Below are 115,343 nucleotides of genomic sequence, written 5' to 3' on the forward strand. Positions count from 1 at the left end.
CTTATTCGGGAAATTTTCCACATCATCGTAAGCCGTGGAGCGTCTTTGGATCATGTCCTCATCCCAGGCTTTCAGTTCTTTCAGTAGTTTTTCTCCTTCGGTTTTCAAGCTGGCATATGCTGTTTGTTCTCCCAATTTTTTCAGCAAAGCAGCCAGTTGATCCTGATATTCTTTGGCGGTATTGATCATGTCGTGCATGGTTTTGACTTCCGCTTCCAATTGACTCATCCAGGCATGATAAGCTTGATAATCTGCGGCAGTCAGGTTGTATGCTGGAATGTCTTTGATTTCTGCCTTGGCTTCTGCAGTGCTGCCCATTCCGCTCAAGGTTAAGGTATAGGTTCCAGGAATGGCCTTGTGGCCTCTGTAGCTGGACTCGATGTACACTCCTTCAATTCCAGGAAGGGTAGGGTAGCGGAGATCCCAAACGAACCGGTTCAGTCCTTTACGGATGGAAAGGGTAGGTTCCAAAGGTGGGCCACCGTCCCAGCGTTTGGCTTCCGGGTTTTTCTTGGAGGAAAGCTTCCTGACCAAGTTTCCTGCAGCATCTTTGATTTCCAAAGTAATCTCCGTAGAGTCGTTCACAGATTCCGGCAAGTGGTAATGGATTACCATTCCATTGGCAGGATTTTGTCCTTGGAAGGGATGTGTTCCGGTGAAATCATCCAGATTCCCTCCGTTCATGCTGGAGTACCAGTTGCCTAAAAGTGCATCCTCGGGGGTGTAAAGCATGATTTTATCTGCTTTTTCTTTCACTTCCCGGACCACATTCAGTTCGTCCAAAATCCAGAATGAACGTCCAGAGGTAGCCACGATCAAGTCATTATGAGCAACTTTCAGATCAGTGATGGGGGTGATTGGAAGGTTGAGTTGGAATGAGCTCCAATTAGCACCTCCATCCCGGGAAATGTACATGCCCTGCTCTGTGCCGGCGAAAAGCAGACCTTTTTTCTCCGTGTCCTCTCTGACCACCCGGGTAAAGGCTCCGTAGGGAATTCCCTTGGAGATATTCGTCCAAGTCTTTCCGTAGTCCGTGGTTTTGTAAAGGGCAGGGGTATAGTCGTTGAATTTGTAGCGCGTGGTAGCAATATAGGCCGTGGCTGGATCGTGTGGAGACACTTCAATCGCATTCACTAGGCATTCCTTCAGGTCTTTCGGGGTGACGTTGATCCAGGTTTTTCCATTGTCCCGAGTCAGATGAACCAGCCCGTCGTCGCTTCCCGTCCAGATTACCCCAGCTTCATGAGGGCTTTCGATCACATAAGCCAAGGTTCCGTAGTTTTCTGCTCCTACCGCTTCGTTGGTGTAAGGCACTCCGCCCTTCCCTTGCTTGGATTTTTCATTTCGAGTCAGGTCTGGGGATACTTCCGTCCAGGTTTGTCCCCAATCCTGGGTTTTTAGCAATACCTGAGCGCCATGGTAATAGGTGTTCGGTTCGTGCTGGGACCAAATGATTGGGGCGTTCCAGTTGAACCTGTATTTCATATCCTTGGCATCCATACCCAAATATTGGATTGGGGCTGCCATGATATTGGTTGAGCCCTGAGTCTGCATATCCAAGACCTCAATGGTTCCCTGATAGCTTCCTCCTAGGACATATCTCGGATTGTCCGGATCAAAGGCCAAAAAGGCCGATTCACCCCCTGCGGAATAGTTCCAATGCTCCTGACCGATTCCTCCTCTGCCCAAAGCCATGCTGGAAATCACCACGGAAGTATTGTCCTGTTGACCTCCATAGATTCGGTAGGGGAATTGATTGTCCACGTTGATTCGGTAGAATTGGGCGGTTGGCATATTGTTCTGCGTGGACCAGGTTTTTCCACCATTGAAGGAAATGGATCCTCCTCCATCATCTGCAAGGATCATGTTATTGGGATTTTTGGGATTGATCCACAGGTCGTGGTAGTCTCCATGGGCTCCATCGACGTCTTCAAAGGTTTTTCCTCCGTCAATAGAAACCAACATCGGGGCACTTTGCACATAGACCTTGTGCTCATTTACAGGGTCTGCAAAAACCTCGATGTAATACCAAGCCCGCTGGGTAAGGCGGTTGCTTTTGTTTACCAAGGTCCAGTTTTCTCCGGCATCGTTAGAGACAAAAAGTCCTCCTAAATCTTTGTAGGTGTCACTTTCCACCAAGGCATAAACTTTATCGGAATTTGCTCTGGAGACGGATACGGCCATTTTCCCTTTTTCTTTCGGAAGGCCGTTTTCGATTTTTTTCCAGGTTTTTCCGGAATCGGTGGATTTGTACATTCCTGAACCCGGTCCTCCTGACTTTACCTGCCAAGGAAAACGCTGATGCTCCCACATGGCTGCGTAGAGAATTTCCGGGAAGTTCATGTCCATGGAAAGCTCCACTGCTCCGGTCATGTTGTCCACAAAAAGGACTTTATCCCAACTGAGGCCACCATCCGTGCTTTTGTAAATTCCTCGCTCTTCATTGGGTGCGTAGAGAGCGCCTTGGGCAGCCACGTAAACAATATCCGGATTAGTAGGGTGGATGTGGATTCGGGAAATATGCTGTGTTTTTTCAAGTCCCAACTTCTTCCAGGTCTTGCCCGCGTCAGTGGATTTCCAGACCCCATCTCCATAGGAGGTCATCACGCCTCTGGGTGCGTGCTCACCCATACCTACATAAATGATGTTGGAATTGCTTTCGGAGACAGCTACTGCCCCGACCGAGCCTGTGGTGAAAAATCCATCTGAGATATTTTCCCAATGCTGACCGGCATCGCTGGTTTTCCAAAGGCCTCCTCCAGTGGTTCCAAAATAGTAGGTGAGAGGATCATTGACCACCCCTGTGGCTGTCACCGATCTTCCCCCACGATAGGGGCCGATATTTCGGTACTTGATGGGGAGAGATTTGTCAAAAGTCTGGGAAAAGGCCGAGATGCTAAGGCCTAGAAAAAGGCTGAACAATACTTTTTTCATGTATTTGTAATTGATTTTGTCCGTGAAATGGAAACCCTACAGTCCGCATGGCTAATAATCATATCAGGAGGTGACTTTTGAGTCAGGCTCGATTTCATGTAAGGTTGGAATGGTTTTGAACCTTAAGATAGGCAAATCCTAAAAAATTCAGGAGGGAAATAGGGAAAGAAAAAGCCCGGTCTTTTGGACCGGGCCGAGTTGGTTTAGTTTCCCAAGGGCTTAATTGTTTTTTTCTCGACTATTGTTCCCACGTGAGGAGGAACTGGAGCTCCGGCTTGGGGCGGAGGTTTCTTTCCTTGCAGGTGCTGAGGATCGGACCTCAGGCTTGCTAGACGGAGTTCGGGATGGCTGAGATACTCTCGAATCTGAAGGCCTAGGACTAGAAGTACGGGTTTGTGTTTGAGTCCTTGAATTCGATTCTCTTACCTGCGGTTCCCGGCTAGGTGAGGATCCTCTTTGATCCACTGTGCCTCGTGAATTTGGCTGAGGCTGAGTCCTAACCTGGGAATCACGGGAAGGTTGGGTTCTGACCTGGCTTTCTCTGGAAGGCTGAGGAGATCTCACGGATTCCTGTCTTGAGCCCTGAGGCTGTGTAGCTCTGGAAGGAGCACTTCTCTCAGAGTTGGAAGGAGCAGGTCTCATGTCAAAGCCTTCATTTCTGGACGAAGGAGTAGCCGACCTTCCACTAGGTGCTTGAGATCTATTGACAGTTCCTCCTTGGGCATTTCCGGAACGACTTGGCTGGGAAGAGGGCCCCGAATTAGTAGGGTTGACTTGTCTGGATGATCTGGCAGTTCTAGCCTGATCTGCATCCAAAACTCTGGAAGGTCTGGCTTCTACGGTTCTTCCACGACTTTGCTCAATTTCAGGTCTGTATAGCCTTACCTCGTTTCTTGAGACAGCCATTCTTCCGGGTGCTTCTGAGTTACGGATATTGTACACAGGGACTACTCTTCGGGTAGTTTGCTGTACTTCTCTGTGACTTGGGCCTCCGTAGAAATGGTAATTGTTATACACCACTGTATTGTTGATGATTTTGGTGCGGTTGATGATTTTTACCCGGCTATGGTAAGGAGCATAGTAGTGAAAAGGGGTACTATGGTAAATCCTTGCATGCGGAATGAATAGCCAGTGATGTGCAGGAATATTCACTCTGATATTTACTGAAATCCCGGGGCCCATAGGAGCCCAACCATAATATCCACCGCCTGTTCTCCAGCTTACCCATGCCGGAGCCCATTCGTAGCCAGGGATCCAGGCCCAGCTTTGGTAGTAGTCATCGAAATACCATCTGCCATAATGGAAGGTCGCCCAGCCCCAGTCATAATCAGAGACCCAGGTGTTTCCGTATTGGGTCATGACCCAGCGTCCGTCGCTGCCGTAAGGATGGAAGTCATCATACACTGCTGGAAGCCAGATGTACCCGTGTCTCGCGTCTTTGACCCAATCTCCATAAGGAGTCAAGGCATCATAGAATACCTGAAAGCTTACTCCATTAAATGCAGATGCCTCAGTTTTGGAATGGATCAAAAAGCCTAAAGTCAGGGCTAGGCCTAAGATCATTTTTTGGATTCCCCGTGGTATTGGAAGATTTTTCATGGTAGTAGTGGTTAAAGGTGAAGGAAATGAATTTGAGGCTGGGGTACTTGAATTCAGGGTTTCATAGGCTTTTGTACAGTAGATGAAACGTTAGGATTAAAGGTTGCATGGTTTAATTCGAAAATCGAGCCAGTTTTTCGTTCTTGTTTAAAATAGGCTTGATTTTAAGTGGGTGTATCGAAAAAAAATAATAAAAGGTTGTATTTAATATTTCGAATTAATTAAAAAATAGAATATAAAATACATTACTTAAATAAAATTTTTATTTAATATGATTTCGGTAAATCTAAAAAAATCTCCAAGCTTTTTAAGGTTTTACAATTTTCTAAACGGATAAAGCCGGATTTTGGGTTTTATGGGAAATCAAAAAAAAATGAAAATATTTTTCTGGGAAATTCAAATTCCTTGAAATTTCAGTCTGAAAAACCTGATTTTTTGAATTGATGGGCAGGTGAATTCGGTTTTTGGGTGCTTTTTAATAGTCTCTTAAGGGTTGGAAAACTGCTAGTTGAGAATATAGCCGTCTTTCAGCTCTTGGTCGGAAATCAAGAATGCCTTAGTGCCTTTTCTGAAAATTCAAATGGGTTTTAGCAAAATCTGTAGTCTTAGGCGATGGTTTAGCCTATCCTATTTTTTACCAATTCGTCCATAACCCAGTTAGCTCTTGCGCCTGTTTTTCCCGAACTCGGGCAAGTCCCTTTACCCAGAAGTTCAGATACAATACTATCGATCAAAGGCTGCTGAATGTGCTTGGGTAACTCCACCTGAAAATGAAAAGGCTCCTCTCCATCTTTTAGTAAGAAAAAATCTCCTTTTCCAAAGGTAGCAAACCGGATTTGCCCTTGATTCCCATCAATGATCACCTCATCTACCTCTGCTATTTTGGAACTTGAAAAACACCAATTTCCAGTGCCAATAACTCCGGAATCAAAGACAAAACTCCCGGTCACTAGATCTTCTGCAGCGTAGGCTTTGGCCTGATTGGTCGAAAATCCAGCGGCATGTGTGATTTTTCCAAAAAAGAAGTCCATCAAGTCCAGCTGGTGGGAGGCTAAGTCAAAGAAATATCCACCGCCTGAGATTTCAGGGATTATTCTCCAGTTATTTTCGAGTTTGGCGATTATCTCAGGCTGGACTTCCTGCTTCAAATTGATGTGAACTGTTCTGACATCCCCGATAGCTCCGGCGTCTAGAAGCTCTTTGATTTTGACAAAATGCGGGAGAGATCTACGGTAATAGGCGACAAAAAGTGGAACTCCGTACTGCTCGCAAATCTCGATCATTTGCTGACATTCGGCATGATTCCTTGCCATGGGTTTTTCCACATAAACCGGCTTTCCGGCCTTTGCCGCTAAGGCGGTCAATTCAAGATGCGCATTGGGAGGGGTAGCGATATAAATCGCATTCACTTCAGGATCCTGGATCAAAGCTTGGGCGTCTGAGTACCATTTTTTGATTCCGTGCCTTTGGGCGTAGTCTTTTACTTTTTCTTCATCCCTACGCATGACAGCCACCAGTTGACTGCCTGGAATCAGATTCATCGCCGGGGCGGATTTGACTTCACAGACATTTCCAACGCCAAGGATTCCCCATCGAACTTCTGAATCACTGAATTTTTTCATGGAGGATTTTAGGAAAGAATTTGGGCTTTCGAATAGTTCTAAAAAGAATAAGGGGCTGTCTCAAAAGTAGGGTTTGTCACATTGAGCGTCTGCCTGAGGGCTAGGCTGGAAGTCGAAATGTTGGCAAGAATGCTGGAAACGGCCTTCGACTCCGCTCGGGCTGACAATGAAACTATTTATGAGACAGCCTCGACTTTAGTTTCTTATTGGGCTGGAGGAGGAGATCTCCTTTTCATTACCAAACTGTCCGCAGGATAGCTTGCCGCGAGCATCGCCATTTGGTCTTTGGCCCAATCGATAAGGACTTGACGCTCCTCATCGGATAGGTTAGCTTCCGGATGGAGTCCGAAATAGGTGTAGGACTTTAAAGGCATTTCTTTTTCTTCTACCATTTCGATGACCTCTTCGAATTTGTGGTTTTGCACAGCAATAGGAAGATTGGTGAATGAAGAGAAATTCAAATGACGCTTACCGTCATTGACGTGATCAGCCAAAAAGAATTTCACCGGCTGGATATTGGAATACCAAGGATATCGGGTCAGATTGGTGTGGCAGTCGTTACAGGCTCCTTTCAGGATGATGGCTACCTTGTCCGGGACATCGTAGCTTTTAGAAATGTCAAATTCATTGTCATTGCTTTCGTTTTTCTCAACAGGAATAAACTGGATTGCTACAAGCAAGACGATAAGTCCAATCGTAATTTTTTTGATCATGATTTTGCTGGGTAAAAGGAGTTTTAAATGTTAAATGCAGGCTTTGGTTCTCTATGAACCCGAAGATGGGTACAGTAATTACTTTCAAGTTAAGGACAAATCAGGAAAACCTATCAATCATCACGATCCCATTTTCCTGAAATGAATCCATGGAGATCAAGGCCTCTACCGAATCTTCAAGGCTAATTCTTTTGCCTATCAGCCTCTGGGGAGCGATTTTCTCTTCCAAAATCATCTGCATCATTTCAGGATAGGCATGAGCCTGCATCCCATGACTCCCGAGGATTTCCAATTCTTTCGCAATAACCAAATGCATCGGAATGGGTGGGTTGGATTCGGAACCAGCCATCAAGCCAATCTGAATATGTTTTCCCCGCTTTCTCAGGCAGGAAATGGAGTTGTAGCAAGTGATTTTATTCCCCAAGGCATCGACGGAGACATGAGCGCCCCCTTTAGTGATTTCCAAAATAGCCTCTGAGACATTGGGATGGGTTTTACCGTTGATCAAAACTGAGGCTCCGGCGGCTTGGGCAAGCTTTAGTTTTTCTTCAGAAATGTCAATCGCAATGACTTTTGCTCCCAAGGTGGCTGCAATCATTATTGCAGATAGCCCGACTCCTCCGCAGCCATGAACTGCCACCCATTGTCCTCCGGTGACTTTTCCCTGAGCTACTATTGCTCGAAAGGATGTAGCAAACCGGCATCCAAGGCTTGCAGCGGATTCAAAGCTGACTGAATCAGGAATCCGGACTAGATTAGTCTCCGCCCGATGGACGGCCACATATTCTGCAAATGATCCCCAGTGTGTAAATCCAGGCTGGAATTGGTCGTCGCAGATTTGCTGATTTCCGCTTTGGCAAGTAGTACATGTTCCGCAAGCGCAAACAAATGGGACGGTAACCCGGTCTCCAATTTTCCAGTTTTTTACCCCTCTTCCTAACTCCATAATCACTCCCGCAAACTCATGTCCCGGTACATGCGGAAGCACAATGTCCGAATCATGCCCCATCCATCCATGCCAGTCACTTCGGCAAAGCCCAGTGGCTTTTACTTGTAGAATCACTCCTCCTTCTGGAGCGACTGGATCTGGAACTTGGGTGATCATGGGTTTTTGCTGGAAGGATTCGACTAAGAGCGCTTTCATTGCTTCAAAATTTGAATGGAAATGTACTAAACCTGTTTTCAGATTTAGAGGTTTGGCATAAAACTTGAAAATTAATTATTTAGAAGCTATCTTGATTTTAAATAGGTTTTTGAGATTATGAATAGGCTTTTTTTCTTTTTGTCATTGATTTTTATTTTGAGTTTAATCTCCTGTAGCCCCTTTGATCCTCCTCCAATTGGTTCGGAGACGGGATCCATTTCCGGTTCTATTCAGCTATATGACGAAGGAGGAGCTGTACAAATCCCATCAGCTGGGGTGAAAATATCCTTGGAGGGTACCAATCCATTAATTCATACCTTTTCCGATCAATTTGGGAGATATGAGTTGAAAAATGTTCCATTTGGTCCGTATGTAGTAGTCTTCGAAAAAGTGGGTTATGGGACTTTCAAATACATGGGGGAGGAGGGTAAACCTTTTATTCACAGTTCCAAAGTCGTCAATACCCAGATTCCCAGTTTGGGTATTTCTGAAAAATCAACCACCCAGATTGAAGATTTTAACCTTGAAAAAGTGGACGGTGGCTATAACTTCATCATTACTTCCAGTCCTCCGCCGAGTCAAAGCCGAACTGGCTATTTTTTGTTTTTGATTTCTCATACGAATCCAAATTTTTCTGAGCTGAACTATGATTATCTATTTACTTTCAATAGTAGATCCAATCCTTCGATACTTTTCCTATCCGATGCGGTTGTTGAGACTTTGTTTAGCGTTAAATCCAATCAGGCGTTTATTCGCGTGTATGGGAATACGTATTTGAATAATGGCTACCTGGAAAATGGACGAAGAGTGTTCCCCAATCTTAATCCGGTTGCATCCAGAGTGATTCAGTTAGAAAGACCATAAAAAAACCCGTAAGAGTTGAATCTTACGGGTTTTTGAAGTTGACAGGAGATTTTATACCTCAAAGCCTTTTCGGTAGGTTCTTCCCACGAATTGGTTGGCGTCCTCGAAGTTAGTGATGAGCATTTTGTCACCGTCCCAAAGCAGTTTCTTTCTGCCATAGAATTCCATCTGACCTTTGGCGTTTTCTCTTCTCAGCATATAGCTACGAATGGCCAAATTCCCCATCAATACTGTTTCGGTCATCGGACCTGCATAGTCGAAAGAAGAAGTCAATCCTTTGTGCTCGGTCGAACCAAATCCAGCTTTACAAGCATCCACCCAAAGCCGTTGATGTCCATACTCCCGTTCGAAACCCTCCTCGGTTTGAGGGCCGATCTCTACGGTTCCGTCATTCAAATACAGCTTGGGCATCAAAGGAGAGGAATCATTGATATTGGTAGAGATAATGCCTTTGGATCCAATAATCAGAACTCCATTGGCAGAATTGGCACCTCCGATGTCGTGATCCGCAGGAATGATATCCGGATGTGGAGGTCTGATACCGCCATCCATCCAAGTCATTTCTATTGGAGATTTGCTCTTTTCTGTTGCTGCAAAATTGATGGTGATCAAAGAGGAAGCTGGACAGCCATCAGGGTTGTAGTCGGCGGTCCACATCTGGCTATACACTGAGCCTACGGAACATTCTGCTGAGGTAGGATAGTGGAGACCCAAAGTTCGGAAAGGAATATCGATCAGGTGACAGCCCACATCTCCCAAGGCACCGGTCCCGTAATCCCACCAGCCTCTCCAGTTGAATGGGTGGAGATTGGGAGTGTAAGGGATTTCCGGAGCAGGTCCCAACCACAAATCCCAGCCTAAAGCATCTGGCTTGCTGCTTGGATCTGGCTTCGGGAATGGACCTCCCTGAGGCCAAACTGGCCGGTTGGTCCAGATCTGAACCTTGGAAACAGGACCTATTCGGTCCTCATCTACCCATTGCTGTACTAATTTTAGCAGTGGATTGGAGCCTCCTTGATTTCCCATTTGAGTGACCACCTTTTGCTTTCTTGCCAGTTCGGTCAGCATTCTGGCTTCCCGGATATTGTGGGTCATGGGCTTTTGGACATAGACATGCTTGCCTCTTTCCATCGCATATTTGGCAGCGGGTCCGTGGACGTGATCCGGAGTTGAAATTGTCAATGCGTCAATATCTTTTTCTTTATCCAGCATTTCACGGTAATCGGCGTAAAGTTTTGCTGAAGGGAATCGCTCCACGGATCTTTTTGCAGAGCCGGAAAAATCCACATCGCATAGAGCGACTACTCGCTCTCTTCCATTGACTGAGGCCAATTCAATGTCGCTGGCACCTTTTCCACCAGCCCCAATAGCAGCCAAATTCAGCTGATCCGAGGGTGAGGTGAATCCAGTTCCTCCCAATACATGGCGGGGAACAATGAAAAATGAAGAAGCGATCGCCGCATTCTTGATAAACTCCCGCCTGGATTGCCCATTGGAGGAGTGGTCTGGGTTTTTCATGGTTTAATAGAATTTATGGTTATTCGGATTAGTAAAGTAGGAAATTATGGCTTCTTCCAGAAATCCCATTCAAAAGATTGATGAAAGGGAGATCCTTAGGTTTTAAAGGGAGAAGGTTTTTTGGCTGGAGGGTTTTCTTTTTCAAGTCCGGTCTGTATTAAACGGACCATTTGATCGCTTATCGAAATTTGATTATTCAGACTTTTGGGCCTCACTTTCCCAAAATCTTATTTTTTGACATGGGTACTTTTTTGAAAAAAAGATAATGTAAGATCGATTTCGTAAATAATTCCGCAATTTTTTAGGGCAGGATGGCTATATACCGCATAAAAATTTACTTTCGATTAGATTTTGTATCAACTTATTTTGCCAGACCCTGTACTATCTCCAAACATGAAAATAGGAGTCATCAAAGAAACCAAAGAATTTGAGAAGAGAGTTGCCCTTAGTCCCGAAGTCGTCAAATTGCTTAAAAAGAAGGAATTTGAGGTTTTGGTACAAGCAGGAGCCGGAGAAGCCTCCAACTTTTCAGACCTAGATTATCAAAATGCCGGCGCCGAGGTTGTTCCTCTCGAAAAGGTCTTCGAAGCGGACGTTATGCTCAAGGTAAATCTTCCCACATTGGAAGAGATCGCCAAGATGAAGCCCAAATCCTCCTGCATTTCCTACATGTATGCCTATCAGCATCCAGAGGTGATCGAAGCACTCAATGCCAAGTCCATCCAGTCTTTTTCCATGGATGCTGTGCCAAGAATATCCCGGGCCCAAAAGATGGATGCGCTTTCTTCCCAGGCCAATTTGGCTGGATATAAAGCTGTCCTGTTGGGAGCCAATCACCTTGGGAAGATTTTCCCGCTGATGATGACGGCTTCAGGGACCATCACGCCTGCCAAAGTCCTGATTTTCGGAGCCGGAGTAGCAGGTTTGCAAGCGATAGCTACCGCAAAAAGACTGGGAGCAATCGTAGAATGTACCGATGTGCGTCCTGAGACCAAAGAACAGGTTGAATCCTTAGGAGGAAGATTCCTGACCGTAGAAGGTGCAGAAGGAGTGCAAGTAGAAGGCGGCTATGCCAAGGAAGTCTCCAAAGAATATCTGGAAAAGCAACAGCAACTGATTCGGGAAAAAATCAAAGAGGTCGATTTGGTCATTACCACTGCCTTGGTGATGGGCAAAAAGTCTCCGATTCTGGTCACTGAGGACATGGTCAAATCCATGAAAATGGGGTCTGTGATTGTCGATATGGCTGTAGAATCCGGTGGAAATTGTGAAATCTCAGTGAAAAATGAAACCGTCGTCAAGCATGGAGTCACGATCATCGGAGAGTCCAATTTGCCTTCTCTTTTGCCTGTCAATGCCAGTCAGCTCTATGCGACCAATATCAGCACGCTTTTGCTTCATTTGGCAAATTCGAATGGATTTACCTTCGATCCTGAGGAGGAAATTGCCAAAGGCGTTTTGATCACCCAAGAAGGGCAGTTGGTTCATGCCTTTACAAAAAGTATTCTCAACCCTTAGACCCTGAAAAATTATGGATACTGCAGCACTGTTGATGTTGATCTATGTTTTGGTTCTGGCCAGTTTTCTGGGCTTTGAACTGATTTCCAAAGTTCCTCCGACCCTTCACACGCCTCTGATGTCCGGATCCAATGCGATTTCCGGTATCACCATAGTTGGCGCCCTGATCGCTACCAGTGAAATGGGATTTACCACCATGAGCAAATGGTTGGGGATGTTCGCTTTAGTTCTGGCTACCATCAATGTGGTGGGCGGATATGCTGTTACTGATCGTATGCTAAAAATGTTTAAGAAGAAATGAGCAGCATTGTACAAATAGCGTATTTGGTAGCCTCCATCCTTTTTGTGATGGGGATCAAGTTTTTGGGGAAAACCAAGGATGCCCGAAAAGGGAATTTCCTATCTGCGGTCGGAATGCTGATCGCGATCATAGCGACTCTTGTCACGCTGGATATACTTTCCTTTGTGGAGATGTTTGCCTGCATGCTGATCGGGGGAGCGATTGGGCTTTACTATGCTAAAAAGGTAGAAATGACCCAAATCCCCGAAATGGTTGCATTATTTAATGGATTTGGAGGGATGGCTTCTTTGGCGGTGGCTCTTTCTGATCATTTTCTGAAAACAGAAGTTCTTCAAACTGAAATTGATACAGTCAATTCCATCAGTATCATTGCCTCTGTGCTGATTGGTGGTGTGACTTTTACCGGTTCGATAGTAGCTTGGCTGAAACTCAATGGAAAGGTTTCTGGCCAGCCCATCACCTTCAGTGGGCAGCATTTGTTGAACCTGCTACTTCTCCTGACCTTTTTGGGAGTAGGTGTGATGACTTACCTGTTCCAGATTGAGCCGATTTACATTACCATATTAGTGGTGATCGCCTTGCTGGTGGGAGTGTTGATCGTCATTCCGATAGGGGGAGCAGATATGCCGGTAGTTATTTCTTTGTTGAATTCTTATTCCGGAATGGCTGCTTGTGCCACAGGTTTTATCCTAAACAATAACGTGTTGATTGTTGCAGGTTCATTGGTTGGTGCATCAGGACTTATTCTGACTCAGATCATGTGTAAGGCCATGAACCGGTCCCTCATGAATGTGTTGTTAGGTGGCTTTGGTCAGACCTCTGCCGCCGGTCCTCAGGATGGCCCTCAGATTGTGGTCAAAGAAGTCGGTGTAGAGGAAGCGGCTATGCTATTTGATTCCGCTTCTTCAGTCATCATCGTTCCGGGATACGGAATGGCAGTTGCTCAGGCACAGCACGTGATCCGTGAGCTGATGGAGCAGTGCGAAAAGCGGAATATTCAATGCCGTTTTGCGATTCACCCGGTAGCGGGTCGGATGCCAGGCCACATGAATGTGCTATTAGCAGAGGCCAATATCAGCTATGACAAGCTGATCGAAATGGAAGCGATCAACGATGATTTCAACAATACCGACTTGGTCTTTGTGGTAGGAGCCAATGACGTGGTAAACCCTGCCGCTAGAACTAATCCTCAAAGCCCGATTTTCGGCATGCCAATCTTGAATGCAGACAAGGCCAGAACCGTCATTGTGTCCAAAAGAAGTATGGGTAAGGGATACGCCGGTATCGAAAACGAGCTCTTCGGATTTCCAAACTGCTTGATGCTGTTTGGCGATGCCAAGCAGACCATTACCAAAGTAGTGGGAGAGATGAAGGAAATGGCCTGATTAATTGGCAAAATAATTGCCTAATTTGAAGTATGTATCTTTCATTCCTTACTTATTTGATTTTGCCCTTTTTCCTGTTTTGGAATCAAGTTCAATACAGTGAATTAATCGGATCTTGGCAGTTGACTTATTTTGACGGAATTGAAAACATCGTCAAATCGGCTGATTACCAAAATGCTTCCAGTGCCCAGCGGGCGAATATGGATGCCAAAATCAAATACCGTTTAGAAAGCACGGTTTACCAATTTGTGGAAGGGGATACTTTAAAATTTATTGATTTTGTCAACCAAAAAGTAGTTCAGAAGACGGCAAAAGTTGAATTAAGAGATGGGGAGATCTTGGTGATCCATGAAGAGGACCAAGACCGATTGGCAAAGATTATTGAGTTGACACCCCAGAAACTGGTTTTGCTGCCAATCAGCGCCACTTCCAAATCGGGAAAAATGGTATTTGAAAGAATTCCGGAAAAGAAATAATTCACCCTTGAAATAGACCAAAGCCTCAGGAGATTCTTCTGAGGCTTTTTTAATTATGTTATGACTGAATTATAAATCCGTCATTTTGATTCAGAAAGCTGTTATTCCCTTGAGTTGATTATTTGACAAATCATCATCATCAAATTTAATATCAAGAACATAGGTTAAGTCTTTGCCTTTTTTTGGATAGGTGGTTTTTTGGGATTTATAGAGTACAGACTGGCCAGGTTTAAGTTCTTGGGTGTCCCGGTCAAAGCTGATCACTTTTCCATTGACTTTAAAATCCAATTTGTAACTATCAGCAGCTATGGTTGTAGTTCCTGAATTAGTGATTTTGTAGCTGTAATATACTCCATTCATTGAAGTACGGTATTCCTTTACTTCTAAGGCTTTAATATCAGTTCTAGGTGTTTCCTTATTGGTTCCTGCTAGGAGGCCTAACCCGAGTAGTGCGATGCTAAATAGTTTCATAAATGACATTTAAGTTGTTTACCAAAGTAAAAAAATATCACTAAAAAAAAAGTCTATTTAAGCAGTTTTATTTTGAATTCATTTTTTTGATCCTCAGAATCCTAATTCTAGTTGTTTGGGTAATAATCGAAAGCTTTTTCGGTGCCAAATGGTTGGTCCATGCTTTTCGATACCCTCGCGATGCACCTGAGTTGGGTATCCTGCATTTCTTTCCCAGCCAAAATAAGGATATTCCTGGGCTAGATTTTCCATCAATTCATCCCGGTAAACTTTCGCCAAAATAGACGCAGCTGCAATGGAAGCGAATTTTCCGTCACCTTTGATTACACAGGTAAAGGGGAGCTTCAGGTCTGATCTCCATCGATTTCCGTCAATCATTAAATGCTCAGGCTGTACCGAGAGCTGAAGAACTGCCCTTTTCATCGCCAAAAACGAGGCGTTCAGAATGTTGATCTGGTCGATTTCCTCTACGCTGGCCTCGGCAATTGCCCAAGCAAGGGACTTTTCCTTGATCTCTAGAATCAATTCTTCCCGGTTGGATTTGCTGAGTTTTTTGGAGTCATTTATCCAGGGATTGGAATAATCCTGGGGTAGGATTACCGATGCGGCCACGACAGGTCCGGCAAGGCAGCCTCGCCCTACCTCGTCGCATCCAGCTTCCAGACGATTAGCTTCTAAAAAGGGGAGTAGCATGGATTTCTTCCGGATAAGATCTTGGCTTATAATATTTGTGGATCATTTCCGCCACGAGAGCAGTCCAGCCGGTTTGGTGAGAAGCCCCAAGTCCACGGCCATTGTCTCCATGAAAATACTCGTAAAACAGGATATGATCCTTGAAGTGAGGATCCTCTTGAAACTTCTTGTGAGTTCCGAAAACCGGGCGATGACCATTTTCATCCCGGGAGAAAATCCTGATATTTCGCATGGAAAGTTCTCTAGCTATAATATCCAATGTAAGATAATTGCCGGATCCTGAAGGATATTCGATGGAAAAATCTCCTCCATAGTAGAAGTCAAACTTCTTCAAGGACTCGATGATCAGGTAATTGATCGGAAACCAGATTGGCCCCCTCCAATTTGAGTTGCCTCCAAACATCCGGGTGTCGGACTCTCCGGGAGTGTATTTAATCGAAAGCACATCCCCATTAATCTGCATCGCATAAGGATTTTTCTCATGGTATTTGGAAAGCGAGCGGATTCCGTACTCACTGAGGAATTCATCCGAGTCCAGCATTCTTTTGAGGACATTTTTCATCCGATGACCTCTCATCAGGGAGAAAAGCCTTCTCTTGTCATAGCCGGGCTGAATCCAGCTGGATACCAAGGCCGCCAGCTTGGGTTTTTCCCGTAGGAAAAAGTCCAGACGTTTTTTGAACTCGGGGAGGTTGTCAAACAAGTCCTCCCGGATCGGTTCTACCGCAAAAAGCGGAATCAAACCAACAATGGATCTTACCTTGAGCTTTTTGGGGTCTTTTCCTTCTAAATGGAAAACATCATAGAAGAAGCTGTCCTCATCGTCCCAAAGCGAGATGTGCTCCGAGGAAATGTTATTCATCGCCCCGGCGATATAGAGGAAATGCTCCAGAAACTTGGTGGCGCTAAACTGATATACAGTATTGTATTCGCACAGATCCAGTGCTATTCGAAGCATGTTCAGGGAAAACATGGCCATCCAACTGGTCCCGTCAGCTTGCTCAAGTTTGCCTTTGTAATGCTGGGCATGGCTTCTGTCAAAGAGGGAAATGTTATCCAATCCCAAAAAGCCACCCTCGAAAATGTTATTCCCCTCGCTGTCTTTTCGATTGACCCACCAGGTGAAATTCAGCATTAGCTTATGCATAGCTCGCTCCAGGAATTCCTGGTCACCTTTGCCACCGTTCAATTTTTTATCAATCTGATAAACTCGCTGCACGGCATAAGCATGGACGGGTGGATTCACATCCGAGAAATTCCACTCATAAGCTGGAATCTGCCCGTTAGGATGCATATACCATTCGTTGAGGAGGAGCAAGAGTTGGTTTTTTGCAAATTCCGGATCAATTCGGGCAATCGGGATGCAATGGAAAGCCAAATCCCAAGCCGCATACCAAGGGTATTCCCATTTGTCTGGCATGGAAATAATGTCATAATTCTGCAAGTGGCGCCAATGCTGGTTGCGGCCTTTCTTGCGCTGTGGAGGGGGAGTGTACCTGCCCGGATCTCCATCCAGCCACCGGTTGACATCGTAATAGTAAAACTGCTTGGACCACATCAGTCCCGCAAAAGCCTGCCTTTGGATGTGCCTGTGGTCTTCGTCAGTGACACGGTTTTGGATGGTCTCATAAAACTCATCCGCCTCTTTTTTACGCTGAGTAACGCTTTCATGGCAGGACTTTAAAGGTTCCTCGGTCATTTGGTGCTGCATTCTCACCTTGACTTGGTGCATGCCGCCAGCAGGAATTTCGAGTTCGTAGATCGCAGCTGCCTTGGTACCGGTATGGTTGGGGTTTAACTTGCTGCTGTCTCCATGAACGATGTAATCATTTACTCCGTCCTTGGTGAATTTTCTTTCATTGGGAATGCCATAGAGCCGCTCCCGATTAGTCTCATTATCACAGAAGACTAATTCGTCATTTCCGCAAAAAGAGAAAATGTAATTTCCGGATTTAGGATTGAAAGCCTTCAGCGTGTGCTGGTCAATCTTACTGAGCTTGGGCATAAACGGCTCATGGCCCGTAAACCAGGTTTTTCGAAGCCAAATAGTAGGCATCACCCATATTTTAGCCGCTTCAGGACCCCGGTTGTGGATAGTGGCTACTGCAAAAATATCCTCAGCGTCCTCTTTGGCGTATTCAATAAAAATGTCAAAATATCGATCCTGATCAAAAATCCCGGTGTCGATCAATTCGTACTCTGTCTGAAGCTTTCCGGCTTTTTTGTTTTCATCAATAAGCTTTTGGTAGGGGAATTCCGCCTGAGGATACTTGTACAGCATCTTCATATAGCTATGCGTAGGAGTAGAGTCCAGGTAGTAATAGATTTCCTTGACGTCTTCTCCATGGTTCCCTTGATTTCCGGTCAGACCAAATAGCCTCTCTTTGATGAATGGGTCTTTTCCATTCCAAAAGGCCCAGGCAAGACAGGTTTTTTGCTTATGGTCAGAGATACCACCAATTCCTTCTTCTCCCCAACGATAAGCCTTGCTTCGGGCCTCATCATGGGTGACATTTTCCCAGGCTGCTCCGTCTGGGCTATAATCTTCACGAACGGTTCCCCATTGTCTTTCCGTGAGATAGGGACCCCACTTTTTCCAATGCTTCTTCCGCTCTTTATCCTCCTGTAATCTTATATATTCAGCTGACATGTAGGCTTTCCAAGGTTGGGCAAGTTTCGAAATTAGGAGATTCTGGGTATTAACTCTAAAGAAAATTAATAGGTTTTTTATTCTACACTTGTAGAACAAAATTATTATTCTACATTTGTAGAACAAGGAAATCGTTTGATATATGAAATTATCGGGGGCAGAAGAGGAATTGATGAATTATTTGTGGGAATTAAAAAAAGCCTACTTAAAGGACTTATTGGAAAAATATCCAGAGCCGAAGCCCGCCATGACTACTATTTCCACGCTTTTGAAGCGAATGCAGGACAAAAACTTTGTGGATTATCAGACGGAGGGAAAGGCCAGACTTTATTTTCCGCTGATCAGTAAGGAGAATTATTTTGCCAAGCATCTTCAAGGCCTGATCAAAAACTTTTTCAATGATTCCCCAGCTCAGTTTGCTTCATTTTTTGCGAGACAGACTGACTTGAGTGACTCCCAGCTTGAAGACCTGAAGTCCATGATTGATGATCAACTTAATCGGAAGAAATAATGGAATACTTAGTCAAATCCATTCTGTGCTTACTTCTCTTATTGCTGTTTCACCGCTTGGTGCTTCAACAGGAAGTCTTGTATCGTTTCAATCGCTTTTTTCTTTTGGGGGCAGTTGTAGGATCTTTCCTGATTCCTTTGGTAATACTTGAGGTAGAGCAAAAACCTACCCCTGAGATGGCAGCTTCGCTCATCTACCCGGAAGTTGACCAAGTTTATCACACTTCTGAATCAACCGAAAGCCAAATTCCTCTTGAGATGGAGACAATTCCGACACCGCATGAAGTGAAAATTCCATGGGCAGAGTTGGCTTGGGGGATTTATGGGATTGGTGTTTTAGTCTTTTTGTACCGGTTTATTCGGAATATCCATGTGATCAATGACCAAATTCAAAAGAATCTTCGAATAACATATCGGCAGGAAACACTAGTTCTCCTTAACGACTTTGTTTCTCCTTATTCTTTTCTACACTACATTTTCTACCCAAAATCATCCTTTGAAAAAGAAGGAATTCCCGAAGCGATTTTTCTTCATGAGCAATGCCATGTAAAGGAAAAGCACAGTTGGGATATTCTATTTCTGGAATTTTTGCTTATCCCATTTTGGTTTCATCCGGGTTTGTATTTGGCGATTCAGGCCATTCGCCTCAATCATGAATTCATAGCTGATCAACAGGTAGTTAAAACAATGCCAATCCCGGACTACCAGCATTTATTGATTTCAGTGCTTTCAGGAACAAAAGGGTATTCCCTTGGAAGTAGCCTAAACTTTTCCCTCACCAAAAAACGATTTTCCATGATGAAGAAGACGTCAAAACCCGGAATTAAAATTTTAAAGTTGGTCAGCTTAGTTGTCTTTTTAGGTGTAATCGTTGCCCTATTTGCAGAAAAAGTAGCAGTCAGTGAGCCTCTAGAAAATTCACATCAAGCGACTGATTCCTCCATAACAGAGCAGCCAAAAATCATCTCTCTCAATATCAATGAGTCTGGAGAGATTTTTCTAGGTGATGAGAAAATGACCACTGAGCGTCTTACCCAGCACCTGGCAAGTTTCAAGGGAAAAGAATTGGTAGTTTCCTTGAATGCATTTGCAGGAACCGAAATGGGAGAAATCGCTGATCTTCAGGAGATGCTTAAGCAAAATGAAGTTCGGCGGATTTATTTTCAAAAGGACAATGGTCAATCCGAAAACACAGGGACGCAGACCCAACGCGATCGGATGTATCGGAATGCGATTTTTTTGATTGAAAGCAAGGAGATGGACTATACTCAAAAGACCTACGACCAGCTTTCGGAAAAAGAAAAGATCGGGTTACTATTTCCTGATAAACCAGTAGAAAAGAAAAGACCTAATGCGACGATTTTTGAGTCCTGGAAAAACAAAGATGAATTTGCGCTTTGGATTGATGGGAAATCGGTGGACAATTCGGTTTTAACTAAATACCAGCCTGAGGATTTTGATTGGTTTTTTCAATCTGGAGTGAAAGCCAATGCCCGTTCCGAGCGGTTTCCACAGCCTTTTCAGGTTTATTTATATTCACCGCAATACTTTGAAGAGAGCTTTGGGCCTGATTCCGAGATGTTTCGGCCACGTACCAACAGGGATACCATTACAATTACTCAGCGAAATATGACTTCAATGAAGGATTTATCCCGATATCCTGACCCAACGACCGCCTATTTGCAAAAAAATGCCTATTACGAGAAGCTGAGAACTTCAAGAAATATCTATGCTAACAAGACTTCGGAGGAAAAAGCCTTACTAAGAAAGTTGTACGAGGAATTGAAACTTTACTATGATCAGGCAACCGACGCAAAAAGAAAACAACTGAAAGAGCCGATTCTACCAGATTCTGATCGAAAAAGATTTGATTATTCATCTGAGGGTTCCTCTGAAAAAATCACTTCTGTCTCAAATCCAATTAATAGGGGAATTGAAAGGTCTTATTCCTTTGTATATGCTTCGGGTGGGATGCCTTTGGACGAGTATTTAGTTAGATATGGTCAATTCCAAACCAAAGTCAATGAAAATCGACTTTTCACCATGCCTTCCAATACTGAAATCGAGGCATTGAGAAAGGAATTTGATGCACTTCAGGCTAGCTTTTTGAAACTATCTCTCGAGGAAAGAAAAAAAGTGCGGCGAGCTAGCTTTCCTTATGCCCGAATCGAAAAAGAAGGTTTGGTTATCTACAAAAAATTCGAAGATCTCACAGAGGAAGAACGTGCTACCATGACAGGATGCTAAAGGCCTAGCCAAAGACTGGGGAAGAATCAAATTCCTCGTCAGGATTTTTCACACCACTTTCTTGCTCGGTTGATACAATCAACTCACTAAGGATACTCAGCCAGGAATCAACCCATTGATGAAATTGAAAGGATGCTTCGGTATCCTTTTTTTCTACCTTTTCTAAAAGAGAAAAATCAAAAGAGCTGGATGCTATTCCTGCTCCAGAGGCCTCTCCATCCAAAGCATTGCAAGCTTGCTCATATTGCCCAGCCACCGGAATCATCAGGACAGGCTTTCTCAAATACATCGCTTCGCAAACCGATTCAAATCCTGCGGTACAAGCCAAGCCTTTGCAAGCGGCCATATCTTGCAGAAATGTTTGGTCATTAACGCGGTGAAAGGAAAGATTGGGAAGCGGATTTTCGATCGGTTTGGCGGATTTCTTATCCCAATATGCTTTGATTTTTACCAGTGGATTTGATTTAGCAAAGGCCAAAATTTCTTCCCCATACCCTGGATTTACCATATAGGCCAGGTAAAAATCTTCACTTTTTACCTCAAGTTTTTTCACCTCTTTTCTCAGTAAGGGAGGGACTACCCTGACTTTGGGGTTAATCAATTTGATTTTTGGGAGAAAGGATAGCGCCAAAACCTCATCTGATCCCAAAGCCGTAAGGTGGGTATTGAGTTGAAAAAGGAATTTGTCCCAAGGTTTTCCTTTGGCAAAAAGGAAATCTGGATGATAGATTAAATATTGATGCCCGATCACCCAAAATCTTGAGGATGGTCGGAATAGAAAATTGTAGAGCCCACCCAAAAGGTCATAAAAATTGAGGATTACATCAGGGTTTCGGGATTCAACGACTTGGTGTATGGTTTTCAAGCTTTTCCAAAAAGTAGGAGTCTGCAAGGCGTTTTTTCGAATAGTTTTTCCGAGGAGGATTTTCTTTTGCTTTTTGTCGGCGACGAAGTTTGGACTATCGACCAAATGGATGGGTGCTTTGATCTCTCTGGAAAAGAAATCAGGTATCTCCCTTCGTTTGCTTTTACCCACTATAACGCCGCAAACTTCGTGGCCTTGACTTCTCAGAAGGTGATAGAATGCGATGGCTTGGGTCATATGCCCCCTGCCTTCTCCCTGGACGATAAAAAGGAATTTCATTAGAATCGGAAGGAAGGCGGATTCAGGTCCTCGTGATTTCTACTGTCAAAGGAAACTTGCCTCAATGGCAATACAGAAGTTTCCTCTACCGAAGGGTTCTTTTGCTCCAAAACCCGGACTTTTGGAAATTCAATTTCCCGATAATAGATCAGCTGCCAGTTGCCCTCATGATCTTCAGCCAAGGCACTCATGGTTTCTACCCAGTCACCGGAATTGAGGTAATGAATTCCATCGATCATCCGGTTTTCGGCTTTATGGATATGCCCACAAATGATTCCGTCACAGCCTTTGGCTTTGGCCATTTTGGCAAGTTCAGTTTCGTAATCATCGATGTAGGAAACGGCTTTTTTGACTTTTCCCTTGATGTATTGGGAAAGTGAAAAGTAAGGGAGGCCGGACTTGAAGCGGTAATAGTTGACTATTCGATTGAGCCAGAGAAGAAAGGTGTAACCCATATCTCCCAGATAGGCTATCCAGCGGAGATTCGTGGTGATGGAATCAAAGACGTCTCCGTGCGTGATAAAATATTTTTTTCCCTGGGATTCATAGGTCATATCGGTAAGGATAGAAAGTTTACCGATCTGTAAGGGGAGAATTTGATCCAGAAAATCATCGTGATTGCCTCTCAGGTAGAAGACATTGGTTTGATGATTATCGATCATTTTGAGGATCCTGTTGAAAAAGCGGGTGTGCTTTCTTTTCCAACTACCGGATTTTTTGAGCTGCCAACCATCGATGATGTCTCCGTTAAGGATGAGGTTTTCGCATCGGTATTGCTTTAGAAACCGGACGATTTCCTTTGCTTTCGAGCCTTTTGTCCCCAAATGCACATCAGAAATGACGATGGTTTTGTAGGATGTTTTCATTTCCCAGGATTTTACTCGAAAGCTAGGGACTCAGTGTAAATCCAAGATGTTTTGGTTGTTACCAATTTGTTTTGAATTCGAAATATTCTTTGGTGAATATGACTGGGATGTTAACAAACTTAGAGAATCTCCTGGAGTGTTGGCTTGTGATTTAATCAGGAATTCCGCTCTAGGAATTACTTAAGCGGTATTTATCCTTCCTATTCCGATTTTTAGTTTCGTACCCAAGAAATATAAACTCAAATGAGAAAAGCATTACTACTAGTCGGGATGATCTTGGCCTCCGTGTCAGGGTATTCTCAGGAAAAAGTCTATCCAGGGAACTATGAGTTGGCAGCCCGTTTTTCTCCGGAAAAACTGAAAAAAATGATTTTTTCCACCAGTGTGGATCCGCATTGGATGAAGAAATCCGATCGCTTTTGGTACGAATATGAGACTACAGACGGCAAAAGTTGGTACGTGGTAGATCCTGTGAGGAAGACGAAAACGCAACTTTTTGACAAAGACAAACTGGCAGCCGAAATCACCAAGGCGGTGAAAGATCCCTTTGACGGGCAGCACCTGAAGCTGGATGATTTAAAGCTGATGGATGACGAAAACACGATTCGATTCAAGGTCAAAAGCACGGCAGACGTGCTGAAATCTGACTGGGCTGAGATCAAAGAGAAAAACAAGAATGCCAAGGATTCCATGGAAAAAAAGGTTCATACCTTTCTCTACAATATCAGCACCCAACAACTGACCGAGATCACAACCGAAAAGGATCCTAAGCGCCTGGCTTGGGCTAATATCGCTCCGGATTCCTCCCGAGTGGTATACATGAAAAACCACAACCTTTACTGGATGGATAAAGCCAACTTTCTAAAGGCCGTCAAGGATGAAAAAGACTCGACGATTGTCGAAAACCAGTTGACTAAAGATGGAGAAAAGGACTATTCCTATGGCTTTGACGGACGTGGAGATGACAATGTAGAAGAGGAAAAGAAAAAGGACGACCGCAAACGCGTCGGAGCACTATGGAGTGCAGACAGCAAGCAGTTTATTCTGACCCGTACTGACCAGCGCAGCGTAAAGGATCTATGGGTAATCCATAATACTAAAAATCCAAGACCCACGCTGGAGACTTACAAGTATGCGATGCCGGGAGAAAAAGAACAGCCAAGAACGGAGCTGTATCATTTTTCTTTCAGCACTATGGAATTGAAGCAGTTGCCTATCGCAACTTTTAAGGATCAGACAGTTTCCATTTGGTCCACCACACCTCCGACCAATACCCGGGACGATGATTTCCGTCCGGCCATTTGGTTGGGCGATTTGAATGAGTTCTATTTTGCGCTTACTTCCAGAGATCTGAAAAAAGTGGATGTAATCCGTTGGAATATCGCCAAAGGCCAGAAAGAAGTGGTCATCGAAGAAAGAAGCAATACCTATATCGATTTTGAAAAACTTGAACTGGCAGGAAATGACCTAATCTGGTGGTCTGAGCGCGATGGATGGGGTCATTATTACCTCTACGGAAAGGACGGTTCTTTGAAACGTCAGCTGACTTCTGGACCCTTTCATACTGCTGGAGCTGCACGAGTGGATCTCAAGAATCGAAGACTTTTCTTCACGGCCAATGGTCGGGAAAAAGGAGAGGATCCCTACTATGAGCATTTGTACAGTGTGAGTTTGGACGGAGGTCCGGTGACTTTGCTGAATAGAGGCGACTTCAACCATGAAATCAGCATCAACGACAATGCTACTTTCTTTGTGAACAATTTCTCCAGAGTAAATACCACTCCAGCATCGGTACTTTATGATAGAAATGGGGTAAAAGTCATGGATCTGGAAACTGCAGATTTGAGCCAGCTTTTCGCAGCGGGTTATCAATTCCCTGAGCCTTTCAAATTCAAAGCGGATGATGGAATTACAGATCTCTATGGGGTGATGTACAAGCCATTCGACTTTGACTCCACTCGAAAATATCCGATCATTGAGTATGTCTATCCGGGGCCTCAGACCGAGGCGGTAAACAAGTCCTTCGGAAGAAGCATGGACCGAACGGATAGATTGGCACAATTTGGCTTCGTAGTGGTGACATTGGGCAACCGGGGAGGCCATCCATCCCGCTCCAAATGGTATCATAATTATGGCTATGGAGACCTGAGGGATTATGGATTGGCTGATAAAAAAGTCGCCGTGGAGCAATTGGCAGACCGCCATGACTTTATCGACCGAAATAGGGTGGGGATCCACGGACATTCAGGTGGAGGATTTATGTCCACTGCCGCGATGCTCGTCTATCCGGATGTATTCAAAGTGGCAGTTTCTTCTGCTGGAAATCACGAAAACAATATCTACAACCGCTGGTGGTCCGAAAAGCACCATGGAGTGAAGGAGCAAATTTCCCCTAAGGGAGACACCACCTTCGTCTATCAAATCGAGAAGAATCCTGATTTGGCAAAAAACCTAAAAGGACATCTGATGCTCAGCACTGGAGATGTGGATAACAACGTGCATCCGGCAGGAACCATCCGAATGGCCGAAGCTTTGATCAAAGCTGGAAAGCGATTTGAGTTTGTGATTCTTCCTGGGCAGAGACATGGTTATGGGGACATGACAGAGTATTTCTTCTGGAAAATGGGAGACTATTTTGTGCGCCATCTTTTGGGAGATAATACCCCGCCTCCAGTAGATATGATCGAGATGCAGAGGGATAAGCCGAAGGATAAGTAAGCAGTGAGCAGTCACAGGGGACAGTAGGCAGGAAGCAGATAAAAATGAATGTAGTCTGAAGGCTTTTTTCGCTAAGCTTTAAAAAATCAGAGGAAATCTGTGATTTTGATCCGTGCCTATCTGTGGGAAACTTTAAAGTTTGAGTTTTAAGAATTAAAAGCCCGGTTTCGAAAAGAAATCGGGCTTTTTGGTTTTTTGAGATCAGAATAAATCTAGTCGTATTTTTTGATTTGCAGAGTGTAATTCACCGAGTCATCAAATCCCTTAACCGGCATTCGGCTTTGTGGATCAGCCAATTTATAGGTAGGCATTCCGACTCTGAATTTCGGACTGGGTGAGAAATCCAATGTTCTTTCTGTGTAGAGACTTCTGGGCAAAAAGGTATAAGAGCTGTCTACAAGTATCCCCCCGGAATTCAAAGAGTCTAGTTTAAGAGATGGTTTCAATTTTTCGCCAATCAAAAGGCTGTCTTTGGAATAATTGAGCGTATCGCTAGTATGCTGCGCTAAGGCCATTCCAATAGTTCCCATAAATAGGATCAAAAAGCTTCCGATAATTTTCATATGCTAAACACTTGATTTACAAGGGTAGGTTTACGGATTGAAATAAGATTAGTTATAGGTTTGAAAAAAAATATTGACCGGATTAGATTTTCCATTGAGGTAAAATCAATTCCTTGACTTGCGAACATTATATTTTGAATAAAAAGGGATTAAGGTTTGCCCTCCCAAAGTGCTTTCTCTTCTATGATTTCATTTCGGAGAATTTCATTGATGTCGCCTTTGGCATTCAGTAGCAAATAAACCGTGGTTCCCGCCTCTCTGGCTAGAGGATGAGAGATTTTTCCTATTGTGGTGTGAGTTTCGAAAAAGCCGATTTCTCTCTCCGTCAAGGGCTCTTCCGCTATTCTCACCAAGATGAGATGCTTGATCGGTTCGTCCAGGTCAAACCAATACAAATAATCAGCATTCATCGTAAAGGCTTCCAAACCCGGAGTTTTGGCATAAAAATTAATCGCCCCGGCCTGTCCATAATTCCCGCAAAGGACTAATACCCTTCCCTGATCGGGAATTTGTGCGATTGCCTGATCCACCAAGCTTCCCAATTCACTCCAGCCCAGCATATCGGCAAAATCCTGGGGCAAGGGATATTCTTTCCCATCTTCCCATCGGTTCAATCCAAGCTTGGCATAATTCGGCGGTGAAACCAATATTTTTTCCGGCCCAACTGTAGGATGAATCAGGTTAAATGCCGGTAAAAACAGAATTATCGGCAATGCTAAAGCGACTGGACGAAGTTTGCTCCCGAAACTAAATCGGGTGGATTTTTCAACTCCGATTGCTCCCAAGCCCATTATAGCCGGGTAAAGTCCAAGGGCATAATATCCCTTGGCTTGGAAGAAAGCAAGAATGGTCAAAGTCAAGCCGTAGGCAACTATTATCCATCGGTGTGGCTTTCCCCAACTTGAAAACCAAACTGTAATCAATCCCGGAATCAACAATAGGAGGGAAGGATAGGTAAAAAGGGCTTGCTCCATCAAAAATCCACCGGCACTGTTGTTGACCAATTGATATTGGGTGAGCAGACGCATGTGGGTTAGGACAGGGAATCCATGGGTGATTTGCCAGATCAGATTAGGCAAGAAAAGTAAAAGTGCTAACCCAAGTCCTCCATAGAAATGCTTTTTTCGGAAAAGACGGGGCCGAAAAAGGAGTAAGGAAAGGAGAACACCAATGCCCAAAAAGGCAATAGAATACTTGTTAAGCATGCCTATTCCTAAGGAAGCACCAAGAAAATAAAGCCACTTTGGATTTGGTTCTTTTTCCCAACGAGCCACCGTGTAAATCACCAAGGTCCAGCATAAGATATCCACCGAATTGGGCTGATAAAGAAGGTTAAGCCTGATCATTGCCGAGCAAAGCAAAAAAATGGCAGAAAGACTTTGGGCAAAGAGCCCTCCGCCTAGTCGCTTGACCAGGTCCCACATGAGTACCAAGGTCAGTACTCCATAGAAAGTCGGAAAGAACCTCACCCAAAATTCCCCTCCTCCAAGCCAGTAGATCAGGACAGAGTTCCAAGATGTGAAGGGAGGAACAGAAAGGTATCCCCAAGCCAGGTGTTTAGCTTGGTCCAAATGCAAAAATTCATCCCGCTGCAGATCGTAATCCGGATGGACTGCCAAATATTGAAGCGCAAACTTGGCCAAAATGAAAAGGGACAGAAGAATTGATTCTTTTTTCATAGTTCTGGCGGGTTATTTCTGGGCAAAGGCATGAGTCTATTTCGGAAATTTGGGCATCAAACCTACCTGATCCAATACCACTACCCCAGCTTCCGATTGATCAAATATGAATTGGATTTGGCGGAGTTTTTCGACTTGGAAATTGGGGTTTTGGCTCGTCAATTTTCCTAAATCAAACTGGTAAAACTGAAAGATGCTCTCAGTTTCGTCCTTCTTATCCAGAAATTGAATCTTCATTACTCTGGTCTTAATCAGTCTCTGCAATGGCGAATACTCACTCAATAAAAATGAAATCCGCTCCCCTTGGTCATCTCTCAATTCCAGCGTAAAATCCAAAGGAATTAAGGCTTTATCATCCTTCTTTTCATCATCTTTTGATTTTTCTTTATCACTATCGTTCTTCTCAGGATTTTCTGGCTTATTGTCGTTCTTGTTTTTTATCCATTTCCCACTGCTTTTCGGATTAGAACTTTCATCAGACTCCGCTAGGGAAAATATCAAAACCGAGCTCGAGTCTGGACGAAATGAATCTGGCCCTAAGGTCAGGGTATAGCTGGCACGGACAGAGTCCGGAAGATTGGGTTTGGTAGTTGCTTCCCAATCCAAGCTGTCCTTTCCAAATTCTTCATAATTCCATCCCAAGAATACCGCTCTAGTCCCTTTCAAACCATACTTGGGAAGGACTTCACCTTCTCTCCAAAGGCTCAGGTTTAAGCCTTGAGCCTTTCCTCCATCACTTAGGGTGAGGACATCAAAATCCTCGTCATATCCAGCCCAAAACTTACTTTTTGAATCCTCGAACTGGCTCAAATAAATGGTTTCAGGGAGCCAATTACGTCCTTTCCTTGCATCGGCAAAGAGTGGAAGATAGCTTAGGTTGCGATGAAGCGTTGTTTCCAAAAATGCACTGATATAGACTTTGGCGATAGTTTCCTGGTCCTTTGGATCCATAAGTTGGCCCCGATTTAGAACTCCAGAGAAGGTCGCCAGCATATCATTGTCTCCCCAACCAGAATTAAACTGTCCATGGTTGGCATTTCCAATGTAAACCCCGGTTTTGAAGCGATAAATGGAATCGGAAAAGGAAATTCGTTCATATTGCTTTGCACCGTCAAAAGATTCCACATCCTGATCCTGAGCCCCATGGATGGACAAATAACTGACATTTTTAAACTTGGTCAGACTGCTACCTGGTTTGTATTGACCGTCCACTGGGGCAATGGCAATGATGGACTGAATGTCAAAATGGTATCCCAGAGGGATAGTCGCATCATCCGGGTAGAAATCCAATTGATTGAGCATGGCTGCATGGCCTACTGCTTCACCACCACGGGAGTGGCCGATCAAAGCCAATTTATCCATGGCCACTTGTCCAAAAAGATCATGGGTTGGATCTTGATTCCAGTCCTTCCACTGCCTAAGATGCTCCAAAAGTATCCAACCTCTCGCGTCATTTTCTTTTTCCAAACCTTTTGGAAAATCTGACCAAGAGCCATTGAGGAAATTTTCATCCACTGAGACCAAGATAAAACCCCGGGAAGCCAGAAGATTTCCCAAGTATTCATACCCGGGGTCGGAATAATCCTGCATCGGATGATTTCCATGAACAATCAGGACTAAGGGAAATGGTCCTTTGCCTTTAGGTTTCCAAACCCGGCCATTGATAGGCAATGCTTTGAAGTCAAATCCCCAGGCACGAGTACGGTATTTTCCTGAAATTCCCTCCCATTGATCCAAAAAGGCAGTTCCGTCCACGGAGGCTGTCTTGAATTTAACACCCGCTGCATATTCTTCTCTTTGCTTGTCCTCGCCTGATCCATAAGTGAAAAATTCCACCTCAAAAGGGCCAGGGTTGGCAGGAGATTCTAAATCAATCGGAGTGATTTTGTCCTCAGCTAGTTTTGCTGCATTGATCAAGGGCCTCATGTCCAATCCCCTAATTCCAAGGAAATACACAAACGTTCCTATGCCCGCTAAGCCAAGGAGTAAACCCAAAACGGCAATTGATTTTTTGGGGAGCGTGAGATTTTTAAAATGTGAAGCCCTAACTACAGCAAACCCAGCACCAAGCAGTGAAAAAACGATCATTAAAAAAACCATAATCCGTGGATCTCCCAACCGAACTAGGAGGAGAACAGGAATGGAGAAAAGCAGGGCAATTTTAAAAGCCTTTGGAATCTGGTAAAACTTAGCAATAAGCCAATTTCCCAAATAGGTAAAAAGCAAAGAGGCCAAAATAACCAATATCCCTAAGGCCATGATCCAGGGATCCTTGAAATTCATGGCCATGCCTAGTACTTCAATGACAAAAAATAAAATCGAACCGATCAGAAGCCCATAAGCGGCCCCTTTAATGGAATGGTTTCCAGGTTTGAGTTTGTTGCCAAGTCTGGTAAGCCATTCTTTCAGTTTGAGAAAGGATTGTTTTAAGGACATAAAAGGGACTTTAATCTTAGAAATTAAAGATTTTTTATGGAAGTATCCCTTTTTCCCGGAATCACGGGATGTAATCTCCTAAACTCTATTTTAGGCAGACAACAAGCTTTCATGCGCTTTCCATCTTCTTTCCGGAAAGTGAAATCATTTTCCAATTGAAAAATCGAAGCGGAAGTATGGTGAATAATGAAAAATAGAACTCCTTAAATTTTCAATTTTTCCTTTTCTTCAAAGCTTAGTTTTTGAAATTTAAGCGAACCTATCACCGACACAATCATCAAGATCCCAATGGTCCAAAAGACCCAATCAGGAACGGGTACAGGATCACCTTTGGCATAAGAGTGAAGCCCAGATAGGTAGTAATTCACCCCAAAAGAGGTCATAAGAATAGAGGAAAAAGCCCACAAGCTGGCTAAATGAAATACGATAGCAGATCGAGTTGCAGGGATTAACCTTAGATGAAGTACAATGGCATATACCACAACAGAAATCAGTGCCCAGGTTTCTTTCGGGTCCCATGCCCAATATCTTCCCCAGCTTTCGTTGGCCCAGACACCCCCTAGGAAAGTTCCGATGGTTAATAAAAACAGTCCAATAGTCAATGAAAGCTCGTTGACAGCTATCAGTTCTTTTTGGGCATTCCACCAGGAGGTTTGAGGGTTTTTTGGTTTGAAAATCAGGAAGAATAAACACAAAAGTCCCATAATGGAAGAAAGGGCTAATGGTGCATATCCACTGACGATGATGGCAACGTGGATTTTTAGCCAATACGAATTCAATACAGGCATTAAGTTGGTGATTTCAGGATTGAGCCAATCCAGAAAACTGACAAACAACAAAGTGCCTGAAAATATTAAGGCGAGGGGTATTGTGAATCTGGATTTGGAAGAAAAAACCAATCCAAAGAATAAGATTCCCCATGCTACAAATACCAGCATTTCAAATCCATCGCTCCAAGGTGGATGCTTGGCAATAAACCAGCGCAAGGCTAAATGAAAGGTGAAGGTAAACCATCCAATCCAAGCCAAGAGGGTACCGAATTTGAAGGTATTTTCAAGGATTTTACTTTCCTTAAAAAGCCTGATGATTCCGATAATCAGCATCAGAACTCCCAAAATCCAAAACGCTCCAAACAGGCGGTTACCTAGATTTATTTGGGTATATAGCAATTCTGCATCGATCAATGTTTGATTCGGGTAAACCTCTTCACCGGCTTTTCTTTGGTATAGGTCAATGTAGCTGAGAGTTTCCTCGGCCTGTGTCCAATCCCCGGATTCCAATCCCTCCAAAAGAGCTTGCAAATACATAGGGCCTATATTTTTGACAAAAATCCCATCCTCCTCCTCAAAACCTTCATTGAATTGTTGGCCAGTATACCAGGTATGGTTATCATCAAGTCGGTTAGGGTAGATTTTCAAAAAGTCTCCGATCAATACTCCATAAAAAATATTAAACCGCTCGTCAAGCTTGAGGAGCTCATTGTGGCCTTCTGTCCTTTGGGATGGCTTCAGCTGGTTGGCCTCTTCAACCTGGGTCGTCAATAAATAAGCTCCGTCTTCACTCACTAATTCTGAGAAACTCAGGTAAGAACTGGGTACCTTTCCCAGGATTTCAAAAAGCTCAAATGATTTTTTTGGGTCTATTTTAAGGATCGGGATCTTGGTCCAGGACTCAGGAGCCAGTTGAGCAGCTAATAAAAACTGCTCAGGACTTAATTCGATTTCATCTTCACCTGAGTTTATTTTCAAGGTGGATTTCCCATGAATTTTCCTAAGAATTTCATTTGCCAGTGTATTGAGCGGCTTCATTCTGCCGTCCAGATCCTGCACGATCAGCCTTCCGTAGGCAGAAGCCTGCTCTTGAGGTATCTGGTGGATTTTTTGAGTTTCCTGAGCAAAAGAAGGGACTTGAATACCCAGTAAAAAGAGCAAGAGCAGAGCCGGATTGTGTAGTTTGCCAAGCTTAGAGAGCAGGCTCTGAAATCGACTTCCCTTGGCAAATAGAGTCCAAACCATTCCCAGGGATAAAAGGAAATAACCCAGATAAGTCAAATAGGTGCCTGGTCTATCCTGATTGATAGAAAGGACAGTGCCCCGTTCGTCCGAGTCATAAGAAGATTGGTAAAATCGGAATCCTCGATAGTCCAGAACGTTGTTCATGAATATTCTAAAAGGCCACGGGTCCTCATCTCCGTCCATGATCATCACTTCACTGGCGTAGCTGGAGGGGCTTGTAGAGCCTGGATATCGCTCCAATTGAAAGTCATTCAGGTAAAGAGAAAAAGGTAAAGTCTGTGCTTTTGGACCGTAGGTAAATTGGTAAGTTTTGCCCTGAGATTCAAATTCGATCCATTCAGGATTGCGATTGACTTTTAAAAAATATCCCGTTTGAATCAATCTCTTTGACTTGTCCAAAACCGAAAGTTTCACTCCGTCCAATAGATTTTTTGCGAGTTTTTCATCAGGCTCCGAGCTAAGTATTCTCTGTGCATTTTCATGAATGGACCGAACGACTAATGCCCCGTCTTCCCACTGATATAAGGTGCGGAGTTTAAGAGGAGCAATTTGTGCAGAATCCTGAAATCCCATGTTCTGAGTGGCCATTTCCATTAACTGCATTGAAAAGGAAGACTTGATATTCCAGCTGGAGTCAGTTTTGAAAAGTTGGAGTTGAACATCAGGATGTTGATTGGTACTTATACTTATTGCTCCAAGCTGTAGCGTTTGGTCGTTTCGGAGGGTAAAGTCCTTTCTGTTTCCATTTTCCAATAGAGATAATTCCAGAAATGTTTCTTTTCCTGGCCCATAGCCCAGATTGGCTCCTTTGATATATTCCTCAGCTTTAAGAATGAATGTTTCTCCATCCAGCTCAATCGGAATTTCCGTGACATTAAAAACTTTAGGAATAAATTCCTGAGGAATCTGGGCAAGATTGCCAGATGCATCTCTCAGTTGAAGGTAGTTTTCTGCCGAGAAAAAGGTGTTTTGAGATTGTCCTTCACGGATATGAATGACTCCTTCCCGGCTAAAAAATCTGGTCACGCCAGCTCCTATAAGGATAAGTACAAAGGCTAAATGAAATAAACCTACGGGGAACTTTTCCCTAGAGAGCAGTCGGTATTTTTGGATGTGTGCCAAAAAATTAACAGCAAGCCAAGCCATGCAAAGCTCAAACCACCAGGCCTCGTAGACTAGATTTCTGGACACTAATGTGCCGTAATCATTCTCGATAAAGGTGGCTACCCCCATGGAAATGGCCAAGATCAATAAGAGAATTAAACTGATTTTGGTTGAAAAAAGAAACTTCATTCAGTGCTGGTTATTATTGAAGAACTCCAATAAATTTTGCTTTGGAGGTGGGTCTAAGTACAATCATCAAATAAGCCCAATTCTGCTTACTCTGCAAATTCCCGGCTTGGAGGGAACGCATGGTGTCTGATAAAAAATACTGGCTGTATCCACCTTGTATAGAGACGGCATCCTGAAGTATCCAACCGAAGGTAAAGTCCAATTCTGCTCCAAGATTTTTGTTCTTTTCGGAAATTCCGGATTCGGTGGGCAGGATAGTTTCCGCATAAGCTGAGAAAGAATGCGCATCTGTCTGAATCCAAAACCTGGGACTAAATTCATATCGACTTCTGACAAACAAATCCTTGAGTCCAACAGAGTTTTCCCAAGTGTTGCTGACAAAAAACCAGTCTATATAGCCGTTAAACAAATGATTGGTTCCATATTGGAGGGAAAAGGACCTGTTTTTGTCTTCCCCCATTGGGTCTGTTCCGCTGATTATTTCCATTCCAAGGGTAGCCCTCCATTTTCGCCCATCTTCTTGTGAGAGCAAAAGTTGACTTATCTGCCCACTTGCGTTGAAGGCAGATACCTTTTTTCCGGTGATATCTTCTCCAAATTGAGAATAATAATAACCACTTAAAGTGGTGTTATTGATCTTGGTTCTTAAAGTTGGAATTCCAAAAGTCTGTCTAAACCGTACTCCCTGATCCGTAACTACTCCATTTGAGTTCTTTATAGACCATTGCCTTCCCTCATTCCAAAAAAGAAGGGAATAGTCAACTTTTCCTAGGACATTTTCATAGCGTATGAGCTGAGCCGACCTGTATTGATTGGGTATTGTGTACAAGTTTCCATTTAGCTTCTGTCCATCTTGGTTAAATCCTCCTCCAAAATGTAGCTTCATTTTTTCCTTTTCATACTTCACCAGTGCAAAGTCATGGGATCTTGCCTGCAAAGCCCAATCGAGATTTCCTAAAAATCGAAAATTATCATAGTTGAGCTCTTGTCGTCCAAGTTTAGCTTTCCAGTTTTCGCCAAGACTAATTTCTCCCCACGCCTCATGGAGGGAAAGAAAACTGTCGGAAATATTAGCTTGGGAGGTACTTCCCCAGGTTCTCACGTCCTGGACACTCATATAAAAATTAAACTGGTCTAGTTTATAACCTGCTTGTATTCTAGCTCTGTGGGCGATAAACCCAGCCGGATCCTGTCCTTCGGAGATTGGTTTATTGTACCCGTTACGGAATTCACTTCGAATGAGCATTTGGCCATCCACATTAAATTGGGCAAAGGAATTCAAGGGGATCAGCAGGCTCAATGCTGCCAATCCAAGATTCAGGATAAATGGTTTCATGGCTTTTGGGGTTATTTGCTGCTAATTGTTTTTACAGGTTTTTGGGATTGTCTTGCTTTACCCTCTTTCAGCCATTGTGGCACTACTTGATCTAAAAAGTCTTGTTTAGCAGCTTTTTCCTTAGGAATATCCAGTCCTATGTAGGATTGAAGAGCTGACTTGTTGGAAAAATCCGGCATGGGAACAGGCTGATTATATCCCAGGCTGGCTAATAATCTTGTTAATTTGATTCGTGTTTCTTGAATGATGTCTGTGGCAGAGGTCACAATACGGCTAGTTTCCAAAGGGGCATGGAAAGCAGCTCCATGGGAGGCCACGGAGTAATCCCATCTCCATTGGGCATGGCGTAAACCTTGCTGGATTGGGGCAAGTTGGGCTTCTGTGGCTCCTAACTCGATGGCTTTGGCTGTTTCTATATGAGCCATTGCGATTAGCTTTTGGAGCTTAGTTGTCCCTTCTTTGATTTTGCGTTGACGCTCATAGACATCGGTGACCAAATCATCTACTTTTTCCCGATGGCAGACAAAGCATGAATTTTCAACATTGGCCAAGGGAGAGCCAATGTGATGGTTGGTGAATTTTTGGCCACCCTCTGTTTGATAAGGCATATGGCAATCGGCACAGCTTACTCCACGCTTGGCATGGACACCCATTTCAAAAATTTCATAATCGGGATGCTGAGCTTTGAGCATGGGAGCCTTGCTCAAGGGATGAGTCCAATCTGAAAATTGAGCTTGGTCGTAGTACTTTTCCACATTCTCCACATCCATACCGTCCTTCCAGGGAAAAGTAAGGTATTGTGCATTTTCCAATCCTGGCTTTTTCTTGTCAAAGTAGTATTCTACATGGCATTGGGCACAGACCAATGATCGCATTTCTTGATGAGAAGCTTGCTTGATGTCTTTGCCCATAGCCTCAAAGGCTTCGATCAGGGCTGGTCTGGTAATGGTCAATTTCATGGTTTGCGGATTGTGGCAATCCGCACATCCAATTGGATTGATAACTTGGGAACCAAAATCTGACCACTTATGGCTATAAAATTCGGCGACACCCATTTCGCTCATCAGCCGAGGAACATCCGTGCTCTTACAAGTCCAGCACGTAGAAGGCATTGGACCCTCTCCGGGTGCCATGGGCGCGCCGGTTCGTAGGGTTTTGTTGATGTCTTCTACTGCCCAAAAATGTCCTTTAGGGGCATTGTAATCTTTACTAAACCCATATCCCGCCCAAAGAATCACCAACTCCGGGTCAGACTCAAGCATGTCCTTGTGGCCAGAAGTGCCATACATACTATGGAAAGAAGTGTCTTGTGTTTTTTGATAAGACTGGAATTGCCTCGGATAATTGAGCCCCCAGATGGAATCTCTCGGCTCAATCCCATCCAACTGTACCTTTGGCTGGTAGGCGTATTTTGCCTCGGTTTTTCTTTCAAATATGTTGACAGCGAGTAGGCCCAATAAAAAAGCTGCGCCAGCAGTAATGAGAAATAGGATCCAGTTTTTCATATTAGTTGGGTTTGGATTTCTGCTTGTCCATGGATTCTTTAAGCCAAGTAGGAATCACGGAAAGATCAGAAGAACTATATTCTTTAATCGGCTCTATTTGAGCCCCCACGGAGGAAAGGCTTCTAACTCTTCCATGAGGTACATCTCTATGGCATTCCCAGCAGGTTCGGTCTAGGCGATTGCTGGCATGGTCTGCTACGAATGTTTCCATTTTTGCATCGGTGACTTGATCTTGATGACATCGGATACAATTTGCCTGAATTACTTCAATTGAAGGTTGCCTGGCTTGGATTACCTCTGGTTCACCCCTCATCGTAAATACTGAGGCATGGTAAAGCCCGTCTTTTGCTTTAAAGAAATATTTATTGGCAATATTATTATGAGGGACATGACAATCGTTACAATTAGCTACTTCGCGGTGAGAGCTATGAGTCCATGTCACGTATTGAGGTTGCATGATATGACAATTGACACAGGCTTGTGGATCATCAGAGAGGTAGGAGGAGGCATTCGAAAAATCCAACAAAAAGAACCCCAACCCAACTATCAAGGCTACCACAAATGTGGCTATCGGCCTCCATTTTCTAGGTGGAACCAAGCTTTTTTCAAACAGGAATCGCTTAAATCGCTGAGGTAATGCCACTGGGTAAGATTTATATCTAAAAGTAGCCCAAGCATTTTTGAGATATTATGACAAAAGTCAGTTAAGAGGAATTTTTAGGATCAATTCTCCTTAGTCCTTAAAAATCAGTCAGATAAAATGAATCAGTACTCCACCCAAGTGGCCTTATCCATTAAAAATCAATTTAAAATGAGTTCCTTCTCCCAAGGTCGAACGAACCTGAATGTTACCTTTATGCCGACGCATAATTTGCTTGGAAAGGGAGAGTCCGATTCCTGAACCTTTCTTCTTGGTCGTGAAGAAAGGGATGAAAATCTTGCTCAAGGCTTCCTCCTCAATACCTTTCCCGGTATCGCAGACTTCCAAAATGATTTTCCCAGCTTCGTCTATATAGGCCTTAAGGGTGATAATTTTTTCATCGGCATCCTCAAGTGCCTGGATGGCATTTTGGAGAAGATTGATCAACACCTGCTCGATCTGATTTTGGTCTCCGAAAAGAATCAGTTCCTTGGGATTCAGTTCTTTATTTAGGGTGATCTGATGGGTTTCCAGTTGGTTTTGGAGTAAAATTTCCAATTGGTCAAATAGTTTCGCTATTCCGATACTGGTGAATTTTGGAGCAGGGATATGAGCCAAGCTTCTGAAATCTGAAACAAACCCGATCAGACCTTGGCTTCGTTTTTCAATTGTGCTGATTCCCATCATACAATCTTCCATATCAGCCGGCAATAAGGGCTCGTTGTGCTCGAGTTTGTATTCTAATTCTCCCTTGAGAGTTCCAGCCAGGGAAGAAATCGGGGCAATGGAATTCATGATCTCATGGGTCAAAATCTTGACCAGATTTTGCCAGGCTTCCATTTCCTTTTCTTCCAGTTCAGATTGGATGTTTTGGAGGGAGACCAGCTTGAATTTCTCGCCACGCATCAGCAATTCGATGACATAGACCGAAAGCTGCATGATTCCGTCAGGATGTGCGATTTTGATCAGTTCGGATCCTCCTGTTCGAAGATTTTGGATGGCCAGATGAAGTTCTTTATTGATGCTTTCGATCTCTGAAACATTTTTCAGCTCATCCACATTCAGGATCCGCTTGGCCGCCACATTCAGAATTTGGATTTCGCCATTTTCTCCGAAAGTGATCAACCCAATGCTGAGGTGCTTGAATACCGAACGAAAATAATGGTAGTTGGCTTCCTTCTCGGCCTGATCTTCTTTGAGCTTCGCCAAGATCGCATTGAACTCAATGTGGAGGTCATCAGTCTCAGTGCCGTCAAACTTGACCGGGTAGAGTTGGGAGTATTTATCCTGCTTGATGTTGTCCAGAAAGATCCGGACTTTTTTGAATGAGCTCTCAGAATACCTCAACAGGAATACGATCTGGACGACTACCAAAATGAGAAAAAGGGAAGTCATGAAAACTCCCCAAGTATCCAAAATGGAGTAAGCCATTAAAAACAGCGAGGCTGAGACTAAGGCAATCCTGCCCAATAAGCCAACTCTATAATCCATACTTTTCCAATCTTCTGTAGAGGGAAGCTCTGGTCAATCCCAGTTCTTTGGCAGCTTTGGAGATATTTCCTCCGTTTTTATCAATGGCTCGCTGGATGGTGCTTCGTTCCATATCATCCAAATTGAGGGTTGCGGAGGCCTGTACTTTTTCGGAGGCGGGTTTTGCAGATAAGAAAAAGAAGTCTCTGGAATCCAACTGATCACCTTCGGCCATAATGATTGCTCGTTCGATGGCATGCTGGAGTTCCCGGATATTTCCAGGCCAAGGGTAGCGTTGAAGAAGCTCCATGGCGGATGGGGTGAATCCGCTGAAATTTTTCCTGTATTTCTGAGAATACTGCTTTAGAAAGTGATTGGCAAGCTGAGGAATGTCATCCTGTCTTTCCCGCAGGGGAGGCAAGAAGATTTCCACAGTATTGATTCGATACAACAAATCCTGTCGAAAAGTATGGTCATGGACCATCTCGTGCACATGCATATTGGTCGCACAGATCAGGCGAATATCCACTGGGATGGCTTTATTGGTTCCGATGCGGGTCACTTCTCGTTTTTGCAAGACAGTAAGAAGCTTGGATTGCAAAGGCATGGATAGGTTTCCGATTTCATCCAGAAAAAGGGTTCCCTTGTCTGCCACTTCAAATCGACCAGCTCTGTCATCCTTTGCATCGGTAAATGCTCCCCTCTTGTGTCCGAAAAGCTCCGATTCGAAGAGTGTTTCTGTAATAGCACCCATGTCCACACCGACGAAAATCTCGTCTTTGCGGAGAGATCTTTCGTGAATTGCTCTTGCGATCAATTCCTTACCAGTTCCGTTTTCTCCTAGGATCAGGACATTGGCATCGGTTTGAGCCACTTTGTCAATGATGGAGAAAATATTCTTCATGGAGGCAGAATTCCCGATGATATCCGCATATGGTTTTTTCAGGTCTGTTTGTAGAGCCTTTTGCTTCTTTTGAAGCTTATCTACCTCATTGTAGCTTTCTTTTAATTTGATGGCAGAGTGAAGCGTTGCCAGAAGTTTTTCATTCTGCCAAGGCTTGAGAATAAAATCGGTAGCTCCCTCTTTAAGGGCTTGGACGGCCATTTCCACATCTCCAAAAGCCGTAATCAAAATTACCACAGCCATGGGGTCGATCTCTTTGATTTGGCTAAGCCAATAAAACCCTTCCTTTCCGGAGGTGGTATCCTCCCGGAAATTCATATCCAGAAGAATCACATCAAAGCTGTTGTTGTTGATCAAAAAAGGAATTCGACGGGGATCCTTTTCTATCACCACTTCCTTGGCATGCTTTTTCAAAAGCATTTTGGCGGCAAAGAGCAGGTCTTCATTGTCGTCAATAATAAGGATCTTTCCGAGCGTCTGATTTTCCATGGTTCATTGTTTTGTCTAGTATAGGGGAAAATGGTGCCAAGTGGATTTAAAGCCAATATGCATAGATTTTCGGTAAAAAGTGTACGGTATAGTACGATTTTATACTGTTTTCGGACACTTTTGTCCGGTTGGGTGTCCGGTTTTTTAGGCTTACCTTTGTAATTCACTAAAAGTAAAACTTATGCTAGCAAAGAAAGGAGACGCTGTCAAGGTTCACTATACCGGAAGACTGGACGACGGAAGTGTGTTTGATAGTTCCCAAAACAGATCCCCCTTAGGATTTACCTTGGGTGATGGAAACATGATTAAAGGATTTGACGCAGCGGTCTATGGAATGGCCATCGGAGATAAAAAAACTGTCACTATCCCAGCAGCTGAGGCTTATGGCGAAAGAAGACAGGATATGATGATCGACGTTCCCTTGAGCCAAGTGCCTCAAGATATCAAGCCTGAAATCGGTTTGCAGCTAGTTCTTCAAGGTGGTGGTGGTCAGCCAATGCCTGTGACTGTGGTGGATGTGACAGAGGAAAAAATTACTTTGGATGCCAATCATGAACTGGCTGGAAAAGACTTGATTTTCGATATCGAATTGATGGAGATCAATTGATTCTAAAAGATCCTAGAAAAAACCGATGGAAGAACTCCATCGGTTTTTTTTGATTTTAGGGATTTAGACCTCTAGGAATGGGATAGACTTCGATTTGGTCCTTCCTGACTAAGGTAAGTATCTGCTGCCCAATTTGGAGGTAGAGATAATCTGATGAGGGTAAGTCACCAATTTCAAAAATTTCTTGATGGGTCAAAGAGTATCTTTTAAGCTTTTTTCCTTCCACCCAATACAGGTTTTCCTTGTAAAAGCACAGGCGTTGATTGAGTTGTAAATCGACTTTTTGAAGAAAATTACCTTGATTATCGAAAATGTAAATGCCGGAATTTGGGACATTCATGAATAACCGATTTTTGAATTCGCGGATTTCCATAACTGTGAGGTCCGGGGAATCCAAAATCAGATTCAAGGGCTGTGTTTGAATGATTTGATTCTGGAGGTAATTCAGACTTTTTAAGGAAAGGTCAGATTCGTCCCAGATCCAGAGAACATTGTTGTTGCCTAGAGTAGCAGCTTTGGCTAGGGTAATTCCGGTATCAAATAATCCTTTTTCCACCAAAGGATTGAGGAATCGATCCAAAATTCTGTATTCCTGTAGGTCAGTGGAAAAGCCGAAAATATTCACAGTCCAAGAAGCTTCCAACTGGCTGAGTTGGCCTTGACGGGAAGGAGAAAAAAAATTAAGCTGCTTTCCTCTGGAGTCTATAAGGTAAATATCTCCGGAGGTGTTACTGGCGAAAATTTGATCCTTGGTGTCTAAAGAAACCAAGTCAAGGTTGGGAATAGGGTGGCTAAAGATTGGTGTTCCCAAAAAGGCCGAACTGGTCTTCTGTGCTTGGGCTGCGAAAAAACCCAAAAAGAAAATCATTATCAGCCCGACCCTCATGAGGTATAGGTTTCAAGTTTTGGACCTTCCCTATCTAAGACTAGATAAGTGTATTGGCTTACCCATTCCCCAAGATTGAAATAGGTTGAATTTTCAGAGACTTTCAATTGAAGAGGCAAATGGCGATGACCGAAAATGTAAAAGTCATGATGAATTTTGGTCTCCATTTCTTTGCAATATTGCCAGAGCCACTCGTCTTCTCCCAAGAAGCGATTTTCATTTTTCTCCGTGTTTGAAATACGGCTTTTTCCAGACCAGGCCTTGGCTAGTCTGATCCCCAAATCAGGGTGAAACCATCGAAATAGCCACTGGGCTAAAGGGTTCACGAATACCTTCTTGATCATTTTGTAAGTATGATCTCCGGGGCCCAAGCCATCGCCGTGTCCGACCAGAATCTTTTTACCTTTCACGGAGATCTCTATGGGATGGTGATAGACCGGTATTCCCAATTCCTGGGTGAAATAGTCTTTCATCCAGAGGTCATGGTTTCCGGTAAAAAAAAGGATGGGGATGCCTCTTTCCCGCAGCTGCTGAATCTTAGAAATAAAGGGAATAAACCCTTTCGGGATTACCTCCTTGTATTCAAACCAAAAGTCGAAAATATCTCCTACCAGAAATATTGCTGCAGCCTCGTCTGCAATCTTATCGAGCCAGGATATAATTTTCTTTTCCCGGATTTTGCTCTCTACGGCATTGGGTGCACCGAGGTGAAAATCTGAAGCGAAGAAGATCTTTTTATCCTGAAGCGGGAAGTCCAAAGGAGGAGATTGCATGAATTAAAGATAGTAGGGGGATGCAAAATTAAAAAAGCCCCGAAATATTCGGGGCTTGGAATTAGGAGATTTGGTTGTCAGGGTTAGGTGACGGAATGGGATCTGAGGTCAGGGGATCCGAACTCTCAGGTTTTGCTTCCTCTTCCCCTGCAACCAGCTCAGGACCTTTCACCTTGTCTTTTTTATTGGTGTAGGCTTGATAGGTCGTTTCTTTTGCAAATGGTCTTTTGCCAATCAATTTCTCTAGGTCAGACTGGAATAGGATTTCTTTTTCCAGAAGTTCCTTGGCCAGAATTTCCAAATGCTCCCGATGCTCCCGGAGTAAATCCAAGGTTCTCTGATAGGCAAACTGAATCAGTTTGCTTACCTCCTGATCAATCATTTCTGCAGTGGCCTCAGAATAGGGCTTGGTCATTTTGTAACCATCGCTCTTGCTGTCGTAGAAGGAAATGTTACCCAATTTCTCATTCATGCCATAAACAGACACGATGGAATAAGCCAATTTTGTGATTCTTTCCAAGTCACTTAGTGCTCCGGTAGAAATTTTACCAAAAACGATTTCTTCGGCTGCTCTACCTCCCAAGGTCATGCACATTTCATCGATCAACTGCTCGGTTTGGTAAAGAAACTGCTCCTTTGGCAGATACTGTGCATAGCCCAATGCTGCAACACCCCGTGGCACAATGGATACTTTCACCAATGGGTCAGCATGCTCCAAAAACCAGCCTGCCACAGCGTGACCAGCCTCGTGATAGGCTACAATTTTCTTTTCCTCAGGGGAAATAATTTTATTTTTCTTCTCCAATCCACCGATCACTCGATCCACAGCATCCTGGAAATCCTGCATGTCAACTGCAGTTTTATTTCTCCTGGCGGCAATCAGAGCGGCCTCGTTACATACGTTGGCGATCTCTGCACCGGCAAATCCTGGAGTTTGGGCGGCAAGTTTTTTCGCGTCCACATCCTCGGAGATTTTGATAGGCTTCAAGTGTACTTTGAATATAGCCTCTCTACCGACGATGTCTGGTTTGTCAATGGAAATCTGTCTGTCAAATCGTCCAGGTCTTAACAAGGCGCTATCCAAAACATCAGGTCTGTTGGTAGCGGCCAATACAATCACGCCGGAATCAGTACCAAACCCATCCATTTCCACAAGGAGTGAATTCAAAGTATTCTCTCTTTCATCGTTGGAGCCTGGCATTTGGCCTTTTCCTCTGGATCGACCTATCGCGTCGATCTCATCAATAAAGATGATACAAGGTGCTTTTTCCTTAGCTTGCTTAAAGAGGTCTCTTACACGAGCCGCACCCACACCTACAAACATTTCCACGAAATCCGATCCGGAAAGCGTGAAGAATGGTACTCCAGCTTCTCCTGCTACGGCTTTGGCCAGCAAAGTTTTACCAGTGCCTGGAGGGCCTACAAGCAATGCGCCTTTTGGGATTTTACCTCCGAGCTTGGTGAATTTTGATGGGTTTTTGAGGAATTCGACAATTTCCTGAATTTCTTCTTTGGCTTCATCCAAACCGGCAACATTGTCGAAGGTGATTTTTACTTTATTCTCTGCATCAAAGAGCTGAGCTCTGGATTTGCCTACATTGAAAATCTGACCTCCTGGGCCAGAAGGACCAGCCATTCGTCTCATCATGAACCAGAAGAACACGAAGAGTAAAATCAGGAAACCAAAGCTGCTGAACCAGTTGGTCCAGTTTTCTTCCACTTTAACCTGGAAGGAAATCCTTTGATCTTCTGGCATTTTTTCTTCCATAGCTTGGAAATCCGCCTGAAACTTATCTGAAGTGGTTACTTGGAGAGAGTAATGCGGACCGGAAGGATTGAAAAACGCTGAATTGGATTCCAACTCGGTTTTGTATTTGCTGTTTTGAAGGGCAGAAGGCTTCAAGGTTACATCCACCCGATTCATGTTTCGGATGATTTCCACCTTGGCCACGTCACCTGCTAAGTACATGTCCTCAAAGCGCTTTTGAGTGATGTCCACGACAGACCCTCGCTGCTGAATCCATGTTAATCCCAATAAAACCAAAACTGCCGTAACAATCAGCCAAAGCTGAAAATTGGGTTTCTGAGGGGCTTTGGGGACAAAATTTTTATTTTTATTCCTGTTGTTTTTATCGCTCATCGCTAATCTAGTAATGCTATAAATCTATGCTAAAACGGACTTAAAGGCTGAAAGTTCAACCTAAAATCATTTGATTCGGGTAGTTTTCGCATCTCCCCAAAGTTCTTCCAGACCGTAAAATTCACGCTGGTCTTTGAGGAAAATGTGGGCGACCACATTGACGTAGTCCATCAGGATCCACTGTCCGTTTGATTTGCCTTCCACTCTCCATGCAGGAGAATCGCCGGCTTTATGTACTTCTTCTTCGATTGATTTGGAAATGGCTTCCACCTGGGTGTCCGAATTACCAGAGCAAATCACAAAAAAATCAGTAACTGTATTTTTTATTTTTCTCAAGTCCATCACCAAGATATCAGAAGCTTTTTTTTCTTCCATACCTTTGACAATAACTTTGCTCAGCGCTTCTGCTGTCATATGATTGGGTTAATTTTTGCTTACGACTTTTGCTGTTTATAAGCTGAACCGAAAATTAATGTATAAAATTCTTGCCAACACGATTTTTTTGGGGAAAGATGTCCTTTTCCTGCCAGAGTGTCACTCTACCAATGACAAAGCCTTAGAACTTGTCCGATCCGGTAAGGCCAGCGAGGGAAGTATCGTCATTACAGATCATCAATATAGAGGCAAAGGGCAAAGGGGAAACGTTTGGTTGACCCAAGCAGGCCAAAATTTGACTTTTTCCTTAATTCTTCAACCCAGATTCTTGGATATATCCGAGCAGTTTTACCTCAATATGATGGTTTCAAACTCGATCGTCAAGGTCTTTCAAGATTACATTCCTGATTTGAAAGTCAAATGGCCTAATGATCTGGTAGTAGAAAATAAGGGGAAAATAGGAGGGATTTTGATTGAAAATACCGTGGGAGGTAAGGGATGGGAATTTGCAGTGGTAGGAATTGGATTGAATATCAATCAGCTTGAGTTTTCTCACCCCAGCGCGGTGTCTTTGGCTCAAATAGCTCAAAACAAATTTGACCTACAGGAGCTTTTTAGGTTGATGGTCGTGGCTTTGGAACAAGCCTATATCCAGTTGAAAAAAGGCAAGCTTGCAGAAATAAGAGCCGAATACTTAAGGAATTTATATTTGAGAGAGGAATGGGCCGAATTTGCCAAAGGGGATAAAATCTTTGAAGGAAAAATAGTCGGAATCTCGAAGGACGGTAAACTCCAAATCGAACATAAATCCGGTGAGCAGGAAGAATTTGGCTTGAAAGAAGTTGTATTCCCGAGCTTTTAGTCCGGTTTTATATTCTTGAATTTATCCGGTAACTTTGCGGACTTTCAAAAGTTTACATTTTAACTATACATATTATGTCAGAAATTAAATCTGAAAAATTTATCCAGTACAAGGTGAAGGACATCTCGCTTGCTGAGTGGGGAAGAAAAGAAATCAGACTTGCAGAAGCAGAAATGCCGGGTTTGATGGCTTTGAGAGAAGAGTTTGGCCCTACTCAGCCTTTGAAAGGAGCAAGAATTGCAGGCTGTCTTCATATGACGATCCAAACTGCAGTTTTGATTGAAACCCTTGTAGCGCTGGGTGCTGAGGTGACTTGGTCATCTTGTAACATTTTTTCCACTCAAGATCATGCAGCTGCTGCAATTGCTGCGGCAGGAATTCAAGTATATGCTTGGAAAGGTCAAACTGCTGAGGAGTTTGATTGGTGTATCGAACAAACCTTGTTCTTCGGTGAAGACAAGAAGCCATTGAATATGATTCTGGATGATGGTGGTGACTTGACCAATATGGTTTTGGATCAATATCCTGAGCTTGTAGCCGGAATCAGAGGCTTGTCCGAAGAGACTACCACTGGAGTTCACAGACTTTATGAAAGAATGAAGAACGGAACTCTTCCGATGCCTGCTATTAACGTAAACGATTCTGTTACCAAGTCGAAATTCGACAATAAATACGGCTGTAAAGAATCATTGGTAGATGCTATCCGTAGAGCTACCGATGTGATGATGGCTGGAAAAGTTGCAGTTGTAGCTGGATATGGTGACGTTGGAAAAGGTTCTGCAGCTTCTTTGAGAGGAGCAGGTGCTAGAGTCATCGTTACTGAAATCGACCCAATCTGTGCCCTTCAGGCTGCGATGGATGGTTTCGCGGTGAAGAAAATGGTAGATGCTGTAAAAGAAGCAGATATCGTGGTAACTGCCACTGGTAACAAAGACATCATCACAGGTGAGCATTTCAAAGCGATGAAAGACAAGGCAATTGTCTGCAACATCGGTCACTTTGACAATGAAATCGACATGGCTTGGTTGAACAAAAATTATGGTAATACCAAGAATGTCATCAAGCCTCAAGTGGACTTGTACGACTTGGATGGAAAAGAAATCATCGTTTTGGCAGAAGGAAGATTGGTAAACCTTGGATGTGCTACTGGTCACCCATCATTTGTAATGTCCAACTCATTCACCAACCAAACGTTGGCGCAGCTTGAGCTTTGGCAAAACCATGAGAACTATCAGCCAGGTGTCTATGTGCTTCCAAAGCATCTAGATGAGAAAGTAGCTGCTCTTCACTTAACCAAATTGGGTGTGGAATTGGATACACTTTCTGATGACCAAGCCAAGTATATCGGAGTAGAAGTTCAGGGTCCATTCAAGCCTGAATACTACAGATATTAATTCAATAGTATCTTTTATGTTAAGGCCTCGGAAAAACTCCGGGGCTTTTTCGTTTTCGACTGATTTTTAAATCAAAATCAATCGTGTTAGTCCAATAAAAAAGATTGTTTCAGGGTTGAAGATCTATGGTTCTTCCGTCAGGAAGTACTGCCTTCACTTGAATGACACATTCTTGTGTAGAGGTATAGTTTACTGTATAGTTCAAGTCAGTAGAGCCACGGGAGACTTTCCAGTTTTCTTTTCCTTTTTGTGGCAGGGTAAATCCTTCACTGTAGCAATTGATAAAAAGCTCTTTGGCCTCCGTGATGGACTGGACAAAACTCCTCCCAGCCGGATTAATGCCTTCATGTCTTCCGACATAGCTGATCCCAAAAGGCCTAAAATTGAATCTGGACAAGAAATAGGTATAGGTTCCTTTGATGGTAAACCCAAGGTTGTTTTCGGTGGTGATTTTCAGATTTTCAAAGGATTCAGAGTTCTGGCTGGTTGAAAGTCTTTTGAAATATCTGATGCCATCAATTTTTGTTTTTTGAAAAGTATAGCCCTCATATTTCATCGTCCATGTAGGGTTGTTGGAATTGGCTTGAGAAAAATCCAATATGATTTTCCCGGATCTTGCCACGGTATTTTGTTGGTCACAGGTTTCTACTTTACTGTAATCCAGGGTAATCTCAAGTGTCTGGGAATTGAGTGATAAAGTGGGGCATCCTGGTAAACTTGCCGAGGTGATTCTGAAATAGTCGCCAAAAGAGAAATTACCGAGATAGCTGGATTCATTGACAATCTCAGAAAGTGTAAAAAACTGGTCAGCTTCCTGTAGCATGTCAGTTTGGATATCCTGACTGATGTCTTCGCTGCAGCTGGTCAGGAGGATAAATGAAAGAAGGTAAAGAAAAATTTTTTTCATATAAAAAGGAGAGCTTTTGATCCTTTCAATTACCGGGCCTGATTATTACCTTGAATCAAAACAAACTAATAATCCATGAATTTTAATAAAGGAATGCTTCGAGAGGATGCACTCAAAGATAAAAATATCCTGATAACTGGCGGAGGTACAGGATTAGGGAAATCAATGGGAGAGTATTTCTTGGAATTGGGGGCCAATTTGGTGATCACTTCGAGGAAACTGGACGTTCTCCAAGAGACGGCCAAGGAAATGATGGCTTCAAAGGGAGGTAAGGTACTTGCTCTGGCTTGCGATGTCCGGGAAATAGACCAAGTCGAAAAGATGTGGGAAAGTGCCAAAAAGGAGTTTGGAGAAATCCATGTTGTGCTCAACAATGCAGCAGGAAACTTTATCAGCCCTACGGAAAGACTTTCTACCAATGCTTTCAATACAGTATTGGATATAGTATTGAAAGGGACTTCACAGGTGACACTGACAGCTGGAAAAGATTGGATAGCCAATAAACAGGCGGGTGTCTTTTTGAATATCGTGACCACCTATGCTTGGACAGGCTCTGGGTACGTAGTTCCTTCAGCAGCTGCAAAAGCTGGTGTATTGGCAATGACGAGATCACTTGCGGTAGAATGGGCAAAGTATGGAATTCGAAGCAATGCCATCGCTCCCGGTCCATTTCCTACAGAGGGTGCCTGGAGCAGACTTTTGCCAGGAGATTTGGTTAAGAAATTTGACCCTGCTAAAAAAGTCCCGGTAGGAAGAGTAGGGGAGCACCAAGAGTTGGCCAACCTAGCAGCCTATCTGGTATCTGATTTTTCAGCATATGTTAATGGAGAGGTGGTAACTATAGATGGGGGAGAGTGGCTAAAAGGCGCGGGTGAATTTAATAACCTTGACCAAATTCCAGAGGAACTCTGGGACATGATGGAGGCATCCCGGGGAAAAAAGCAATGAGCCCCAAAGTGATTTGGGGCTATTTGAAGGCACGATGGAAAATGAGGGATCTTTAGATTGAGGGGTTAATCCCTTTTTCCAAAGATTCATTTTGCTGGACAGATTCTTTGATACTTTTCTTCAGAGAATCGTCCAGCATTTTAACTTCTTTTTTGATGATTCCAAGGAGCTTTTGGGTCTCTGAATCATGGGATTCTGTTTCTAAGATTTCCATCACTCCAATGATATTGGCGACTCTTGCACGCATCCCATGAGATTGCTGAAATGCCAAATCCTTTAAAAAATAATGGTGCTCTCGAAGCCAAACTTCCTGTTTTTTTCTTTCAGTAATGTCTATCAAAAATCCTTGGATCTGGATAGGGAGTCCTTCTGAAGACCATTTGGAAGGTTTTCCAAAACCCACCACCCAAGTAGTTTGGTTGTTTTTTGAAATGAGTCTGAATTCTTTTTTAAATGGTAGGTTCCCAGGCGTGTTCAGGTAGGATTTCAGTTCTTTCGCAAGATCTGAGTAGTCTTCGGGATGAATATGGTTTTTCAGGGAAATGTTCTGGGAGTTTTCAGCTTTTGTTTTGGTAAATCCCAACATCTGAGCGATTCCTGTACTTATTTGATCGGACTTGTTATCATGATCAAATACCCAAAACCCTAAGAGCTTATTCTCTAGGAGAGAGTCAAGAATTTCGTGCTTCCCTGAGTTTTCTTCCATAACTTCTGCCAGACCGATGCTATACGGCATCTTTTGTCCGACGTGATGACCTATTCCCAAGCAGGTATCATGCTCCTCAGAAATAAAGAAAAATTCCCATTTGGTCCTTGTGGTGGTTAACTCCGGGTAATTAATTTTTTGAAGCTCTACCAAAAAAGAAGGATGATGGCTTTGTTGAGCTTTTCTTTTCTGATTTTCATATTTTCCCCAATCTGAAGGGAGAAAGCAATCTTTGAAAAAAATCGGTTTTTCTGGACTATCAAAAAGGGTAGGTCCAGGTCCAATGGAGGAATTTGAGGATACCACTTGGCCAATATTATCCAAGGTCACTTGCAGAAAATATTCTGAAGCAAGAGTGATTTGGCTAAGAGCCTGTATGGATTCCCAGTTTTGCATCTAGATTTAACTCTCAGAGATTAGCAGGCGTAAATATAAAGAACAAAAATAAAGGTTCAAAATACATAAAAATATATTTAAAATGAATAGTGATTCTATGTTTCTTCATAGAAGTGAATTTGGAGATCCCCAGTGCGCCGGAAATGTTCTATCTCTAGTTGAGGCAAAGGTCTTGTTGGATGACTGGGTGAAGAACGAAAGGCTGAAGGTTCATATGAAGCAAGTTGCTCATTTGATGAAGTCTTATGCCGGAATCAAAGGCTATTCTGAGGATATTCAGCATCAATGGTATCTAGCAGGACTTCTTCATGATGCTGATTGGGACCAGTGGCCTGAGCAACATTGCCGTAAGATTATCGGGGAATTAGAAGACCGGAAAATAGATCCGCAGATCATCCGAGCCATTGCTTCACATGGTCCTAGATATTTTGGGGTGGAGCCAATTTCAGAGATGGATAAAATGCTCTATGCCTTTGATGAGCTCAGCGGCTTTGTCCATGCTTATTCTCTCATGCGACCAGAAGGATATGCCGGGATGGAAATCAAAGGAGTCAAGAAAAGGCTCAAGGACAAGACATTCGCTGCGCAAGTGAGCAGGGAGGATATCGCAGATGCTTCCGAGAAAGCGGGAATCTCCGTGGAGGAATTGATTCAATTTGTGATTTCCAATCAAGCGAATGCAGATTTGAATTAAAAAAAAGGCCGTGAATTTAGATTTCACGGCCTTATTTTTAGTCTTCCTCCTCGACTTGGTTTACTGGGCGAAAGTTGCCAGGAGGTAATTGTTCCGCCACTTCATCTTTTTCAAAAGGGAATACCTCTACAATAGGACTTTCAGTAATGTCCGGTACTCGGAAGCTTACTAACATATTGCTCAGACTTTCTTGAATTCGGTCATATGCCTGCTTCACGTCTTCTGCCGTTACGATCATGTATTGAGTGACTTTCTTTTCTTTGCCAGAATCTGCGTCCGCGATAAGGTAAGTCACCTTACACTTATGCCAGATATCTGCATCTTCGTAATAGAAAACGTCTACGATATTACTTTTGCTGATCCCGGTCACTTGAAAGTCTCCCCGAATCTGGGAACCTAATCTATCATATAGAATCGCCTCTGCTTCGGTAAAAGACACTGCATCCACCAAATATTGCTCAGAGATACTTTTCAGCAATCCTTCTTCAGTCTCCTTTGCATATTTTACTTTGCACAAAAACCAGGTTCTCATAGTCAGTTATTTTTCAGGCTCGAAAGTACTTTTTATCAGGCAAAGCAGCCAAAGAAATGGTGATGAAAATTGAGAAAATTTAATGTGGTAAGTCAATGACCTGAAAACCAGTAGTTCAATGTGGTGGATTGCAGTACGGAGAAAAGGTTAATTAAAAATGAATGGAAAATGAATTAACTTATACTTCGAATCCCTTATGAGCGAAAAGTTTCTATATAGTTTCCCGATCCAGCTGTTTTTACTCCATTTGAGGAAAAATTTGGCTTTAATTCTCGTTTGGATTGTTTTGGCAGGGATCGTCCTGGAGCAATTTGGGGTGGTATTAGGGATCCCATTTCTATTTTTGGATCCTGAGTATCTTCATGAGGTATCCTGGCTAAGCTTTTTTTTGATGGGAGTGGGGCTTGCTGTCATGACGATGGCTTTTCATATGACTACCTACATCATGGATGCAAGCCAGTTCAAGTTTTTGGCAGTTGTACCAAAGCCCTTCATTCATTTTTGTATTAATAACTCCATCATTCCCTTCGTCTTCTATCTGATATACACTATAAAATTTATTGTATTTCAGTTGGATAATGACCTTCCGTCTCAGTTCGAGGTTCTCAAATATTTCCTGGGATTTTCCTTGGGAAGTATAGTGTCTTATCTTTTGATTTTTGGGTATTTCTCCATGACCAACAAAGACTTTTTCGTCTTATTCGCGGGGAATGTGGACCGGCGTCTTCGAAAGGTAAGGCTGACCAGAGCCAATGCCCTCAATCAACTTAAAGAGCTTAAAGACAAGAAGGATAAAGTATTGGTCTATTTGACCATAGGCCTGAAGGTTAAAGATGTCCGTCCGGATATTTCCAGATTTGAGCATCGAAAGCTCCTGAGAGTATTTGATCAAAATCATCTCAACCTCTTCATTATACAGGTTACCCTGATTCTTTTTGTTTTATTTCTGGGAGTATTCAAGGAAAAGGAGATTCTTCAGTTTCCTGCTGCCATGAGTGCTTTGCTCCTTCTGGCCATTTTGGTCATGCTGGTCGGTGCAGTAAGTTTCTGGTTGAGAAGTTACGCCACGATTATGGTGATTGCTCTAGTGTTTTTAGGGAATTATTTTTCCAACCATGCTTTTTTAAATCGGCCCCATGAGGCTTTTGGATTGAACTATGCTGCTGAGCGCGCTCCGTATAATCTGGAGAGACTTTCTGAGCTATTGCATCCGGATACCGTTGAGAAAGACCGGGAGAATTTGATTCAAATTCTGGGGAATTGGAAGGGAAAGTTCCAGCAAGACTCTCTTCCCAAATTGGTCTTGGTGGCAGCAAGTGGCGGAGGGCAGCGGGCCTCACTTTGGACATTTCAAGTTCTTCAAAATCTCCACACCATAGCCGGCGGTAAGATTACCAGGCACACCCAGCTGTACACAGGAGCTTCAGGAGGGGTTATCGGGCAAGCCTTTTTCAGAGAAATTTACCTTCGCTCTTTGACTGATACGATCTACAACCCACTTGACCAGAAGTATTTGGACCAGATCTCAGCGGATAATCTGAATCCGATAATTTTCACCCTTTTGGTGAATGATTTATTGATCAGAAACCAAAAATTCGAATTTCGGGGATACAGTCACTTGAAAGACCGGGGATACGCTTTTGAAAAGCAATTGAATGATAATACCGAAGGAATCTTGGATAAGCCTTTGCAAGCTTATTACCAACCGGAGTTTGAGGGGATTATTCCTCTTTTGCCTGTGACAACCTTAGTGACAAATGACGGTAGGAAGCTGGTGATTTCTCCCCATTCCATGTCCTTTTTGGGGACATCCCTTTTGGGGAAATCGGCTAGGGATGAGAAAAAGCAAACCATTGATTTTCTTCGATTCTTTGCGGACCATGATTCAGACAACCTGAGATTTTTGAGTGCTCTTCGAATGGGGGCTACCTTTCCTTTTATCACTCCAAATGTTCAGTTGCCTTCCGACCCGATCATGGAAACTATGGACACTGGCCTTTCGGATAATTTTGGGATTCAGGATGCTCTCAGGTTTACTTATGTGTTTAAAGAATGGATTGCACAAAATACCTCTGGGGTTATATTGATTACGATTCGGGATTCTGAAAAGAATTTGGAGATACCCAAAACTGAACCCCAAAGAGTTTTTGAAAAAGTGTTTAATCCCTTGAAAAACATCTATTCAAACTGGGATCACGTCCAAACTATCCAAAACGAAGTTTTATTCAACTATATGGCAGAGTCAATGCCTTTTGACCTGACCAAGGTGGAGTTTGAATATGCGCCAGAGAAGGTACAGACTTCAGATCTTACTGGAAGTCAAGAGGCTATGCAAAGAGCATCCCTAAACTGGAGACTGACTGCAAGGGAGAAGAAGTCTATTCTGTTGAGTATTTATACCGAAAAGAATCAGGAGTCACTCCGAAAACTCAGGAAAATTTTTGAGGAAAATGCCCCGATTCCTGATTAATACGCAATACCAATTTTCTTGTAAATAAAGTGCATTAACCAAGCCGGACCAATCATCAAAAACTGGACATCTTTGAAGAATGAGGGTTTTTTGCCTTCTATATTGTGTCCAATAAATTGGACAATCCAGGCAATGACGAAAATCCCCAGGCTGATCGCCCATAATTTCCCAGGAAAAGAAATGGAAAGGAAGTTTGCCAAGGCCAAGCATACAGCAGAAAAGAAGAGCATCCCCAAAGTAAGAGGTACAGAAAGAGAGATGTAATAGATCAGCACAAAGATCAGCACGATCGTAGCCCAGTTGGCGAAATTTCCCAAGAAGGGGAGAGCATCTGCAAGAAAATCAGCCGGGATGCTGTAAATAAGCCCCACAATACTGAAGAAGATCGATGGTACGCAGATCCAATGAATCAGTTTATTGGTTTGATTTTGATGGCTTTCTCCGTATTCCTCAAGTAAAGCTTCTATTTTTCTCATGGCATTTTGGGATATAATGGGCTAGATTGTAGTCAAATTACTGAACCTGTAGAAAAAAATAAACCAATTTGTAGAATATGATTAGCTATTGGGAACAAAAAAATTTTTTATCCTATGACATTATTTTGATTGGATCAGGCTTTACGGGCCTGTCTGCGGCAATTCATTACAAAAAGAAACATCCCAAAGCGAAGGTATTGATTTTGGAGAAAGAAATCTTTCCAACCGGTGCCAGTACTAAAAATGCGGGATTTGCCTGCTTTGGGAGTCTTACCGAAATTCTGGATGACCTTTGGACGATGACTCAGGATGAAGTACTTCAACTCGTAAAAAAACGTCACAAAGGACTTACTGATATCAGGAAACAGTTTGGTGAAAAAGCTTTGGGATATGTTCCCAGCCATGGGTTTGAACTGCTGGATGAAGATAATCTTCCCGCTTTGGATCAGATGGACTACCTGAATAAAATCTTGAAAAAGACATTTAAAGCTGATGTTTTCTCCAAGGTAAAAAAGCACGAAAAGATGGGTTTTTCTTCCGCAGTGAAAGCCGTGGTGGAAAACCGCTTTGAAGGTGAATTGGATCCTGCCAAATATTTGAATTGCCTTTGGGAAATGGCTTCCAGTCTTGGAGTCAAGATCCTGACGGGAGTTTCTGTTGTCGAAATTCAGCGGGATTCAGGGTTAATCATTGCCGAAAACCTGGGCAAATCCAGGATTTATGAATTTAAAGCAGGCAAAATCGGGATTTGCACCAATGCATTTACCAAAAAACTCTGGCCGGAATCTGAAATTAAACCCGGTCGTGGCTTGATCTTGTTGAGTAAGCCTCTTGAAGACAAAATCCCTTGGAAAGGATCATTTCACATGGATAAAGGGTACGTCTATTTCAGGCAAATTGATGGGAGACTTTTGATCGGTGGGGCTAGGAATAAGGATATGGAAAAAGAAAATACCACTGATTTTGAAGTCAATCCCAAGATCAAAGCCCATCTGGTGGAATTAGCCAAAGAGGTGATTTTACCGGGGAAAAACCTGGATTGGGAAATGGAATGGACTGGGATTATGGCCTTTGGCAACAAAAAAATTCCTCTGATTCAAAGCATTGGAGAAAGAACTGCCGCCGCTGTTCGACTGGGAGGAATGGGCGTGGCGATCGGGTGGCAGGTAGGAAAGGACCTTTCCAAGCTTTTAGGGGGCGGTAATTAGAATTTTTTACTTAGATTGTCGATTCAAAACTTGCTTAAATTTTCTTGATGAACGGAATTCCCAGAGCTCCAAAAGTTCTTGACGCGCTAATCCCTCTTGCTTTCCTAATTATTCTTCTGGTATTCAATATCAGGGTTTTTGGTACTGATGGACTTTCAGGTTCCAACCAGATCGTTTTGATCCTTTCCGCAGCAGTAGCGGCATTGGTTGCGGTTTTCAAATTGGGATATACCTGGGAAACCCTTCAGGATGGCATTGTGAAAAGTATCAGTTCTGCCATGAGCAGTATTTTGATTCTTTTCCTGATCGGAGCACTTGCAGGTACTTGGCTGATCAGTGGCATTGTGCCAGCCATGATTTACTATGGACTACAGGTTTTGAGTCCCGTGATTTTTCTGTTAGCAGCCTGTTTCATCAGTGCGATAGTTTCTGTGGCCACGGGAAGTAGCTGGACTACAGTGGCTACAGTTGGGGTCGCTTTGTTGGGAATTGGGAAGGCTTTGGGATTTGAGGAGGGAATTATTGCAGGTGCCATCATCTCAGGGGCATATTTTGGAGATAAAATGTCTCCTCTCTCTGATACTACCAACTTAGCCCCGGCAATGGCGGGTACGGATTTGTTTACCCATATCCGTTATATGGCCAAGACTACTACTCCTTCAATTTTGATCACACTGATCATATTTTTGATTATAGGATTCAACTATGAGACCGACGGTGGGGTAGATGATGTCAAGACGATTTCTGCGGTTATTCAAAATAATTTCAACATCACACCTTGGTTGTTTATCGTTCCCGTTGTGGTGTTGGTGATGATTGTTAAGAAAGTCCCTGCATTACCAGCCTTGCTTACCGGATCCCTTTTGGGTGGTGTATTTGCCTTGATTTTTCAGCCTGAAATAATCATGTCAATCGCAGGAGAATCCGGAAATTACCTTTATCTGGGATTCAAGTCCGTGATGATGGCCTTGTATGGAGATATCGCTATAGTGACTGAAAATGATGTGGTGAATGAACTTCTGACCACAGGAGGAATGGCAGGGATGCTGAATACCATCTGGTTGATTATTTGTGCGATGATCTTTGGTGGAATTATGGAAGAAAGTGGAATGCTTAAAGTTTTGGCTGAATCGATCATCAAAAATGTTCATCGAGTCGGTTCTTTGATAGCCTCTACTGCAGCTACTTGTATATTCTTTAATATCACCACTTCGGATCAATACCTTGCCATCCTGGTGCCGGGAAGGATGTACGCAGACGTCTATCGGAAAAGAGGTCTTAAGCCTGAAAATCTCAGTAGAACGCTGGAGGATTCAGCGACAGTGACCTCGGTTTTGGTGCCTTGGAATACCTGCGGAGCTACTCAGGCTTCTGTTTTGGGGGTAGCTACATTAGTTTACGCACCCTATTGCTTTTTTAATATAATAAGCCCATTTATGACCATTCTTTATGGATACCTGAACCTGGGTATCCGATACATTGAGCCGGAAGAAGAGTTGGTATGATACCGTTTAGCATTAGCAAAGAAGAAATTAATGACCTTCCCTTAGGTCAGTTTGAGGGAGAGATTTTTCTTGTCGACAGTCTGGATGACGTGGAAGAGGTGGTTGAGTTTTTAGCGACCAAATCGATGATCGGATTTGACACTGAGACAAGGCCGACCTTTCGTAAAGGACAGTTTAACCACGTCTCTTTATTGCAGTTATCGACAGAGAGCCAGGCATTTTTATTTCGTCTCAACCATATTGGATTCCCGGATAGTCTTCGGTACCTGATGGAAAAGGAGCACTTGGTGAAAGTTGGAGCTGCAGTTCATGACGATTTGAAAGCGCTCAGAAAGCTGACAGATTCATTTCACCCCCAATCTTTTTTTGATTTGAATGATGAATTGAAAAAGGTCGGATTTCACAATGTGGGTGTTAGAAATCTATGTGGTATGGTCCTGAAAATCCGAATTTCAAAGGCAGAGCAAGTTTCGAATTGGGAAGCTGAAAAACTTACCGAAAAGCAAATGCGTTATGCTGCGACAGATGCCTGGGCTTGTTTGAAGGTATTCAAAGTCCTGCGGGAAAATGGTTACTTAGATCCCTTATTTAATCGGTAAGAAAGACCAGATTCTCTATTTCCTCAAGCCTTGTCACGACTTCTTCTTTAAGGCCTTCTCTGAATTGCAAAGTAAATCGACAATTCAGCTCCATGGTCTGTGTAATAATTTCTAAATCCAGCTTTTTAACGAGTTTCATGACCTCATTCATTGATGGGTAAGGAAACTCAATTTCGATCTCAGATTGGACAAATTCCCGGATAATTTCATTTGCCTCCAAGGCCATGGCTGCGGAAGTTTTGTAAGCCTGAATCAGTCCACTGACCCCAAGTTTGGTGCCACCATAATATCGTACCACTACCACAAGTGTATTGGTGAGATTGAAAGATTTGATTTGTCCAAGAATTGGATCTCCAGCTGAGTGATTTGGCTCCCCATCATCATTAGCTCTGAATTGCTCTCCATTTCTACCCTGAATCCAAGCATAGCAATGATGAGTGGCATCATAATATTTCTTTTTCAATTCCTGAAGGTGAGTTTTAATTTCATCCTCAGACTTGACCGGAAATGCATATCCCAAAAACTTACTCCCTCGGTCCTTTAAAATTGCCTCGCTGCTGCGAGATAAGGTCAAAAAAGAATCTTCATCACTCATTTCTTCCATATAACTATTCTTTGGTCTTGGAATCGAGCCGAAATTAGAAAATTAACCTAAGCCTAACCTCCTGTTCATAGGTTTTCTCTTATTTTTAGCTATGATTATTCCAGATTCCAAAGATCCAGGGCAACACTTCAGAAAGGCTGAATTAATTACCCTACCAGGGACAGGAGATGCTTTAGGCAAATTGCATTTTTGGGAAAATAAAGACCTTTTCCCTCGTGGAATTTTGAGATGTTTTTGGATCACGGAAGTGAAAGAAGGACTGCCACGGGGTAGTCATGCACATTATTTGGAATCACAGGTTCTCGTGGCTTTGGCGGGGAAACTGAAGGTGAGGGTAGAAGGCTTGGACCAAAGTGTCTTGGAGTTTGAACTTTCAAAAGCCAATTACGGGGTCTATGTACCTCCGATGAACTGGGTGGATGTGTGGTTTGAGGATGGGGCAGTCTTATTAGGACTATCAGACAGGGAATTTTCTGAAAATGATTACATCAGAGATAAAGGAAACTTTGAAAGCCTACAAAAAAACTATCGGTGATTCTTATACTTTAGCAGTAATACCAGACCCTAAGGAGGACTCTGGGGATTTTTTTATGGATTCCAGGAGTTCTGAATTTCCGAGACAGCTGGAATTTCAGTTTGGGAAAAACGGGAAGCCCAGAGTTTCCCTGTTGATCGCCATATCCAATGAAAACCACGCAATCTCCCTGCCTTATGCCCCTTTTGGAGGAATCTGGTCCAAAGAAAATGTCAGCTCGGAGATTTTAGAAGACTTTATTCGCGAAGTCATCGATTACCTAAAAGGAATCGGAATAGAATCTTTAGAGATTATCCAGCCCCCAAAGCCTTACGTTTTCCAATCAGACCTGATCAATAATTTGATGCTGAAGTCAGGTTTTGAACTTAGGAAAGTCCTCAGTCATCAATTTTTCTTAGGGAAAAAAAAGATCAAAAGACTAGTTCAGGAGCAATCCTCTAAAATCCATCGAAAAGAGAAGGAATCCGGAATCAAAATAAGAGCTGGAGCAATTCAGAATTTTAAATTTCTAGATGAGATCAGAACTTGGAATTCATCCCGAGGATATGAGGTGACCTTTGAAGAAAAAAGGCTGATATCCCAGGTTTCTGAATTTCCTGAGAAATATTTCCTTATCTCTTTATCGCAAGGGGAGCGGGAGATCGCACATTCACTGGTTGTCAAACTCACTTCAGATTCATTGTATTATTTCCTCTCAGCGATGGATCCCAAGTCCAGCGTAAAAAGCTTGGGGGATATCTTGGTTTTTTCACTTTTCCAACTCGCCTCAGAGCAAAAAATTGAATTGATAGATCTGGGATCTTCCGAGACACATCATCGTATAAATCATTCCTTGATGTATTTTAAATCAAGATTTTCAAATGATATTAGCAATAAAATTTCCTGGTATAGAAAGATAGAAAAATGAGTTTTGGAGAATTAGCTACCATCATTTGCATCGCTTACAATCAGGAGGAATGGATTGAGGAGACCTTGGAGAGCGTCCGTGAGCAAGATTACAACTTCCGTGAGCTTTTTGTGGTGGACAACGGAAGTAAGGATAATACTGCCCAAAAAATTAAAGACTGGGTCAACCAAAACTCCACCCAACTCTCAGTTCACACTATACTTTTGGAAGAGTCAAAGCCCTATTGCAGGTTATTTAATGAGATTTTGGCTCAGTCTAAGGGGCGATATATTGTAGATCTCTCCGGAGACGATGTGTTGTTCCCAGATCATATTTCCCTTAGTGTCCGGGCACTTCAGCAAGCCCATTATGCCGCTTTTTCATTTTCTGATGCCTACATCCTAGATGCCAGAGAGGAAATCACCACTTTTTACAAAAGGAATACTGCAGGAGAACTTGTGGATGAAATCGAGTTATCCAATTTGTATGAAGTTCTGATCAAGAAGAATTATATCTGTTCCCCGACAGTCGTGTTTCAGGCAGAGATTCTCAAAAAAGAAGGAGGATACGATGAATCCTTGTATTATGAGGATTTTGATGTTCAGTTAAGATTAGCCAGAAAATACCCTGTTATTTTCTCTGACCATATCGGAGTGTTGAAAAGAAAACACGGAAGTTCCATGTCCTCTGCTCAATACCAGCGGTATAAGTCACCGATGCTCCCCAGTACCGTGAAGGTCTGCAGCAAGATCGAAACCATGAACATTTACCCTGAAGAGAGTAAGGCACTTGCGAAAAGAGTTATGCATGAGCTAAAACATGCCCTCTGGTCAGCAAATTTTGGCCCTGCTAAAGAATTGGTGGAAATGGGAAAACGTATCGGGCTGAAAGGCTTGCTTTTCAGGTTTTATTCCCTTTGGGCTTCTAGAGAATGGGATTTATCCTGGGCGTATGAGTTTTTAGTCTAGCCCACCAGGACTTCCTGAAATTTTCCTTTGGAGAAATACCTTTGCCCGATTTGAATGAGATCTTCGGAGCTGAATTTTCGGAAAAACTCCAGCTGCTTGCGATAGAAATCGAAGTCAAGCCCTGAAAAATGAACTGATTTAAATCTGTCCACCAGATCAAATGAGGAGCTGAATCTTCCGACCATATGCCCTATCAGGTAATTTCTCACTTGTTCCAGCTCTTCTTTTCCTACGGGTTGGTTTACCAGCGTTTGGATTTCCTTGTAGATTTCCTCGATGACTTCATTCTTGAATTTCTTCTGTACATCGGCTGAAATTGCCCAGTAATTGTAATTGTCAATTTCTCCTAATGAGGAGTGAATGCCGTAGGTATGTCCTTTGTCCTCGCGGATGTTTTTGATAAGACGGGAACCGAAATATCCTCCCAAAACGGTATTGAAGACGGTTAAAGGAATAAAATCAGGATCTGTTTTGGGAATTGACCAATCTCCGATACGGATGCTAGTCTGAAGAGCTTCTGGTTTTTCCTCAGTGATAGACTCGATGCTGTGGATTTCGTGGGAAAAAGGCAGGCGTTGAACGTGTACTTTTGGAATTGCACCCAAGTCCTGAACCAAAGCCCTGATTTCCCCGGAGTTAAAATCTCCTGAGATTAAAATATCTGCCTCGTTCCAAAGATAATTTTGGTAGTATTCAAGTAAATCCTTTCGGGTAATCTCTTCGATATGATGCTCTTTGACCTCTTGCCCATAGGGGTGATTGGGACCGAAAAGGGAGTTTCTGAAAAGCATAGATGCTCGAGATGCACTCTTTTCCATTTCCAGCCTCAAGCCTACTTTCCTCAAAGCCTGCTTTTTGGTGATTTTTTCCTCTGGGAAAATTGCCTGCGTAAATAGGGAGAGAAACACTGGAAGCACCTTAGAAAGATGCTTTTTGGTAGTCAATAGGCTGATGCCTTCCTGGGAAAATCCTGAAAAAGGATGCACCTCGGACGCGTGAAAATCAAAGAATTCCGAAAGTTGTTCCTCATCCATGGAAGTAGTGCCTTCAGTCAACAGTTGTAAGGTGAAAGAGGGAACTAGAGTTTTGGAAAGCGGAAGGTGGATTCTCGAGCTTATGGAAACAATTTCAATTTTTATAGCCTCCAACAATGGAGTCTGGAAAAAATACACTGGAACTCCGGCTGGAGTTTCTAATTTTTCCGGATTAGATAGCTCAAAGTTCTCAGGAATATGAAATTCCGGAGCCTTGGATCTGTCAAGAAGCATTAATTACTGGAAATGGTATAAAGAACTGTGAATCGAAGGGTTTCCGCCAAGGGGTGATTTTGAGTCTGAGGTACCAAATAAGAGAAATCCACGCCGAGTTTGTTCAAATCCAGACCGAGCCCCATGGTGAAATATCTTCTTCCTCCTTTGGACTGGTTTTCATAAAAATACCCTGTTCTCAAGGCGAATTTCTCTGCATAAAGGTATTCTGCGCCAAAAGAAACGGTGATTTCTTTCATTTCTTCTTCAAAGCCTCCAGGTGCATCCCCAAAGGAACTGAATAAGCCAGAGATCAAAGCTCTGTTAGGATCTTTGCCGGCAGCTATGATGAGATTTCCATTTTCATCAGTAGCTAAGGTACCATCCTCATTGGTGGCATATATTGGTGGCGTAGGGACCAAAAGCTTATTGAAATCTAAGGAGAGGAAAAGCTTGTTGTTTTCGTCGAAGAAGAACCCGTAGGTAGTACCGATTCTAAAATTGGTAGGGATATAATCCAAATCTTCAGCGCTATTGTAGGTGATCTTCGGGCCAATATTCGTGATCCCGACACCCCAAGCCCATGAACCTTCTTTTGAACCTAAGAAAGTGGACTTTTGATAATACATGCCAATATCAGTGCCGACTCCAATACCGGCTTTGGCTTCGTTTCCACCTGACGAGGAGGAGATATTACCGGATAGATTGGAATAGATGAATCTCGCTGAGATACCAAGGCCAAGGTTTTGGGAGAGCTTTCTCGAATAGGTACCCCCAATGGCAATATCCCGGGGATTGAATTCGCCCAGTTCGTTTCCACGGCCATCGGTGAGTTGAATATCCCCCATATTGAAATAGCGAAGATCAAATCCGAAAGCTGAATTTTCGTCTATTTTCTTAAATCCAGTGAGATAGCTCAGGGACATGTCATTCACCAGTTTTCCCAACCAAGGAGAGTAGGAAAGTGACAATCCAAAGTCATCTTGGATGAAGGCCAATTTGCCGGAATTCCATGCTACAGAGTTGGCATCAGGCGAAGTCGCAACACCCACATCTCCCATACCTGAATGCCGGGAGTCTGGGGCAAAATTCAAAAAAGGAACTGCCGTGGTAATCACTCTTCGGTTCGGATCTTGTCCTGAAATGATTACACTATTTTGTCCAAAAGCAGAAAAACCAGACAGAATCAGAGCAATACAAAGAATACTTTTTCTGTCTACGATGGTCTTAAATTTCATTCGATTACCAGTTTCCCGCTTACCTGATCAGAGGTGAAATCAGTTTCTGTCAGTAGCGTTAGTTTGTAAATATAAGTTCCTTTTGCTGGATATTTTGTTTGCCCTTGGAAAAAATTCCAAGTTAGGTTTTCAATTTTCTCCAGGGTTTTGACGTAACGAAAGGACTCTGAAAATAGTATTTCGCCGCCTAATGAATATAAGTCTATTTTTAGTAGAAGTGTTTCACCGGGCCGATTATGAGTCAATTCAAAATTGGCAATATCTGAGGAAGGATTAGGAAAAACCTTGTGGCTAAGAATCCTAATTTGGTCGCTGCCCCTAATTTCAACAGGAACCTGATAAACACTTCCATTTCCCAAATTATCCCATGCCCTGATGGTCAAGGTATTGAATCCTTCCTTCAATCCCTCAATTCGGGTGGATAAATATCCGGATTTAAAATTCCCATTTTCTGCCACATATAAGTCTCCAAGAAATACAGGCGAATCTTCATTGATTTGATAGGATAAAAGTTGATTGGGGTTAAAGGAAGAAGCATTAACACCACTCTGATCATTAAGTTTCAACTCCATTTGAACTGAGCGGGAATGGAACAAGAAAGGAGGGTCTTGAAGGTTTAGTTTCAATTGAATCTCAGGACCCACTTGGTCTGAGTCTGGGCTTGGGTTTTCTCCTCCCACTGTAGTTGCTTTTACTCCCATCGCCTCGAAAGAATTGTTACTGGATTTAGCCACGATTCGGATTCTGCCTTCACCAAGATCAAGGTCGATATTTTTCCCTACCCAAAACCTTGATTCTAGAGTTCCTCCTTTCACTTCCCCTTTTCCTTTGAATATTCTGTTGGATTCCTCAGAAAAGCTGACTGGATTGCTTTCGTTTCCCAAAGTCATTTGAGTTTCGGGTTTGCCGAAAATCTCTATCAGATATTCTCCTTCAAATCCAGCAATCATGGAATTCGAAATTGGGTCTCGGATTTCAGCTCTAAGAACAACCTCCTGATTGGCTCGAAGCGTATCTGACTTTGATCCCCCGGCAGTTTTGAGATCGAGGATTTCAATCCTTAGCTCTGGCAAAGGAAGTCGTAGGCTGGGATCGCCCAAGAGTGAGAAGTTTCTGTTGAAGGGGCCGTTTTGACTGTTGTTTTTGGTGTTCTTGTAGATAGTCCCCAAATCAAGATATCGGTCACTATCTCGCAGGAAAGCATTCTGGATAAATGCATTGTTCAGGGTAAAATTCACACTGCTGAAAACTGGGCGGCCTGTAGAAAGCAAGGCAATGGCTCCTTTGTTTTTTGCGATCAGCAACTCCTCCGCTGCAGATCTCAGGAAAGGACTATCAAAACGGCCAAACTCACAAGTAGCCGTCATCCATATAGGCAAGAGATCCATTTCTGGCCAATCTTTTAAATCAGCCACTGAAAATATTTCCTCAGCGGTCAGAGTGGTTTCGTTACCGTGCCCGATAAAATTGAGCAGAAGAGTTCCTTTTTCCAGGGCTTTTTGTAGCTCCGCATTCGCCTGGGGAGAAGATTGTGAAGAGCCAGAAGTAAGTTGTTCAAATCGATCCAAATACTGCTTTTGAATCAGAAAGTCTGGATGGTTTTCATTTAAATACTTGCTCAGGGATTCGGCGTCTCGGAGATGAATATTGTTGTCTCCGTCGTCTGCAATGAAAGTGAGATTCCTTTTCCAAGCTCCAAAAGATGGGACTGTTTCGTACCGGATTATTTTATCGATCACTATACCAGCCTCCAAGCCATTGATCACCGGTATTCTGCCAATTCCGATCTGGAGTTTTTCATCGCCTTCCCTAGATTCCACCCATTCCCCTTGACCCCAGTCGATCTGGGCAAAATAATCATCTGAACTGTAAGTAGTCAGGGGATTGAGGCTATTTCTGCTGGCGTACACTGGCACCAAATTAGGCCGACCCCCTAATATTCCTTTGTAATCAAAAGTGCCCTTTCCGAGAATGAGTACATTTTTAAGTGTCTTAGAAGCATGATATTTCCATGCGATGAAATTCCTAATGGCTGACAAATCAGAATTTCCATATCCGAACGAATTATATATGTCCTGGAGATTGACTACTTCACAGGAAACACCTAGGCTTTCTTTATGACTTTGGAGTTTGGAAGCAGAGAAAAGAAGTTGAGGAGGGGCGATAATCAGCAACTCGCTTTTTTTTGAATTCAGTCTCAGGCCAAGGTTTTTAGTGCCATAAATACTCAGGGATGGGATAGAGTTTTCAAAGAATATCGCCCACTTTTTTCCATTTCCCGAGGTTCCTTCCCATCGCTTGGGTTGAAAAAAATCACTGACTTCCCAGACCATTCGATCGGTTGGAATGGGGATTTCCTGGATTTTTTCGCTTTCAAAGACTCCATTTTCCCATTCATTCCGATAGTATGGAACTCCAACCAAGACATAATCGAGGAAGCCACCTGAGCTATTTCCCTGAAAGGTAAACCGAAGCTGAGAAAGCTGCTTTCCATTAGGGAGAAAATCAAAATTAAAAGTTCGGGCATCCCCTTTTAGACCGTATGTCGTGTTTGGAAGGGGAGAAAATTGGACTTCATGAAGGAGCTGGTCTCCTGTAAGGATCCGAATGCTTGAACTCGTCGTAGCCTGGCTCATTACTTCACCTGACACCAGCCAGGGATGGTCCGACTGAGTTTTAAGTCCAAGATTCAGGTTTAGACTTTGCCCTTGTCGAATAGGGTTGGAATACCAGGTTTTCCCGGAATTCAAGAGGTTGGTTTTTTCTTCTTTGTGGGTGAAAAATCGGAAAAGGACTGGGTTGTTTGGAATATTGGCTGTTCCCGAAAATCCGGATTGAAGTCTTTTTGGATTGGAACTCTTTCCGATCAGGTAGCTTAATGTGTCCTCATAGTGATGGTGAATGTACTTTGGAGATTCATTTTCTTTCCAATCGATAGAGTGAGGGCCCTGTAAAAACACATAAAGATTCTCTCCCTTGATGAAAGCTGGAATTTCCTGAAGTTGAAGTTGGCTGGAATCCAACTTTTGGGGTAGCATTCCGGGATAGCCAAAAAAGGAAACTTGTGATAAATCATTGAAGCCAAGTTTTCGGGCATCTGAAAGCGAAAGGCGATAAATTTTTGACTCGGTAATTTTGGTTTCAAAAAATTGGGCAGAGGCTCTTTCCGAATTCAGTAATCCCAAGCCGCACGCAAACCAGACCAACCAAGCTGAAACTTTCATTCACGAGAAATTGCATTTTCGATCAAAGACAAACCAATATACGCCATAATTAGGATCGGGATTCCTGCCAGTTGGAGTGTTGCAAAACAAAAAATACCGATGGCAAGAAGCAGGAAACGGTAAATGTTTTCCGAGAAATTGAAGTTTTTGAACTTAAGGGCAATCAAAGGGATTTCGGAGATCAGAAGAATGGAAAAAATCCAGGCAATGGCGATAAGACCTACGGGGGTAGAAAGCCAAGTTCCTATTTTCGGGAAAAGCATGAAAAGGTGGGGGAGAGTACTGATCAGCAAGGCATTGGCCGGAGTAGGGAGCCCAATGAACCTTTCGCTTTGTCTCGTGTCCAGGTTAAATTTCGCCAACCTATAGGCTGAGAGCATAGGTATGATCAAGGTCAAATAGGGTAGCCATTCGATGGAGCTCTGATTTTTTGCCATCTGGAAAATTATAATTCCAGGTAAGACTCCGAAAGAAACTACATCCGCCAGAGAGTCCAATTCTTTGCCCAGGTTACTCTGTACTTTCAGAAGCCGAGCTGCAAATCCATCTAAAAAGTCCATGCCTGCAGCCAGCAGGACAAAAGTTGCTCCCTGAAATACATTTCCGTCTAGAACGGAGATGATCCCGATCACTCCTAAAAGCAGGTTGAAAAGGGTAAGCGTGTTGGGTATGTGTGCTTTGATCTTCAATAGATTGCTCTTTCTCCTACAAAAGGATTGTGAATTTTTTCAAAACCAATCGTAGTCTCCGGCCCATGACCAGGGTAAACGATGGTAGATTCAGGCAAGGTAAACAGTTCTGACTTGATTTTGGAAAGCAGAAGATCATGATCCCCACCCGGAAGGTCGGTTCTGCCGATACTTCCTCTAAATAGAGTGTCTCCCCCGATGCAATTCCCGCTTTTCTCATGATAAAAGACCACATGTCCGGGTGCATGTCCTGGGACAAAAATGATTTTCAATGATTCTTTTCCTATCGTAATTAATCCTCCTTCTTCTAGAAATTTATCAGCGGTTGCGGATTCGTAACCATGAAAACCGTAGTTAGGAGCATAAACTTCCACAGATTTCAAAACCTGAGCCTCATAAGGATGAATCCAAAGGTCTAGATTCCATTTCCGCTTTACCCAAGCATTTCCCAAGACATGATCTATGTGGCAATGTGTATTGAGCAGAAGTTTTGGCTGGAGATGATGAGAAGTGATAAAATCCTCCAGTTCAGCACGTTCGGAATTGTTGTGACAGCCTGGATCAATGATAGCCGCCTCACCCGTGTCGTCAAAAACCAAATAGGTGTTTTCCTGAAATGGATTGAAGGTAAATTTATGAATTGAAAGCATAGTAAAAGTCGCCTGAAAGTCGGCAAAGTAAGGAAATTAGGATTTAATTTGGGATATGGAAATTGATTTTTTGATCATAGGACAGGGATTAGCGGGAACTGCCATGGCTTATCGGCTGGAGCAGGAAGGACAAAAAGTAATCCTGTTTGATCAAGCAGAAAAGAACCAAAGTAGTCGAATAGCCGCCGGACTTTTCAATCCTGTCACAGGAAAAAAGATGGTGAAATCATGGATTGCAGAGAAACTGTTCCCTGAGTTGGAAAGCTTTTACACAGAGCTCGAGCGGGTCACCCATAAGCAGTTTTTTATTCGTAAATCCATCTACAGACCTTTTCTTTCCATTGAGGAACAAAATGAATGGATGGGGCATTCCAGTGATCCTGTTTTAGATCTTTTCATCGAAAAGATTTTTACTGAAAGTCAACATGACGAAATCAGAGATCCTTTTGGAGGAGTCTTGCTCCGTCATTCGGGATGGTTGGATATTAAAACCTACCTAGACTCCATGACTGATCATTTCGGAGAGAGTGTGAAGAGTGAACTGTTCGAAGAAGAGCTTTTGGAAAAAGATGGAGAGTATTGGAAATATAAAGGATTGAGAGCGAGAGGAGTTGTCTTTTGCAATGGTCTTGATGCCTTGAAATCTCATTATTTCAGTTTTTTGCCATTCGCTCCCGTGAAAGGAGAGATTTTGGAAGTTCAACAAGGTTTCGATCCGGATTGGATCATTAACAGGGGAGTATTCAGAGTTCCCTTGGAGGATGGAGTTTTTCGGGTAGGTTCTACTTACACCTGGCATGATCTGGACTTGGGGCCGACAGAGAGCGCAAAAAACGAGTTGCTTTCAAAGCTGGAAAATTTGGTAAGAGTACCGGTGGAGGATATCAAGAGTCATCGCCACGGAATTAGGCCAGCTACCAAGGATAGAAAGCCATTTTTGGGAAAACATCCAAAGGAAGATGGCGTTTACATATTCAACGGTTTCGGAGCCAAAGGAGTCTCTTTGATTCCTTATTTTAGTGCAATGATGAGGGATTTTATTCTTCATCAAAAGCCTCTGGATACCGAAGTGGATATCAAAAGGTATTTTAAGTATATTTAAACAGATCAACTTTCATCGAATGCGAATTACCATATTTCGGTCCCTTCTATTAGCAGTTTTTCTTCTGGTAAGTTCCTTGTCCATGGCGCAATTCGATCAGGAACGATTTGGTAAGAATAGAGTGCAACACAAAGAATTTGACTGGTATTTTTATTCCTCCAATAATTTTGAGGTTTACTATTACGACCGAGGAGGTCCTAATGCCAAGATGGCAATTGAATATCTGGAGTCTGAATTTGATCGACTGACTCAAAATATCGGATACGTCGCCTACACCAAGCCAAGGATTTACATTTACAATTCCCCAGAAGAAAGACTTCAGAGTAATCTGGATCTGAATGCGGACGAATACACCATAGACGGACAGACCAACTTCACCCGATTAATCGCCGAAGTATCTTATAAAGGCAGAATTGATCTTTTCAAGGAAGATTTGATTCAAGCGACCACCAAGGTAATTATCAAAGAAATGCTTTACGGGGCTTCTGTTTCCGATGCTTTTCAGTCCAACTTGGTTATTGATTTTCCGGAATGGTATATCGAAGGTTTGTCACTTTTTCTGGCCAAAGGATGGAGCCGGGAAATGGATGATTTCATCCGCGGATATTTGAAGGAAACTCAAAACCCGAAAATCCTATCCCTATCGGGAGTGGAAGCGGGGCTGGTAGGACAGTCCATTTGGAATTACATTTCTGAAAGGTACGGGAGAAGATATGTGTCCAGTATTCTCAACCTTTCTAGAATTAACAGAAATGAAGAAAACAGCATTGCCAACACAATTGGGGTCAATGCTAAAGTTTTCTTCGACGAATGGAAAAATTACTATTTGAAAGTCAGCGAACCGGTATATGCAGGGTTCAAAGAAATCAATCCTGATGCAGCAATTGCAAAGACCTCTTCCAGAATGGTGGGAGCAATCTCAGATATCAAGTTTAGTCCTGATGGCTTGAACTTGGCCTATGTGGTGAATAATGGAGGGAAATACAAAGTAGTTGTGCGGGAGGTTTCTTCAGGTTTTGAGCAGACTGTATTTGCGGGTGGTGCCTCTTACGATGTTTTGCCTCCAAATCTTTATTCCCCTGTGATTGCTTGGAGGGATAGTGCGAATATTGCTATTGCCTCTTTCAAAAGAGGGTTCACCACCTTGCGCCTAAGGTCTATTGATGGAAGTTCACAGGACAAAATATTTCTTAGAAACATCACCCAGATTACCAGTTTGGCTTTTAATGAAAGAGGTAACAATATGGTTCTTTCGGCGATTTCGAATGGTAAATCGGATATTTATACCCTAAATGTCAGAGGTCAAGGAAAGCGATTGACCAATGATCTTTTTGATGAATTGACACCTACCTTTTTGAATGATTCTACAATCATTTATTCCACCAACTTCGCGGAGCTTCCCGACTCGGTTTTGACGGGGACGCCGGATATCAAGGTTTTCCCCGACATCTATAATCTGTATATGGTGCAGGTGCAGAAAGACACCACGATCTACACCAAACTTACCAATACCAACAGTAAAAACCTGATGCCAAAAAAGGTGAACAACAATACCATGGTTTACCTGAGTGATCTGAGCGGTATCAACAATCTGATGCGGTTGAATATCGGAAATCAAGTTTCCAACCAGATTTCTGCCTTTGGTAAAAGTATTGAAGTCTTTGATGTCACCAGCAGAATGAACAAAATCGCTTATGCTGTTCGGGATGGAAGGTCTTCCTTGCTTTTTGTGGAGGGATACAGCGGAGCGGATCAGTTTACGCCTAGTACTCCTCGGGTGCAGTTGGCCCAGGCAAAAGACCTCAATGAAAGATTGGCAGCCAGAAGACTCTTGGAAGCAAGAGAAAACCAACAAGTACAAACTTTGGCACCAGTGGAGAGAGTGGCGGTGCCTGAGGAAAAAGCAGACACTGTAAAGACCAACACTTCTTCAATTAATCTGGACCGGCTTCGATTCGAAAACCGAAAGGGGATTAATACAGAGAATTACGTATTTGATACTCTCCCGCCTACCGTTCCTCAGCAGGCTGTAAGTGAAAGCAATAAGCCGAATCTTTTGGAGGCCTTCCGAAAGCAAAGTCTGCAAAAAAGAATTTCAGGTCCAAGAAGAATGGAACCGCAGTTTTTTACCAGTAATGTCAATACCCATTTTGTAGTAGATCCATTGAGAGGTTTCGGGATTAGTATGAATGGAAAAATGACAGATATCCTGGACAATCACGTCTTTACTGGGGGAATCATGACTTCATTGGATTTTAATTCCGGAGGAGATATCTGGTTTGAATATGAATATTTAAAAAGCCGGCTGGATTTCCGTGGCAGGTTTGATAGAAGGACTATCCGAGTGGAGGAAAATGACTTTATCACTTTCCAGAAATACGTTTTGACCAAAGTAGAAGCAGGTGTTTCCTATCCTTTGACGATTAATTCAAGGGTTTATGCAGCTCCATTTGTAGCCAAGTCTCAGTACTTCAATTTGAACGCCGACTCCATTATTTTGGGTCAAGATCCTGCTCAGAACAAGTTTGATGTCAATTACCTAGGAGGTAAAGTGGAGTTTGTCTATGATAAAACACATCCGCTAGGTCTGTATGCCTATACCGGTCTAAAGGGGAAAGTAGGGTTTATGCATTATCAAGGCTTAAACCATGGAGATCGGTCATTTAGCAATTTCTATTTGGATGTCAGAAACTTCCAAAAAATTCACAAGAACATTGTATTGGCAAGCAAGCTCTATGTGGGGTCATTTATGGGCAAAAACCCTCAAAATTACCTCGTAGGCGGGATGGACAATTGGTTGTTTAATGAGTTTTACAATCCCCCGTCCAATAGACCGGAACCTTCTCCGGTGCGAAACCCTGTAGGGGCTGAGAATTCAAATATCCTATTTGCAGATTTTGTTGACCTCAGAGGGTTTGACTATGATGAGATTAGAGGCAGAAATGTGGTTACCTTCACCGCAGAGTTGCGTCTTCCGGTATTTTCTTATTTGACGAGAGGAAATATCACCTCCAATTTTATCCGAAACTTCCAATTGGTGGGATTCTATGACATTGGATCCGCTTGGAATGATTTCCACCCTTGGGAAAAAATCAATGATCAAAATACCGAAGTCATCAATACCGAAGGCTCACCTTTTGTCATCACCCTGAATAACTTCAACAATCCATGGCTTCAAAGTTTTGGAGCTGGATTGAGAACGGTTCTATTGAACTATTACGTAAAATTTGATGTGGCCCAACCCATCCGAAATTATCAGAATGAAGATCTGAAGTTTTACTTTACTTTGGGCTACAATTTCTAATCCTTGAAAAAATGATTAAATCTATGACCGGCTTTGGAGTAGCCGGATTGGAAAATGAACACCTGATGGTGCAAGTTGAAGTCCGATCATTGAACTCCAAGTTTTTGGACCTCTCGATCCGAAGTCCAAGACAATTTTCTGATAAAGAACCTGAGATTAGAAACCTTGTTCAGTCAATCCTGGATCGAGGAAAAGTCAACATATCTATTGAATTTTTTACCAAAGGAGGGCAAAACCTACCGGTAAGTATCAATCATGACCTTTTTGAGACTTATTATAGAGAGTTTAAAAGCCTATCAGCTAAAGTGGGAGAAAGTCCTGCTGATCTATTCAAGCTTGCTCTACAGGCCCCCAATGTCATTGTAACCATTCCTCAGGAAAGAGAAGAAGGGGAAGATTGGGATCAGGTTAAAAAAGTGTTAGAGACAGCTCTTCAGAAATGTGATGGCTTCAGGAAGGATGAAGGTGCTTCTTTATTGCAAAAATTGGAGGAAAGCATTGGGCTGATCCGGGAAGGTCTTGAAAGAATCAAAGTGGAGGATCCCCTGCGTAAAGAGAAAATCAAGCAGCGGATCAAAGGGCACTTTTCACAATGGATGGAAGAGAATTCCTTTGATGCCAATCGCTTTGAGCAAGAGTTGATCTATTATTTTGAGAAAATAGACATCACTGAAGAATTAGTCCGACTGGAGACCCACCTGAATTATTTTCTGAAAACCATGAAAGAGGATTCTTTTCAAGGGAAAAAATTAGGATTCATCAGTCAGGAAATCGGAAGAGAAATCAATACCATCGGATCTAAGGCTAACGATGCGGAAATACAGAAATCTGTCATTCTCATGAAGGATGAGCTTGAAAAGATCAAAGAGCAGTCTCTGAACGTTCTCTAAGGTTATTCCTGAAGGTTTTTCCGAATTACTTTACCTGGAGTCTTCCCAGTCATGGCGCCATTGGCTACGACTGGGACTCCGTTGACGATTACAAATTCTATTCCCTTGGGGTACTGGTGTGGCTCAATGAAAGTAGCTTGGTCGATGACGGTTTTAGGATTGAAAATACAAAGATCGGCTATATAGCCCTCAGCGACTTTGCCCCTGTTCTTAAGTCCCAATACGCTAGCTGAAAGTCCTGTCATTTTGTAAATGGCCATTTCCAAGGGTAATATCCCGAGTTCTCTGGAGTAATGTCCAAGCACTCTTGGGAATGTGCCATAGGCCCTGGGATGAGGATGACCCTCGCCGGGTTTGGACAGGCGTCCGTCTGAGCCGATCATGGTCATTGGATGCTTCATGATATTGCTGACATCATTTTCATCCATAGCGTGATAAATGGTACCAGTTCCACCATTGAGCTGGGCTTGGATGACGAGTTCAGCACCGTTTTCTACCGTAGGTTCCATTCCTGATTCAATCGCCCAGTCCTGAAGCGTTTTGCCTTCCAGGTCTTTTTTCCAAGCCACTCTGGAAAATTGAATCCTTCTTAAATCACTTCCGCCCCGATCATTCAGAATATTGAAAATGATTTCTTCTTTGATTTTTCCCCGCTGGGAAGGGTCAGCGACTCGTTCTTTGAACTTATCACCCTCCAAAGCCCAAGCAGGTATTAAAACACTGATTCCTGTGTGGCTTGCAGCATATGGATATTGATCCATAAATATTTCCAGTCCTTTAGCTCTAGCAGAATCCACCAAGGCCAAAGTACGTGAACTCTGCCCCCACATTTTGACTCCGATGGCTTTATGATGGGTCAAGATGACTGGGATTTTTGCTTCCTGTGAAATAAAGATGGCCTCTTGGACCGCATCAATTAAGCCCAAGCCTTCTTCCCTGAGATGTGAGGTGTAAATACCGTTTAGTTCGGAAGCTTTTCTGGAAATGGAAATGATTTCATCTACTTTGGCAAAAGTTCCGGGTAGATACTTGAGACCTGTAGAGATTCCAAATGCCCCCTGTTTCATTGCTTCTGAGACCATGTTTTCCAATTGATTCAATTCCTCTGGGCTTGGTTCTCGGTCTTCATTTCCCATGATTTCTTCCCTAATGGTATTGTGCCCAACCAAGTACCCCACATTTAATCCCAAAGGAAATGTATCCAAGGAAGCCAGATAATCCCCAAATGGCCAAGGCCCGCCACCGTCTGGTCCCCCTAAGGAAAATGTAACTCCTTGCCTTACCAAACTTTCCATTGTGGGTAATTCTTTGATAGGTTCTAAATGGGTATGCATATCAATGAACCCAGGTGCTACCGCCAGACCTGAAGCATCTATTGTTTCTAAAGCCCGTTGTTTTTGAAGGTTTCCTATAGAGACAATTTTATCACCCTTGATACCAAGATCAGCCTGATAGCCTTCAGCACCACTTCCATCATAAATTGTGGCATTAAGAATAACCAAGTCGAATTCTGGCTGGGGATTGCAGGATAAAAGCAACAGAAACAATACAGGAATCCAAAATTGTCTGATCATAGGAAGCTAGGTTGGGGTAGGAGTCAAGATAAAAATAAAAGCCTGCAGGTCAATGCAGGCTTTTGAAGTTATTGGAGTTTGAAGCGAATTGGGATGGTCATCCGGGATCTTACTGCCTTACCTCTAAAACGGCCGGGTTCCCATTTTGGGGAGTTTTGGACCACCGCTATGGCAGCAGCATCTAGTCCTTCACTGGCAGACCTGAGGACTTGGATATCTTCGATACTTCCGTCTTTATTGATGACAAATCTCAAAAATACAGTACCCTCAATTCCAGCCCTTTGCTCTAGTTTAGGGTAAGTAAGGTTCTTTTTGAGATAAGAATACCAAGCTTCCATTCCACCAACGAAGCTGGCTTGAACCTCCGTATAATCGTAGATTTCTTCAGGCTTTTCAATTACAGGTGGGGTGTCATCCAATTTGATTTCTGGAATCTCATCTTTCTCGGAGATATTCAAGTCAAAATCAAATTTGTCATCGACTTTTATTTCATCATCGATAACTTCAAAAACCGGGATTTTTACAGGATCAGGAAGCTTGGGAGGTTCCTGAATAGTAATTGGGACCTCAAATTCATCCAAGTTTAAGACTCCCTGATCAAAAGTCATCGGTGACTTTTCATCGTAAGCTTTCCATTCGAAAGCCACCAATACAGCGCCGACTGAAAGTGCCAGTCCCAAACTGAAAAAGGTTTGCGTCCACCTGTAGACGTCCTTTCGTTGATTTTTTTTGGTTTCCATGCTGATTGTGAATTTGTGTATTAAAAAATTAATCAATTAGTGCATGAATAACTAATTGTATAACATTTATTAAGAAATCAAAAAAGGTCAAAAAAAAGACCCGATTTCTCGGGTCTCTTGTGATTAGCTTAGTTTAAATCTAATTGGAAGTCTCATTCTAGTACGAACTGGACGACCTCTTTGCTTACCTGGAGTCCATTTTGGAGCCTCAGAAACTACTCTTACCGCTTCTTCGTCGCAACCTCCACCGATACCTCTCAAAACTTCAACGTCCTGAATAGATCCATCTGTGTTGATAACGAATACTACGATTACTGTTCCTTCGATACCCATTCTTCGAGCTTGAGTTGGATATTTCAAGTTCTTGGAAAGGTACTGGTTCCATCCGGACATACCTCCCGGAGGCTCAGGCTGGTTTTCTACCACGTCAAAGATTTCGTCTGCCTTCTCCACAACTGGTGCTTCTTTGATCACCACTTCTTTGATGACAGTTTTTTCTTTCACGTCCACATCGAAGTTTACTTCAATTTTCTCTTCGATTTTCACCTCATCAGGAATTTCCTCAATGATCGGTTGTTCCATTGGTGGTGGTGGCGGTGGTGGTGGTGGCTGTTCAGTGATAGGCACATCAAGCAATTCCTCGAAGTTATCATTTACAGCACCAAGATCTTTCAAGTTGCTATCGTCAAATGATTTGTATTCGAAGGCAGCAAGAGTGAGACCTACAGCAACTGCCAAACCAAGATTGGTGAACATACCCACCCTCTTGGTCAAGTCAGCACTAGGAGTCTTTTTTGCTTCCATGAGTTAATTGGTTTTTATACAGGTTAATCTTTTCGATTTTAGGATAACAATTGTAACAATTATTCGAGATTATTCCAAGATCATTTTAATGGATGGCCATTTAAAATATAGCCCTAATCCTGAAATTGCTCCTATCATGTTGACAATCATGTCCATAATGTCATACGAGCGAAAGGGGATAAATTGTTGCGTGTATTCCAAAATCACACCGGTTCCTATTCCCAAAATCAGGAAATTAAACCAGATTCTTTTTTGGGTATATAAGTTTGCCTTTTCTTTGATTCCGACTCCTGTCCAGAGATAAGCTTGGATAGTGAATACAATCCAATGAACTACTTTGTCTTGGAAGTTGAACATGTCCACATCCGGAAATGTAGTCCCAGGACTGAGCATTGCCCAACAAAGAAATAGCAACCAGAGGATGGCTAAAGATAAGCGCAACAATTTTAGTTCTTATTCTCCTACTAGTTCAGCATAAGCACTGGAGTCCAGCAAATCCTCAGGTAGGTCTCCTGAGATCTTCACTTTGACCATCCATCCAGCTTCATAAGGAGCTTCATTTACTAATTCTGGAGAACTTTCCAGTTCTTCATTGAACTCAATAATTTCTCCAGTCAGTGGCATAAAGAGGTCAGAAACGGTCTTTACTGCCTCAACGGTACCAAATACTTCACCAGCTTCAATGGTCTCGCCTACGGTTTCTACTTCTACATATACGATATCACCCAATTCTTTTTGTGCAAATTCAGTGATTCCAATGGTTGCGATATCGCCATCGATTTTGACCCATTCGTGGTCTTTAGTGTACTTGAGCTCTTGAGGAAAATTCATTGTATTGAAATTTATGATGTGCCAAAATTAAAAGGATTCACATCAGTTTGAAATCTATTGAGATAAATTAAATCGCAATTGTCCCCCGAATGCAGTGGAAGTTCTTCGGTATACTGTCGTTACCCTCGGATCATTGATTGTTCTTTCGAAATAAATGGTCAGGTTGAGGTTTTGATTGATAACATAACCAATGGTTGGACGGAGGTTAATGTTGAGGTTTCCATTGGTCACAGTGCTTTTTTCTTCAATCTTGTGCTGGACTTGAATCGTGTTGGAAACTCTGGAGTCTAATCGCAGTTGAAGATCATTTTTTAGCACTTTTTGACTTCCCTGAATCTTAAAGGGCACCTTCATCCCGGCTTTGGTATAAGCCAAGGTTAGGCTCAGGTCACTGCTCTTTTGTTCGGTGACTTGGGAATTGGAAAAATTAAGTCCCAAGTTTCGCTCTTTGTTGTAATTCATGGCGATGTTAAATCTGTCCTTAGTCAGTAAATCCACTCCAATCAATGGGGCAAATCTTTCTGAAAGGACCACCTGATTCAATACATAAATTGGAATAAATTGACCATCTGAATTAGTGATGCTTGGGGTTTGGATTCGTTGAAGTGTATTAAATAGTTCCAAACCATTTTGGTATTGTAGGGAATTGGAAAAATTACTTGCATCGTAGGTGGATGCATACGAATGTGTAATGTTGATACTGCTGAATTTATCGCGTAATCCTTTTAATCTGGATAGCCCTCGATAGTCTAATCTCCAGTTTGGTAAAGGGTTTTTTGGGAAGGGGTTTAAGTCGATTTCATTGGGATCTTTGCCGGAATAAGCCGCCAAGAATGCCGGAATTAGTACATCTTGCCCATTAATCCCATATTCTCCCGTTCCAGAATTTCCAGCATCCAATCTGGATTTAATGATACCTCGATAGTTTTCAAAGTTGGTAAAAAGGGCAGACCGATAGCTTTCGTCAAATTTGGAGAAAGTGGTCCCGAGGAGGACTGTTGTGACACTATATGCCCCCATACGATTTGGTCCAATGGAAGAGTAATTTCCTGGGTTGTCAATAGAATTTCTGAAAATTTCGCTGTAATCGCCTACCTCTCTCTTTCTTGCTTCCAGATTTAGCCTAAAGTCTTGGAAAGGTTGGACCAAACCCGTTAATCTAAGGTTCATGGCCCTATTTTGCATAAAGTTCTGGGTCAGCTCAGCACTTGGCGCCATAGACCCTCTTTCTGCCAGGTCAAATCGAATGTTAGGGTTTTGACTTCCAAAAACAAATGCCCAGCCCGGATTCTCCCAAGCCCTATCCATTCCCAAGAGTCCAGTATTCGGCATATAGCCGGGTAAAAATGTCCCTTCCACGACTCCGTAGTTGAAGGTTATTTCCTTGACCATCATCAGGAATTTTACCAGTTTCTGAGTAAAAGGTGTCCCAATCGTGTCCTCAGCGGTTACGTTATTTCTTCCGGGAATTGTCGGTCGCTTGGGTGCATTTAGCGCTGCGAGTTTTTTGTTTTTGTTATAAAGTTTGATCAGGTCAAGTTTTCCAGTGAGGTTTTGGTCTCTGGTATTTTGGATGATATTTCCCAAGGTGTCTCGCTGTCCAATTGACCCGGTCAACCAAGTATAAGAGGTTGTATTTCTATAATCAGTCTGAATCCAATCTGTCAAAGGTATTTTATTGAAAGGAATGGAATAGTTGACATTGATGACATGGTTGTAATTGGTCGTTCTCCCAAAACTCCAGAAATTCTGTCGCACTGAATCTAGCTTGGCTTGGGTGTCCAAGTCCCCTTGGGGTTCATCCACAATTGCCATTGCCCTAGAAGTAAAATCCACTCTCAAGCTATTGGAAAGATCCCAGTTAAGGGTGAAAGAGCGATTCATGTAGAAGGACTTTTGGAATAATGGATCCACTCCCGAAGTACTGAGTTGATCATTTCGATACTGGGACCGCATGAATCTTCGATCTACATCCAGTCGGGCAAGAAATAGGGTAGGGGATAAGTTCAGGTTAAAGTCTTTGATCAACTTCAAATACGGAGATGAAAGCCCACTTCCATTCCTAAATGGTGCAATTACCCATTCTTTGGGTTGGTAGCTATAGGTGATATTTCCTCGGTTAGTTTTGAAGCTATACCCTTGGATTTGTGAATTAGTCTGCGTCACCAAACCAGAAGCATAAGAAAAAGCAAAGTTGGAAATGTCGTAAAACCTATTGGGCGATTCTGGATTCTTCTTGACCTTGCGAACATTGTTGAAGCTGAAGTTTCTTCGGTTAAGCTGATCCAAAGCAATATTTCGATAATTGGCCCGCTCGGCATCAGTTTCGAATTTTGCCAGTGCCAGCTCAAACGGAACATCTGGATTCAAAGGGTCATACTCAGGGCTTGTGGTGGACCTTTCGACGGAGAAGTACATCGGAATACTTACTCCCAAAGCTTCTGGAAGAAGTTTGTTTACCTCTACATTGGTAGAAATATCATATTGGGTGGTTGCAGAGCGGGTTCTTTGGGAAAGGCGGGTTTCCAAGCCTCCAAAGCCAATAGAGTTGTGTCGAACTGAGGCAGATACAACAGCAACATCTGCAATTTTTGCATTTAGGAAAGCATTGGCTGCCCAACCGTTGCTTTTGGTGAATCCGGTCACTCTCAACTCATTCGCCCAAATACAGATCGATTTGGAAGAGCCGACTCCTGTTCCTGGATTTCTCACACCAATCATCAGTCCCTGAACTTGGTTGAGCTCAGGGCGGCCAACCACAGTGACTTTGTATTGTCGGATGGTTTGGGAATAAGGTAGGGTTAGAGGTGATTGGGAGTTGTCCCGATCAATTTTTACCCCTACAATTTCCTGTATGGCGATGTCGATTTCATTTTCCATTGGCCATACCAGCGTAGGATCATTTGTTCCCAGAGGGGAAATGATCAATGGAACTTCAATCTCATAATAGTTGTCCGTGTAATCTGTTCCCAATCTTAAGAATGCCGTCATTTCACCATCCAAAGCATCATCACTATTGGCATGGAAAAACATTTTTAGCCTTTCATATTGAACCAAATCAGTGGTCAAGTTTTTGAAAACAGCTCTAGAATCTTTCGGGGCAAGATCATCCACACAGATTCTGAGAGACTGCTCATTGAGTCGTCTCTCTACTGTGGAAGTGTTGTCTCGGTCCCTATTGATTCCTGGAGGCAGGACATAAGGGCTTTGTTTATCACTTCCTTGAGAATTTTGCTCAATAGAGACCACATCCACAGTTACGTTAGATACATCTGGCTCAGGGATTTCAAAAAATCCTTTTTCGAAAAGCGATTCCTGGAAAACCCTCCATTGACTTCCTACCATTCTAAATTCAGCCATTCGAAGTACAACAGGTTGCTCAAAGTCGGTGAGATAAGTTCTGATCCAGCGAATGGATTTGAATCCAACAATGTCTCCATGTGTACGATCTGGTTGTCTCACAGGGATTCGGAAAAGATACCAGTTGACTTCGTCACCATTTTGATTACTGGTGACTTTATCCACGATATAGTTACTTCCGACATTTAACTTTCCAGGTCTTAGATCAATTTCGTATTCATAATAATTTTCAAGCTCATTGATGGTATTGTCAATGTTCAAGTCCTCATTGTCAGGAGTGTTTGTGCCCGAAGGGGTGTAAGGAAGTGATGGGTCTGCAATGGCAGGTGTATTTCCCTCTAAGCCATTGAATTTCTTATACCGTTCCAGGATTTTAGTATTGCTAGCGTCAAAATTCGGGTCTAGATAATATTGGAATTTATCCCCAGAGACATCTTGAAGAATGGCATTTCTTGCCTCTTGAGAAACTGTAAGTCTATCCAGAAATCGGGACTTAAAGTAGGTGACTTCATCTTCACTTTTCAAGCCATCCAAGCCCACATCTTGATTGGCTCGTGAGGATTCGGAATTGTCAAAAGCTGGAAGTAAAAACTGTTCTCGGGTAATTCGTCCCCATTCATTCGACCCTGTGGAAGCTGGATTTCCATCTGCCGGAAGTCCATTTTCAAAGGCATGACGACCGTCCCGCATTACGTCCTCGGAAATATCTCCTAGGTTTAGGAATAGCTTTCCTCCAGTGGTGTTGTTTTGGTTAAAAACACCATCCAAAACTTTCCCGTTTTCTCCGGAGATAAAGGGATCCATGAGCCAGAATTCCACATATTCAATGTTGGTTCGGTCAAAATCCACTTCAGTAGTGATGGCTCTGGTCACAGCTCCATAGTTGAGCTTTGGATTTGGCAAAAGCCCATTGGTATTCAAGTTGGGATTATAATTATACATCCCTCGCTCACTTGGGAAAAATGCCAATTCAAACAAAGGTTGGGGGACAATGATCACTTCCCGGTCCTGGTTCTTGAAGATTTCCTGAGGCACTACCCGGCGGACGTAATGATTTCTTCGATCCGCTGCGACGAGATTACTTGGGACCCCGGGACCACTTTCCCTGTAGAAAATATTGTCGATATTATACCAAGCCAACCGAGCTCTTCGATAAGCATTCCCGAGATTGTCTTCGGTAGTTTGGCTTAGGTCAAACCTATTGTCAGGAGTAGCCGGTGTGGAGCCTAATTTCCAGGTTTGATTGGCCTGTGCTCCCAGATAGAATGGTGTGACAGCAGCCTCAAAATCATCAATATAAGAGGCCACATCCCCATTGACCCGATTAGAAGATCCGGGGATCAGATGGGCGAATTCTGCATTGAACTGAACCAGCGACTTTTCTTTGGTATCGGTAAATGGCAAGGCATCTGCCAGTTTAGTCAAAAATCTAGACTCATCATTGAAGTTGACATCCAGCCCCCAAAGGCTGTTTCTGAGAGTCTCGTTTCCGGTGGCAATTCGGGTGATATTAGGGCGTTCATTAAGGTACATGAAGGTACCTCCGATGTTTAATTTCTTGTTGGCTAGGTAATCTATTCTTGTGCCGATTAGACTTCGGGTTTGGAAGGAAACTAAATCAGCTTTTTCAAAGCTAACATTGATTTGTTTTCCTGACTGTAGGATGGCATCGTTGATGATGACTAATCTCCCGACGTTGTAGTCAATGGTATAGTCGACCCCTTCTGTCAGAGGGATATTTCCTGCCTGAACGATCACTGAGCCCGGAGCGATGTTTAGTCCGGGAAGCTGTATCTCACTGGCTGAACCAGCGGTAAGGCGTCCCTTGATGAAATACTTATTGAGGCGGGTGACTAATTCAGCATCCGCTTGTGTAGTGCGGTAAAGCGTATCGTAGACGTATTTGTCCTTGAGGACGATTTCCTCCGGATTAAAGCGCTTTGCAAGGTTAGATCCGAAAGGTTCCAAAACCGGAAAAATCAATAACCCCCGATTAGAAATCATTGTGAGTCCTTCTACAAAGTCGAAATTCCCATCCGGGGCAGGGTCGTTTTGTGGGTTTAAATTGTCCAAACCCGTTAAACGGATCAGTGGGACATCTTTGATATTTGCTCCTTCCAAAAGGGATGGGTTATCCAGACCTGTTCGGTCATCCCGGTAAATGATTTGCAACTGAAAACCATCCCGAAGCACCTGGCTGGCATTCATGCTGTAAACGTTTTTCATCATCAAATCCCAGGTCGGAACTCTTGGATTGATTCGGGCAGGTCTGAGGAGTTTTAAAAATATCAGTTCATCTTCTCTTCGGACCTGGTAATCTTCAGTCAATTCCCCGACTTTATAAACCTGCCCATTGTAGGTGTATTCGAAGGATACTGCTAATACCTCATCATTTTGAAGCCTTCTGAAAAGGGAAAGGTATCCCAGTTGAGGATTGAAAAAATATTCAGTAGGCTCTAGTTTTCTAGCTCCGTTAATTTGCTCAAAATCAACTCCCTTTCTTAATCCCAAGTCCTGTTCCATCGATCTTGATCCGGTATCAAAAGGCCGGTAGCTTGGGTTGGATGAAATTTTGGAGTAAAGCTGGTTGGCTAAATTCCCGGCAGGAGCAGTGGGATTTCCCGGTCCGATATTTGGATTTTGGGAGTTGAGCATTACCCGACCTTCACCCAAGTCCATGAATGCGGCAAAATTCCGAAGCGTTTCGGTATTGGTAGCCCTGTTCATGATATAGACTTCGATCCTGGTCACATTGACTCCGGAAAGAACCTGAGGTAATCCTCTCAGCCATTTTTCATAATTATCCCGAAAGAAGTGAGAGAGGAAGAAGTGTCTGTTTTCGTCGTATTTCGAACCCTGAATTTCAAAAGATCTCCCTTGTCCGTTAGCATCTATCACCAAGTTGTCTCTTCTGCCCCTTTGCGTCGATGCAACCGCGGTCACATTAAGTTTTCCAAAGCGCATTTGGGTTTTCAGACCAAAAAGGTTTTGGGCTCCTTGGATTAATCGATTTTGGACCGGCATGGAGACATTACCAATTTCGATGGATTGGATGATGTCTTCCTCAAAACCGTCGTATTCCAACTTGAGTTGGTTTTGGAAGTCAAAGGAGTTGTTGGAGTCAAAATTGGCGGCGATTTTCATTTTTTCGCCTAAGGAGCCATTGACAGCCATTTGGATCTGTTGCTGAAAATTGAATCCCCCATTTTGTTGTTGTCGGATGGGAAGGGTGGGGTTGTCCACTCGCCTGAAAATCCCTCCAAAATCCAAATTCACGTAACCCGTCGGGACAATGTTGATATCGCTACCTCCAAAAATCCGGTCAAAGGATGGGCTGACAGTCAAGGGAGGAATTAGATTTCGACCTTCTACGGCACTTTCTCCATCCATTCCTCGGGCTCTTGTTCGCCAATAATCCTGCCTTACCCGGTACTCTTGGATTTGAGAAAATTCATCGAAATTATATTCCTGTTCATTTCCTAACCTAGTGCTGTCAAGTTGATCCAGTATGTTGTACCTAAGTGTGGAATCGACTAAAACCTGCACGTTTTGATCGATGGGAGAGGCAGGGATAAAGGGAGATCTTGGTCTTAAAAATGGATTGGAATAGGGGAAAAGAGGATTTGTCCTCATGTTTTGCCAAAGCAAAAAAGAGGGCGAGAGTCTTCGCTGATTTAGAGAATCAATTTTGGTCTGGGGCCTTCCTGCATTAGGAGTCTGCTGAGCTTGGGTAGGTGATCCTGAAAATAGGAAACTCAACAGGACTAACGCAACAGGTACCAGGCTCCTAAACTTCCTCCTGCAAAAAGTCAGTAACTCCTGAAAGTTCAATCCAGATTCAAATTAAGGTGTCTTTAAAGATGCTTTAATTAAATCTTCTAAGGAAATTTCTCCGTTGGTTTTTTTGAGTATCTGTGCGATATTTTTCTCTGCAGCGGCTTTTGGAAATCCCAAAGTAAGTAAAGCCTGTAACGCCTCTTCCCTGATTTTATTATTGGAATGTAAAAATCCTAACGGGGCGCTGGTTTCAGTACCGGAAGACTTTCCGATTTTATCTTTTAATTCCAAAATGATTCTCTGGGCAGTTTTAGTACCAATGCCTTTGACTGCCTGGATTGTGGCTACATCATTGGAAAGAATGGCGTGTTCAATTTCCTCGGTAGATAGGGACGAAAGGATCATCAATCCTGTATTTGGTCCCACCCCATTGATGGAAATAAGCAGTAAAAAAAGGGTTTTTTCTGTCTCCTCCTTAAACCCATATAGGGTGTGTGCGTCTTCCTTGATATGCAGGAATGTAAGAAGCTTCAGTTGCTCTTCGTCCTTGATTTTACTGTAGGTTTGAAGGGAGATTTTCACCTGATATCCAACCCCACCTACATCGATGATGACATAGGTGGGATCTTTGAATACCAATCTGCCGCTTAGGTAGGCGATCATAAAAGACTATCTGTGGATTGGGCATCCACTACAGCAATGGCTACCATGTTTACAATTTCACGGATGGAGCTTCCCAACTGAAGGATGTGCACCGGCTTATTCATACCCAACAGAATTGGACCAATTGCTTCTGCATTTCCTATTTCCGCCAAAAGCTTATAGGCAATGTTGGATGAGGAAAGATCTGGGAAAATCAGCGTGTTTACCGGCTGGTTTGCCAAGGCAGAGAATGGATAAATCTCCCGTTGGATTTCTTGATTCAAGGCTACATTCGCTTGCATTTCTCCTTCGATAATCAAATCAGGGTATTTTGCCTTTGCCAAGACTGTTGCTTTGGCCATTTTATCGGCAATTTCCCCTTTTGCAGATCCAAAATTGGAATAGGAGAGAAGCGCAATTCTAGGTTCCATGTTGAAGAATTTGACCGCATTGGCAGTCAATCCGATAATATCCACCAATTCTTCTGCTGTGGGATCGACGTTTACCGTGGCATCTGAGAAGAAATAAGGGCCTTTCGGAGTGTTCATGATGTACATCCCTGCCACACGGTTGACTCCTGGTTTTACACCAATCGTGTGCAAGGAAGGAAGTATTGTCTTGGGATAATCTCTGGTAAGACCTGAGATAAAGGCATCAGCATCCCCACATTCCACCATCAGGGCCCCGAAGTAGTTTCTTTCACGAACTAGGCGATTAGCGTCGTATAGGGTCATGCCCTTCCTACGTCGCTTCTCATAAAGCATCTTCCCGAATTTCTCCAACTTTTGGGTTTCCTCCATTGGATCGATAATCGTGACATGCGCTAGATCCAAAGAATTGCTTTCGATAAGAGAAAGGATGATTTCTCTTTTGCCCAGGAGGATTGGAATAGCGATTTTTTCATCCCGGATCAGCTGTGCCGCTTTCAGGATTTTTAGATTGTCAGCTTCTCCAAATACCACTCGCTTAGGATCTTTTTTGGCCCGGCCTATTACTACCTGCATCAATCGCTGATCGATACCGATTCGTTTTTGAAGCTCCAGCCCATAAGCTTCCCAATCTTCAATATGTCTTTTGGCAACTCCTGAATCCATGGCGGCCTTGGCCACTGCTGGGGCAATCGTGGTAATCAATCTAGGATCGACAGGTTTGGGAATCAGATAGAATCTGCCGAATGCAAGATTGTTTTCCCCATACGCTTTATTGACAGTTTCAGGAACTGGTTCTTTGGCTAGTTTCGCGATTGCCATCGCGGCTGCCAGTTTCATTTCCTCATTGATGGCCGTTGCTCTTACGTCCAGTGCTCCTCTGAATATGTAAGGGAATCCCAAGACATTGTTCACTTGATTAGGATGGTCCGATCTACCGGTGGCCATGATGACATCCTCACGGGCAGCAATGGCATCCTCATAGGAAATTTCAGGATCTGGATTTGCAAGTGCAAAAACAATTGGATTGGCGGCCATGGATAAAATCATCTCTTTGGAAATGATATTACCGGCAGACAGTCCTAAAAATACATCTGCCCCAGGCAATGCTTCAGCAATGGTGTAAATGTCTTTGGAGGTAGCGAATTCTCTGTGGATATCCAAGATATCCTCGCGGTCTGCCCGAATTACCCCGTCTTTGTCGCAGACAATGATATTTTCCTTCCTGACGCCTAGGCTAACATAAAATCTAAGGCAGGAAATAGCAGCGGCACCTGCTCCACTGACAACCAGTTTAATTTTGGAAATGTCTTTTTCTACAATTTCTAGTGCATTGACCAGAGCCGCACCCGAAATAATTGCCGTACCATGCTGATCATCGTGCATGATTGGAATTTTCATTTCCTGCTTGAGAGTTTGCTCTATTTCAAAGCATTCTGGAGCCTTGATGTCTTCTAAGTTGATTCCACCAAAAGTAGGTTCCAGGGATTTGATAATCTGGATCAGCTTTTTGGGATCACTTTCGTCTATTTCCAGGTCAAACACGTCGATTCCTGCGAATTTCTTGAAAAGTACTCCCTTTCCTTCCATGACAGGTTTGGACGCCGAAGGGCCAATATTTCCCAATCCCAATACGGCGGTCCCGTTGGAAATTACTGCTACCAGATTTCCTTTTGCGGTGTATTTGTAGATTTTTTCAGGATCTGAAGCAATCTCTTTACAAGGCTCAGCCACACCGGGTGAATACGCCAAAGCCAGATCCAACTGACTGGAAACTGGCTTGGTGGGGATGACTTCTATTTTTCCTGGAGAGCCTTGGCTATGGTAATTTAATGCGTCTTCTTTGCGGATTTTGATGGCCATAAATAATGGGTTAACTCGTCAGGCACCTTGATTATCGGTCCAGCTGACATCAGTTTTCAGGAGAATGGTTTGGATTTCTCTTAAAGCATCTCGATGAACTTCATTCGGATAGTAAACGAACCCTTCCATGTAATAAAGCTTACCTTTTTTCTCATCCACCATTAGGTATCCCACATAGGTACCTCCCATGCTGATGTTGTTGGTTTTCCAGGTGCCCCTGATTTCAACAGTAAAATTATCATTTATCACCATGTTTCGGAATGCAGGTGGAATTTGTTTTTCCGAAGTTACATAGGAGTTAGGATTTTCGGGATCCCCGAAAATATGCTGCTTAGCAATGGAGTCCCTGAGTGCCAGGATGTTTTCAGGGAATGTCTGCTCCTCACTTCGGTAATCTGTTTCGTAAAAAAACAGGCTGATATCAGGGCGTCTTTCAGTTGGAGAAGGCTGTCTTAGCCATAAAAAGTCCCCTTCGCTTTTGGCTACCTGATAAGATACGGGTGGGTTGATTTCAATTCCTAGGTTTTTTCTTGCCTCACTTTGCGCAGCGGCATTTTTTCTTGCCATCAGTGCTTTTTCCAATCGTCCTCTCTCACGGACTTCAAACAGATTTTGAAGACGATCCGCATTTTTTCTCAGGTTGGCTACAAGCTCTTTCTCGTTATTTCCAAAAAGGTAAAGCACTTCCTGTCCTATTGCATATTCATCTTCCATTCTCAGGGAGAAAAGGCTTGGATCTGCAGCGGCTTTTTCCTTGGATTCCTTCGAAAACTGTGCGTTTACAATCTGGCTTCCGGCACTTTTATCATCAAAGGTGGTAACATACACCAAATTGGTGAATCCTTTCAGCATTCGGGTCATTGCACCAGGATCCACGCGGTGAACCTTAAACATGGGTTCTGACCGTAGCATTCCGGGAAGATCCGCCTCGAAAATATTTCTAAGTTCTTCACCGACTGGTCCCGCCCATTTGGCTGAATCAATTGCCAGAACGATCTCTCCAATGGACCCTTTTGCTTTGGGTTTGGAGCTATCTGGCCCACCTTCTCCACAGGAGATTAGGCCAATGATCATCAATAGAAATAGGATATAATGTAATTTTCTCATAGTCATTTCTTTGAAACTAGTCCAATATACAGACAAACTTTCGCTCGAATTTATCTCAGCTTAAAAAATAAGTTAAATGTTTTTAAGGAAAAGAGATCAAGATTAGCCAATAATCAACTTCTGACCAGGCTTGATGTTGTTGGAATTTAAATTGTTGAGTCTCTTGATCTGCTCCACTGACAAGGAGTGTTTTTGGGAAATTATCCAAAGTGAATCACCTGGTCTGACGGTATAAGTTCTGCCAGCTCCAGAAGATGAATTGTCCGCAAGGGATGAATTCGTTGAGTTTTTGGAATACAAGTAAAGTGTCTGACCTACTTTGATCAGGTTGGAATTTAGATTATTCCACTCTTTGATTTGAGAGATGGATACTCCATGGCGGTCAGCAATTTTTCCCAAAACATCTCCGGATTTTACCTTATAAGTCAATCGGTCAGAGGAGGTGGAGTTTACAGCATTGGAAACTGGAATAGAGGGTGTGGGAATAGCTGATGCCAACAGGATGTTAGGGGCATTACCAAGGGAATCATTGATCCAAGCCAGATTTTCTTTCAGGAAAAAGGACTTATTTTTTGGGATTCGGATGGCCATGTTTCGGTTAGATTCCGGAACAGTTTTATTCTTGATGGATGGGTTAAGTTCTTCCAGATCTTTTACACAGATAGCTGTGAGTTCGGCTAGCTTATCAATTGCAAAAGCTCTTTCAAAGCGAATTTTTTCGTATTCAATAGGGTAGGTAGGCTCTACCAAATGAAAGTTATGCTCCTCCAAGTGATTTAGGATGTAGAGCATCGCCTGAAATTGGGGGACATATCCTCGAGTTTCCTTAGGCAGGTAATTGTAGATTTCCCAAAAAGTTGTTTTTCCTCCGGATCTTCGAATGGCTTTTCTGACATTCCCTGGGCCACAGTTGTATGCAGCTAAGGCAACTTCCCAATTGCCAAACATTCGGTAAAGGGATTTCAAGTACTTCGCGGCTGCATCGGTGGACATTTCAGGGTCCATCCGGTCGTCGATATCGTTATTGACATGCATCCCATACATTTTTCCTGTAGCAGGCATAAATTGCCAAAGGCCCATAGCCCCAACTCTGGATTTTATTTTTGGATCGAGACCTGATTCGATGATAGAGAGAAATTCAATTTCCTCGGGCATCTCATGTTTTCTCAGTGTCTCTTCAAACATCGGGAAAAACTTATCCTTTCTCGCAAGGACCATTTTGGTATAATCCCTATTTCTGACAGTGAAGTATTGAATAAAGGAAAAAATGCGGTCGTTGAGCTCAAAGGACATCTCAGTATCCATGGCTTTTACCCGTTTGGCGACCTGCTCGTAGGTGAAATCGGGAATGTACTCGTAATGATAATTAGGGAGGATTTCCTCTGAAATCAGGACTGCAGCCTCCAGAGGCTCTTCCTGGGAAAAAGCTTCGGTAAGTGGAATCAAACAAGCAGAAAAGGCTAGTAGGATAATGCTTCTCAAAGTCTTTTTCATGGTATAATGGGTTTAGGACGTTAATTGAGTCAAATAATTGCTAAAAGCGTAAAGCTCAGCCTCTTTGAAAGAGTTTGCAATCACTTGTAGCCCAATAGGCATGCCAGAATTGTCTTTCCCGTTAGGAATTGAAATCGCAGGAACTCCTGAGACGGAAGCTTGAACAGTAAATAGATCTTCTAAATACATCGCAACTGGATCACCACTGTGCTCTCCAAACTTAAACGCTGTGGAGGGCGTTGTCGGCATAATAATATAGTCGAAATCGTTCAAAAGATTTTCTGTAAAGTCTTTTATTAATCTTCTGACCTTCTGTGCTTTGGTAAAATAGGCGTCATAATAGCTGGCAGAAAGGACAAAAGTCCCCAACATGATTCTACGCTTTACTTCTTCTCCAAATCCCTCGCTACGGGTAAGCTTGTACATGGACTCAAGATTGTGGGCATTGGGAGTCCTGTACCCATACTTAACTCCATCAAACCGGGAAAGGTTGGAGCTCGCCTCAGCAGTAGTAAGGATGTAATAGGTTGGTAAGGTGTATTTTAACAAGGGGAAATGCACTTCCTCTACTTCATGGCCTTCTTCTTTCAGCTTTTCCAAGATGGCCTCTGTTTGGGATTTTATTTCCGGCTGAAGTGCAGAGGATTCCAAAGTTTCTGTAAAATAGGCCACTCTCACTTTTTTGTCAAAGTGGAGGAGTTCGCTGTAATGATGAACAGGCTTTCTGGAGGAGGTGCTGTCAAATTCATCGTGTCCGGCCATGATTTCCATAACCAAGGCATTGTCCTTCACGGTTTTTGAAAACACTCCAATGGTATCAAATGAGGAAGCATAAGCAATCAATCCCCAACGTGAAACTCGGGAATAAGTAGGCTTCATGCCAATCACTCCTGTGAATGCTGCAGGCTGTCTGACAGATCCTCCAGTATCAGTTCCCAGTGAAACGGTACAAAGATTTGCCTGTACGGCTACCGCAGAGCCACCTGACGAACCGCCGGGAACTCTACTTTCGTCCAAAGCATTGAGCACTTTTCCATGGGCAGAGTTCTCATTGGAGCTACCCATTCCAAATTCGTCACAATTCAGCCTTCCGATGATGATGGCGTCTTCATCGATTAAGCGTTGAACAGCAGTGGTGGTGTATTGGGAAACGTATCCCTTTAGAATTTTGGAGGAGGCATTGGATTCATGTCCTGCGTAATTGAGGACATCTTTTATTCCAATGACCATACCGGCGAGTTTGCCGGCTTTGCCTTTGGAGAGTTTTTCGTCAATCCGATCAGCCTGTTCGAGAGCGGATTGCTCATAAACTTCAACGAAGGCGTTGAGATGCGCCTTCGTCTGGATGTTTTCTAGGTAATACGATACGATTGCTCGGCAATCAGTTTCTTTCTTTTCGAGCGACTTTTTGATTTCGTCGAATGAACTAAATTTTCCCAATGTAAATTGGTTTTAGGGATTACTTCTTTTTGTCTTTCAGTCCATCTTCCAGATCGTTCTGAATTTCTTTGGTAGCATCTTTGAATTCTCTGATGCCACGGCCCAAACCTCTAGCCAATTCAGGGATCCTTTTTGCACCAAACAAAAGGAGGATTACCAGGATGATTAAGATCAAAGAACCTCCGCCCATGTTTTGAATAAAACCTAATGTAGTCATGATGGTGTTTGTTTTAAGGATATACAAGTTACAAAGATACAACTGTCAGTCGCTTAGCCAAGGTTCCCCGACCTGCAATTCATCTTTTTTATAAACATACGATATTTGTACCTATTTGGACGTAATCCATGCTGCAGGGTCCATGATCTGGAGACCTTTCCAGGTTTCGAAGTGTACTTCAGCTAATCCATCCGCATTCGTTGCCACTTGACCGATGGATTCTTTGGCCTTTACATTTTGGCCGACTTTGACCGAAACAGACTTCAAACGACTGTAGAGTGTAAAGTATTCCCCGTGCTTAATAATCACTGTCAATCCAAAACCAGGCAAGGTGGAAATTTTGCTGACAGTGCCATCAAATACTGCCCTTACCTCTGAGTTGGGGTTGGTTCTGATTTCTAGTCCGTAGCTTTCTAAGACAATCCCTTTGAGCGTAGGGTGGGGATAAGTTCCATAGTTGATCGACACAAAACCAGTTTCAACAGGCCAAGGCAGTTTTCCACGGTTTCCGGCAAAAGAATTGGAAAGTGCTGCGGCTTCAGGAGTCATCGGCATGGAAGTTCCGGCCCGTTTGGTAGTCGTGGAGTTGGACTTATTGGCTTCAGCCTCGGCACGACGGATTTCGTCTTCGATGGCTGCTTTGATCATTCGGTTAAGCTGCTCCTGCTGTTTTTTGGTGGCGGCGATTTGCCTCTGAATGTCTCTTTCTTTTCTGGAAAGCGTATTTACCAAGCCCTGTTGGTCTTTCCGCATTTTTTCCAGTTTCTCACGCTCCACCCGTTCTTCATTCAGCACTACTTCTTTCTCATTTTTTCTTTCATCGAGTTGTACTCGCTGCTGTGCCAATTGTTGAGTAAGTTTTTCAATCTGAAGTGCTTGCTGTTTTCGGCTATCGCTGTATTGCTTCAGGTATTTCAACCTCATGTAGAGCTGATTGAAATTGGAGGAGCTGAATACAAATGCCACAATGGATAAGCCCCGGTTGAGTTTGGAGGAATTGTAAATCATTCGGGAATATTCCGCCTTTAGCTCCTTCAGCTGTGCTTCCTGCTCTTTTATTTTCTTTTCGGTCGTGGAAATCTCCTGATTGAGCAGGCGAATTTCACGATCCAAGGTATTGACCAATCGATTTTGAGTCTGAAATTGCTGGGTAATCGCATTCAGCTCCCCGATAGAAGTTTTTTTCGTGGCTGTAGTTTGTCTTAGGATCGCGTCAAACTCCTTCAATCTTGCCTGCACTTCAGCTTTTTCGCGCTCCAGTTCCTCTCGGCTTTTTTTGGTTTGAGCAGATAAATCGCCAACCCATAAACCCAGGAAAAAAACAATGGAAATGATGATTTGGAAAATCCTCATACGTATCAGAATCTGAAAGGAAAGCTAAGCGGAGTGGAGGAAAGTTCTACCGAGGTCCACTCTAAATGAATAATCGTGTTTTGACTTCCTTCAGGAAGCTTAAAAGCTAGTTTGAACAATACTTCCGCCGGAAAAGGTTGGGATTGAACATCCAGAAATTTGGGATAGCTGGCCAATAAAGAACCCCGGTCATCCAAGGAATTGGACACCAATTCAGAGACTTTACCGTGGCTGGTTTCTACTTTGCTGTAATAGCGTACTCCGTCTCTAATCTGGGTCAGCTCAAATCTTTTTCCCACTCGAAGCAATCTGTCTTGGTAATCAAATTGAAAAGGAGTGTTTGCCCACAAGATGTTTTGAAACATTTCCAAGGATAATTTCAAGCCATAGAGGCGTTCAAATTCCAGATAGGTAAGATTGGCGTCGTCCTTGCCCAGCCGATCTCGAACTTGAATTTTATCCTTGGTAAATAGTCCACGGATGGCTTCCATGCCCATTCCCGGAGACATGGTGAACCATAAGACACTGTCTTTTTTGGCTCTCAGGTTGAGTGTGCCTCGAGTGACTTTTCCGGATTCTTCCTCTATTACTATTTTGGCCTTGGCAGAGAGGTAGTCATATCTGGCTTTAACCGGTACAAATTCATTCATCCCTTCTCCACCGTCGTAAAGCACTGTTTTTTTAGCACAGCTCCCCAAGGTGATAAGGGCTAAAAAGAGTATTCCTCCAAAAAATCTATTCATAATATTTTCCTTCTTTTATCTTTTTTGAAAGCTTGTCGGATGCCTCGGGATCATTTTCGGCTTTTTTCCACCAAATCATAGCATCAGAAACTTTGCCAACATGATATAAGATGTCACCATAATGTTCCATAAGTACTCCACTTGGCTTTGGATCATATCGAATCGCATTCTCCATGGATTTTAAAGCCTCCTCATAAAGCCCCATTTGGAAAAGAACCCAGGCGTAGGTGTCCAAGTAGGTCGAATTGTTAGGGTATTTTCGCACTACCTTTTCAGCCATTGCCTTTGCCTTATCCAGATTTTTCTTGTCCAAAGACAGGAAATAGGCATAGTTGTTCAAAACCTGCTCATCATTGGGATTTAGACTTAGGGCCTTGTCAAAATACACATAGGCAGAATCCTTAGCACCAAGGTTATAGAGGCTGTTTCCCAATGAGCCAAAGGCAACCTGGGAAAGCTGGGCGTTTTTCCCAGCATTGAGCTGCAGTGACTTTTGCAATGAATTCACAGCCAATGAATCACGTTTTTGGGCGGATTTGACCACACCATCGTAAAACCAAAACTCAGGGGCCTCAGGAAATTCATCAACACCCAAAACGGTGAATTTTTCCAATTCATTGAAATCGGCATTTTCCCCGAAGGAGTTTAAGATGACTTGTTCCAAAAGAGAGGCGTTTTTAGAATCGGCCTGTAGGGATTTTTTGAAAAAATCTATTGCAGCGGACATGTTCCCTTCTTTTTTTCGGCGCTCGCCGACCGCCTCCAGTACCATGGCGTTTTGGGGGTGAAGGTCCAGCATAAGCTTTTCCATTTGATCCAAAAGCTTATCCCTTTGCTGGGTTTGAAGCTCTGCCAAAACAGAGACAAAGGTCTTGCTTTTGACTTCGGGATCTAGATCCGGGTTTTCGAATGCCGTGATCAAAAATGAATTCGCCTGCTCGTTTTGTCCTTTTTCTTTCAAAAGGGAATAGGCAGCCATTCGTAGTTCGGGCTGGTTGGGATATTTTGAGATTTCCTCATTTACCAGTTTCAGAGCATCTTCTAAGCGTCCGTTATTGTAGAGGATTTCTACCTGATTTAAGACATAATTAGGATTCCCGGGGAAGGATTCCATGAGGCGTTCTCCTTCCTCCAGGGCTTTGGGAAGGTTGTTTTTTCTCAAGTAAATCCGCTGCTTTTGTAAGGTAAACGGTTCGCGGACTCCATAATATTCTTCTGCACGGTCCAAGACTACCAATGCCTTGTCAAATTCACCTGCTTGAAGGTAAATAGAGGCGAGATCAAGATTGTATTGTTGGTTTTTTTCGGTGTCAGAGGTGAGTCGATCCAGAATTTCAGCGGCTTTCAGGGGTTGCTTGAGATTGGTATAGATCTCAGCGACCATCAGGGCATAATACTTATTTTCCGGATCTGCCAAGGCAGCTTCTTCTGCAAAAGGAAGGGCTTTTTCGGCCTGATTGGTACGGACAAAGACTTCTGCGATTTTGTAGGAAATGGCGGGCTCTTCAGGGGAAAATTCTTTGGCTTTTTTCAAATAAAAAAAGGCTTTTTCAAAATCTCCCAAAACCAGTGCTTTTTCTCCTTCAATAAAATATCGGCTTCCCTTCAGTTGTGTTTCCTGAAGTTTAGCTTCTTTTCTGGATAGTTTTTCCTGGGAAATTCCAGCAGAAATTCCGGAGAAAAAGGCAAGGACTAAGAAAATATAGGGGGTAATTCTCACGCGTATTTTTTGAGATGCAGCTATCAGGCACAAACATAATGCCTTTTGAGTAAAGGCTTGAAATATTGTCTGGATTCCTTTGGCATTCACAGCCGTTTGGTTGAGGATTCCTTTAGTGGCTTTTCTTGAATAGTGTCTCCAAAGACTTCCGTTCCATCAAGCCAATCCCAATAACGAATACCAAGGCCAAAAGATTTTTCAAGATGAAATCTCCAAATTGAGATTCTATGCTCCCATAGAAACCTAAGTAACTCAAGGCAAATCCCAAAGCCAAAATCAGGATTCCTTTGCCTGTCTGATAGGGGATTGGGTAGAATTTTTGCCCGTAGTAATAACAAATGGAAGTCATCACCAAGTAGCATCCCAGAGTACTGAGTGCCCCTCCCATATATCCCCAAATTGGCACCAAAAACCAAATGATCGCAATGCTGACTAAAGCGCCCACCAAGGTGATCCAAAAGCTGTAGTTCGTTTGGTCAGTAACCTTAAACCAGATGGATAGATTAAAATAAACCCCCAGCAATAAATAACCCAGGAGCAAAACGGGGACGATATAAAAACCTTCAGTATAAACTGCGCCTTTGAGAAACATCGGACCAATCCAAGACAGATTCACGGAAATCGCAACCATCAGGATGGAGCAAAATATCAAAAAGGCATGCATTACTCGGGCATAGAGCTCTGGAGAACCTTTGTCAGAAGATTGCCTAAAGAAAAATGGTTCAGCGGCATATTTGAATGCCTGAATGACCAAATTCATCAAAATGGCCAATTTGAAATTCGCTCCGAAAACCCCCGCAGCCTCCCTGCTGCTAAGCCCGGGGTAGTAATTTTCCGGAAGCACATATTCGAAGAGCAATCTGGATACCAGCTCATTGGTGACTCCTGCCAAACCCATAAAGAGAAGCGGCAAAGAGTAATTCCACATGGGGCGGAGGATGGATTGTTCCACTCCAAAACCAAAAAAACCGGCTCTCCACCAGACAAATGGGATAATCAGACCATTGGCCAAAAGGTTGGAAAGTAGAATGTATTCCACGCCCCAATCGGGATTGAGTCCAAAGGATTCGAGGCTGATGTTTTCGGATTGTGGAAGCCAGACTATGAAAAGGAGATTGAAAAAGACATTGAGCAGGATGTTGATCAATTTCGCTCCTGCAAAATCCAAAGCCTTGTTGTCTAGTCTTAGTTTAGCGAAAGGAATCGCCAGAATTGCATCAAAGGAAAGGATCAGAGCGGTCCATCGAAATAAATAGGCTCTTCCGGGATAATCCATTAAATCGGCCAGCAATGGTGCCGACAAAAAAACCACAGACCCCAGCCCTAGCGTGGAAAGTATCAGAAGCGATTGGGTGCTTCTGTAGACAGTTTTGGGATCGAGATTTTTTCCGGTGGAAAATCGGAAAAAAGCCGTTTCCATTCCATAAGTGAATACAATATTCAGAAATCCGATCAAGGCATAGGTGCCCGTAAAAGCCCCCAAAGCCTCTGTATCCAGGTAGGCTGTGTAGACGATGATCAGCAAAAAATTGATAGACCGACCCAGAATACTGCTTAGACCATAAATGGCCGTCTGACCGGCGAGTTTTTTCAGATTGCTCATGGAATAGGGAAGAGCTTATTCTCCCTTGAAAACTGGCTTTCTTTTTTCCAAAAATGCAGAAGTCCCTTCTTTGTAGTCGCCTGATTTCACACATCGGGCAAAGCAATTAGCTTCTGTTTGATAGCCATCTTCAGGAAGAAAGACTGCATTCACACAATCTACGATCATGCCAATCGCCAGTGGAGCCTTGGACATAATTTTGCCAATAACCTCTTCCGCTTTGGCAATAGCTTCTTCTTTGGTAGGAAGCACATAATTCACCAAACCTAATGACTTGGCTTCTTCTGCCCCGATCATGTCTCCGGTCATCATCAGTTCATTGGCTTTGCCTTTTCCGATCAGGATTGTCAGACGCTGGGTTCCACCATACCCTGGGATGATTCCCAAGTTGACCTCAGGTTGGCCAAATTTGGCATTGGCAGAGGCAATTCTCATGTGACAAGCCATGGCAAGTTCACATCCGCCTCCCAAGGCAAATCCGTTGGTGACTGCAATGACGGGTTTGTGGCAATTTTCGATCATGGCAAAAATCTCCTGTCCGTTTTCTGCAAATTTTCGGGCATTCACTTCGTTCAGCTCGGCGATTTCACTGATGTCTGCACCGGCCACAAAGGCCTTTTCGCCTGCTCCGGTGATGATCACTGCTTTGATCTCCCGGCTGTCAATGATCTCCTCAAAAACCATTTTTAGCTCTTCTAAGGTCTGAAAATTCAGCGCATTGAGCTTTTCTTCACGATTAAGGGTGAGGTAAAGAACTCCGTTTTTTACTTCGGTCAGGATATTTGCTAGTTCTGCCATAAATCCAAAAGATGTGGGAAACAAATATACAGGTAGGGGATACAATGCCAAACCTAATAACTTAGAATTATCCAAATTCAATTTACTTTTTGGATTTTTCTATAGAAGATTTAAGAAAGAAATCGCTAGAATCCTCAATTTCAATCAAGTCAAAAAGGCATTTTTGTTTACTTTTGCCTGAGTCAAAATTTAACTAAAAAAACTATTTATATGTCCTCCAAAACAAAAATTACAGTTGCCTATGGTGACGGTATCGGTCCTGAGATCATGAAGGCCACATTGGCGATTCTGGAAGCAGCCGGAGCCCAACTGGAATATGATGTAATCGAAATTGGCGAGCAGGTTTACCTCAAAGGGATCAGCTCTGGGATGGAGCCTAAATCTTTTGATTCCTTGAGAGAAACCAAGGTATTTTTGAAATCTCCGATTACCACTCCTCAAGGTGGAGGATTTAAATCTTTGAATGTAACCACAAGAAAGTCATTCGGGCTTTTTGCCAACGTACGTCCTTGTAAGGCTTATTCTCCTTTTATCAAGACTCATTTCCCAAAAACTGATCTGGTGATTATCCGGGAAAATGAAGAGGATTTGTATGCGGGTATTGAGCACAGACAGACTAATGAAGTGTATCAGTGCCTAAAGCTGATCTCTCAGCCAGGGTCTGAGAAGATCATCCGTTATGCATTTGAATACGCCAAAAAATATGGTCGCAAGAAGGTGACTTGTATGACCAAGGACAACATCATGAAGTTGGCGGATGGCTTATTCCACAAGACATTTGATGAAATCGCCAAGGAGTATCCAGAGATTGAAGCCGATCACAAAATCATCGATATCGGGACGGCTTTGATTGCAGAGCGACCTGAAATTTTTGACGTGATTGTGACTTTGAACCTCTACGGTGATATCATTTCTGACGTAGCGGCACAGGTTACCGGTTCTGTAGGACTAGGTGGATCTGCCAATGTGGGTGAGGAAGTTGCCATGTTTGAAGCCATTCATGGTTCTGCACCTGATATTGCAGGAATGGGAATCGCCAACCCTTCAGGCTTGCTCAATGGTGCCATCATGATGTTGGTGCATATTGGCCAGCCGGAAATTGCTGAAAAAATTGCCAATGCTTGGATGAAAACTTTGGAAGATGGAATCCATACCGGAGACATCTATCAGGAAGGCTTGTCCACCAAAAAAGCAGGAACTCAGGAATTTGCGGATGCGGTCATCGAAAGATTGGGGCAAAAGCCGGCTAAAATGACTCCAGCTTCTTTTGATAAGGAGGATACTAAGCCTATGCAAATCAAATTGAGACCTCAGTCTGTTCCAAAGAAAGAGTTGATTGGGGTGGATGTATTTATTGATTGGAATGAAGCTGGAAGAGATCCAAACGTGATTGGAGAAAAGCTTAGAAAAGCTAATGCCAACGGACTTCAGCTGCACCTGATCACCAACAGAGGAGTGAAGGTGTTTCCAGAGGGCATGAAAGAGACATTCTGCACAGATCACTGGAGATGCAGATTCAAAACTGCCGACGGAGGAGCGATCTCTCACGGACAAGTTTTGGATCTTCTTAAGCAGATTGGAGATCTGGGCTTTGACTTTATCAAAACTGAGCACCTATATACCTTTGACGGAGTCAGAGGCTATTCTTTGGCACAAGGAGAATAAATTGAAGATTTGAAAATCGAAATTTGAGATTGGGTTGCTTTTGTAAAGAAGAGCAGCCCTTTCTTTTTAATAGGCCTTGTACTTTCTACTTTGTACGTAGTACTTTGTACATCCATGCAAAAGCGAGTCCTCATCATCACCTATTATTGGCCACCCAGTGGAGGTTCCGGTGTTCAGCGTTGGCTGAAGTTTGCCAAATATTTGCCGGAAGCAGGGTGGGAACCAGTGATTTTTACTCCCGAAAATCCGGATTTTGACCTCAAAGATGAAAGTCTGGAAAAAGAAATTCCTCACCTATTAGAGGTGATCAAATTTCCGATTTGGGAGCCCTATCAGCTTTTTTCCAAAGTGAAAAGAAAGTCCAAAACTCATCCGGGACGGCTGCTGGAACAGAAAGAAAAAGGCTTGTTGGAAAAGGCCGCTATTTGGATTCGGGCCAATCTTTTGGTGCCAGATCCTAGGGTTTTTTGGGTGAAACCTTCAGTGAAATATTTGACTGAATTAGCGGAGCAAGGCCAGTTTCATGCGATAATAACCACAGGTCCCCCGCATAGTATGCATCTGATCGGTTTGGAATTGAAGCGAAAAACAGGGGTCACTTGGATAGCTGATTTTAGGGATCCTTGGTCTCAATGGGAATTTTTGGATACGCTGCCGATGAGTGCGAGGATCAGAAAGAAGCATTCCCAATTGGAAATGGCTGTGTTGAATACTGCCGATGCTGTGATGACTATTTCACCCACCTTTCAAAGAGATTTGGAAAAGTTGGCTCAGCGGAAGATTAAACTTCTCACGAATGGATTTGATCCTTCGGATATTCCTTTAGGATTTTCTCCGAAAAAGAAAAAGGCAGGGGAGCTTCATTTGGTTTATTCCGGGGTAATTGATTCCATCCGTAATCCCATTCCATTGCTAAAGGCCATGAAAGAGGAGTTTACCAATACTCAGGAAGAGGTGCGTCTGACTTTTGTTGGGAAGGTTTCTGAGCAGGTCAGGGAATTTGTAAAGGACGATGATTGGTTGGTTGAACGGGTAAATTTCCCCGGATATGTCAGTCATGGAGAGGTTTTTTGGTTTTATGCTCAGGCAGATGTTTTGGTCTTGATACTGACAGATACCAAAAATGCCCAAGGAAATATTCCCGGGAAGATTTTTGAATACATGGCGACCGGAGTGCCGATTTTGGCTTTGGGAGATCCCAAAGGAGACTCTGCCCAGATTATTCAACAGTCGGAGGCGGGGAAAGTGATCCGACATGAGGATTTTGTGGGAATTCAGGTTGCCCTTAGGGAGCTCATGAGTTCTCAGCCCGAAATCAAAGAAGCCTCAAACTTGGATCAATTTTCAAGGAGATCGCTTACGCTGGATTTAGCCAAAATTCTGGATGAAAATACCCTTTCTTGATCTAAGCAGAATGGAAGTGAGGCTCAGAGACAGGTTGAAAGACCGGTTTTCTGAAGTGCTGGAAGCTGGGATTTTTTCCGGAGGAAAAGAGGTGGATTACTTTGAAAAATCTGTTTCAAAGTACCTGAATTCTCCATTTTCCATTGCCTGTGCCAATGGAACGGATGCATTGGAATTAGCGCTCCGTGCTTTGGAGATTGGTCCGGGAGATGAGGTAATTGTACCTGCGATGACTTGGGTATCTACCGCTGAAGCAGTGGTCTTCGTAGGGGCTAAGCCAATCTTTTGGGATACAAATGAAAATGGCTTACTCAAAGAGGATTGGGAAAAGGCAGTCACAGCCAAAACCAAGGCAGTAATCCCAGTTCATCTGTATGGGAAAATGGTGGACATGAAGCCCTTGATGGAAAAAGCCAAAAACCTCCAACTTTTTGTGATCGAAGATGCCGCTCAAGCATTTGGTGCGTTTCAAAATGGTAAGGCCGCAGGTACCTGGGGAAATGTGGGATGTCTGAGTTTTTATCCTACCAAAAATCTCGGGGCTCTAGGTGAGGCGGGAATGTGTTTGACTACCGATCCCGATGTTGCTCAAAGAATCAGACTTTTCGGCAATCATGGTCAGCCTTTGAGAGATCAGCACGAGTTGGTCGGAAGAAACAGCCGAATTGATACCCTGCAAGCTGCTTTTTTGAATGTGATGCTGGAGAATTTTGAGGGTAATCAGGCCAAGAGAAAATCTATCGCCAAAAGGTATTTGGAAGCTTTTGCCGGGATAGCTGAATTGACTTTGCCCGAAAGTACCTTGGAGGAGGATCATAATGCCCATTTGTTTGTAGTCCAAACGGACCGAAGAGACAAATTGAGGACATTTTTGGGAAACCATGGAATTGGGACTGCTATTCATTATCCGAGAATTATTCCAGACCTGATACCCTTTGCTTCAGAGGGAAGTTTTGATAATGCCAGAAAGCTGAGCCTTGAAGGACTTTCGATTCCTTTGAATCCATTTTTGAAGGCTGAGGAAATCGAGTATATCATTCAAAAAATCAGGACATTTTTTAAAGCTTAAAGGAAGAGCAGGTCCTTTTGTAATATTTTCCTATTTTCCCTCATGACCTTCAGCCAAGAGCCGTTATTTATTGCAGGAACTTTATGCGTATCAGTTTTTTTCGCCCAGTGGCTGACCCGTCTTTCTTGGGGTAAAACTGTAGGAACTCCCATTTTGGTGATTGTACTATGCGCACTTTTGTCAAATCTGGGAATTATCCCCAGTGCCATGGAAGGAAGTCCAGTTTATGATGGAGTATTCCTGTATTTGGCGCCTCTGGGGATTTTTATCGCCTTGTTGGAAGTGGATTTGAAAAGTTTGAAAAATGCAGGTTTACCACTACTCGGGATGTTTTTGTTGGGTTCGGCGGCGACAGTTGTTGGGGTACTTACTTCTTGGTATTTGGTGAATCCGGAGGTGAAAATCGGAGAACTTGCACCAGCAGTAGCGGGCATGTTTACGGGAACTTATATCGGCGGTTCGATCAACTTCAATGCGGTGGCACTCCACTACAAGGTAAATGAGGCAGGTAATCTTTTTGCAGCCACGACTGTGGTGGATAATCTGATCGGTACGCCCTGGATTATTGCTACGTTGATTTTGCCCAAATACCTGCAGAAGCTTTTCCCCCGAAAGAAACTTGCTTCGGCCCAAAGCGGTGAAAAAATCCAGGCCATCGAGTATATTTCCATCTCTTCCTTGGCTTCGATTTTGGCCCTAGGCTTGTTGGGAATGGCGATAAGCAAAGTCTTGGTGGGGTGGTTTCCCCAAGTACCGGAAATCATTTTTCTGACCACTTTGGCCTTGGTTTTGGCTCAGTTTTCATCTGTGAAGCAGTTGTACGGAAAACATACCCTAGGCTTTTTCTTTATTCTGGTTTTCTTGGCAGTTATCGGAACCCTATGTGATTTTGGGGCATTGGCCGACACTGGGGAATTGGCGCTTACCTTGATGCTGTTTGTGGGTTTATTGGTGTTGGTTCACGGGGTGGTTTTGTTTGGAGTAGGAGCCTTGCTGAAGATGGATTGGGATGTGATTGCTGTAGCCTCGCAGGCGAATGTAGGTGGGAATACGACCGCTTTAGCGGCAGCGGAGAGTCTAAATCGGCCCGATTTATTGATTCCGGGGGTGCTGGTGGGAAGTTTGGGGAATGCGCTCGGTACGTATGTTGGATTTGCGGTGGCAGGGATGCTTTGAGTATCAAGAATCAAGAATCAAGAAAATAGACTTTAGACACAAGATCTGAGGTAGTAAACTTCTTTATTCGGCGTTTATCATTCGATGTTCGATATTGATTCGAATACAGAAAAAACTAAGAATTATTAAAGGATTAGAATTTCGAATGCCGAACGCTGAATGTCGAATATCGAAGTAAACTGGAGGCGACAAAGGCAAAAGAATTATTATCCAATAACCTATAATAGAATCAAGAAAATAGACTTTAGACACAAGATCTGAGGAGGTAAACTTCTTTATTCGGCGTTTATCTTTCGAGGTTCGATATTGATTCGAATACGGAAAAAACTAAGAATTATTGATTGAAATAAATTTCAAATGTCGAACGCTGAATGTCGAATATCGAAGTAAACTGGAGGCGACAAAGGCATTAGATTCAATAACCAATAACGTAATAACTCTATTCCCCACTAACCCAAAATACCATGGAAACCAGCGTTCTTACTGAGCTATTTCTGCCTTTGGCATTAGGCATCATCATGTTTGGCATGGGATTAAGTCTCAGGATGGATGACTTTAAGCGGATTTTGATTTATCCCAAAGCAGTTTCGTTAGGGCTTTTCAATCAGCTTGTTTTGCTGCCCTTCTTGGCATTTTTGATTGCGAATTTGCTTCAGCTTTCACCCGAACTTGCGGTGGGATTGATGATTTTGGCCGCCTGTCCCGGCGGAGCTACTTCCAACCTGATTACGCATCTAGCTAAAGGCGATTCCGCGCTTTCGATTACGCTGACCGCTTTTTCATCCTTGATTACAGTATTGACTATTCCGTTTATTGTCAATTTTTCAATTGGTTATTTTATTCCCGGTGGGGAAGAGCAGCAGCTGGAGGTTTTGGGGACAGTGGTTGCTGTTTTGGCCATTACGATCATTCCGGTGGCCATCGGGATGCTGGTGTTAAAAAAGTCCCCCGAACTCGCCCATAGGATGGATAAGCCTTTTCGGAAGATTTCCGCAGTATTTTTTATCATCATTGTTTTGGCGGCAATCCTCAAGGAAAAAAGCAACCTGGTTCAGTTCTTTATCGAGGCGGGTCCGGCATCTCTTGCTTTGAACCTTGCTACACTTGGGCTTGGTTTTGGATTAGCTAAATTCGCCAGATTAGATTTCAAACAAAGTCTGACGATCGCCATCGAATCAGGGATTCAGAATGGCACCTTGGGCATTACGATTGCTGCAACATTGATGGTAAATTCTGTGATGGCAATTCCTTCGGCGATTTACAGCCTGATTATGTTTGGCACGGCAGCATTGGTGATTTTCTGGGGAAATCAGAAAAAGTAAAGCTCAGCTTTCATAGATTTTCTTAAGTCTGGCCGTTTCTTCGGCGGCCTCTTGAATGACCCGCGGAAATAGAAAAATGGAAATCCAGCAAATCAACAAGGCCGCAATCGTGATCCAAGCCATGATGCCTTGAAAATTAAATTCAGTCGGAATTTCGGGTCCCATTAAGAATCTAAGCCCTTGAGTGGATACATGTATCGCCAATTGAAACCCAGTGAATATGCTTAAGCCTTGTTTAAAGGTTGCGTAGTTCTTGTAATTTCTCCCTGTCCGGTGATAGTAAATGATGAAAAAAACTACCGAAATCATCAGCCCGATTACCGCCCAACCGGGTGCGGTAAGACGCTCTCCCAAGAGGGTGAAATTTTGGCTGATCCATTGAAAGCTCCAAGCCAGTAGTATAAGATAAACTACGCGATAGGAAGTCAATAAAGTTCTCAAACTTGCCCAATATCGCCTCCAGAACCTCTTCCGGATATTTTCCCGATAAGAGTCCGCCAAGTCCGCAAAGCCAAAAACCCCAAATTCTGAATGGGATTTTCGAAAAGCTTCATCTAAAGTAAGCTTTGGGTTTTCATCCAACAGCACTTCAATTCGGCATGCTACATGATCTAGAATTTCATATTGGACATCGATTTCCTCATAACCTTTGTAGGAAATCAATTTCTTCAAGGTGCTGACCTGATCGTGAGAAAGCTTCATTGCCATTGGACATTTTTAAACTTCCGGAATAGGTTGGCATAGCCTGAACAGAGGATAAAGGAAAAGCAGGCCGTCATAAAAAATAGTAGCTTTTGATGGGAAGCCCCAGTCCAAGCTAACCACTCCAATCGGAGAAAAAACTGAGAAAAAGAGGCGATCAGGAATAAAACATTCGCTGCGGTCAGTACTTGAGAATTGCTGAGGTATTTGTTTTTCCAGAGTCCCAAAATGAACCCTCCATAACAGGCAATCAAGAAGGCAGTTTTGAGTGCTTTCTCGGCAGTTTCAGGAGTGTAGGTAGAAAACAGATTGATAAAGGAGCCAATGATTAAAGTCATTCCGACGGTTTTGACCATGATTCTCAGGTTGCCCAAATTGCCCAAAAACTCTTTGAGAAAGTTCAAGTGGGCCTGAATCAAAAGACTTCGCTGAAACTTACTGGGATTGATCTCTTCCAAAGACTTTTGAAGTAAGCTTTCAAATTCTTCTTCATCCTTGATTTCCGCTTCGATTTTGCAGGCGATATGGTCGGTTAGCTCGGCCCGGATGTCGGTGTAGTAGACTTGAATTGAGCTGATTTCTCTCCGGATTTTATCCAATTGAGTAGATGAAAGTGTCCTCATATCAAGGCAGTTTTGGATTTGATTTTCCAGGCTTCATAAGCTGTAATAGCATGAATATAAATGATAAAACAAAAGCCAATGGATAGATAATTCACCAATTCATCAGAGACCAATTGATCCACTTTGAGTATTCTAGGAACATTGAGGCATATATTGTAAAAATGAAAAGGCAAAGTCAGGTATGTGATAAAATACGAACTGTAAAGCGAGTTAATTTTGAGACCAGAATCCTTGAATGTGGATTTAATGGGCTTTAGCTTTTGATGAGTTCTAAACAAAACCATAGCCAGAAACCCTGTTAGGTAAATCAGAGGTACAGAGAAAAGGATAGCCAATTGTAATTTACTGGTGAGAAGATTGATCAATAGAGTGATTCCGCCGATTAGTAATAGGGTAATGAAAAACTTTGGCCAAGAGAAATAACTTTTGATCAGATTCCACTGGATTTTCCTTACCGTTTTATTCAAATTTTTTCTGAGGTTGTCTTGAAGCTTTGCACAATACCCCTTTGACCATTTTAAGTTCAGCGAATTCAATTGAACTTCAAATTGCTCTTCGGGAAAGCTTTCCAAATGACTTAAAAAGTGATCATATACTTCCATCAGAAGTTCGGCAGAGTTTATCCCCTTTTCGGATATAGCCAATTGGACAAGTTTGAGTTCTTGTTCGGATAGCTTTCTCATCAGTCAAATGTTAAAATTTCTTCAGGAGTAAGAATGATCATCGATGTTGTTACAAACAGCTCAATAATTTTTGGCAGATTTTTTCTGAAATAGGATCTCAATTCTCTGATTTTCATATTTCCCAATTTGACTAGAATAAGTTTACGGGGATTTCTGCCTTGAAGGAAAGAATGGTAGAAATCGAAATCTTTCGTGACCAAAATTGCTTCTTGATCTAAGGTAAACCGGATAATTTCAGAATCTTTGGATGCATTCCCTTTAGGAAGTGATTCAGTCGTAAACACGACAAATTCAAAAAGTTCCTCTGCTAATGAAGGAGGAATATTTGCATCCAAAAGAAACTTCATGCTGCCGGAATCTTAAACTCCTGATGATTGATCGCCTTGGAGGCATATGCCAAGCAAGCCAAAATATCCTCCTTGGTCAATTCTTTGAACTCTTCCAAGATTTCATCAACGCTATTCCCACCAGCTAAATATTCCAGAATTGAACTCACCAATATTCTTGTTCCTCTTATGGAGGGCTTTCCATGAACGATTTCGGGATCCAGGGTAATTCTATTCAACAAATTTTCCATGATCTTAAACTTTAAAGTGAAAACTCGGGCTTCAATCCCGGATTGATAATGCGTTGCATGCTTTCTACAAATGACTGAAGCTCGGCCAGCTTAGAACTAACTTCCTTATGCCCGTCCTTGGTCAGGCTGTAGTATTTCCGCACCCGATTGTCCACTTGCTGGATTTCGGTGGTGAGGAGTCCCTCGGCTTCCAGCTTGTGCAGGGCAGGGTAGAGGGCTCCCTCGGTGATTTTGATCTCGCCGGCGGTGAGTTCCTTCACTTTTTGGGTGATTTCGTAGCCATACATCTTTTCATTTTCCTCTAATAGTTTGAGGATAATAGTTTGAAGGCTTCCTTTGATCAGCGCGTTGCTCGACATGGTGTTAAGTTTGAGTTCGAATATATCAAAATCTTATATACCTAAGAAACTGAGGTATATTATTTTTTTAGAAAAATTTGCTGCTTGCCTCCATGATTTCTATCCGAAAAGCCCATTCATCTGACCTTGCTGATTTACTCCACATGGCCCGAACTGCCTTTTTGCAAGCATTTACTGCGGGAAATAAGCCTGAAAATATCACTGCCTATTTGAATGAGGCATTTACTTTAGCCCAGTTTGAAAAAGAAATTGCTCATCCGGCTTCTACTTTTTTTATCGCTGAGCTCGAGGGAGAAATCATCGCTTACACCAAAGTGAATCAGGTGCCAGCTCAGACGGACATACATGATCCGGAAAGTCTGGAGATTGCCAGATTGTATGTCTTGGAGGAGCATTTGGGAAGTGGATTGGGGAAAAAACTATTGGATACCGCCATTGAGTTTGCAAAGCAAAATCAGAAAAAATACCTCTGGTTGGGTGTCTGGGAGCATAATGCTCGGGCCATTCGATTCTATGAAAAAAATGGCCTCCGAATTTTCGGAAGCCATCCTTTTCCTTTTGGCGATGAGATTCAGACGGATTATTTGATGAGAATGGATTTTTAGCGCTACCCAAGTCAAAATTGATCCCGGAAATCTACCCTGGGTTGAATTAGCCTAGCTGACCTCTTTTTGCCATTCTTTTCATCTTTTTATTGGCATAAATAGCGACTTCTACTCTTCGGTTTTGAGCTCTTCCGGCCTCTGTTTCATTGCTGGCTATCGGCAAAGATTCACCATGACCCAAACTGCTGATTCTGGCTGTCGCTACTCCGAGATTCCCAAGATAGTTTTGTACGGCATAAGCTCTGTCGCGGGAAAGGGATAGGTTGTAGCTTTCCTCTCCAACCGAATCAGTATGCCCTTCCACAAGAATATTGGTGTCTTCATACTTCTTCAGGGTGCTTGCCAGATTTTCAAGGTTGGATCTGGAAGCCGAGTTAAGCGAAGCCTGGTCAAAGCCAAAAAGTAATCCTGAGTCAAAGGTGATTTTGATCCCTTCTCCCACACGTTCTACCTTAGCGCCTTTGAGATCTCTTCTCAGCTCTTCGGCCTGCTTATCCATCTGATTTCCAATAATGGCTCCTGCAGTACCTCCTATGGCAGCTCCAATCAGCACTCCAGTGGCGGTATTTTTTTTACCCGCAATCACTCCTCCCAAAACACCACCTGCAGAACCACCAATGACAGCACCTTTGGCGGCATTACTAGTTTTGCAAGAAGGCGTTCCTGCCAAAACTCCGATTAATCCAAGTCCGAGTAAAATTCTATTTTTAGTGTTCATAGCTTGACTAGTTTTTCGAGGATAATTTTGCAAAGGAGATACCAATCGGTAAATAGAATGATCAGCTGTGAGTTTGGTGACTTCTTTATCTCTTTGGTTATAAAAAAATTGAATGAATAAGCCTGAAAACGAACCGCTAAAGCTATTTTCTTATTTTGGAATCGATCTGGCTACACTTATCGGTGGGCCTGCCGCTGGGGCTATAGCGATGTGGGAAAATCTCAACATCTTGGGGCAGAAAAGCCTCGGAAAGACCATTCTCTTGGGAGGGGTACTTCTGCAGTTAGGTCTTTTTGGATATCTTATTTCACTTCCGGAAGAACATCTTGATCAGATTCCCACTTTTTTAATCCCAATTTTGAGTTCCGTTTTGGTTCATCTTGTGGCCTATGTTTTGATGAATCGTGAGCTGGAATTTCATAAGGCTGCGGGAAGTCCCAAGAAAAGCAATTGGAGGGCTGCGGGTTTAGGCTTACTTACGGGCTTGGCTACTTTCCTCCTGTTTTTTCTGATTCTATTTGCGGGTGATTTGATGAGTACCAATACCCAGCTCAATGACTTTTATGAGCAATTTGAGCAGAATGAAACAGAAGCTTTGGATTTTTACCGAAGGCTGGAAATAGACAATGATCAAGTGCTTTCAGAATTTGTCAAGGTCGTTTATCTGCCTAAGTGGGAGGAAAATCTAAGACTGATCCAAAAAGCCAGAAGGAAAAATTCCGATTATCCAGAGCTACTGGAAGAGCTGAAAATCTTGGAGATCTATGTGAACAAACGAATTGAAATCGGAGGGATTTTCTTGGAAGGGGTGGTGAATGGTGAGGATTATTTTCCCGCAATGGATTATGCACATGCTCAGTTGGACTCGCTGAGAAATGCAAATAATCGATAGCTGTTTTTCCACCAATGAATGGCCCAAGTGCAGGAACTTGGGTAGTTTTGGAAAAAAAATACTCATGCGCGTATTCTTTCTGATCGGATTTCTATGGATTGGGCTTTTCGGAGAGGGTTTTTCCCAAGAAAAAGATCCCATCGTTATTTTAATTTCTCTGGACGGTTTTCGTCATGATTATGTGGAAAGGTTTCAGCCTGAAAACCTAAGCAGGTTTATATCCAATGGTACAGCAGCCAAAGGGCTGATTCCGTCTTTTCCAAGTAAGACATTCCCCAACCACTATACTATTGCCACAGGAATGCTTCCCGAGCACCATGGATTAGTGGACAATTCTTTCTACGAGCCTGAAAAAGAACTGGTGTACACCATGTCCAATCGGGATATAGTTCAGGATGGCTATTGGTATGGAGGAACCCCGTTATGGGTTTTGGCGGAGCAGAATGGGCTGAAAGCAGTCAGTTTTTTCTTTGTGGGTTCTGAGGCGCCTGTGCAGGGGATTCGCCCAAGTGAATACTTTGACTACGATGAGAAAATTCCAAATTTGACCCGAATTTCCAAAGTTTTTGAGTGGCTTCAGCTACCGGATTCAGAAAGACCAAGGTTCATCTCTCTGTATTTTTCGGATATGGATGATATCGGACATGCTTATGGGCCGAGTAATGACGAGAAGCTAAGGCCCGTAATTACCAAGCTGGATCATGAGTTGGGGGCCTTGTTTGAGGGGATAAAGAGTTTTGATCTGCCGGTTCACATTATCTTAGTTTCAGACCATGGCATGACCGATGTGCCTAAGGAAAACTTAATCAATCTGGATGATTTAATGGAAGGAATCCAAGCCCGGGTCGTCAATGACGGGGCCTTGGCCCATGTGTATCTGGAGGATAAAAAAATGAAAAAGAAGGCCATTAAGTTAATTCAGTCCCGAAGCTCACGGATTACGCTGGATGACTTGGAGTCCAATGAAAACTACACGGATACCAGCCTTTTTCCCCAGCGCATAGGGGATTTTCTGATTTTGCCGGAATTGGGCTATTATCTGGCAGATAATCGGGGAATGATGCGTTATCAAAACCGCTCGGCAATGATCAAAACCGAGGTATTTGGGGAGCATGGGTTTAGTCCTAAGTATCAGGATTTGTGGGGGATTTTCTATGCAAACGGACCGATGATCAAATCAGGGTTTCAAATTGAGCCCTTTCAGAATATTCATATTTATCCCTTGGTATGCAAAATCCTGGGATTGCCAATTCCTGAAGGAATAGATGGAAATCCTTCTGTACTTGCACCGGTTCTGAAGGATTAATGATGGAAAGGGCCGAGATCAAAAGCAGAAGGGAAGTAGATTTTTTGGTGCGGGAATTTTATTCTCAGGTTCGAAAGCACGAGCTTTTGGGCCCTGTTTTTAATGCAATTGTCCAAGATTGGGAGCATCATTTAGAGCACCTATCTGATTTTTGGGAGATGATCCTTTTGCAAACTGGTCCTGGAAGAGGAAAATTTAACCCAACACAAGTCCACCGGGAAGTGGACCGTCAAATGGATCATTCCATCACCCAAGTACATTTTGGAAATTGGTTGGAGCTTTGGTTTTCGACGGTTGACAGGTTTTTTGAAGGGGAAATTGCGGAGTTTGCCAAAGAACACGCCCGGAGAATGGCGCACATGCTTTTTATGAGAATTTGGGAATCCAGGCCAACCCAGTAGGAAAGATTCTCCCCGTAAAGTAATTCTGACAAAGAATCATTCCTGATTTGTATTCAGAATCAGTAACTTGTGGTAAGCGCCAATTTTATTGGTGGATTTCTTTACCAACCAAGAAATGCCATGTCAGCAAAAAAAACACACTTTCTAGTCATTCTTTTTTTTCTATTTTCCACAACCCTGAGTTTTTCTCAGGAAAAGGAGAAGGTTCAGCTTTTTGATTCCGAAGAGCCTTTTTACATGAATATGGCCTTGTCGATTAAGGAATTGAGATCCAAAACGAATGATTCCACTTTTATGCCTCAGGAAATTCAGGTGAAAAATGAAGCAGGGCAATGGGAAGCGCTGCCGTTTGAAATCAGAACCCGGGGGAATTTTCGCTTGGATAATTGCTTCTATCCGCCGACTAGAATCCGCATGGATAAGGATGACGCAAAGGGAACCATGTTTCAAGGATACCGGCGATTGAAGCTGGTAATGCCTTGCTCAAGGGCGAAATCCTCTGAAAGCTTGGTGGGTAAGGAATTTTTAGCCTATAAACTTTACGAAGTGGTGACCAAATATACCTTTCATACCAGACTTATCCAGTTGACATTTACCAATTTGGATGACCGGAAGCAGGAGCCTGTTGAGATGCTCGGATTTGTGATTGAGGATGATGATGATGCCGCGCAGCGGTTTGAAGGGGAAATGATGGATGGCAAAAAGATAACGCCGCAAATCATGGAAGATACGGCGACAGTTGTTCATGATTTTTTTCAGATGATGATTGGAAATACCGACTGGTCGGGGCTTTATCAACATAATCAGAAAGTGATGAAGTTGGACTCCAAGACGGTGGTTCCCTTTGCCTATGATTTCGATATGACAGGATTAGTCAATCCGCCTTATGCTCAGGTGAATTCCAATATTTCGATCACCAAAGTCACCGAAAGACTATATAGAGGTTTTTGTAGGGAACAGGCAATCTTTGACTATGCCCGGAAGCTTTTCTTGGAAAAAGAAGGAGAAATGATGAGCCTAATTGATACTTATTCATCGCTTTATTCGGATGCGGATGCCAAATCCATGAGGAATTACATCGCTGAATTTTATTCCCTGTTGAAATCTGATAAAATGTTTCAGGCAAAAATTGTGGAATCCTGCAGGAAGCCGGATGGAACCTACGACTTTTAATCCCGGTGCTTGGCAATAGGTTTTTGCATTTATTGCAAAAATCAAAACACATCCAACCCATTTTCTTGAATTTCAATTAAATGAATTAGCCCTTTGAGCAAATATCAAAGGGCTTTTTTTGTGCCCAAAGCTAAATTTCGCAAGTAGCTCCTAGCGGAGTTGGCAAAATTTAAGGGTGATTTTTTGTAAATGATTTTTCAATCTTAATCCCCAGGCAACGGAGTAAAATCCTTGATCTTAAAATTTTTAGAAACTTATTTTTTCATCTCCTTTCCTTGTGGCCAACTACTAATTGATTTTTATAATCTTATTCGAGGAAATGTAGCCAAAACACTTTTTTTGATCATTAAACTCAAAATAGTGTCTATATTTAGCAAGCTCCTTAATTTTCTTAAGTCTGCTCTCATGTCTGAAAGTAGCTTTTTAAAAACATGAAAAAAATAAAACTTTTACTGGTAAGTGCCGGTAGTTTGGTTGCGCAGAATTTGATTGAAATAATCCAGCACTCGAGAGGGGCTTTCCATTTAGTAGGTACTAACAGTTTGGATGACTTTCATACATTGAAGGAATTAGACCAGTTTATTAAAAGTCCTTTGACAATTTCTTCAGATTTCTTTTCATTTTTAAAAAGTACAATAGATAATGAACTGCCAGATTTAGTAATTCCATGCAGGGATGAAGATGCGGTAGTCTTGGCTAGATTAGCGGAGATAAACCCCGGTCTCAGTTCAAAGATTTCATTGACTAATTCTCAATTGGCGGAGAATTTTTTTGATAAATATCTCAGCTATAAAATGTGTAAGGAATTGGGATTGCCCTTTGCTTATACCAGATTAGCCAAAGAATATGAATCAAATGGGATTCTTGAAACTCCATTTATTCTAAAACCTAAAAAGGGGTTTGCATCAAAAGGTGTCAGGCTTATCGTAAATCCAGCCCAAATAGATGCATTAAACGGCTCATTGGAAAATTTTATTGTTCAAGAAAGACTTGGAGAAGATCTGGAAATGCAAACACGAATTTCCGAATTCGACACCATAGGCTATCCTCTACATTTTTCATTTGAAGAAAATAAATACTCAATTCAAATTTATTCAGCTTCCGAATTGTCAAATAGTGCCTATTTCATCGGGAAGCATTTTATGAAAAACGGAATCAGCTATCAGGTAGAAAGATGGCAGGATGAGAGGTTGGAACTTATCGCCAGACTTTCTCTGGAAAAGTTTCATAAACTTGGCTTAAGAGGTCCATTAAACCTCCAGTTGCAGCGAAGTAAGGATGGAGACTTCAAGATCTTTGAATTTAATTGCCGATTTACTGGAGCGACATCTTCTAGGTTCCTTTTAGGATTTAATGAGTTGGATTTGCTTCTCAAGGATCATTTGGGAGTATCTGTTTTTCAAGATTCAAAAACAGAATTTTCTAAAGCCAGAAAAGTCATACAAACCATTGGAGCAAACTGAATATGAATAAGCAACTCGTAAAAAAAATCTTGGAAGAGAACGGTGTCTTAATCCTTAAAGAAAAATTCACACTTGACGATTTTGAACAATTTTCCAATGATATCGGGGGAGATTTTATCCAAAAGGAGGAGAAGCATACAGTCATAGGCGGAAATAGCGGAAGGTCCATGGTGGGTGAGAATAAATCTGTTTTTACGGCAACTGGACTGAAGTCTGGTCATGAAGTCCCGCTGCATGGTGAATTATATTTTCAGAATATCAATCCTCCGGACCTTTTGTGGTTTTTTTGTGAGCAACCTGGAGATCGGTCTGACTCGACATGGTATTGTGATGGCGTTACGCTTTTTGAAAGTTTGAGCCCTGAAACTCAAACTTATTTGGTTTCAAATAACCTGGCTACTTATCATAGATATCACCCTTTGGAAGTTTGGCAAAATATTTATGGAATCACTGACCCCGCAGAATTGGAGATAGTTTTATCAAAAAATCGGGTTCGGATGAAATATCAACCAGAAGATGGGGCTATATGGACGGCATTTGATTCCCCAATCTTGCAGAAAAAGGGATCGACTTGGGCTTTTATCAATAATATCCTTCCCTTTGGAGTCCGGGAGATTTTTTATCCCGATCAAACCAAATCATTTGTGGAGTTTGGAAAGGATATTGAGCACAAAAAATCGATGATTTTGGAGATTAAAGAGGTGGCAGATCAGCTGACCAAGGAGATTCATTGGGAAAAAGGTATGCTCGCGATTATTGACAATAAAAGAACTCTTCACGGGCGAGGTCAGGTCTCCAATTTTGAACGAAAAGTATTTGTAAGAATGTCTTATTGGAGTTAATCAGGATTTCTTCCGAAGTATTTTTTTTCCCAAATAACCTAAGAAGCGAATAAACTGGATTGGATTTCGATGAATGTCTCTGAATTGGTACCAACTTGACCAAAGCAATTCCCGGTGACGACTTTTTGACAACTTATTGACGTGATAGCTTTTTTCGTTGGTTCTATAAAAAGAGGATGGAGCGGACCAATGAATAATACCTCCCTTTTTCTTGAAAAAAGAGAATAATAATAAGTCCAGAATAGGGCCTTTGAGTGCAGCATTTGAAGTTAAAAATTCTGATAGATTGTTTCGAAACACCCAGTTTGAAACATGACCTAAGTAACTGACTTTAGTAAGGGCTGCTTTAGGATAAAAAGTGAATTCTTCATCAGGAGTTTCTGAAGAACTCAATTTTTGGTTTAATCTGGGACCATCGAGAAATTCACTGCTGCAAAGAAATGCTTCAGGATTCTTCTCGAGCATTTCCACCTGCTTCTGGAGCTTATCTAATCTGACCCAGCAATCATCTCCGTCCAGCATGGCAATGTATTTTCCTTGAGCTGCTCGGAAGTTTTCCAGATAGTTTATCCGACCTGATTTTCTCCCTAGCAGGGGGATTTTATCTTGGTCTTTTCTCAAAAAAATCCGGATTTTGTCTGGATATTTCGCGGCATATTCCTGACAGATGACCCGAGTCCCATCAGTACTGTCATCTTCGCCCAGAATGATTTCAAAATCAAAGTTAGTATTCTGTGCAAGAACGCTATCCAGACATTGTTCAATGAATGATTTGTGCTGAAAAGTAGGGATGCAAACAGAAACTAAGGGCTGCTTCATGATTTGAAATTACTTTTTATTTCTGGAATTGGCTTTCGAATACTATTTCTTAGAAAAACGGGCTTCAGAATCCTGAATAAATATTCGGCAATATTTATTAGTTTGTGAGACTAATTTCACAAAGAGAATTCTTTCAATTATTGAGGCCTAATTATTTTCCATTTCATGACCCTAAAATTTTTAAAACCACTCGGAGTAGTCTATTTGCTGATGGCCTTTGTTGCCGCGTTTTTGCTGGAATTTAATAAAATCACCACTACTCCGGTCCTCGTTGGGGTTGCTGTGATTTTGGGGTATTTTGTTTTTCGATCGCTTCGGGTTTTCCCTTTGCATTCCAACCCAAAATGGGTGGGTTGGGCTATTTTGGGAGGTGTTTCAGGGATGCTCATCATCCAGTTTTTGCTGGTTTGGGGAGTAGTCGCCACCACCGTTCCATTACTACTTTTTACAGGGCTTTTGTTTTTTCTATGGTATTTGGAGTATACCTATTCCGCTGAGCGAGATTTAGGTTTCTTCTTGGTAGTTCTTTTTG

The 115,343-nt window shown here is 42.9% G+C and carries 95 protein-coding genes (2 of these 95 running past the window's edge); 36 read left to right on the top strand and 59 right to left on the bottom strand.

Features of this window, described 5'->3' with window-relative positions:
* The 5 genes from G458_RS0107215 to G458_RS0107235 all read right to left on the bottom strand — a co-directional run.
* Window positions 1-2,934, bottom strand: partial view of a VPS10 domain-containing protein gene (locus G458_RS0107215; RefSeq protein WP_026951304.1) — the 5' portion only. It extends 204 nt beyond the left edge of the window; 2,934 of the gene's 3,138 nt are visible here — the first part of the coding sequence; its start codon is at window positions 2,932-2,934; its stop codon lies beyond the left edge, outside the window.
* 219 nt (window positions 2,935-3,153) lie between these two features.
* The gene (locus G458_RS0107220) at window positions 3,154-4,533 is read right to left on the bottom strand and encodes a DUF6600 domain-containing protein (protein ID WP_026951305.1); all 1,380 of its coding nucleotides are present in this window, start codon (window positions 4,531-4,533) and stop codon (window positions 3,154-3,156) included.
* Window positions 4,534-5,150: 617 nt separating this feature from the next.
* A complete protein-coding gene (locus G458_RS0107225) occupies window positions 5,151-6,155 on the bottom strand; it encodes a Gfo/Idh/MocA family protein (RefSeq protein WP_026951306.1) in 1,005 nt (334 codons plus the stop codon).
* A 203-nt stretch (window positions 6,156-6,358) separates the two neighbouring features.
* Window positions 6,359-6,868 (bottom strand): heme-binding domain-containing protein, encoded by a 510-nt coding sequence (locus G458_RS0107230; protein ID WP_026951307.1) that lies wholly within the window; start codon window positions 6,866-6,868, stop codon window positions 6,359-6,361.
* A gap of 100 nt (window positions 6,869-6,968) precedes the next feature.
* Window positions 6,969-8,012 (bottom strand): zinc-dependent alcohol dehydrogenase family protein, encoded by a 1,044-nt coding sequence (locus G458_RS0107235; protein WP_026951308.1) that lies wholly within the window; start codon window positions 8,010-8,012, stop codon window positions 6,969-6,971.
* A 117-nt stretch (window positions 8,013-8,129) separates the two neighbouring features.
* Between G458_RS0107235 and G458_RS0107240 the strand changes: the two genes are divergently transcribed.
* Complete coding sequence (locus G458_RS0107240; RefSeq protein WP_026951309.1) at window positions 8,130-8,876, top strand: carboxypeptidase-like regulatory domain-containing protein; 747 nt, start codon at window positions 8,130-8,132, stop codon at window positions 8,874-8,876.
* Window positions 8,877-8,927: 51 nt separating this feature from the next.
* On the opposite strand, the gene G458_RS0107245 is transcribed toward G458_RS0107240, so the two are convergent.
* Entirely contained in the window at window positions 8,928-10,394 is a 1,467-nt protein-coding gene (locus G458_RS0107245) for a Gfo/Idh/MocA family protein (RefSeq protein WP_026951310.1), read from the bottom strand.
* Between the two features lie 393 nt (window positions 10,395-10,787).
* Here G458_RS0107245 and G458_RS0107260 point away from each other — a divergent pair, with 393 nt between their 5' ends.
* From G458_RS0107260 to G458_RS0107275, 4 genes are read left to right on the top strand one after another with little or no spacing between them, the layout of a single operon-like run.
* Window positions 10,788-11,912, top strand: coding sequence for a Re/Si-specific NAD(P)(+) transhydrogenase subunit alpha (locus tag G458_RS0107260; RefSeq protein ID WP_026951311.1), 1,125 nt, complete (start codon window positions 10,788-10,790; stop codon window positions 11,910-11,912).
* Window positions 11,913-11,925: 13 nt separating this feature from the next.
* Window positions 11,926-12,213: an NAD(P) transhydrogenase subunit alpha gene (locus G458_RS0107265; RefSeq protein ID WP_026951312.1), complete on the top strand. Its 288-nt coding sequence runs from the start codon at window positions 11,926-11,928 to the stop codon at window positions 12,211-12,213.
* Window positions 12,210-13,598: an NAD(P)(+) transhydrogenase (Re/Si-specific) subunit beta gene (locus G458_RS0107270; protein ID WP_026951313.1), complete on the top strand. Its 1,389-nt coding sequence runs from the start codon at window positions 12,210-12,212 to the stop codon at window positions 13,596-13,598. Before G458_RS0107265 ends, G458_RS0107270 begins: the two co-directional genes overlap by 4 nt.
* Before the next feature lie 32 nt (window positions 13,599-13,630).
* The gene (locus tag G458_RS0107275; protein ID WP_026951314.1) at window positions 13,631-14,074 is read left to right on the top strand and encodes a hypothetical protein; all 444 of its coding nucleotides are present in this window, start codon (window positions 13,631-13,633) and stop codon (window positions 14,072-14,074) included.
* Between the two features lie 90 nt (window positions 14,075-14,164).
* On the opposite strand, the gene G458_RS20370 is transcribed toward G458_RS0107275, so the two are convergent.
* The 3 genes from G458_RS20370 to G458_RS0107290 form a co-directional block, all read right to left on the bottom strand.
* Entirely contained in the window at window positions 14,165-14,545 is a 381-nt protein-coding gene (locus tag G458_RS20370) for a hypothetical protein (protein ID WP_051287105.1), read from the bottom strand.
* Between the two features lie 93 nt (window positions 14,546-14,638).
* Window positions 14,639-15,238, bottom strand: coding sequence for a ribonuclease HII (locus G458_RS0107285; RefSeq protein ID WP_026951315.1), 600 nt, complete (start codon window positions 15,236-15,238; stop codon window positions 14,639-14,641).
* Window positions 15,213-17,888 (bottom strand): MGH1-like glycoside hydrolase domain-containing protein, encoded by a 2,676-nt coding sequence (locus G458_RS0107290; protein ID WP_026951316.1) that lies wholly within the window; start codon window positions 17,886-17,888, stop codon window positions 15,213-15,215. Before G458_RS0107290 ends, G458_RS0107285 begins: the two co-directional genes overlap by 26 nt.
* Before the next feature lie 142 nt (window positions 17,889-18,030).
* Between G458_RS0107290 and G458_RS0107295 the strand changes: the two genes are divergently transcribed.
* Entirely contained in the window at window positions 18,031-18,399 is a 369-nt protein-coding gene (locus G458_RS0107295) for a BlaI/MecI/CopY family transcriptional regulator (protein ID WP_026951317.1), read from the top strand.
* Complete coding sequence (locus tag G458_RS0107300) at window positions 18,399-20,645, top strand: M56 family metallopeptidase (RefSeq protein ID WP_026951318.1); 2,247 nt, start codon at window positions 18,399-18,401, stop codon at window positions 20,643-20,645. Before G458_RS0107295 ends, G458_RS0107300 begins: the two co-directional genes overlap by 1 nt.
* A 4-nt stretch (window positions 20,646-20,649) precedes the next feature.
* Here the strand turns inward: G458_RS0107300 and G458_RS20375 are convergent, their stop codons facing one another.
* Both G458_RS20375 and G458_RS0107310 read right to left on the bottom strand, forming a co-directional pair.
* Window positions 20,650-21,789, bottom strand: coding sequence for a glycosyltransferase family protein (locus G458_RS20375; RefSeq protein ID WP_084438835.1), 1,140 nt, complete (start codon window positions 21,787-21,789; stop codon window positions 20,650-20,652).
* Window positions 21,789-22,655: a UDP-2,3-diacylglucosamine diphosphatase gene (locus tag G458_RS0107310; protein WP_026951319.1), complete on the bottom strand. Its 867-nt coding sequence runs from the start codon at window positions 22,653-22,655 to the stop codon at window positions 21,789-21,791. Before G458_RS0107310 ends, G458_RS20375 begins: the two co-directional genes overlap by 1 nt.
* A gap of 270 nt (window positions 22,656-22,925) precedes the next feature.
* Here G458_RS0107310 and G458_RS0107315 point away from each other — a divergent pair, with 270 nt between their 5' ends.
* Window positions 22,926-25,373, top strand: a complete 2,448-nt coding sequence (locus G458_RS0107315) for a S9 family peptidase (RefSeq protein ID WP_407636952.1) — start codon at window positions 22,926-22,928, stop codon at window positions 25,371-25,373.
* A gap of 212 nt (window positions 25,374-25,585) precedes the next feature.
* Here the strand turns inward: G458_RS0107315 and G458_RS0107320 are convergent, their stop codons facing one another.
* The 9 genes from G458_RS0107320 to G458_RS0107365 all read right to left on the bottom strand — a co-directional run bounded on the left by G458_RS0107320 (window position 25,586) and on the right by G458_RS0107365 (window position 39,703).
* Window positions 25,586-25,936: a hypothetical protein gene (locus G458_RS0107320; protein WP_026951321.1), complete on the bottom strand. Its 351-nt coding sequence runs from the start codon at window positions 25,934-25,936 to the stop codon at window positions 25,586-25,588.
* Between the two features lie 149 nt (window positions 25,937-26,085).
* On the bottom strand, window positions 26,086-27,615 hold the full coding sequence (locus G458_RS0107330; protein ID WP_026951322.1) for an ArnT family glycosyltransferase: 1,530 nt from the start codon (window positions 27,613-27,615) through the stop codon (window positions 26,086-26,088).
* Between the two features lie 36 nt (window positions 27,616-27,651).
* Window positions 27,652-30,051 carry a poly(ethylene terephthalate) hydrolase family protein gene (locus G458_RS0107335; RefSeq protein WP_026951323.1) on the bottom strand — a complete coding sequence of 800 codons (2,400 nt, stop codon included), beginning with the start codon at window positions 30,049-30,051 and terminating at the stop codon, window positions 27,652-27,654.
* Between the two features lie 203 nt (window positions 30,052-30,254).
* Window positions 30,255-33,359 carry a cytochrome c biogenesis protein CcsA gene (gene ccsA, locus G458_RS0107340; RefSeq protein ID WP_026951324.1) on the bottom strand — a complete coding sequence of 1,035 codons (3,105 nt, stop codon included), beginning with the start codon at window positions 33,357-33,359 and terminating at the stop codon, window positions 30,255-30,257.
* Between the two features lie 13 nt (window positions 33,360-33,372).
* Window positions 33,373-34,695, bottom strand: a complete 1,323-nt coding sequence (locus tag G458_RS0107345) for an alginate export family protein (RefSeq protein WP_026951325.1) — start codon at window positions 34,693-34,695, stop codon at window positions 33,373-33,375.
* 11 nt (window positions 34,696-34,706) lie between these two features.
* Window positions 34,707-36,200, bottom strand: a complete 1,494-nt coding sequence (nrfA, locus tag G458_RS0107350; protein ID WP_026951326.1) for an ammonia-forming cytochrome c nitrite reductase — start codon at window positions 36,198-36,200, stop codon at window positions 34,707-34,709.
* 1 nt (window position 36,201) lies between these two features.
* Window positions 36,202-36,843: a cytochrome c nitrite reductase small subunit gene (nrfH, locus tag G458_RS0107355; protein ID WP_026951327.1), complete on the bottom strand. Its 642-nt coding sequence runs from the start codon at window positions 36,841-36,843 to the stop codon at window positions 36,202-36,204.
* Between the two features lie 144 nt (window positions 36,844-36,987).
* Complete coding sequence (locus tag G458_RS0107360; RefSeq protein WP_026951328.1) at window positions 36,988-38,331, bottom strand: sensor histidine kinase; 1,344 nt, start codon at window positions 38,329-38,331, stop codon at window positions 36,988-36,990.
* Window positions 38,321-39,703: a sigma-54-dependent transcriptional regulator gene (locus G458_RS0107365; protein ID WP_026951329.1), complete on the bottom strand. Its 1,383-nt coding sequence runs from the start codon at window positions 39,701-39,703 to the stop codon at window positions 38,321-38,323. Before G458_RS0107365 ends, G458_RS0107360 begins: the two co-directional genes overlap by 11 nt.
* A 181-nt stretch (window positions 39,704-39,884) precedes the next feature.
* Between G458_RS0107365 and G458_RS0107370 the strand changes: the two genes are divergently transcribed.
* Entirely contained in the window at window positions 39,885-40,310 is a 426-nt protein-coding gene (locus G458_RS0107370) for an FKBP-type peptidyl-prolyl cis-trans isomerase (protein WP_026951330.1), read from the top strand.
* Window positions 40,311-40,365: 55 nt separating this feature from the next.
* Here G458_RS0107370 and G458_RS20380 read toward each other — a convergent pair whose 3' ends face one another.
* The 4 genes from G458_RS20380 to rsfS all read right to left on the bottom strand — a co-directional run bounded on the left by G458_RS20380 (window position 40,366) and on the right by rsfS (window position 44,523).
* Entirely contained in the window at window positions 40,366-41,196 is an 831-nt protein-coding gene (locus G458_RS20380; RefSeq protein ID WP_051287108.1) for a hypothetical protein, read from the bottom strand.
* Entirely contained in the window at window positions 41,193-41,969 is a 777-nt protein-coding gene (locus tag G458_RS0107380; RefSeq protein ID WP_026951331.1) for a UDP-2,3-diacylglucosamine diphosphatase, read from the bottom strand. Before G458_RS0107380 ends, G458_RS20380 begins: the two co-directional genes overlap by 4 nt.
* 61 nt (window positions 41,970-42,030) lie before the next feature.
* Entirely contained in the window at window positions 42,031-44,109 is a 2,079-nt protein-coding gene (ftsH, locus tag G458_RS0107385) for an ATP-dependent zinc metalloprotease FtsH (protein WP_026951332.1), read from the bottom strand.
* 66 nt (window positions 44,110-44,175) lie between these two features.
* A complete protein-coding gene (gene rsfS, locus G458_RS0107390; protein WP_026951333.1) occupies window positions 44,176-44,523 on the bottom strand; it encodes a ribosome silencing factor in 348 nt (115 codons plus the stop codon).
* A gap of 58 nt (window positions 44,524-44,581) precedes the next feature.
* Between rsfS and G458_RS0107395 the strand changes: the two genes are divergently transcribed.
* Together G458_RS0107395 and ahcY are read left to right on the top strand one after the other, a co-directional pair.
* Window positions 44,582-45,346, top strand: a complete 765-nt coding sequence (locus tag G458_RS0107395; protein WP_026951334.1) for a biotin--[acetyl-CoA-carboxylase] ligase — start codon at window positions 44,582-44,584, stop codon at window positions 45,344-45,346.
* Between the two features lie 74 nt (window positions 45,347-45,420).
* A complete protein-coding gene (gene ahcY, locus G458_RS0107400; protein ID WP_026951335.1) occupies window positions 45,421-46,740 on the top strand; it encodes an adenosylhomocysteinase in 1,320 nt (439 codons plus the stop codon).
* 109 nt (window positions 46,741-46,849) lie between these two features.
* On the opposite strand, the gene G458_RS0107405 is transcribed toward ahcY, so the two are convergent.
* The gene (locus G458_RS0107405; RefSeq protein WP_026951336.1) at window positions 46,850-47,647 is read right to left on the bottom strand and encodes a hypothetical protein; all 798 of its coding nucleotides are present in this window, start codon (window positions 47,645-47,647) and stop codon (window positions 46,850-46,852) included.
* A 75-nt stretch (window positions 47,648-47,722) separates the two neighbouring features.
* Here G458_RS0107405 and G458_RS0107410 point away from each other — a divergent pair, with 75 nt between their 5' ends.
* Entirely contained in the window at window positions 47,723-48,595 is an 873-nt protein-coding gene (locus G458_RS0107410; protein WP_026951337.1) for an SDR family oxidoreductase, read from the top strand.
* Window positions 48,596-48,647: 52 nt separating this feature from the next.
* Here G458_RS0107410 and G458_RS0107415 read toward each other — a convergent pair whose 3' ends face one another.
* Window positions 48,648-49,697, bottom strand: a complete 1,050-nt coding sequence (locus G458_RS0107415; protein WP_026951338.1) for a PAS domain-containing protein — start codon at window positions 49,695-49,697, stop codon at window positions 48,648-48,650.
* A gap of 82 nt (window positions 49,698-49,779) precedes the next feature.
* Here G458_RS0107415 and G458_RS0107420 point away from each other — a divergent pair, with 82 nt between their 5' ends.
* Window positions 49,780-50,391 carry a hydrolase gene (locus tag G458_RS0107420; protein ID WP_026951339.1) on the top strand — a complete coding sequence of 204 codons (612 nt, stop codon included), beginning with the start codon at window positions 49,780-49,782 and terminating at the stop codon, window positions 50,389-50,391.
* 37 nt (window positions 50,392-50,428) lie between these two features.
* Here the strand turns inward: G458_RS0107420 and G458_RS0107425 are convergent, their stop codons facing one another.
* Entirely contained in the window at window positions 50,429-50,923 is a 495-nt protein-coding gene (locus G458_RS0107425; protein WP_026951340.1) for a DUF4494 domain-containing protein, read from the bottom strand.
* A gap of 196 nt (window positions 50,924-51,119) precedes the next feature.
* On the opposite strand from G458_RS0107425, the gene G458_RS0107430 reads away from it, so the two are divergent.
* Complete coding sequence (locus G458_RS0107430; protein ID WP_026951341.1) at window positions 51,120-53,393, top strand: patatin-like phospholipase family protein; 2,274 nt, start codon at window positions 51,120-51,122, stop codon at window positions 53,391-53,393.
* Here G458_RS0107430 and G458_RS0107435 read toward each other — a convergent pair.
* Complete coding sequence (locus tag G458_RS0107435) at window positions 53,390-53,869, bottom strand: Mpo1 family 2-hydroxy fatty acid dioxygenase (protein WP_026951342.1); 480 nt, start codon at window positions 53,867-53,869, stop codon at window positions 53,390-53,392. The two genes, G458_RS0107430 and G458_RS0107435, sit on opposite strands and share 4 nt — an antisense overlap.
* Before the next feature lie 77 nt (window positions 53,870-53,946).
* Here G458_RS0107435 and G458_RS0107440 point away from each other — a divergent pair, with 77 nt between their 5' ends.
* Genes G458_RS0107440 through G458_RS0107450 form a run of 3 tightly spaced genes read left to right on the top strand, consistent with a single transcriptional unit; the run spans window position 53,947 to window position 57,181 of the window.
* On the top strand, window positions 53,947-55,077 hold the full coding sequence (locus G458_RS0107440; protein ID WP_026951343.1) for an NAD(P)/FAD-dependent oxidoreductase: 1,131 nt from the start codon (window positions 53,947-53,949) through the stop codon (window positions 55,075-55,077).
* A 47-nt stretch (window positions 55,078-55,124) separates the two neighbouring features.
* Window positions 55,125-56,582 carry a Na+/H+ antiporter NhaC gene (gene nhaC, locus G458_RS0107445; RefSeq protein ID WP_026951344.1) on the top strand — a complete coding sequence of 486 codons (1,458 nt, stop codon included), beginning with the start codon at window positions 55,125-55,127 and terminating at the stop codon, window positions 56,580-56,582.
* On the top strand, window positions 56,579-57,181 hold the full coding sequence (locus tag G458_RS0107450; RefSeq protein ID WP_026951345.1) for a 3'-5' exonuclease: 603 nt from the start codon (window positions 56,579-56,581) through the stop codon (window positions 57,179-57,181). The genes nhaC and G458_RS0107450 overlap by 4 nt, the downstream gene beginning before the upstream one ends.
* On the opposite strand, the gene G458_RS0107455 is transcribed toward G458_RS0107450, so the two are convergent.
* Window positions 57,171-57,785 carry an IMPACT family protein gene (locus tag G458_RS0107455; protein WP_026951346.1) on the bottom strand — a complete coding sequence of 205 codons (615 nt, stop codon included), beginning with the start codon at window positions 57,783-57,785 and terminating at the stop codon, window positions 57,171-57,173. The two genes, G458_RS0107450 and G458_RS0107455, sit on opposite strands and share 11 nt — an antisense overlap.
* Window positions 57,786-57,876: 91 nt before the next feature.
* On the opposite strand from G458_RS0107455, the gene G458_RS0107460 reads away from it, so the two are divergent.
* From G458_RS0107460 to G458_RS0107470, 3 genes are read left to right on the top strand one after another with little or no spacing between them, the layout of a single operon-like run.
* Window positions 57,877-58,320 carry a sugar 3,4-ketoisomerase gene (locus tag G458_RS0107460; RefSeq protein ID WP_051287109.1) on the top strand — a complete coding sequence of 148 codons (444 nt, stop codon included), beginning with the start codon at window positions 57,877-57,879 and terminating at the stop codon, window positions 58,318-58,320.
* On the top strand, window positions 58,292-59,227 hold the full coding sequence (locus G458_RS0107465; protein WP_051287111.1) for a hypothetical protein: 936 nt from the start codon (window positions 58,292-58,294) through the stop codon (window positions 59,225-59,227). The genes G458_RS0107460 and G458_RS0107465 overlap by 29 nt, the downstream gene beginning before the upstream one ends.
* On the top strand, window positions 59,224-60,174 hold the full coding sequence (locus tag G458_RS0107470; RefSeq protein ID WP_026951349.1) for a glycosyltransferase: 951 nt from the start codon (window positions 59,224-59,226) through the stop codon (window positions 60,172-60,174). Before G458_RS0107465 ends, G458_RS0107470 begins: the two co-directional genes overlap by 4 nt.
* Here G458_RS0107470 and G458_RS0107475 read toward each other — a convergent pair.
* From G458_RS0107475 to G458_RS0107495, 5 genes are read right to left on the bottom strand one after another with little or no spacing between them, the layout of a single operon-like run.
* The gene (locus tag G458_RS0107475; RefSeq protein WP_026951350.1) at window positions 60,171-61,442 is read right to left on the bottom strand and encodes a M16 family metallopeptidase; all 1,272 of its coding nucleotides are present in this window, start codon (window positions 61,440-61,442) and stop codon (window positions 60,171-60,173) included. The two genes, G458_RS0107470 and G458_RS0107475, sit on opposite strands and share 4 nt — an antisense overlap.
* Window positions 61,442-62,659 (bottom strand): type IX secretion system outer membrane channel protein PorV, encoded by a 1,218-nt coding sequence (porV, locus tag G458_RS0107480; protein WP_026951351.1) that lies wholly within the window; start codon window positions 62,657-62,659, stop codon window positions 61,442-61,444. Before porV ends, G458_RS0107475 begins: the two co-directional genes overlap by 1 nt.
* Window positions 62,656-65,883 carry a type IX secretion system sortase PorU gene (gene porU, locus G458_RS0107485; RefSeq protein WP_051287113.1) on the bottom strand — a complete coding sequence of 1,076 codons (3,228 nt, stop codon included), beginning with the start codon at window positions 65,881-65,883 and terminating at the stop codon, window positions 62,656-62,658. The genes porV and porU overlap by 4 nt, the downstream gene beginning before the upstream one ends.
* Complete coding sequence (gene pssA / locus G458_RS0107490) at window positions 65,880-66,572, bottom strand: CDP-diacylglycerol--serine O-phosphatidyltransferase (RefSeq protein WP_026951353.1); 693 nt, start codon at window positions 66,570-66,572, stop codon at window positions 65,880-65,882. The genes porU and pssA overlap by 4 nt, the downstream gene beginning before the upstream one ends.
* On the bottom strand, window positions 66,569-67,222 hold the full coding sequence (locus tag G458_RS0107495; protein ID WP_026951354.1) for an MBL fold metallo-hydrolase: 654 nt from the start codon (window positions 67,220-67,222) through the stop codon (window positions 66,569-66,571). The genes pssA and G458_RS0107495 overlap by 4 nt, the downstream gene beginning before the upstream one ends.
* Before the next feature lie 55 nt (window positions 67,223-67,277).
* Here G458_RS0107495 and G458_RS0107500 point away from each other — a divergent pair, with 55 nt between their 5' ends.
* Genes G458_RS0107500 through G458_RS0107510 form a run of 3 tightly spaced genes read left to right on the top strand, consistent with a single transcriptional unit; the run spans window position 67,278 to window position 72,518 of the window.
* Window positions 67,278-68,324 carry an NAD(P)/FAD-dependent oxidoreductase gene (locus G458_RS0107500; RefSeq protein WP_026951355.1) on the top strand — a complete coding sequence of 349 codons (1,047 nt, stop codon included), beginning with the start codon at window positions 67,278-67,280 and terminating at the stop codon, window positions 68,322-68,324.
* Window positions 68,325-68,343: 19 nt separating this feature from the next.
* Window positions 68,344-71,628 carry a biopolymer transporter Tol gene (locus G458_RS0107505; RefSeq protein WP_026951356.1) on the top strand — a complete coding sequence of 1,095 codons (3,285 nt, stop codon included), beginning with the start codon at window positions 68,344-68,346 and terminating at the stop codon, window positions 71,626-71,628.
* 11 nt (window positions 71,629-71,639) lie between these two features.
* Entirely contained in the window at window positions 71,640-72,518 is an 879-nt protein-coding gene (locus tag G458_RS0107510) for a YicC/YloC family endoribonuclease (RefSeq protein WP_026951357.1), read from the top strand.
* A gap of 2 nt (window positions 72,519-72,520) precedes the next feature.
* Here G458_RS0107510 and G458_RS0107515 read toward each other — a convergent pair whose 3' ends face one another.
* The 17 genes from G458_RS0107515 to G458_RS0107595 all read right to left on the bottom strand — a co-directional run bounded on the left by G458_RS0107515 (window position 72,521) and on the right by G458_RS0107595 (window position 97,012).
* Entirely contained in the window at window positions 72,521-74,092 is a 1,572-nt protein-coding gene (locus G458_RS0107515) for an N-acyl-D-amino-acid deacylase family protein (protein ID WP_026951358.1), read from the bottom strand.
* A 68-nt stretch (window positions 74,093-74,160) separates the two neighbouring features.
* Window positions 74,161-74,832, bottom strand: coding sequence for an energy transducer TonB (locus tag G458_RS0107520; RefSeq protein ID WP_026951359.1), 672 nt, complete (start codon window positions 74,830-74,832; stop codon window positions 74,161-74,163).
* Between the two features lie 123 nt (window positions 74,833-74,955).
* Window positions 74,956-75,636 (bottom strand): energy transducer TonB, encoded by a 681-nt coding sequence (locus G458_RS0107525; RefSeq protein WP_026951360.1) that lies wholly within the window; start codon window positions 75,634-75,636, stop codon window positions 74,956-74,958.
* Window positions 75,637-75,705: 69 nt separating this feature from the next.
* Window positions 75,706-76,077, bottom strand: coding sequence for a VanZ family protein (locus G458_RS0107530; RefSeq protein WP_026951361.1), 372 nt, complete (start codon window positions 76,075-76,077; stop codon window positions 75,706-75,708).
* Between the two features lie 12 nt (window positions 76,078-76,089).
* A complete protein-coding gene (gcvH, locus tag G458_RS0107535) occupies window positions 76,090-76,467 on the bottom strand; it encodes a glycine cleavage system protein GcvH (RefSeq protein ID WP_026951362.1) in 378 nt (125 codons plus the stop codon).
* A 54-nt stretch (window positions 76,468-76,521) separates the two neighbouring features.
* On the bottom strand, window positions 76,522-83,460 hold the full coding sequence (gene sov / locus G458_RS0107540; protein WP_157359722.1) for a T9SS outer membrane translocon Sov/SprA: 6,939 nt from the start codon (window positions 83,458-83,460) through the stop codon (window positions 76,522-76,524).
* A 210-nt stretch (window positions 83,461-83,670) separates the two neighbouring features.
* Entirely contained in the window at window positions 83,671-84,267 is a 597-nt protein-coding gene (ruvA, locus tag G458_RS0107545) for a Holliday junction branch migration protein RuvA (RefSeq protein ID WP_026951364.1), read from the bottom strand.
* Window positions 84,264-86,537 (bottom strand): NADP-dependent malic enzyme, encoded by a 2,274-nt coding sequence (locus G458_RS0107550; RefSeq protein WP_084438836.1) that lies wholly within the window; start codon window positions 86,535-86,537, stop codon window positions 84,264-84,266. The genes ruvA and G458_RS0107550 overlap by 4 nt, the downstream gene beginning before the upstream one ends.
* An 18-nt stretch (window positions 86,538-86,555) precedes the next feature.
* Entirely contained in the window at window positions 86,556-87,644 is a 1,089-nt protein-coding gene (locus G458_RS0107555) for a DUF4837 family protein (protein WP_026951366.1), read from the bottom strand.
* Window positions 87,645-87,746: 102 nt separating this feature from the next.
* The gene (locus G458_RS0107560; protein WP_026951367.1) at window positions 87,747-89,138 is read right to left on the bottom strand and encodes a LysM peptidoglycan-binding domain-containing protein; all 1,392 of its coding nucleotides are present in this window, start codon (window positions 89,136-89,138) and stop codon (window positions 87,747-87,749) included.
* A gap of 12 nt (window positions 89,139-89,150) precedes the next feature.
* Complete coding sequence (gatA, locus tag G458_RS0107565) at window positions 89,151-90,578, bottom strand: Asp-tRNA(Asn)/Glu-tRNA(Gln) amidotransferase subunit GatA (RefSeq protein WP_026951368.1); 1,428 nt, start codon at window positions 90,576-90,578, stop codon at window positions 89,151-89,153.
* Window positions 90,579-90,597: 19 nt separating this feature from the next.
* Window positions 90,598-90,795, bottom strand: coding sequence for a twin-arginine translocase TatA/TatE family subunit (gene tatA / locus G458_RS0107570; RefSeq protein ID WP_026951369.1), 198 nt, complete (start codon window positions 90,793-90,795; stop codon window positions 90,598-90,600).
* 111 nt (window positions 90,796-90,906) lie between these two features.
* The gene (locus tag G458_RS0107575) at window positions 90,907-92,148 is read right to left on the bottom strand and encodes a murein hydrolase activator EnvC family protein (RefSeq protein WP_026951370.1); all 1,242 of its coding nucleotides are present in this window, start codon (window positions 92,146-92,148) and stop codon (window positions 90,907-90,909) included.
* Between the two features lie 5 nt (window positions 92,149-92,153).
* Window positions 92,154-92,891, bottom strand: a complete 738-nt coding sequence (locus G458_RS0107580) for a DUF4292 domain-containing protein (protein WP_026951371.1) — start codon at window positions 92,889-92,891, stop codon at window positions 92,154-92,156.
* A complete protein-coding gene (locus G458_RS0107585) occupies window positions 92,884-94,701 on the bottom strand; it encodes a tetratricopeptide repeat protein (RefSeq protein ID WP_245579245.1) in 1,818 nt (605 codons plus the stop codon). Before G458_RS0107585 ends, G458_RS0107580 begins: the two co-directional genes overlap by 8 nt.
* 22 nt (window positions 94,702-94,723) lie before the next feature.
* On the bottom strand, window positions 94,724-96,214 hold the full coding sequence (locus G458_RS0107590; RefSeq protein ID WP_026951373.1) for a polysaccharide biosynthesis C-terminal domain-containing protein: 1,491 nt from the start codon (window positions 96,212-96,214) through the stop codon (window positions 94,724-94,726).
* Between the two features lie 15 nt (window positions 96,215-96,229).
* Complete coding sequence (locus G458_RS0107595; RefSeq protein ID WP_026951374.1) at window positions 96,230-97,012, bottom strand: enoyl-CoA hydratase/isomerase family protein; 783 nt, start codon at window positions 97,010-97,012, stop codon at window positions 96,230-96,232.
* Between the two features lie 210 nt (window positions 97,013-97,222).
* Between G458_RS0107595 and G458_RS0107605 the strand changes: the two genes are divergently transcribed.
* The 5 genes from G458_RS0107605 (at window position 97,223) to G458_RS0107625 (ending at window position 103,648) form a co-directional block, all read left to right on the top strand.
* The gene (locus G458_RS0107605; RefSeq protein WP_026951375.1) at window positions 97,223-98,677 is read left to right on the top strand and encodes an NADP-dependent isocitrate dehydrogenase; all 1,455 of its coding nucleotides are present in this window, start codon (window positions 97,223-97,225) and stop codon (window positions 98,675-98,677) included.
* 114 nt (window positions 98,678-98,791) lie between these two features.
* On the top strand, window positions 98,792-100,081 hold the full coding sequence (locus G458_RS0107610) for a glycosyltransferase family 4 protein (protein ID WP_026951376.1): 1,290 nt from the start codon (window positions 98,792-98,794) through the stop codon (window positions 100,079-100,081).
* Window positions 100,062-101,150 (top strand): DegT/DnrJ/EryC1/StrS family aminotransferase, encoded by a 1,089-nt coding sequence (locus tag G458_RS0107615; protein ID WP_026951377.1) that lies wholly within the window; start codon window positions 100,062-100,064, stop codon window positions 101,148-101,150. Before G458_RS0107610 ends, G458_RS0107615 begins: the two co-directional genes overlap by 20 nt.
* Window positions 101,151-101,192: 42 nt before the next feature.
* Window positions 101,193-102,326: a DUF819 family protein gene (locus G458_RS0107620; RefSeq protein WP_026951378.1), complete on the top strand. Its 1,134-nt coding sequence runs from the start codon at window positions 101,193-101,195 to the stop codon at window positions 102,324-102,326.
* A gap of 464 nt (window positions 102,327-102,790) precedes the next feature.
* On the top strand, window positions 102,791-103,648 hold the full coding sequence (locus G458_RS0107625; RefSeq protein ID WP_026951379.1) for a bile acid:sodium symporter family protein: 858 nt from the start codon (window positions 102,791-102,793) through the stop codon (window positions 103,646-103,648).
* Window positions 103,649-103,651: 3 nt separating this feature from the next.
* On the opposite strand, the gene G458_RS0107630 is transcribed toward G458_RS0107625, so the two are convergent.
* Genes G458_RS0107630 through G458_RS0107655 form a run of 6 tightly spaced genes read right to left on the bottom strand, consistent with a single transcriptional unit; the run spans window position 103,652 to window position 106,592 of the window.
* On the bottom strand, window positions 103,652-104,356 hold the full coding sequence (locus G458_RS0107630; RefSeq protein ID WP_211234624.1) for a hypothetical protein: 705 nt from the start codon (window positions 104,354-104,356) through the stop codon (window positions 103,652-103,654).
* Window positions 104,347-104,973, bottom strand: coding sequence for a hypothetical protein (locus G458_RS0107635; RefSeq protein WP_026951381.1), 627 nt, complete (start codon window positions 104,971-104,973; stop codon window positions 104,347-104,349). The genes G458_RS0107630 and G458_RS0107635 overlap by 10 nt, the downstream gene beginning before the upstream one ends.
* On the bottom strand, window positions 104,970-105,656 hold the full coding sequence (locus tag G458_RS0107640) for a hypothetical protein (protein ID WP_026951382.1): 687 nt from the start codon (window positions 105,654-105,656) through the stop codon (window positions 104,970-104,972). The genes G458_RS0107635 and G458_RS0107640 overlap by 4 nt, the downstream gene beginning before the upstream one ends.
* Complete coding sequence (locus G458_RS0107645) at window positions 105,656-106,003, bottom strand: DUF5615 family PIN-like protein (protein WP_026951383.1); 348 nt, start codon at window positions 106,001-106,003, stop codon at window positions 105,656-105,658. The genes G458_RS0107640 and G458_RS0107645 overlap by 1 nt, the downstream gene beginning before the upstream one ends.
* The gene (locus G458_RS0107650; protein ID WP_026951384.1) at window positions 106,000-106,233 is read right to left on the bottom strand and encodes a DUF433 domain-containing protein; all 234 of its coding nucleotides are present in this window, start codon (window positions 106,231-106,233) and stop codon (window positions 106,000-106,002) included. Before G458_RS0107650 ends, G458_RS0107645 begins: the two co-directional genes overlap by 4 nt.
* A gap of 11 nt (window positions 106,234-106,244) precedes the next feature.
* Window positions 106,245-106,592, bottom strand: a complete 348-nt coding sequence (locus tag G458_RS0107655; protein ID WP_026951385.1) for a PadR family transcriptional regulator — start codon at window positions 106,590-106,592, stop codon at window positions 106,245-106,247.
* Window positions 106,593-106,684: 92 nt separating this feature from the next.
* Between G458_RS0107655 and G458_RS0107660 the strand changes: the two genes are divergently transcribed.
* A complete protein-coding gene (locus G458_RS0107660; RefSeq protein ID WP_035467889.1) occupies window positions 106,685-107,197 on the top strand; it encodes a GNAT family N-acetyltransferase in 513 nt (170 codons plus the stop codon).
* 46 nt (window positions 107,198-107,243) lie between these two features.
* Here G458_RS0107660 and G458_RS0107665 read toward each other — a convergent pair whose 3' ends face one another.
* A complete protein-coding gene (locus G458_RS0107665; RefSeq protein WP_026951387.1) occupies window positions 107,244-107,915 on the bottom strand; it encodes an OmpA family protein in 672 nt (223 codons plus the stop codon).
* A 112-nt stretch (window positions 107,916-108,027) separates the two neighbouring features.
* Between G458_RS0107665 and G458_RS21385 the strand changes: the two genes are divergently transcribed.
* The 6 genes from G458_RS21385 to G458_RS0107695 all read left to right on the top strand — a co-directional run bounded on the left by G458_RS21385 (window position 108,028) and on the right by G458_RS0107695 (window position 113,992).
* Complete coding sequence (locus G458_RS21385) at window positions 108,028-108,807, top strand: hypothetical protein (protein WP_051287117.1); 780 nt, start codon at window positions 108,028-108,030, stop codon at window positions 108,805-108,807.
* 64 nt (window positions 108,808-108,871) lie between these two features.
* Window positions 108,872-110,113 (top strand): alkaline phosphatase family protein, encoded by a 1,242-nt coding sequence (locus G458_RS0107675; RefSeq protein WP_035467890.1) that lies wholly within the window; start codon window positions 108,872-108,874, stop codon window positions 110,111-110,113.
* A gap of 2 nt (window positions 110,114-110,115) precedes the next feature.
* Window positions 110,116-110,514 carry a group III truncated hemoglobin gene (locus G458_RS0107680; RefSeq protein ID WP_026951389.1) on the top strand — a complete coding sequence of 133 codons (399 nt, stop codon included), beginning with the start codon at window positions 110,116-110,118 and terminating at the stop codon, window positions 110,512-110,514.
* A 120-nt stretch (window positions 110,515-110,634) separates the two neighbouring features.
* A complete protein-coding gene (locus tag G458_RS20390; protein ID WP_157359724.1) occupies window positions 110,635-111,687 on the top strand; it encodes a hypothetical protein in 1,053 nt (350 codons plus the stop codon).
* 431 nt (window positions 111,688-112,118) lie between these two features.
* Window positions 112,119-113,150 carry an ATP-grasp domain-containing protein gene (locus G458_RS0107690; protein WP_026951390.1) on the top strand — a complete coding sequence of 344 codons (1,032 nt, stop codon included), beginning with the start codon at window positions 112,119-112,121 and terminating at the stop codon, window positions 113,148-113,150.
* A 2-nt stretch (window positions 113,151-113,152) separates the two neighbouring features.
* Entirely contained in the window at window positions 113,153-113,992 is an 840-nt protein-coding gene (locus G458_RS0107695; RefSeq protein WP_026951391.1) for a TauD/TfdA family dioxygenase, read from the top strand.
* On the opposite strand, the gene G458_RS21390 is transcribed toward G458_RS0107695, so the two are convergent.
* On the bottom strand, window positions 113,993-114,811 hold the full coding sequence (locus tag G458_RS21390) for a glycosyltransferase family 2 protein (RefSeq protein ID WP_051287120.1): 819 nt from the start codon (window positions 114,809-114,811) through the stop codon (window positions 113,993-113,995).
* Window positions 114,812-114,976: 165 nt separating this feature from the next.
* Here G458_RS21390 and G458_RS0107705 point away from each other — a divergent pair, with 165 nt between their 5' ends.
* Window positions 114,977-115,343, top strand: the 5' portion of a protein-coding gene (locus G458_RS0107705) for a hypothetical protein (protein WP_026951392.1). 32 nt of this gene lie beyond the right edge of the window; the window shows 367 of its 399 coding nt (coding positions 1-367); its start codon is at window positions 114,977-114,979; its stop codon lies beyond the right edge, outside the window.

The sequence above is a fragment of the Algoriphagus mannitolivorans DSM 15301 genome (genome assembly GCF_000429425.1).
Lineage (GTDB): Bacteria > Bacteroidota > Bacteroidia > Cytophagales > Cyclobacteriaceae > Algoriphagus > Algoriphagus mannitolivorans.

Coding starts and splice junctions, on each gene's coding strand:
- G458_RS0107220 (WP_026951305.1), bottom strand. CDS start 4,533: ATGAAAAATCTTCCAATACCACGGGGAATCCAAAAAATGATCTTAGGC.
- G458_RS0107225 (WP_026951306.1), bottom strand. CDS start 6,155: ATGAAAAAATTCAGTGATTCAGAAGTTCGATGGGGAATCCTTGGCGTT.
- G458_RS0107230 (WP_026951307.1), bottom strand. CDS start 6,868: ATGATCAAAAAAATTACGATTGGACTTATCGTCTTGCTTGTAGCAATC.
- G458_RS0107235 (WP_026951308.1), bottom strand. CDS start 8,012: ATGAAAGCGCTCTTAGTCGAATCCTTCCAGCAAAAACCCATGATCACC.
- G458_RS0107240 (WP_026951309.1), top strand. CDS start 8,130: ATGAATAGGCTTTTTTTCTTTTTGTCATTGATTTTTATTTTGAGTTTA.
- G458_RS0107245 (WP_026951310.1), bottom strand. CDS start 10,394: ATGAAAAACCCAGACCACTCCTCCAATGGGCAATCCAGGCGGGAGTTT.
- G458_RS0107260 (WP_026951311.1), top strand. CDS start 10,788: ATGAAAATAGGAGTCATCAAAGAAACCAAAGAATTTGAGAAGAGAGTT.
- G458_RS0107265 (WP_026951312.1), top strand. CDS start 11,926: ATGGATACTGCAGCACTGTTGATGTTGATCTATGTTTTGGTTCTGGCC.
- G458_RS0107270 (WP_026951313.1), top strand. CDS start 12,210: ATGAGCAGCATTGTACAAATAGCGTATTTGGTAGCCTCCATCCTTTTT.
- G458_RS0107275 (WP_026951314.1), top strand. CDS start 13,631: ATGTATCTTTCATTCCTTACTTATTTGATTTTGCCCTTTTTCCTGTTT.
- G458_RS20370 (WP_051287105.1), bottom strand. CDS start 14,545: ATGAAACTATTTAGCATCGCACTACTCGGGTTAGGCCTCCTAGCAGGA.
- G458_RS0107285 (WP_026951315.1), bottom strand. CDS start 15,238: ATGCTACTCCCCTTTTTAGAAGCTAATCGTCTGGAAGCTGGATGCGAC.
- G458_RS0107290 (WP_026951316.1), bottom strand. CDS start 17,888: ATGTCAGCTGAATATATAAGATTACAGGAGGATAAAGAGCGGAAGAAG.
- G458_RS0107295 (WP_026951317.1), top strand. CDS start 18,031: ATGAAATTATCGGGGGCAGAAGAGGAATTGATGAATTATTTGTGGGAA.
- G458_RS0107300 (WP_026951318.1), top strand. CDS start 18,399: ATGGAATACTTAGTCAAATCCATTCTGTGCTTACTTCTCTTATTGCTG.
- G458_RS20375 (WP_084438835.1), bottom strand. CDS start 21,789: ATGAAATTCCTTTTTATCGTCCAGGGAGAAGGCAGGGGGCATATGACC.
- G458_RS0107310 (WP_026951319.1), bottom strand. CDS start 22,655: ATGAAAACATCCTACAAAACCATCGTCATTTCTGATGTGCATTTGGGG.
- G458_RS0107315 (WP_407636952.1), top strand. CDS start 22,926: ATGATCTTGGCCTCCGTGTCAGGGTATTCTCAGGAAAAAGTCTATCCA.
- G458_RS0107320 (WP_026951321.1), bottom strand. CDS start 25,936: ATGAAAATTATCGGAAGCTTTTTGATCCTATTTATGGGAACTATTGGA.
- G458_RS0107330 (WP_026951322.1), bottom strand. CDS start 27,615: ATGAAAAAAGAATCAATTCTTCTGTCCCTTTTCATTTTGGCCAAGTTT.
- G458_RS0107335 (WP_026951323.1), bottom strand. CDS start 30,051: ATGTCCTTAAAACAATCCTTTCTCAAACTGAAAGAATGGCTTACCAGA.
- ccsA (WP_026951324.1), bottom strand. CDS start 33,359: ATGAAGTTTCTTTTTTCAACCAAAATCAGTTTAATTCTCTTATTGATC.
- G458_RS0107345 (WP_026951325.1), bottom strand. CDS start 34,695: ATGAAACCATTTATCCTGAATCTTGGATTGGCAGCATTGAGCCTGCTG.
- nrfA (WP_026951326.1), bottom strand. CDS start 36,200: ATGAAAAACTGGATCCTATTTCTCATTACTGCTGGCGCAGCTTTTTTA.
- G458_RS0107360 (WP_026951328.1), bottom strand. CDS start 38,331: ATGGATTATAGAGTTGGCTTATTGGGCAGGATTGCCTTAGTCTCAGCC.
- G458_RS0107365 (WP_026951329.1), bottom strand. CDS start 39,703: ATGGAAAATCAGACGCTCGGAAAGATCCTTATTATTGACGACAATGAA.
- G458_RS0107370 (WP_026951330.1), top strand. CDS start 39,885: ATGCTAGCAAAGAAAGGAGACGCTGTCAAGGTTCACTATACCGGAAGA.
- G458_RS20380 (WP_051287108.1), bottom strand. CDS start 41,196: ATGAGGGTCGGGCTGATAATGATTTTCTTTTTGGGTTTTTTCGCAGCC.
- G458_RS0107380 (WP_026951331.1), bottom strand. CDS start 41,969: ATGCAATCTCCTCCTTTGGACTTCCCGCTTCAGGATAAAAAGATCTTC.
- ftsH (WP_026951332.1), bottom strand. CDS start 44,109: ATGAGCGATAAAAACAACAGGAATAAAAATAAAAATTTTGTCCCCAAA.
- rsfS (WP_026951333.1), bottom strand. CDS start 44,523: ATGACAGCAGAAGCGCTGAGCAAAGTTATTGTCAAAGGTATGGAAGAA.
- G458_RS0107395 (WP_026951334.1), top strand. CDS start 44,582: ATGTATAAAATTCTTGCCAACACGATTTTTTTGGGGAAAGATGTCCTT.
- ahcY (WP_026951335.1), top strand. CDS start 45,421: ATGTCAGAAATTAAATCTGAAAAATTTATCCAGTACAAGGTGAAGGAC.
- G458_RS0107405 (WP_026951336.1), bottom strand. CDS start 47,647: ATGAAAAAAATTTTTCTTTACCTTCTTTCATTTATCCTCCTGACCAGC.
- G458_RS0107410 (WP_026951337.1), top strand. CDS start 47,723: ATGAATTTTAATAAAGGAATGCTTCGAGAGGATGCACTCAAAGATAAA.
- G458_RS0107415 (WP_026951338.1), bottom strand. CDS start 49,697: ATGCAAAACTGGGAATCCATACAGGCTCTTAGCCAAATCACTCTTGCT.
- G458_RS0107420 (WP_026951339.1), top strand. CDS start 49,780: ATGAATAGTGATTCTATGTTTCTTCATAGAAGTGAATTTGGAGATCCC.
- G458_RS0107425 (WP_026951340.1), bottom strand. CDS start 50,923: ATGAGAACCTGGTTTTTGTGCAAAGTAAAATATGCAAAGGAGACTGAA.
- G458_RS0107430 (WP_026951341.1), top strand. CDS start 51,120: ATGAGCGAAAAGTTTCTATATAGTTTCCCGATCCAGCTGTTTTTACTC.
- G458_RS0107435 (WP_026951342.1), bottom strand. CDS start 53,869: ATGAGAAAAATAGAAGCTTTACTTGAGGAATACGGAGAAAGCCATCAA.
- G458_RS0107440 (WP_026951343.1), top strand. CDS start 53,947: ATGATTAGCTATTGGGAACAAAAAAATTTTTTATCCTATGACATTATT.
- nhaC (WP_026951344.1), top strand. CDS start 55,125: ATGAACGGAATTCCCAGAGCTCCAAAAGTTCTTGACGCGCTAATCCCT.
- G458_RS0107450 (WP_026951345.1), top strand. CDS start 56,579: ATGATACCGTTTAGCATTAGCAAAGAAGAAATTAATGACCTTCCCTTA.
- G458_RS0107455 (WP_026951346.1), bottom strand. CDS start 57,785: ATGGAAGAAATGAGTGATGAAGATTCTTTTTTGACCTTATCTCGCAGC.
- G458_RS0107460 (WP_051287109.1), top strand. CDS start 57,877: ATGATTATTCCAGATTCCAAAGATCCAGGGCAACACTTCAGAAAGGCT.
- G458_RS0107470 (WP_026951349.1), top strand. CDS start 59,224: ATGAGTTTTGGAGAATTAGCTACCATCATTTGCATCGCTTACAATCAG.
- G458_RS0107475 (WP_026951350.1), bottom strand. CDS start 61,442: ATGCTTCTTGACAGATCCAAGGCTCCGGAATTTCATATTCCTGAGAAC.
- porV (WP_026951351.1), bottom strand. CDS start 62,659: ATGAAATTTAAGACCATCGTAGACAGAAAAAGTATTCTTTGTATTGCT.
- porU (WP_051287113.1), bottom strand. CDS start 65,883: ATGAAAGTTTCAGCTTGGTTGGTCTGGTTTGCGTGCGGCTTGGGATTA.
- G458_RS0107495 (WP_026951354.1), bottom strand. CDS start 67,222: ATGCTTTCAATTCATAAATTTACCTTCAATCCATTTCAGGAAAACACC.
- G458_RS0107500 (WP_026951355.1), top strand. CDS start 67,278: ATGGAAATTGATTTTTTGATCATAGGACAGGGATTAGCGGGAACTGCC.
- G458_RS0107505 (WP_026951356.1), top strand. CDS start 68,344: ATGCGAATTACCATATTTCGGTCCCTTCTATTAGCAGTTTTTCTTCTG.
- G458_RS0107510 (WP_026951357.1), top strand. CDS start 71,640: ATGATTAAATCTATGACCGGCTTTGGAGTAGCCGGATTGGAAAATGAA.
- G458_RS0107515 (WP_026951358.1), bottom strand. CDS start 74,092: ATGATCAGACAATTTTGGATTCCTGTATTGTTTCTGTTGCTTTTATCC.
- G458_RS0107520 (WP_026951359.1), bottom strand. CDS start 74,832: ATGGAAACCAAAAAAAATCAACGAAAGGACGTCTACAGGTGGACGCAA.
- G458_RS0107525 (WP_026951360.1), bottom strand. CDS start 75,636: ATGGAAGCAAAAAAGACTCCTAGTGCTGACTTGACCAAGAGGGTGGGT.
- gcvH (WP_026951362.1), bottom strand. CDS start 76,467: ATGAATTTTCCTCAAGAGCTCAAGTACACTAAAGACCACGAATGGGTC.
- sov (WP_157359722.1), bottom strand. CDS start 83,460: ATGAGGACAAATCCTCTTTTCCCCTATTCCAATCCATTTTTAAGACCA.
- ruvA (WP_026951364.1), bottom strand. CDS start 84,267: ATGATCGCCTACCTAAGCGGCAGATTGGTATTCAAAGATCCCACCTAT.
- G458_RS0107550 (WP_084438836.1), bottom strand. CDS start 86,537: ATGGCCATCAAAATCCGCAAAGAAGACGCATTAAATTACCATAGCCAA.
- G458_RS0107555 (WP_026951366.1), bottom strand. CDS start 87,644: ATGAGAAAATTACATTATATCCTATTTCTATTGATGATCATTGGCCTA.
- G458_RS0107560 (WP_026951367.1), bottom strand. CDS start 89,138: ATGAAAAAGACTTTGAGAAGCATTATCCTACTAGCCTTTTCTGCTTGT.
- tatA (WP_026951369.1), bottom strand. CDS start 90,795: ATGACTACATTAGGTTTTATTCAAAACATGGGCGGAGGTTCTTTGATC.
- G458_RS0107575 (WP_026951370.1), bottom strand. CDS start 92,148: ATGAGGATTTTCCAAATCATCATTTCCATTGTTTTTTTCCTGGGTTTA.
- G458_RS0107580 (WP_026951371.1), bottom strand. CDS start 92,891: ATGAATAGATTTTTTGGAGGAATACTCTTTTTAGCCCTTATCACCTTG.
- G458_RS0107590 (WP_026951373.1), bottom strand. CDS start 96,214: ATGAGCAATCTGAAAAAACTCGCCGGTCAGACGGCCATTTATGGTCTA.
- G458_RS0107595 (WP_026951374.1), bottom strand. CDS start 97,012: ATGGCAGAACTAGCAAATATCCTGACCGAAGTAAAAAACGGAGTTCTT.
- G458_RS0107605 (WP_026951375.1), top strand. CDS start 97,223: ATGTCCTCCAAAACAAAAATTACAGTTGCCTATGGTGACGGTATCGGT.
- G458_RS0107610 (WP_026951376.1), top strand. CDS start 98,792: ATGCAAAAGCGAGTCCTCATCATCACCTATTATTGGCCACCCAGTGGA.
- G458_RS0107615 (WP_026951377.1), top strand. CDS start 100,062: ATGAAAATACCCTTTCTTGATCTAAGCAGAATGGAAGTGAGGCTCAGA.
- G458_RS0107620 (WP_026951378.1), top strand. CDS start 101,193: ATGACCTTCAGCCAAGAGCCGTTATTTATTGCAGGAACTTTATGCGTA.
- G458_RS0107625 (WP_026951379.1), top strand. CDS start 102,791: ATGGAAACCAGCGTTCTTACTGAGCTATTTCTGCCTTTGGCATTAGGC.
- G458_RS0107630 (WP_211234624.1), bottom strand. CDS start 104,356: ATGGCAATGAAGCTTTCTCACGATCAGGTCAGCACCTTGAAGAAATTG.
- G458_RS0107635 (WP_026951381.1), bottom strand. CDS start 104,973: ATGAGGACACTTTCATCTACTCAATTGGATAAAATCCGGAGAGAAATC.
- G458_RS0107640 (WP_026951382.1), bottom strand. CDS start 105,656: ATGAGAAAGCTATCCGAACAAGAACTCAAACTTGTCCAATTGGCTATA.
- G458_RS0107645 (WP_026951383.1), bottom strand. CDS start 106,003: ATGAAGTTTCTTTTGGATGCAAATATTCCTCCTTCATTAGCAGAGGAA.
- G458_RS0107650 (WP_026951384.1), bottom strand. CDS start 106,233: ATGGAAAATTTGTTGAATAGAATTACCCTGGATCCCGAAATCGTTCAT.
- G458_RS0107655 (WP_026951385.1), bottom strand. CDS start 106,592: ATGTCGAGCAACGCGCTGATCAAAGGAAGCCTTCAAACTATTATCCTC.
- G458_RS0107660 (WP_035467889.1), top strand. CDS start 106,685: ATGATTTCTATCCGAAAAGCCCATTCATCTGACCTTGCTGATTTACTC.
- G458_RS0107665 (WP_026951387.1), bottom strand. CDS start 107,915: ATGAACACTAAAAATAGAATTTTACTCGGACTTGGATTAATCGGAGTT.
- G458_RS21385 (WP_051287117.1), top strand. CDS start 108,028: ATGAATAAGCCTGAAAACGAACCGCTAAAGCTATTTTCTTATTTTGGA.
- G458_RS0107675 (WP_035467890.1), top strand. CDS start 108,872: ATGCGCGTATTCTTTCTGATCGGATTTCTATGGATTGGGCTTTTCGGA.
- G458_RS0107680 (WP_026951389.1), top strand. CDS start 110,116: ATGGAAAGGGCCGAGATCAAAAGCAGAAGGGAAGTAGATTTTTTGGTG.
- G458_RS20390 (WP_157359724.1), top strand. CDS start 110,635: ATGTCAGCAAAAAAAACACACTTTCTAGTCATTCTTTTTTTTCTATTT.
- G458_RS0107690 (WP_026951390.1), top strand. CDS start 112,119: ATGAAAAAAATAAAACTTTTACTGGTAAGTGCCGGTAGTTTGGTTGCG.
- G458_RS0107695 (WP_026951391.1), top strand. CDS start 113,153: ATGAATAAGCAACTCGTAAAAAAAATCTTGGAAGAGAACGGTGTCTTA.
- G458_RS21390 (WP_051287120.1), bottom strand. CDS start 114,811: ATGAAGCAGCCCTTAGTTTCTGTTTGCATCCCTACTTTTCAGCACAAA.